The organism is Myroides sp. TSA_177.3, assembly GCF_052691955.1.
The window spans coordinates 57,672-163,397 of the sequence record NZ_JBQZGD010000008.1; the positions used below are offsets into that span (position 1 = coordinate 57,672).

The following is a 105,726-nucleotide window of genomic DNA, read 5'->3' on the forward strand; positions in this document are numbered from 1 at the left end:
ACTAGCAAGCGTATTCGAAATAGGATCCAACTTTATTTCAGGAAGTGTAAGAAGTAAATCTTTTGCGTAGCGCGCTTTTTCAGTTGCTTCTTGGTTAAAAGTATAAGTTGAATGATCCGTAAATTGTTTTTTGTGTTGATAGTTTATTTTAATTTCTTTAATCTCACTTGTTATCGCAATAGAGTCTTGTGCTGTAGTGTTTTGACTACATAGTAGTAGATAAATAAAAAGTAAGGAGAGAAATTGAGGGTATTTCATGTTTATAGATATTAATAAGATAATATTCATTTGTTTGGGAGAGGGATTAAAGAAGTAATGAATTAACCAGTTTCATCCGTTAATACACCAGCTATTATTTTGTTATTCACGTGGTCAGTGACATTGACAAATGAAAGAGATCCTTTTTTCGCGTCTTTAACTACCCCAGTATACCTTGGACAATACCCAAATAAAGGAGTGAAAAAGAAAGAGAGAAAAATAGGGCTATGTTTCTTATAATCTCAATTATTTGCTTTTATATATAGTTCGAAATTATTGATTCATTTTTCAAGTTGTATTACCCCATCGGGTAGATTTGCAAGAGATACTATAAAACTACCTTTTAGGGTAGAGCCTTGATAGACAGGAGTAAATAGGGGGAAAGTGCGTTTTTTGGAGGTTTTTTTAACTGTAGTAAAAAAAACAATTATACTATTCAAAATTAAAACAAGAATTATGTTCACTAAGTAAATATCAAGGGTGCTGTTTTTCTGAAGTAATTTTATATTTATTGAAATTTCAATTAATTTTAATCTATATTCTATGAAGTATTTTAAATATTTTTCACCTAAACTTAATGGTTCAGAAACAGGAAGAAAAAATGAAGAGTATGAAGTTGGTTATTTGGAAGTGATTAAAGCTTTTGCCGTTGCGAAATACGAAAGTATTTACATTATAGATTGCCAAAAGAAAAGCTTTGAATATGTTTCTGAAAATCCACTGTTTCTCTGTGGTCATACTGCTGAAGAAGTACAGAAAATGGGATATGATTTTTATTTGAATCACATCACCAAATCGGATTTGGAGGTATTTGAAACAATTAATACGATTGGATTTGAGTACTATTATCGAATTACCAATCACCATAAAACGAATTATACGATTTCATGCGATTTTCATTTGAAGGATCAAAAGGGAAAGACGAGTTTAGTTCATCAAAAAATAATCCCTATTTATTTTACTAGTGCTGGGGAAATTTGGAAAGCACTGGGGATTGTATCCTTGTCTTGCGCTCGAAAAGCAGGCAATATTACCATCTACCAAAAAGGTGGTAATACGTTGTTTAAGTATAATCGAGAAAGTGGATTTTGGCAAAAAGAGGAACGAGTAAACCTTTCTTCCAGAGAAAAAGAAATTATTCAATTATCGGCGAGAGGATATACAGTAAATGAAATTGCAGAAATACTTTTTATTTCTTTTGATACGGTGAAATTTCATAAAAAGAGAATGTTTATTAAAATAGGAGTTACGTCTATTTCAGAAGCAATTATCTTTGCGCTTACCCATAATTTGATGGATTGATGTGGAAAGCGAATAGGATGTTAATCTTAATTGAGAAGGAAAGTGAGAAGTTGTGTTTCATTGTGGTTTTTCTCAAAATAAGAAATAGTTTGCATTATATATAAAGGTAAGGTTTAAGTTAGATAATTTGGCCCTGCACTTTTTCAAAATCATCCGCAATAAAATTTACCCATCCAAAACAAACAAATACTATATTTGCAGCGGTTTAATAAAAATACAATATGATAACAGTTAATGATGTTGCTGTCCAATTTGGTAGTACAACGCTTTTCAGTGGCGTAAGTTTCTCGATTAATGAAAATGACAAAATTGCCTTAATGGGGAAAAACGGTGCGGGTAAATCCACCTTACTTAAAATTGTAGCAGGAGTAGATAAACCTAGTTTAGGCGTAGTTGCTGCACCAAAAGAAGCCGTAATTGCTTATTTACCTCAGCATTTATTAACTGCAGATGATTGTACTGTTTTTGAAGAAACATCAAAAGCTTTTGCTCAAATCTTCGCGATGAAGAACGAAATTGAGCAAATCAATGAAGAGTTGACGGTGCGTACAGATTACGAAAGTGATGCGTATATGAAACTAATTGAACGCGTATCTGAATTAAGTGAAAAGTTTTATTCGATTGAAGAAGTAAACTATGAAGCTGAGGTGGAGAAAGTGTTGAAAGGATTGGGATTCTTACGTGAAGACTTTACACGTCCAACTTCTGAATTCAGTGGAGGATGGAGAATGCGCATCGAATTAGCAAAAATCTTATTGCAAAAACCGGATTTGATTTTATTGGATGAGCCAACGAACCACATGGATATTGAAAGTATTCAATGGTTAGAGGAGTTCTTGATTACACAAGCAAAAGCTGTCATGGTTATTTCTCACGACCGTGCTTTTGTGGATAATATTACTAATCGTACGATTGAAGTAACGATGGGGAAAATTTACGATTACAAAGCGAAATACTCAGATTATTTAGTATTGCGTCAAGATCGTAGAGCGCATCAGATAAAAGCGTATGAGGAACAACAAAAGATGATTGCAGAAACAACAGAGTTTATTGAGCGTTTCAAAGGAACGTATTCAAAAACGCTTCAGGTGCAATCTCGTGTAAAAATGTTGGAAAAATTAGAAATTATTCAAGTGGATGAGGTAGATAACTCAGCTCTTCGCTTGAAGTTCCCTCCTGCAGCACGTTCAGGACAATATCCTGTTACGATTACTGAAATGGGTAAAACGTATGGTGACCATGTTGTGTTTAAGGATGCTAATATGGTTGTGGAAAGAGGACAAAAAGTAGCCTTTGTAGGAAAGAATGGTGAAGGTAAATCGACGATGATTAAAGCAATCATGGGAGAGATTGATTATACCGGATCGATTGAATTAGGACACAATATTCAAGTAGGGTACTTTGCTCAGAATCAAGCGTCTTTATTAGATGGCGATTTGACTATTTTTGAAACGGTAGACCGCATTGCTGAAGGAGATATTCGCACGCAAATCAAAAACATATTAGGAGCTTTCATGTTCTCTGGTGATGATATTCAAAAGAAAGTAAAAGTACTTTCTGGTGGGGAGAAAACCAGATTGGCCATGGTGAAATTATTATTAGAGCCTTACAACTTATTAATCTTGGATGAGCCGACGAACCATTTGGATATGAAAACCAAAGACATCATCAAAGCGGCATTGAAAGATTTTGAAGGTACTGTAATCTTAGTTTCTCATGACCGTGATTTCTTAGATGGATTGGCTGAAAAAGTATTTGAATTTGGCAATAAACGCGTCAAAGAACACTTTGAAGATATCAAAGGATTCCTAGCACATAAAAAAATGGAAAGCTTACGCGAGATCGAAAAATAAGCGATTCTCAGGTAGAAAATATAAAAACTCCTTCTCTTAAAAGACTAATGGCATGTGTTTTGTTAAGTTTTTTGAGGGAAGGAGTTTCTTTTTTTACTATTTACAGCAAAATTAAATCGTTGTAAGTACCAAAGAAGCTTGCTTTTTCTTTCTCTGTTCGGGGATAGTGTTATATTTGTAAAACGATTGTAAATAGTGCTTCATAAAATGAAAAAGGTTGTATATTTATTGAAGCATTTATGTGTAATTAACAACATTAAGTGAATGAAAAGAATAAACTTGAAACGTTTTTTTCTGCTTATCGGAGGGACTGTACTTTATTTTTCTATGTCGGGAATTAGTTATGGACAGCAGTTGTCTTTTGCTGATGCGATGCGCGTGATGAATGAGGAGAATAGCTTAATTAAAGCGATGGAAAAACAAGAGGAGGTTCACCAGTATGAATGGAAAGCTATGAAAGGCTTGCGTTCGCCTTCGGTGAAAGCTTTCGGAATGGGCATTTACATGGATCGTTCTTTAGGATTAGATTTTAATGGACTTCGAAATCAAGTAGGCGATTTTGTGCATTTACCAAACTCAGAAGTATTGGGGAATTGGTCTGTTGATTTCAATAAACGAGATATGGCTTTCGGTGGTTTCATGGCTACTTGGCCTTTGTTTACAGGAGGAAAGATTAATGCTGCTGTAAAAGCTGGAAAGCTCAAAAGTGAAATGGGAGAAAAGGACTTGGAGCAAACCAAGGACAAATTAATATCTGAACTCGTCGTTCGCTATTACACCGTAAAATTAGCGGAACGTGCGTTAGTTGTGCGTCAAGAAGTATTGACAGGCATGGAAAAGCACCAACATGATGCTTTGAAATTAGAGGAAAATGGCATGATTGCCCCTGTTCAGCGCATGGCGGCTGATGTGGCGGTTTCTGATGCGAATCGAGAGTTTGAAGCCGCAAAGAAAGACGCTACTTTGGCGCGTTTGGCTTTGGCAAATACGATGGAAGTAGAGGAAGTAACGGAGGATTTAAGCAGTGATTTTTTCTTGCTTCCTCAATTAGAAAATTTGGAATACTACCAAGTATCTGCCTCAGATCACTATCCAGCCTTACAGAAATTAGCCTTGCAAAAAGAATTGGCTACACAAGGAGTAAAAGCGAAACAATCAGCGAATTACCCGACTGTAGTTGCTTTTGGACAGACTATTTTAGCCCATAATAATCCTATCAGTGGACTAGATGTCCTTTACGATAATAATAAACCTTGGACCATTGGTGTCGGCGTGACCTATACTTTATTTGAAGGATTTAAAAACAGAAATGAAATTAGAGCAGCCAAAGCGACAAGAGAGAGCGTTGAGCTTTTTGAAGAAAAAGCAAAGGCTGATATCAAAATGCTAGTGGCTAAATTGTACCAAGATATTGTAAAACAACAAGAACAAATAGAAAGTTTAACAACACAAGAAGCAATGGCTACTGAATACCTTAGAGTGCGCAACAAAGCGTTCGTTGAGGGATTTGCTACCTCAACGGAAGTAGTTGATGCAGAATTAAATTTATCTGTGGTGAAATTGAAGAAATTACAAGCGCATTTTAATTATGTAGCGAATGTAGCTTCTCTATTTGAGTACACAGGATTGAGTAATGAATTTGTCCAATTTGCAAAATAAATTGAAGGTAAGATGAAAAATAAAGTAATAAGTGCTATTGTTGGGATTGTAGTTGTAGTGATTGTTTTCGCTGTTTCTATTTGGTATATGAGTGCTCCACAAGAGAGTTATATTCAAGGACAAGTGGACGCTACTCAAATTAATGTATCTTCTAAGATTCCTGGTAGAATTGATGATATTCTAGTAAAAGAAGGTGATAAAGTACAAGCAGGGCAAGTATTGGTTCAGATTAGTACGCCGGAGATTGATGCTAAATTGCAACAAGTGGAAGCTTTAAAAGCAGCTGCACAAGCCCAAGATGCGAAAGCAAATACAGGAGCGCGAAAAGAAGAAATTCAGGCGGCTTACAATATGTGGCAACAGGCCAAAGCGGGAGCTGATTTTGCTCAAAAAACCTATGCAAGAGTAGAAAACTTATACAAGGAAAAAGTAATTCCTGCCCAACAAAAAGACGAAGCATATGCAAAATATACTGCAGCTCAAGAAGTAGAAAAAGCAGCACATGCAACCTATCAAATGGCAAAAAGTGGAGCTCGATCTGAGGATAAAGCCGCTGCTTTGGCTGTATTTAATCAAGCGAAAGGTGCAGTGGAAGAAGTGCTAATCTACAAAGGAGAAGGAGCTGTAAAATCACCCCAAGATGGAGAAGTGTATACGATTATGCCGAATAAGGGCGAAATCGTAAATTCAGGTTATCCTATTGTCAACCTAGTAGATTTAAATGATCTATGGGTGAACTTCAATATTCGCGAAGACTTGATGAGTAAGTTTAAAATGAATACCAAATTTCAAGCGATTATCCCTGCCTTGGGAAATCAATCGATTGAATTAGAAGTACAGTATATTGCTGTACAAGGGGATTACGCTACATGGAGTGCTACAAAAGCAAAAGGAGATTTCGATATGAAAACCTTTTTGATTAAGGCTTATCCGACACAGAAAGTGGACGGATTAAGACCGGGAATGAGTGCTTTAGTAGTTGAAAGTAGTTTGAAGTAAAAATACAAGGAACGTGAGTAAAGGTTTTTTATCCCTGTTTAAAGAAGAGTTCAAGCGAATGCTGACCACACCTCGAATTTTGGTGCTGATTCTCGGTATTCCACTTTTGCTATTTCTATACTATGGGGCTTTGTTACAAGAAGGGGTTTCTCGAGATTTACCTGTAACAATCCTCGATTTAGATAAAAGTAGTACTTCACATAAACTTGCGAGTTTTATTGATGCCAGTGCAGCGATGCAAATTGTTTATGAAGTAAACGATGAATTGGAAGGACAAAAAACGGTGCGCAGAGGGGATTCTTTTGCTTTAATCATCATACCTAAAGATTTTCAGAAAAACGTTCAGAAAGGTGTAAAAACCAATGTAACGTGTTACTATAATGGGCAATATTTATTGCCTGCAGGATTAATTCAACGCGATTTTCAAACGGCTGCAGGCTATCTAGCAGCTGGAGTTCGAACCATATCCCTAGAGCAAGGCGGATTAACGCCGAATCAAGCACTAGCAGCGGTTGCACCTATTAAGGTGGAAGAGCATGTACTCTTTAATCCATACACCAGTTATGAATATTATTTAGGTTTAGCTTTTATGCCTATGGCCTTGCAAATTATTATGTTGGTTGTATCGATTTACGTTTTTGGTGTGGACTTAAAATACAGAAAAGGAAAAGAGTTATTGGAACGTGCCAATAATAAGATTTGGGTCGTGGCTATCGCTAAGATCTTGCCTTATACTTTAATCTTTATGGTGCTGGGCTTGTATATGAATAGTTATGTATTCTATAAATTGAGTATGCCTTTCAAAGGGAATTTCTTTGTGCTCAATGCGTTTTTCTTTTTGTTTATTTTGGTTTGCCAAAGCATGGGCTTCTTTCTCGCTTCTGTGATGAATAGCTTGAGAATCGCTCTAACGATAGGTGGTGCTTATGCTGCAGTAGCATTTTCTTTTGCAGGATATACTTTCCCACCAGAAGGAATGAGCGGATTTGTACGTGGCGTAAATTATGTATTTCCCTTTCATTCCTATATGCGTTTTGTTGTGAATTATGCCATTCGAGGGATTTCATTTAATGCAGAACAAGCAGGTTATTTAATTGCTTTTGCCGTATTCATCTGTTTAGGATTAATCGGAATTCCATTTTATTATAAAAAATTACAGAAAGGAGGCTATGATGCTTAAGAGATGGATAGAAAATTGGGCCTTGATTATCGAATCGTGTAAGCGAGAGATCCAAATGATTTTTAAAGACTCTGCAATCGTAATCACGTATATTGTCTGTGTGCTTCTAGTTGCTTTTGTGTATTCCTATGTGTATTCGAAAGAGGTGATTACAGAATTACCTGTGGCCATTGTCAACCAGGATCAATCGAAAATGAGTTTTCAAATTGATCGTATGTTGGATGCAACACCTCAACTCAAAGTAGAGTTGCGCACAGCGAGTATGGATTTGGCGCATGAAGCATTTTACCAAGAAAAAATCAAAGGGATTATCGTTATTCCAGAACATTTTGGAAGAGATTTACAAAAGGGAAAAGTACCTACGCTTGGTGCGTATTGTGATGCTTCTTATATGCTATATTACAAGCAAACCCTAGGGGCTGTTATGCTTACAGTAGGGACTTTAGGCGGACAAGTTGAAGTGAATAAGATGATGGCTGGTGGAATGCCAATGAAACAGGCAGCAGCCACGAGACGCCCTTTTGATGTAACGGCGAAACCGTTATTTAATATCAATGGAGGTTATGCTACATTTTTGATGCCTGCTGTTTTCTTGATTGCAATCCAAACGTTACAGTTGAATGGAATGGGAATATTAGCTGGTACGTTACGAGAAAAAAGAAGTTTTGGACAAGCCTTTGCTTATGCAACGGGACGCTTTTCTAATTTCTTCCTGACTATAGGACGAAGTTTAGCTTACCTCATTCTTTCCATGTTGATGATGTGGATTGTATTGGGTGTTGTGATGCACTTGTTTACCTTTCCACAACGCGGAAATCTACTGGAAGTAACGTTGTTTTTGATTCCGTTCTTACTCGCGGTTTCCTTTTTAGGGATGACCTTAGCGAATTGTTTTAAACACAGGGAAGATTCAATTATGACGATTACCCTTTTTTCAATTCCAACTTTGTTGATGACTGGGTTATCTTGGCCAACAACAGCTTTTCCAACGGCCATTAAGGTTATTTCCTTTTTTGTACCTTCTACTGTAGGAACAAAAGGTTTTATCGCACTCACTCAGTTTGGGGCTTCGCTACAAGATATCAAGGATTTGTTTGTGCAAATGTGGTTGGTGTGCCTCTTTTATTTTATGTTGGCCATCTGGACAAATTGGTGCTTAAGAAGAAAAGAAGGGGAAACCATTTCCCAAGAGATATAAAAAAATAGGATCGTGTAAACGATCCTATTTTTTTATAGTTAATTGATAAATTGACGTCGGTAGTTCTGGATTATCAGGGTCTGTACACAAGAAGAAAGAAACCTCTTTTTTGTTGTTTTTATACACAGTTATACCCTCGAACTTTTGATCTGTACTAATGGTCTTGGTCTTTTCAACTTTCATTTTTTTAGTGTTGATTTTTCCAACAATTGAACCTTTGATTTCACCATCTGCATACGTAGAACTAGAATCTTCCGCTGTTGCAATAAAATAAAGATCTTGATCCACTAAAACGGCATCTGTAAATCCAGTTTGAACCTGCTCTAACTTCGGTAACTTCATGGGAGTATAGGTGATTCTAAAATTATCTAAGATGCTTTCACCTGTTACGACAAATACTCCATTTTGTTGTTTAGGACCATTGCCGCGATTGAAAAAATACCACGTTTCAGCATCATACACGACTCCTTCAATATTAAAATCAGCATCGTCCATATGAGCAAAGGCTTTCATGGATTCATATAATAATTCCAAAGATTGTTTGCTTACCGGTTCATTCGTCATCTGATGGATTTCATACAAATCAGTTCGATTGGGTTTGGAACCCGACCCAAATAAATAGTAGTTGATTCCATCAAAGGTCATGGATTCCAAATCAGGTTTGTCTGCTTTTGCAATATGCTCTTGTCCGATATAATCCTCCGTAAGGGCTGTTTTATTTAGTTTTTTGGACGGTATATCGTAATGATATAAATACGAACTATCGTCTGCAATTAAATGAAGTTTGTCTTCGGCATAGTACAAACCAGATGCCGCACTTAGACCAATAATATGATAGAGGAACTCTAATGTCAGTTTTCTCATGGTTACTTGAATTGAATTTTATAAATTTAATACATCCGAATTACTTAACGAATTAAATTGATATGAGTTTTGAAAATAAATATAAGGCAATAGGGAAAACGAAACTAGCCAAGTTAGCTACGGTTCCAGATTTTGAATTGAGCCCTAAAAAAGCCATACGCAAATTAGAAGAAGTAAGTAGACACTTGAGTAAATTTCAAGAATTGATGTATGCGCACAATCGCTACAGTTTTTTGATTTGCATTCAGGGGATGGATACGGCGGGCAAAGATAGCTTGATTCGAGAAGTGTTTAAGTCGTTCAATGCTAGGGGAGTGGTGGTTCAGAGCTTTAAGAAACCGACTTCTACAGAATTGGAACATGACTATTTATGGAGACATTATATCGCTTTGCCAGAGAAAGGAAAATTTACCGTTTTTAATCGCACGCATTATGAAAATGTACTTGTTTCTCGTGTACATCCAGAAATTGTATTACATGAGCGACTGCCTCAAATTACGAGTACTGATCAGTTAGACGAACAGTTTTGGGAAAAGCGCTATAAAGAAATCAGCAATTTTGAAGAGCATATCAGCAACAATGGAGTAGTGGTGCTTAAATTTTTCTTGCATTTGGGGAAAGATGAGCAAAAAAAACGCATTTTACGTCGATTGGGGAAAGAGAAGCACCATTGGAAGTTTGCACCAGAAGATGTTCGCGAGCGCGAGTTTTGGGATGAATATCAAACGTATTATGAAGAAGCCATTGAGAAAACCTCAACAAAAGCATGTCCGTGGTATGTGATTCCCGCTGATAATAAGGAGCTATGTCGCTATATTTTTGCCAGTATTTTATTGGAAATAACAGAACAATTAACAGATGTTAGTTTGCCGGAATTGCCCGATAATATTAAAGACAACTTATCTAAGTATAGAGAGCGGTTGTTGAATGAATAAAAAAAAGGGCCTAGGCCCTTTTTACGTTATTTTTTATTTTTGTTCTTCTTTAAGCTAAATCCATAAGCTGCTCGCAACCCAATTTGATCCACGTGGTAATCGTTATAGCGCTCATATCGCAAACTGATATCGATGTATTTATTCGCATAACCAATAGACGGACTCCAAATAAAGGTGTTACCTGATCCTTGATGTGTTCCAAATCCAGCACCTACTTCACCCAAGGCATAGAAGTTTTTAGTCATGAAATGTTTGAATCCTGCTTTGACTGGAATAACGCCTAAATCTTGATCGTGTTTTTCCTTCAAATGAGAATATCCTGTCGTTAAGGTCAAGGACGTTTCTTTACTCAAATCATATTGTAAACGGGCATCCGCACCAAATACTGCATCATAATCGGAATGAGTTGAAATTCCTCCATTTAATCCAAAACCAATTCGAAAACCTTTTGGGTAATAGGGCTTTGTTTTATTTTGGGCAAAAGCAGTAGGAAGAGCTAACATCCCTAGTGCTAAAAATAGCGCAATTGTTCTTTTTGACTTTAGCATAGCTTGTGTTTTTAGTTTTGTTTTGAAAAAAAGTAAAACAAATAGTTTGCCGTTGTTTCGTCATTCTTTTAAAAGAATTTGTTAACCCAACAGATTGTTTCATTTTCAAGTCTGTATATTTGCACAAATTTTTTAGTACATGAACCTGTCAATCTATATCAAAGAGTTTCGTTATAATATTCAATTGGCCTATCCTATTATCTTAGCTATGCTAGGACATACGGTAGTTGGGGTAATTGATAATATTATGGTGGGTAAGATTGGACCTACAGAATTAGCCGCTGCCTCATTGGCCAATAGCTTCGTATTTATTGCGATTTCATTGGGGGTAGGGTTTTCTACAGCCATCACGCCTTTTGTAGCTAAAAGTGACGCAGCCAATGATTTAGAGGGTGGCCGATCAACCTTTGTCAATGGACTTTTCCTTTGTACCGTGGTCGGTGTGGTCTTGTTTACCATTATCTTTTTAGCTAAACCCTTTTTACAGTATATGGGGCAGCCAGAAGAAGTTACAGTATTGGCAAAACCCTTTTTAGATATTGTCGCTTTGTCGATTATTCCTTTGGTAATGTACCAAGGATACAAGCAGTTTGCAGATGGAAAATCTCAAACAAAAAATTCGATGTATGCTACCTTAATTTGTAATGCAGTAAATTTATTGTTTAACTATTTATTGATTTACGGTGTGTGGTTTTTCCCCACATTGGGCATGTTAGGGGCGGCATATGGTACATTAATTTCGCGTGTTGTCATGATTATTTACATGCATTTTGCATTGACAAGACAAGACATGTTCAAGCCTTTTATGCTTAACCTGCGTTTTAGTGAAATAAAGAGAAATGTATTGACGCAGATTGCAAAAATTGGAATTCCTTCGGGGTTAATGAGCTTTTTTGAAGTCGCTTTATTCGTTGGTGCAGTATGGCTTTCGGGAATGTTGGGAACAGTTTCTCAAGCAGCCAACCAAATTGCACTTAGTATGTCTTCCATGACTTTTATGTTTGCTAGTGGGTTAGGAGTTGCCGCTACGATTCGCGTCGGAAATCAAATGGGATTGAAAAATTATACCTATTTAAAAACGGTAGCGCGTTCTATTATGCTCATGGCGCTTCTTATTTATATCCTATTTGCTTTACTATTTGTGGCGTTCCACAACTATATTCCGCTGTTGTTCTTAGATGCGAAAGACAGTATGAATGCCGTGATGAATGAAGAAGTAATTCGAATTGCAGGACAATTGTTGTTAGTGGCAGCCATCTTTCAGATCTCAGATTGTTTGCAAGTGGTAACGCTAGGAGCTTTACGCGGATTACAGGATGTAAACGTACCGATGATTATTACCTTTATTTCCTATTGGATTGTAGGATTCCCAATGTCAATTTACTTAAGTTTGTATACAGATATAGGAACACCAGGTATTTGGATCGGATTATTAGCCGGATTAACAACGGCAGCTATTTTGCTTTATGCGCGTTTCCATCATATATCAAATCGATTGATTAATACTAATATAAAATAATAAAATCATGCAATTACCAAAATTTGTTTTAGCTGATAATACAGACCATTTAGATGATATCTTTATTATACACTTAGAGTTTCCACGCTTTATCATTAACTTAAATACAGACGAAATCGAGTTCTTAGAAACAATCGAAGAATCAGAAGAGTCAGAAGTAGAAGAAGAGATGGAGGCTTTAGTAGTGAAAGCTGGAGAATTCTACGAAAGAGAGATGGCTAGATATGTTGAAAGTGAAGAATTAGAAGACTAATTCCGCGATCAAATTAGAATAGAAACAGCTGTAAAGGAGAAAATGATTCTCCCTTACAGCTGTTTTTTTATATGAATTTATCAGTAAAAGGAGCCCGTTTTGTCTGTTTGTTGAGGAAAGTGGATTTCTTTGGCTTGTTGTTTTGGTGCAAATGATGCATTTAAATAAGGGTTTTGGTGTATTATTTTAGATATTGAAATGATTGCAAACAAAAGATAACGCTTTTGACAGTAATGATATTCTGGAAGTGTAAAAATCAGTGAACGGATGAAAAAACCTTACCTTTGTGTACTTTAAAATTGAGGGTATGAACAAAATTTTAAGTATCCAACATAAAGTATTGGATAAGGTTAATAAACAAACATTATCGCAACAGACAGTTTATCCAATTTTGTTAGCGATTAGTTTTGGACACTTGTGTAACGATTTATTACAAGCAATCGTACCAGCAACGTATCCACTATTGAAAGAAAACTATCAGTTGAGTTTCGCGCAGATTGGATTGATTACTTTCTTTTATCAAATGTCTTCTTCTTTATTACAACCACTAGTAGGAAATTATACCGATAAAAGACCTCAACCGTATTCTCAAATTTACGGGATGTTGTGTACCACATTAGGGGTGATTTTACTCGCTTTTGCTCCAAGTTATATTTGGGTGTTGGTTGCCGTAACCTGTATTGGTATCGGATCTTCCATTTTCCATCCAGAGTCATCGCGTGTTTCGTATGTTGCATCTGGTGGAAAGCGTAGTTTGGCTCAATCCATCTTTCAAATTGGCGGAAATACAGGAACTGCATTAGCACCGTTATTGGTGGCTTGGGTTGTATTGCCTAAAGGACAACAACACTTGCTTTGGTTTGTTGTAGTGGCCATTATTGCTCAATTTGTGTACTATTTTATTGGAACGTGGTATAAGGGAATTTTGCGCCATGCAGCCACTAAACAGAAAAAGAAAATACTCATTCCAGAATTATCATCACTTCGAGTGAATAGTGCGATTGTCGTTCTATTGCTGTTGATATTCTCAAAGTATTTCTATGTAGCGAGTATTTCAAGCTACTTCCAATTCTACACCATGGATAAGTTTGGTATTACAGAAGTTCAAGCACAAGTATATTTGTTTTACTTCTTAATTGCTGTAGCTTTAGGTACGTTGATTGGTGGTTTCTTAGGAGATAAAGTAGGACGTAAATACATCATTTGGTTCTCTGTTCTTGGAGCAGCGCCATTTACACTATTGTTGCCTCATGTCGACTTAGCTTGGACGGGTATTCTGATTGTAGTTATTGGATTTATTATCTCTTCTGCTTTCCCTTCTATTTTGGTGTATGCCCAAGAGTTGTTACCAAAGAAAATAGGAATGGTATCTGGGTTATTTTACGGTTTTGCCTTTGGAATGGGCGGACTAGGTTCAGCGCTTTTAGGTTGGTGGGCCGATCACACTTCGATTGAATACATTTACACTGTATGTGCGTATTTGCCTTTAATTGGAATTATTGCTTGTTTCTTACCTAATATGAAAAAAGTAAAATTTAGAGAAGAATAATTTTGTAACTTGTTGAAAAATAAGATTATGAAATTTAGTACAGTTTTTTTTAGCGGCTTGTTTGTTATCGGATTAGCATCTTGTGGGAGCAAGCAAAATAGTGTGCAAGGATTTGCCTATGAAGAGGATTATAAAGCACAAATAGAAATATATCAGGATTCAGTAAATCCTCAAATATATTATCAAACAGATCGCAAACAAGTTCTTGTTCCAGAAGGAACAGTATTTAATATAAAAAAATCCGATACAAAGTAATGTATCGGTTTTTTTTATTAGGATAAATTTGATTTACAGTAGTTTTCCCGTAAGGAACATAGCAGCGATGGTGAAATAGATGATTAAACCCGAAACGTCTACTAAAGTGGCTACAAATGGAGCCGAAGCGGTTGCGGGGTCCATGCCAAACTTCTTTAAGACAAACGGAATAATCGAACCCGATAAAGTTCCCCAAAGCACAATAAATAGTAAAGAGACCGAAACACTCAACCCTACGTACAACCAAAATTCTCCATAGTCGTAGATTCCTGTTTCTTGCCAAATGAAAATGCGGATAAAACCAATAATTCCCAAGATTCCTCCCAACATTAAACCAGAAGCAATTTCTTTGCGCATTACATACCACCAATCACCTAGCTTAAGCTCTCCTAAAGCCATAGCACGGATAATTAAGGATGCAGCTTGAGAACCTGAGTTTCCTCCACTGGAAATAATTAAAGGAACAAATAAAGCTAATACAACTGCTTTTTCAATTTCTTGGTCATAGTAACTCATCGCTGATGCCGTTAACATTTCCCCTAAAAAGAGGACGATTAACCAACCTGCGCGTTTTTTTACTAATTCATAAAGAGGTGTATGCGTATAGGATAAATCCAACTCTTCCATCCCCCCGAATTTTTGAATGTCTTCCGTATCGCGTTCTTTAATTTTATCTAAGATATCATCAAAGGTAACAATACCAACAAGCACTCCTTTTTCTGTGATAATGGGTAAAGCTGAACGGTCGTATTTTTCAAAATCATCAAACGCATCTTCCATTGGCGTTGTAGTGACTAAGGAAACAAAATTGTGATCAATCAGATCCGCAATTAAAGTCTCTTCATCCGCTAACAACAATTGTCCAATTTGCAAGTCATCAATCAGTACATTGTGATCATCCACAACATAAATATAGTTTAGCGTTTCTGCTTTCTTACCATATTTTTTAATGTGCTGAAAAACCTGTTTTACTGTTCGATTGGCTTTGGTTTGAATATACAAAGGCGTCATTAAACGCGCAATACTATCCTCTTTGTATCCTATTAAATTTAAAGCAATTTGCTTTTCAGTATCATTTAATAAGTTGATTGAATATTTAATTAATTCATCAGGGAAGTTTTCTAAGAGTTCCGTTCTATCATCCGGCTCTAGGTTATTCAGTACCTCAGCATAATCCTCTCGAGTCATACTGCGTACAATTTCCTCCTGAATATTGATATCTAAAAATGAAAACACTTCGACCTTCAGCTCGGGGGAAAGCTTTAGAAAATGAAGATTTCGTTCTCTCCTTCTCATTTCTGAAATAGCTTCAGCAATGTCGGCTGGGTGCATATCTTTAAAAAACATAGTTAGAATTTTATAAAGTGTTTAACAATCATTTTTTCATTTCGAATGCAAAAGTAACGCTTAGATATAGGAAATTAAAATTTCTAATCATATTCTAATAATAAAGTTAAACAAAAATACGCAGACTTAAAGTTAGGAGAACATTATAATTTTTACCTCTTACTACCTCATCCTCTCACCATCTCACCATCTCATCGCTACCCCCGTTCTTACTCTTCTTCAAGTAAATGAGCGTCAATGGATTTTTTTGCCTTAGCCCCCATGTCTTTTAATTTTTGTACAGAAGTCAGCAGATTCCCTTTTCCTTGACTTAGCTTGTTAAAGGCACTGTCGTATTCATTTCTAGTTTCATCTAGTTTTTTACCTATTTTCGTTAAGTCGTTGATTAATCCCACAAATTTATCGTGTAATAATCCCGCTTGACGTGCAATTTCATAGGCATTTTCCTGTTGTTTTTGCTGCCTCCAAATGGTTTCTACGGTGCGTAACGTAGCGAGCAGTGTAGAAGGAGTAACAATCACAATATTCTTCTCAAAAGCTTTTGTGTAAAGAGTATTATCCGCATTTACAGCTATAGAAAAAGCAGTTTCAATGGGGATAAATAACAAGACGAAATCAGGACTTGTCCCTTTGTATAATTCGTAGTAATTCTTGTCTGATAAGTTTTCGATATGGCGCTTAATAGAGAGAATATGTTCGTGTAAAAAGCGATTTTGTTCTTGTTTCTCTGTTGTATTGATGTATTGTTCATAAGCGACCAATGATACTTTAGAGTCAACCACTAGGTGGCGGTTATCGGGTAAATAGATAACTACATCAGGTTGAAGGCGATTGCCATTATCACTTGTATAACTCGGTTGTGTTTTATATTCTCGATCTTTTTCTAAGCCCGATTTTTCCAATACACTTTCCAAAATCATTTCCCCCCAGTTCCCCTGCATTTTATTATCTCCCTTGAGGGCTTTGGTCAGGTTTAGGGTTTCTTCACTCATCTTAGCGTGTACTTGTTGAAGTCCAAAAATTTGTTGACGTAAGGCTGCGTGATGATCAATACTCTCTTTATGGGTTTGTTCTACTTTCTGCTCAAACAAGCCTATTTTTTCCTGCAAAGGCGTTAAAATAGTTTCCATTTGCGCCTTGTTTAGCTGAGTAAACTTATCACTTTTCTCTTCGAGTATTTTATTCGCTAGGTTTTCAAATTGTGTGGTAAACTGCTCTTGTAAGGCTAGTGTTTGTTTTTGTTGGAATTCGAGTTTCTCTTTGAAGTTGGCTAGTTCCGTTTCTCGAATAGAAATGCGTGCAATCAACTCTTGATTGTCTTGACGAAGTATTTCCGTTTGTTCTTCTAGTTTTTCTTTTTCTAAGCGTACTTGCTGATTTTGTTGAGCTAAAAACTCCTTTTCTGCTAGTAATTGAATCGTTTGGGAAGAATCACTAACCTTATTCGATGCTTTTTTTCCAATTATAAAAGCAATGACAATAAGTAAAAGTGCTACAATAGGTAAGATGATTTCTTGTGACATGAGATTTAATTCGAGTGACTTTCAAAAATAGCGATTATTTAGGAGTAGCTTGGCGTTTTAGTTGCTCTTATTTGTAGCAAAAAAAACAGGTGCTTTTTGTTAAGTAAGGGTTAATTTTTGTTTTGGTTGTTTCTTTTTTAATGTATATATTTAGTAAATCAATATTTAATTATTTAAAAATAAAATAGATGCGAGGTTTTGTTTGTTAATTATATGTTTTTTGTTTCTTTGGAGTAGTTTTATTTTTGCATAATGGAGCAAATAAAGAAAGAGATAAAAAAACACTGTAATTATCCGTACTGAAGTAAAACAAAATTTAGAGGGTAAGGTATGGGATATGGGGGCTTACTATTATTGTAAGTTTTCCAGAGATGATGAACGTAAAGCTATTTTAGATAGGGATTTTTGTGCAAAAAAACTTTAATTTCTGAATTAGTTGAGTAAATGGCTGGCCTAGTCTAAGTATTGTGATCAATAATGGTTGTCAAAAAAATAAAAAAGTATAGAGACTGTAAAGTAGGTCTAGAAAGTATTAAAAATATTTATAATTAAAGAGTAGTTAATGATGTTTACTACCAAAAATAAAAGCAAAAGATATGAAAGATAGTATTATTTTTAGTTGTCAGAAATTACTTATAGGAGGATTATTTCTTTTAGTAAGTAATACTTATGGACAAGAAAAACCAACAACTAATCAAGTGATTGAAGAGGTGGTAATTACTACAGATGCTCAAGATTTGGAAGGAAAGGTGTGGGATATGGGCTTGTATTATTATTGTAAATTTACTCGAGATGATGAGCGAAAAGCAGTTATAGATGGTTATATCAGATTGACTCCTACTCGAATAGAAGAAATTAGAAGAAGAGCTTCAAGAGAACACAATGTAGCTGAAAAAGATGTAACAATAATTAGTGGAAGTGACAGAAAAGAGTATGGAGCCTATGATGTTTGTGTTGGAGGAACTAAATATTCTTATATTCGAAAAGGAACTGTATATACATACTATAAAAAAGTGAAGTAGGATAGTTTTAGTTTAAGACTTAACGATGCTTCAATTAATGGAATAAAAAAATCCCGCTTCATTTTGAAGCGGGATTTTGTATTTATTTACTTAAGTACATTTTTCTACGAGAATAGATTTCATAGAATTGATCATCTCTTAAGTTGTCGATGAATAAGATACTTTCTCCGGTTGATTTCATCTCTGGGCCTAAAGCTTTATTCACATTTCTAAACTTATTGAAAGAGAATACAGGTGTTTTGATTGCATATCCTTTCAACTGTGGATTGAATGTAAAGTCAGTTACTTTGTTTTCACCTAACATTACTTTAGTCGCATAGTTTACATAAGGCTCTCCGTATGCTTTTGCAATAAATGGAACCGTTCTAGAAGCTCTTGGATTCGCTTCGATGATGTAAACGATATCGTCTTTAATTGCAAACTGAATGTTGATTAAACCTACAGTTTGTAAAGCAACGGCAATCTTTCTTGTATGATCTTTGATTTGATTTAATACAAATTCCCCTAAGTTGAACGGTGGTAACATTGCGTGACTATCTCCAGAGTGAACTCCACATGGCTCAATGTGCTCCATGATTCCGATAATATACACATTTTCACCATCGCAAATTGCATCTGCTTCTGCTTCGATTGCTCCATCTAAATAGTGGTCAAGTAAAAGCGAGTTACCAGGAATTTGGTTTAATAAATCAATAACGTGTTCTTCTAATTCTTTTTTGTTGATGACAATTTTCATCCCTTGTCCTCCCAATACATACGATGGACGAACTAATAATGGGAAGTCTAATTGATCTGCTAACTGCAACGCTTGGTCTGCTGTTTTAGCAACTCCGAATTGAGGGAATGGAATTTTAAGATCTTCTAATAAAGTAGAAAAACGTCCACGATCTTCAGCTAAATCTAAAGCGTCAAAGCTTGTTCCGAAAATCTTAATTCCGTGACGGTGTAATTTCTCTGCTAATTTTAAAGCCGTTTGACCTCCAAGCTGAACGATTACTCCTTCTGGTTTCTCATGACGGATGATGTCGTAAATGTGCTCCCAGAATACAGGCTCGAAGTACAATTTGTTTGCTGTATCAAAATCTGTAGAAACAGTTTCTGGGTTACAGTTAATCATAATTGTTTCATATCCTGCTTCTTCAGCAGCTAATACACCGTGTACACAAGAGTAGTCAAACTCAATTCCTTGACCAATTCGGTTAGGCCCTGATCCTAATACAACTACTTTTTTCTTCTCTGTTACAACACTTTCATTTGAAACATATCTTGTTCCATCTGCTTTTTGGATATCAGCCTCAAAAGTAGAGTAGTAGTAAGGTGTTTTTGCTGGGAATTCAGCCGCACAAGTATCCACTAATTTGAATACGCGTTGAATGTCCATTTTATCTCTTAAATCGTGAACTTGACTTTCCAATGTTTTCAACATATGGGCAATTTGTCTATCAGCAAACCCTTTTTGTTTTGCTTCTAACAACAAATCTTTAGGTAAAGTTTCGATTGTATAAGTTGAAATTTCTTTTTCTAATAGGTAAAGCTCTTCGTATTGTTTTAAGAACCACATGTCGATTTTTGTAATCTCATGGATTCTACTTAATGGAATACCATGCTGAATCGCATCATAGATTACAAAAACACGATCCCAACTAGCATGCGTTAGTTTTTCGATGATTTGATCGTAGTTTGTATATCCTTTTCCATCCGCACCTAAACCATTGCGTTTAATCTCTAACGATTGAGTAGCTTTGTGTAGTGCTTCTTGGAATGAACGTCCAATTCCCATTACTTCTCCTACAGATTTCATTTGTAATCCTAAGGTTCTATCAGCTCCTTCGAATTTATCAAAGTTCCAACGTGGGATTTTTACAATTACATAGTCTAACGTCGGCTCGAATAAAGCAGAAGTAGATTTTGTAATTTGGTTTTGCAATTCATCTAAGGTATAACCTAACGCTAATTTTGTAGCAATTTTAGCAATTGGATATCCCGTAGCTTTAGAAGCTAAAGCAGATGAACGAGAAACACGAGGGTTGATTTCGATGGCAACGATATCTTCTTTTTCATCTGGTGATACGGCAAATTGTACGTTACAACCTCCAGCGAAGTTTCCAATGCTGCGCATCATCTTGATCGATAAGTCACGCATTTTTTGGAACGTTCTGTCAGATAAAGTCATCGCAGGCGCAACAGTGATACTATCTCCCGTATGGATTCCCATTGGGTCCATATTTTCGATGGTACAGATGATAACTACGTTGTCATTTTTATCGCGTAATAACTCTAATTCGTATTCTTTCCATCCCAATAAAGCTTTGTCAATTAAAACTTCGTGGATTGGAGAAGCCTCTAAACCTCTAGTTAATAAATCGTCGAAATCTTCTGCATGGTGTACAAAAGCAGCACCAGTACCTCCTAAAGTAAATGAAGGACGAATAACTAAAGGAAAACCGAATTCTTGTGCGATTTCTTTTCCTTGAAGGTAAGAAGTAGCTGTTCTTGCTGGAGCAGCAGGCACATCAATACGCTCTAGTAATTGTTTGAATTGTTCGCGGTCTTCTGTGATATTAATAGCGTTAATATCTACACCAATTAAACGAACACCAAAGTCTGCCCAAATTCCCTTTTCATCACATTCCAGACATAAGTTTAGAGCTGTTTGTCCTCCCATAGTCGGTAATACAGCATCAATTTCTGGATGAGCAACTAGAATTTCAATAATTGAACGTGCAGTTAATGGCTTTAGATAAATATGATCCGCCATAGAAGGGTCGGTCATAATTGTTGCGGGGTTCGAGTTAACTAAGATAACTTTAATTCCCTCTTCTCTTAATGATCTTGCTGACTGTGAACCTGAATAATCAAATTCGCAAGCTTGTCCGATGATGATTGGTCCCGAACCAATGATTAAAACGGTCTTGATAGAAGTGTCTTTAGGCATTTTCTTGTGTTGTTTATTTTGTACTACTTTGTTTAAAAAAAGTAAGTATAGTGTGTGTGATTGTATTGTGATGCTTCCGACAAAGTATAAAAAAAGGCGTTACTACCAAATGAGTAACACCTTTATTTATATTTTAATCAAAACATTAATGTTTATGTTTTGTTTCACAAGAAACAGTTAATTTATGTCTTCCTTTAGCTCTTCTAGCAGCTAATACTTTTCTACCGTTAGGAGTAGACATTCTTTCCATGAAACCATGTTTGTTTCTTCTTTTTCTATTTGAAGGTTGAAACGTTCTCTTGCTCATTGCGTTTATCTTTAAATCTTAGTATTTTACTTTTCAAAAAATTCAGCTTTGATATACTTGCGCCAAAACCGAGTGCAAATATATAAAGTCATTTGATTCTTACAAAGTCTTTTTGTAAAATATTTTTAGAAACTTGCGATTTGAACTCATTTAATCCCTATTTCTAAGGATAAAACAACAAGTTATTCTATCAAAGATAAGAAAAATATTTTTTTTAAGGCGGAAAAACAGTGTTTTGTAGCGCATAAAACTGTTTTTTCTGTTAAGAAAATTAAAAATCTTTTTTACTGCCAAAAAAAAGAGTCAACTTATCCAGCTTCCTTGATTATTTATCTTGTTATCAATCTTGTTTATGCTTTTTTAATCAAACCATATTCAATGGCTAGCGTAATCACAGAACTTAGATTGGACGTTTGAAATTTTTCAATCAAATTCTTGCGGTGGCTATCTACGGTATGTGTACTGATAAACAAACGATCCGCAATTTGTTGTGTCGTTAATCCTTGCGCTGCTTCCACTAAAACTTCTTTTTCACGTCGTGTTAGCTTTGGAATCGTATTCAGCCCGTTTTTATTTTTCTTCTCCAAGACGACTTGCGTTTGGGAACACAAAAAGGTCTGCTGGTTATACACAGCATAAATTCCCTGTACAATTTCATCGACAGAAGCATTTTTCTGAATATAGCCCGAAGCCCCTTCTTGTAGGGAACTATTGATTACCGCATATTCATTGTGTACACTCAACATGATGATCTGCATCTCAGGATGTTTTTTCTTCAACGGTTTGATCCAATCCAAACTATTGATGTCCTCTAAATTAATATCGAGTAATAAAATGTGAATGGGATTCTTTTTTAATCCTTTTTGCAAGGTATCTATAGAGGGATAACAACCAGTTACCTGAATGTTTTCCTGCTTGTTTAAGATGTTTTTTAATCCTTCTAATAGCAAAGGATGGTCGTCTGTCAGCGCTACTTTTATCATGGGTTATTGTTTTGGGAATTGAAAATCGATACTTGTTCCAAGGTTTAATTCTGAGTGAATGTGCAACTCTCCTTTGAGGAATTGTACCCTCGACTGAATGTTGTGCAATCCGGCGGATTGGGTTTGTTGGGCTTGGGTTAACTCAAAACCACAACCGTCATCTTCAATGGTAACCATATAGGAATTCTCGTTTTCAACAAGTTGTATAATAATTTGTTGTGGATTTGCATGTTTTAAGGCATTGTTAACCAATTCTTGAATGATGCGATAAACCAACAATTGTTTGTCTTGCTCCAAGGTTTGGGTATACCCCAAGAATTGAACATTAATATCCAATTGATCGGTAGACATGCGATTGGCGTATTCTTTTAGTGCCTCTTCTAATCCGTATTTGAGCAGTAAATCAGGCATCAGATTATGAGCTACACGTCTTAGTTCATCTACTGCATTATCCAGATGCTCAATTGATTTTGTCATTTCTATTTTGTTGGCATCTGTGATTTTGTGGTGTAGGGTACTCAATTGAATCTTCGTTCCAGAGAGTAATCCTCCTAAACCATCGTGTAAATCTCGAGCCAAACGCGCTCGCTCTTGTTCCTGCCCATCCAATAAAGCCGTTAACGTGGCAATTTTAGCATGCTGCTTTTCTTTTTCCAATGCTAGATTATAGAGCTCTTTTTGTTGATTCATACTCTTTGTACGTTGTTTGTACACATAGAGCAGTACAAAAAGAAGGATTGCAAACACCAACGCTAAGGCTAAAAAGTACGAATTGACCTTTTCTTGATAGGACAATGTTTTCTTGAAGTGTTGAATATCCAACAACTTGTTGTCATTTTCCAACTGAGACAATTTTAATGCTTGTGCGTGTGTCTCCGTTTCCAGCTGACTGATTTCTAGTTTTTTTCGCTGATTCTCCTCGGATAACTTTAAATTCTCCAATTCTTGTTGCTGTTGTAACCCCAAGGTTTTCATCAGCCGAATTTGCTGCTCTTTTTTCTCTGAGGCCAACTGCAGGGTTAACAGCTGTTGTTTCTGCTGCTCTTTTTCATATTGTGCTTCTAGGCGTCTACTAATTTCGAGCTTATCCTGGTTGTAAATGGATTGATAGGTTTGCAGGTAAAGCTTGTGAAAGTGAAGTGCTCCTAGGTAATTTTCTTCTGTTTCGTTGAGTTGAGCCAAACTTTCGTAAATAGAAAGCAAGGTGTTTTTATCTGGTAAATGCGTGCTATTAATCGCCGATAACGCTGAAAGCAAATAGGACGTAGCTGTTTTGGTCTTATTTTCTTGTAAGGCAATTTCAGCTAAAATCCCATAAGACGATGCTTGAAAGTTTATCTGATGCGTTTCTTGCGCTTGTTGTAAAGCGAGGTTGGCATAATAGGTGGCTTGTTCGTTGTATTGTTTGGGAAAGGCACGCAAATAAAGACTTGCTAAATTATTGGCCACAAAAGCTAAATCTGAACGAAAAGGAATAACTTCTCGATTGTTTTCATAGGTTTTGATGGCCTTTTTGTAGTAGTTTTCAGCTAAATCACGCGCATAAATATTGTTGGTGTTATGAGAAAACTCACTTTCGTACAAATACCCCATCATCATGTACGCATCGAAAAGTGCGTTGGGATTATTTTGTTGGATGGCAATATCCAACGTAAGCTTGCTGTACTTCTCTTGTAATTCGTAATCATCCCAACTTGCATATATGCTTGTCAGCTCTTTATATGCGGCAGATAAACGACTTAATTTAGTAGGTGATTGTGTCGCTTTTTCATAGAGCGAAATAGCAGTTAATAAGGATTGAACTGCTTTGGCTTCTTGATTATCGCGTACATAAATCCACCCTTGACAATAGTTGACATACGCCTTGATTTCATTATTTTCAATCTGTTGGGCATAGTCTAAGGCCTTTTTAATGGCTTTATTAGCTTCGCTGGTATTTTCATTCAATTGAGCATTCATCGCCAAAATAGCATAGAGATAGGCCGCATTGGTTTTGTCTCCTTGCTTTTCGGCGATGAGAATGTTCTCTTTTAACAATTGAGTGGCTTCTTGTTGTTTCTCTTGAAAAAAGAGCGCTTGCGCGTATTTTCCTACAACTTCAAAACGCGCAGGACTTCCCGCTACTGTTTTGTCGTATTGTTCTTTGTATGTCGTCAATATTTCTTGCCCATACAGTTGGTTGGATGTACAAAAGAGCAGCACACACCAAAAGAGTGAAACAAAAAATAAAGCAGATTTAGAAGAATAGAACATGTATAAGTAGTTAGGTACGCATAGCGTCCGTTATTTTTTAAATGTGATTCGAATTAAATGATGCTCGTCTGGGTCAATGGTATCGTTTAAATTGCGGTCTACTACAAAGTAAAGGTATAATTCGCCAATACGGTAGTTTTTCCATGCAATTTCATTTCCGTCAATGTTTACCCCATCAAGACTCCATTGGTAGATATCCCATTCTTTTTGCTGGCCAATTTTGTTGATTCGATGGTCGCTATTCGAAGCAAAATAGAGGTATTGATGTCCGTCTTCACTTAGCATAGGATAACCTTGACTTTTGCCAAAAGAAGCGGCAAATCCCGTTCCTGGGCTAAAAAATTCAATATCGTCAAAAGACATAGATTCGAAAGTATTCTCAAATTGACTGTTATCGGTTACTAAAGCCTTAGCAGCGTAAAATAACTCCTTTTTGTCTTGGTAGGGTTTGTTTAAAAACTCAAGGCTAAAACGCTCTGGTTTTAAAGTGATGTTTTGTGTTTTTTGATCAATAACAATTGTAGTATTCCCTTGTTTTATCAAGATGTTTTTTGTGGTAACTTCTTGTGCTTGTGTCAAGGTAAAAGTACCTAAGCTCAACGCTAAGGCTAATAATAGCTTCTTCATAGATAGAAAGATTGTTAGTTGATTACAAAAGTAGCGAATAAGGACTTTTGTTGTACTCCCTAAAAATAATGAGTTTGCGTTCTAAAAATGAAAATTAATCTTGCTTCTTCTTGAATTGACCATAATTGACTGCTTCAAAATTTCCATCTTCTTTTTTGATGAATGTTTTTTTTCCGCTTTGGACTTCTACATTTTGAGCGGCGATACAAAACCAAGTTTCTTCTATTTTTTGGACGACAAATAAAAAGAGGGTATTTCGAATTTGAGGGGTTTCACTTTCCGCTAAAGCGGTTTGATCGCTTAATCTTACACGGGCATGTACGGTAGCAATAGTATCAGATAAGTATCGGACTTTTGTACGTTTTATTTCCAGCTTGGAGTGGTTGAAAATAATGCGTAAACCATAGTCATGTGCTTGAAAGATAGCTTCTTTATTGTGCCACCATAATCCTGTAACATTGACAAAATCCGCATCTTCTATAAAAATAGCAGCTAATTGTTCTGCATCGTATTGATTCCATGCAGTAACAAATTGTTCCGCAATATGTTCAGGCAAAGTTCTGTTCATGTTGAGTTTTTTGTTATCGTATAAAAATACGCAGATTAGCTGTATTTATACTGCGAATTAACTTACTCGTAACGAAGTGCTTCTACTGGATCCAGTTTGGACGCTTTTATCGCAGGATATAAACCCGAAATAACAGCAACTACTAAGGTGGTAATGAAAGCGGCTAAGATAGCAGACCAGGGAATAGCAAAAGTAAAATGGAGAATAGACGTCATTAAATACGCCGTTCCAATTCCCAATATAGTGCCTAGTAATCCACCCAATTGACCAATGATAAGAGTTTCCGTAAAGAATTGTTGGGCAATGGTTTTTCGTTTGGCTCCCAAAGATTTGCGGATACCAATTTCTTTGGTTCGCTCTGTGACCGAAACGAGCATGATATTCATCAGTGCAATAGATGAACCTAAAATAGTAATCATTCCTATAAGCCAAGCAGCAATGTTTAACATGCCAATTTGCTTTTCTAAGGAGCGAAGCATATCATCACTGCGCTCAATACCAAAATTAGAATCATTCACTACGGCTAAGTTTCTACTGATGCGAAAATCAAGGGTAGCTTGATCAATGGCTTGATTCAATAAGCCTTCTTGTTGAATTCCTACTTTGATGGTATAATTGATATTGGCTGTATTGAATATATTACGAGCAATTTGAATCGGAATAAACACGCGTTGGTCTTCATTTTGACCAAAGGTACTGCCTTGCTCCTTGAGGATTCCAACAATCTTAAATTTATACCCTCGAATAGAAATTACTTGATCGATAGGGGATTGCTCTTTAAACATGTTTTTTGAAAAATCTGACCCCACGACACAAACGAAGTGATTGTTTTTGCAATCTGTATAACTCAATCCACGTCCATTATTGATGAGTAAACCACTGTTGGAGAGGTAATTTTCATCGCAACCCACAATACTGATTTCGGGATCTGTTTTTACATAATCATTTTTGATTTCAATATTAGTAGCCGCATTAAAAGAAAGGGATACTGCCGAAAAAGGATAGCTGTAGCGTTCCTTGAAATCAAGGGCTTGTGCATAGGTAATTGGTGGATTTTCTACTTGATTGGATTGATTTTTCGCTATTCTTCCAGCAGTATCATATTGACTAATTGTAAAAGTATTCGCCCCCATAGAAGAGAAATCAGCTAAAATGGTGTTTTTTAACGCACTTACAACGGATAAAATACCAACAAGCGCCCATATACCAATAGCAATGATAAACACCGTAATAAAGGTGCGTAGGAGTTGACTTTTAATACTCGTCGTTGCGATTTTGATATTCTCAAGTGTTATTTTCCACATACTGTATGAGTAGCTAGAGTGAAGCAAATGTTACACGTAAAGATAGGAATTTTTGAGAAGGTGAGAAGGTGAGAGGGTGAGAGGGTGAGAGGGTGAGGCGATGAGATGTAAAATCCTGTAGTGGCAAATGGTAATTTGCCAAATAACAAGATAAATTATAAAAAAAAGACGATGCTTTCTGTGTCAGTATGACATACTGAGTAGATTGACTGGAATAACTAGGCGAAGTAACAAATAGCATATTTCCCTTTTAATGGGTTAGACTTTAATTGAAAACCTAACCCAAACTGTATTTTGAACTTACATACTTGCAGATATAGTGTTTTTTCCTTCGACATTTCTTGGAGTATCCTTGGAGTTTACTAGGAAAAAGGGTGTTTTTGTCGAAGGAATGTCGAAGGAATGTCGAAGGAATGTCGAAGGAATGTCGAAGGAATGTCGAAGGAATGTCGAAGGAATGTCGAAGGAATGTCGAAGGAATGTCGAAGGAATGTCGAAGGAATGTCCAAGAATACTCCACGGATACTCCAAGAATACTCCACGGAAGGACTATATAAGTATGGAGAGAAGAAATCGAAACGCAGTGTAGGAGCATCGAACACCGAAATAAATATAAACTCTGTGAGATAAAGTGAAAAAGGGAGAGAGGTGAATTTTCGATTAAAACAGAGTTCCTTCTTTCATCGATAAACCTTACGACTTCACAAAAAAGCAAAAAAGCGATTTCACAAAAAACAGATCTCACAAAGTACAGTTGCGTGAGCGCTGGATGCGACCCTTCCTGCGTCAGGGAGACATACTATTCGTGAGCGCGATAGGACTGGTAATTCCTTATAAAAAAGGAATAAACCTTCTATTTCTGCTAATCTTGCTACTTCACAAAAAACAAACCTCACAAAGCACAGTTGCGTGAGCGCTGGATGCGACCCTTCCTGCGTCAGGGAGACATATTATTCGTGAGCGCGATAGGACTAGTAATTCCTTATAAAAAGGTATAAACCTTCTATCTCAGCTAATCTTACGACTTCACAAAAAAGCAAAAAAGCGATTTCACAAAAAAACAGACCTCACAAAGCACAGTTGCGTGAGCGCTGGATGCGACCCTTCCTGCGTCAGGGAGACATACTATTCGTGAGCGCGATAGGACTAGTAATTCCTTATAAAAAAGGTATAAACCTTCTATCTCAGCTAATCTTGCAACTTCACAAAGCACAAACCTCACAAATAACAAAAAACAAACCTCACAAAGAACAAAGCACAAACCCCCACTCTTCTCCCATATCTAATTAAAAATACTTATTTTTGTAGCATTAGATAATTTGAAAATTAATTGAAAATGGCAAAGAAACCAGGTATTCCAAAAGGGACAAGAGATTTTTCTTCGATTGAAGTAGCAAGAAGACAGTACATTATGCAAACAATCCGTCATCATTTTGAGCATTTTGGTTTCCATCCTATTGAAACACCTTCCTTTGAGAATTTAGAGACTCTGATGGGGAAATATGGAGAAGAAGGAGATCGATTGGTTTTTAAAATACTAAATTCAGGAGATTTCTTGAGTAAAGTAGATGAGGCACTTTTAGCAGATAAAAACAGCTTGAAGTTGACGAATCAAATTTCAGAAAAAGCCTTGCGTTATGACTTAACCGTGCCTTTTGCGCGTTATGTCGTAATGCACCAGAATGAGTTAGATTTTCCATTTAAGCGTTACCAAATGCAGCCTGTTTGGCGTGCGGACCGCCCTCAAAAAGGAAGATATAGAGAGTTTTATCAGTGTGATGCCGATGTGGTTGGTTCAAAATCACTGTGGCAAGAAGTGGAATTAGTTTTACTTTATGATCGCGTATTTTCGGCATTGGGTCTTCATGGGGTAACAATTAAATTAAACAACAGAAAGATATTAGCAGGTATTGCTGAGGTAATCGGTGCAAGTGATAAGTTGATTGACTTTACCGTTGCGTTAGATAAATTAGACAAGATCGGTGAAGATGGAGTGAAGAAAGAAATGATGGAGAAAGGTATCGAAGCTGCGGCTATTGAGAAAGTTCAACCGTTATTTAACTTCACAGGAAGTTTTGAAGAGAAAATTGAAAAATTAGGTCAATTATTAGCTGAATCTGAGCAAGGAACAAAAGGAGTAGAAGAATTAGCTTTTGTTGGTAAAGAGATTGCTCAAATCGGATTATCAACAGCTACTTTGAATTTAGATGTGACTTTAGCGCGTGGTTTAAACTACTATACAGGAGCTATTTTTGAAATCGGAGCACCTGCAACGGTTCAAATGGGTTCTATTGGTGGTGGTGGACGATATGATGACTTAACGGGCATCTTCGGATTGAAAGATGTAAGTGGAGTTGGAATTTCGTTTGGATTAGATCGTATTTACTTGGTAATGGAAGAGTTGGATTTATTCCCAGCAACAGTAAATGCTTCCTCTCGTGTGATGTTTTTGAATCTAGGAGAAGAAGAGATGAGTTATGCTATGAAAGCTGTAGCTCAATTGAGAGATGCGGGAATTAAAACAGAAATCTATCCCGATAAAGCTAAAATGGGAAAACAGTTTCAATTCGCCGATAAGAAAAGCATACCATTTGCTGTATTAGCGGGTAGTGAAGAAATTCAACACCAAAAGTATACAGTGAAGAATCTAGCTTCAGGAGAACAACAAACGGTAAGTTTAGAAGAATTAAAAACAATGGTACAATAAAAAGGACCTGATCAAATAGCAAAAGGAGTAATAAACCACGTTTATTACTCCTTTTTTGTTGGCTATATTTTTTAATTGTGAATTCGGATAGAAGCACGTACAAGCGCCATAGCTGCGATTTTATTTAGGGGAATGTCTTTATCCTGGTGATGTTGATTCTGGCTCACTAATCGCACATAAGCCTCTCCTTTTTCTGATTTCTGAAGAAACTTTATCGTTTTGTAGGTTGAATGATCGTCAATATAGATGGATAAGATGTAAATCTCACCAAAGAAAATATTGTTGATATCAACATCCACTTTCTTAAAAGCAACAATATCACCTGCTTTTAATAAAGGGTACATCGAATCTCCTGTGGCATAGAGTGCCCCATCAACACTTGGAAGATTGGGAACACTTAAATAATCGACAATAAACTCATCGTCAAAATCCCCGTTGGATTTTGGCAATAACCCCATGGTTGCCATAGAATTAAATAGAGGGATTTTCTGAAAGTCTTTGATGGGATCCGCTGTTTTTCGGAAAGATACAGTGGGTTCCGCAATGAGGTCGTCTGCTTGACCATTATTCTCTTTTAGCATTTGACCCTCACCTGTGATTAGCCATTCTAAATTTAAATCACTATAAGTCGCGATTATTTTCGCTGCAAAAATATCAGAAACGGCAGAATTTAATTTATCTGCGTCTAAAAATCCTCGTTTTATAGCGGTACTTCTCAAGAATTCACTAATACTAATTCCTTTGTAATCAATATATTGTAGTATTCTTTCCTTTGTTGTTACTATATTCATCGCAAAATTATTTGTTTTTTACTAAAATTGTCGCATATTTGTCTTGTACAAGAAGATCAAACCTAAAAGCGAGTAAATATATGGAAAAAATCAACACCACAATGCATTTTAACGAAGAATTTCGTTCAGTACCTACGAGAAATGATACGATTACAACTTCTTTGATGCGAAAATATAGGCGCTTTTTAATTGAATTTGCGATTTATGTCGCGAAATGTATCAATGTTCCATTCCACTTAACACAACGAATATGACAGCTAGCCAACTCACACAGAAACTAAGGGAATTGGAAGAATGGCTCAAATACAACGGTAGCCATCCTAATTACACACTGATTTTACAAGACAAACAGAAATTAGAAAAACAATTAAAAACACGACAAGATGAATCAAAATCTACAGCGAGAAATGGAGCTTTATGAGGTTTTAAAAGCCACAGCTAACACCGGATACTTTACACCAGGTGAACGTATAGTAATCAATCAAGAAAGAGGATACTTATTGAGTATGGAATCAGAGGAAGAATTACGCCCTTATCAGGTGAATGAAGCAATTGAAGAAAAAATACAGGCACTCAAAAGATAAAGAGTGAAAGGAAAATGTTTTGATTGATTTGTCTCGATGTTAATCTGGGGAGATAAAAAGCAAGAGAGAAAGAAGCAGAGCAGGAAATAAATAGGCTATTTAATTTTTTTGAGACGTAAGAAAATAAAAAATTAAAAGGAAAAGAAGGAGAAGAACTGTAGGATTCATGTTGGAGTGTGTCGAGTTGTACAGTTGGAAAGTAAAAATGTTTAATGGGTATAAAAACACAATGAAAAGTGTTTGATACTGAAAATGATTTTGGTTGTATGAAGTCACAACAATTAGGACGTACATTGAATAAACTACGTCGATACCAACTTATATTAGATTTGTATAATGAGCATAAGACGCCTGATATACCCGTGAGTGTGGTATGGCGTAAATATATATATCCTGTTTACCCTATTTCTCGAACCACATTATATGAGGTTCTAGGTACAGCAGTACACAAAGAATTAATGCGGGTAGAAGAGGAATGTAAACAATTGAATTTGTTGTAAGGATTAGAAAGAATCAGCTTGCTGATTGTAAAAATAAAGACGCAAAAAAGAGAAGAATTTCTTTTGTTACTAATGGTAGTAGCAAAAGAAATTCTTCTCTTTTTTTTTATGTCTTTTTTTAAGTGAGAAAAAGAAAGTCAGTCTCTTTTTATGTCTTTGTTTCTTGGAGGAAATACTTTCTTTTTTGATTGCTTTTGGGCTTTGAATAGGAGAGAATTGTAGGGAGATTGAACACTATTGTTTCGCAATCGGACACTTGTGTTTGGATGCCAAACAACGAATTGAATACCTACCCAAAATGCCGCAATTTTGTTCTCGAGATGATAAGGAAATAGGTGCGGTATACACCAAATAAGCGTGAAGATAAATACGTAATCCAATTGAAATAACTAGAAGATATCATGCTTGGATAAACACCAAGTACTAGGAAGTAAAAACGGAGTTGTGCTTTTAATCCATGGACTTTAAACAAAGTAAAAGTACAATAAAAAAGAATCAAAACGCTGTATGAAGGTTTTCGAATTCATGACAAGAAAATCTAGTGTACCTCGTACTGTTTTTCAAAATCATCTCACTGATAATAACAGTTCATGTATGAATGAGACATTTATTGTAGCAGTTGTTGGTTTGGTTTCTTCTCTTGCCACTTGGTGGGCGACTCGAAAAAAGAAAAAAGTAGAAGTGCAAGCTTCGGAATTGGAAAATGTAGAGAAGTCACTGAAATATTATAGAGAATATGTAGATGATTTAGGGAATAAGTTGAAGGAAGCAACAGCCGAATTATACAATACCTCTCATTTACACCGAGAAGCTATTGACGAGCTAAATACAGCAAGGCTAGAGATTAAAAATTTAGAGCAAAGGCTCGAGATTTTAGCAAAGCAAAATAGGGAGTTGATAGCCGAATTGAGAAAGTATAAACAGTTAAATGGAAAGCGAGAATGACAGGATCCAAGCAATTAATCGTACAGGCAAAAAGTCAAGTAAAAGTTCAAGAGTGGCCCTTGAAGAATAACAAAGGCCCGGGAGTGAAAAAGTATTTAAATAGTGTGGGCCTCGGGGAGGGATATGCTTGGTGTATGGCTTTCGTTTACTGGTGTGTACAAGAAGTTTGTCAAGATTACGGTGTGTCAAATTCCCTTAAAAAGACAGGAGGCGTTTTGGATCAATGGAACTCACGTGAAAAGCTTCGCGTGACTACTCCTCAACCAGGCGATGTATTTATTATGGATTTCGGAAGAGGAATGGGACATACAGGAATTGTGGTAGAGGTAATCGGGGATTCAATCCGAACAATTGAAGGAAATACAAATGATGAGGCCAGTCGAGAAGGGTATATCGTGGCAGAAAAGACAAGAAAAATTAGTTCAATCAACAAAGGGTTTATCCGACCTTTTTAAAGAATTGTAAATCCATGAAAAAGAGTAAACGAAATCTGTTTGTGGTGAGTGTAGCGATGCTTTCTATTGGAGTTTCCAGTTGTTCTAGCAACAAGAAAGTCATCAGTCTCCAACCTACATCCACAGAAAAAGTAACACGAACAGTTGAAGAAGTAAAACGAGACACGCTATGGCAAGTAGAAGCAGATCAAAGTCAATATGTAGCGGAACTTGCGATACAAGGCAATAAAATCGTTGTGAAAGATGCGAATATCAAGCGCAGTAAACAAAAGGTGTTGCAACCACCAGCTGTCCAAATCCATGGAAATAAGTTGATTGTCGATTGCCACGTGGAAGCTCAACGACTATTTTTTGAATGGAAAGACCAATACATTCAAGAAAAAACGGTGAAAGAAGTCAGAATTCCCGTGCCTGTACCGCTCGAATTATCTTGGTGGCAATCTACTCAACTGTGGTTAGGTCGAATCTTTCTGTTGTTGCTTGCAATAGGTAGCGGAGGCTATATTTTCCAATCAAGAAGGTAAGCAATGGCATTGTGGATAAAAAGGAAAAAGTTGAAAAAGAGAAACGAGAATGAACAGTCACCAGGGGCTGTTAAAAACAGAAAGGAGTGCTACAATACTTCTAATGAATTGAATTGTAGTGAATAGAAAGAAATGAGAAAAAATAAAAGTTATGTTACCAAAGATTAATATACAATTTCAAAATGGAAACCTAGGACAGGTGGTTTCTTCTCCCGATGGAGTTTTCGGATTATTAGCTTCTGCAGTTGCTGTAGCGGATACATTCGAATTAAATAAAGCTTATCAGTTAAAATCGATTCGCGATTTAGTGGCGTTGGGGATTTTAGCAGATTCGACCAATAGTAAATTGCACAAAACAGTAAAAGAATTCTACGCAGAAGCTGGTGATGGGGCAGAGTTATGGTTGATGGGAATTGACAAGAAAACGAAGCTATCTGATTGGTTTGATGAAAAAGAAGGCATTGTTTTAGCAGAAACCTTATTGAATGCAGCGCAAGGAAAGTTGAGAGGATTATTTACAGCTTATGATCCAGATGCGACGGTTGAAATTACAGTGGCAAAAGGATTGGATAAAGAGGTGACATTGGCCATGTCTTTGGCACAACAAGTAGCTGAAAACTATACCCAACGCGTATACGCTCCTTTCTTTGTTTTACTTGAGGGATATGCCTTTGACGGGGATAAAGTAGCCTTAGAAAACTTAACTGAGAAAAACTTTAACCGTATTGCTGTGTTGCTTGGAGATACTGAGAAAGACAGTAAAGGGGCTGCTACAGGTGTTGTTATGGGAAGATTGTCTTCTGTTGGAGTTCAAGTAAATATGGGACGCGTGCGAGATGGTGCATTAAAACCGTTAACGCTATTTATTGGCGATACAGCTGTGGATCAATATGACGTAGAAGCATTGAACGACAAAGGATATAATTCTTTCCGTTTCCACCAAGGAAAAGCAGGGTACTTTATGATTGATGATGTGTTAGCAACGAGTGAAACAGATGACTATCGCAACATTACAAGAAGAAGAACCATCGACAAAGCGTTCCGTCTTGTTTACATCGCAATGCTAGATTTCTTATTAGACAATAGCAATGTAATGGCAGATGGTTCAATCAGCCCAATTTATGCAAAAACAATTGAAAACAGTGTAGAGTCCGCTATTTATAACGCGATGACTACAGCTGGAGAATTGAGTGTAGATGTAGCAAATCCAAATGATAGAGGCGTGGTTTGTAAAGTGGATTTAAAACACAATGTTGTTAGTACAGGACAGATCAAGATGGCTGTACAAGTTCGCCCATTAGGGTATAATCGTTTTATCAATGTAGAATTGGGTTTTGTACCCGTAAATCAAAATTAATATGGTAGTTGTAGGAGGCCGTGAGTATGAATGGGGTGATATTTCACTCGTATTAGGTAATCGTGAAGTAGTAGGGATTACAGGAATTAAGTATGGAGAAAAAGTAGAACGTATCGCAAGTTATGGTAAAGGGCGCTATGCGCACTCGATTCAAAGTGGGAACGTTGCTGTAGATGGAGAGATTACTTTATTGCAAAGTGAAGTGATTGCTTTACAAAAATCAGCATTAACTCAAAGTTTGTTGACTTTACATTTGGATGCAATTGTGAACTATGGAGATCCATCAGATGGAGAAGGAATGCGTACAGATCGTATTTTGGGTATTCGTTTCACAGAAGATGTGAGAGAGTGGAAACAAGGAGATAAACAAGCCGAAATTACACTTCCATTTTTAGCCTTACGTGTAGTAAGCGGAATTTAAAAAGTATAAATAATCAGAAAAGCCTCCGTAAAGAGGAGGCTTTTTTTACAAAAAATCACAGAAAATGAATAAAGTTTTTATTGGGGAAGTAACTCCAGAACAAATTGAAATGTTCAAACAACAGCATCAAATTGTACATAAATTGAAGTCAGATAGTGGCGTGTACGCCATTGTTCGTAGACCAACAATGAAAGAGATTGAATATGGACAGGCGATGTTGGCACAGAGTAAATTCATCTCATACAATAAGCATTTGTTTGATGCTTGTTTGTTAGCACTTAATGAAGATATCCGAGAAGATGAGTATAAAGTCAATGCCTTTGCTTCTCAGATGATGATGGTTGTTGAAATTGAGCGTGTTGAGGTGGAAAAGCTTTAGGAGAAGCACTATTTGAGCGCCGTATGACTTCTCCTACTTCTTCTTCTGGAAAAGGAAAACAGCTAACCCAGGAAGAATACTACAAGGCGTTAGATCAATGGATTAGCAGTATTCGTAAAGTACACGGTGCTATTCGGTATTACTTGAAGCTAGAACCTTACGATATGGAATTATGGGAATGGGCGCATCGATTTAGAGAGTTGGAATGGATAAGAAAAGAAGAATCAAAAGGAGGACATGGCTAATTTATCAGAATATATAGAAGAAGTAAAGGATAATACTTCTGGCGTGATGCAACAATTAGGAGGATCTATCTCTGATGTTGTAAGTAGCATGCAAGGAACACAAGTGGAAAGTATTGCAACAACTACTTTATTGAGAAGCATGGGAGGATCAGTAGAAGTACTGACTTATCAACTCATACAATTAAAACAGGAACGTGATTGGATTGATCCAGCGAATATTACACTCATTCAACAATATACAGAAGAAATCAATGCTTTAGCTAAAGTGATTTCGAGTATGGGAAGTGCAATAAAGGTAGACATTCAAGTTAATTTCCCACAAGGTAGTTTGGACGTTCCTATTCAGGGAGATGATACACAAACAGAAAAATTGCGTACTGGTTGGGAGCTTTTTATAGAAACTGTAGGAGAAGGAGTCACCTTTTTCTCTGAAGTAATAGATAGTGTTGGTGAGAAATTGAGTGAACTTGGTGGAGTTGCTTTTGAAGCGGCTATAAATGGAGCTGGTGGATTGATAGAAAAATTATCAGAAGGAAATGCTTTATCACTAGTTACAGCATCTGTTTTAGGAACTCTTACGAATGCAATAATCTTAATGAAAGAATGGGGGGAGCTTGTAACTCAGGTGGTTCAAGCGTTAACCTTGGCACAGAAGGTTCTGAATTTGGTGTTGAAACTTACACCTACCAATTTAATTGTAGCAGGTATTATTGCTGTGATTGCCTTAATCGGATATTTAATTTACAAAATTGATGGTTGGGGAGAAGCGTGGGAACACACGACTCAAACAGCAAAGTTTCTTTGGAGTGGTATGCTCAATGCCTTCAAACTAGGGTGGTTGGATTTTTCTGGAATGGTTATGAATGGGATTGATGCTCTGCGTATCGGCTGGTATAAGTTTAAATCGTTAATGGGGGATGATTCTGCTCAGCAGGAAATTAAAATCATCGAAGAGCGCATTGAAAATCGAAGACAAGAAGTAGCTGAAACGCGAACTGCTATGGTTAGTGATTTTGCTGCTGCCTGGGAATCAACTAAGAAAGCCTTTGGATCTTTTAGCTGGAATGAAAAAACGCTAGAAGATTTTGTCAAGGAAATGAAAAGTAAACTAGGGATGAATGAGCTTCCTAAAGGAGTGGCAGTAGGGCAAAAAGTACAAACGGATATCAAAGTAGTACCATCTACCGAAAATAATGTTGCAGCAGCCTCAACCACTGCAAATGGAGGGACCAAACACACGTATATCACCATTAATATGGATGATTTAATCGGAGTTGTAAATATTAACAAAGCTGGATTCCAAGAATCTGTAGAGGATATGGAAGGGGAAGTAACAGATGCTTTACTTCGCTTATTAGGATCGGCTGTAAACGTAGGAAATTAAGATGAATGATATGATACTGAGTTCCTTATTAGGAACAAATATTATTAAAGAAGCACCTTCTTTTGAGGCTATGGAAAATAAAGTAGAAATAAAGAATTCTTCGAATGACTTACAGCTTCCTGTCAATAAAGTAAGAAATAGAATTCTTCCAGTGTACCAATTTTTTCCGTTGACTTTATCTGTTGATGGAGGCCCGAAATTTACTTTACCATATGAGCCTCAAATTACTATCGAAGGAAAAAATAGTATAGTAAAACGCAAAGTACTGAAGTATAATGAAAAATTTTCGGGAAGTACCTATGGTTCAGTGAAAGAACGCTGGAGTACAGATGACTATAGTATCACCATTGAAGGAGCCATATTTGGGGAACTAGAAATAGGGCTTTATGAGATGACTTTTCCACGTAGAGAATTTGAACAATTGAAATACTTCTTGTTACAAGGAAAAGAAATTAAAGTGTCCTCTCCTCCTTTGGAACTTTTAGGGATTAGCCATATTGCTATTGAGGAGTTTAGTTTTCCCTTCATACAAGGTGAAAATGTATTGGCTTATAAAATCAAAGCCTTATCAGATGTGCCTCAAAAATTATTTGTAGAATAGGATGTTTACGATGTGTTATCAAGTCAGTTTTAAAACTGAGGAAGGAAAGACGTACAATCTCAATCTATTGGATGCGATTGAGATTGAACGATCAGTAGAGAAATTAGCTGCTACTTGTAAGATCACCTTACCCCTTTATCGTTTCAATGCCCCTTTATTTGTTCAAGAAGATATCAAACGAGGAACAGAAGTTACGGTATGTTTAGGGTATGATGATAAATTAAATGAGGAGTTTAGAGGCTATGTAACCAAGATTGTGTATAACAATAGTTCGATTGTGATTGAATGTGAAGATGCTCTATTTCTTTATCGAAAGAGCTTGGAAAATGAGCAATTTCAAGATATAACATTAAAAGAACTACTGGTTCATATTAGTAATCAAATTGACCCTACCTATACGATAGATTGTAAGTATGATCTCACGTATGAAACGTTTACCATCAACAATAAAACAGGGTATGATATTCTAAAACAGATTCAAAATACGTTAGCAGCTAATGTTTGGTTCGATACGATGAACAAGGTTTTATATGTTGTTTTAGTTTATGTCGATAAGCTTGGAGATGAGAAGTATTCGATGCATCAAAATGTAGAAACTTCTTCTTTAGAATATGTGCGAGGAGCAGATAAAAAAGTAGAGGTTATTATTGAAGCAACGGATTCAAATGGTACGGCGAAACAAGTCAAAGTTGGGGACAGTGGAGGAGATCAGTTGTCGTTGAAAATAGGCAATGTAAAGGAAAAAGATATTCAAGAGCTAGCAGAAGCTATATGGAAGAAAAAGACTTCAGATCGCTTGAACGGAACGTTTACGGGGTGGTTAATTCCAGTGGTTACACCTGGTTATACCGCTACAATCATTGATCAGGAATATCCAGAACGAACAGGCTCTTATTATGTAGCAGGTGTAAAAACAAAATTCAGCGCATCTGGAGGGGTAAGAACGATTGAACCTGGAATAAAATTAGGATAGATGAGTGCAAAAAATATAAGGCAATTCATCCAGCAAATTGTTGGAGATATGTGGAATCTTCCTTTTACTGCTAAAGTCACACAGGTAAAAGGAGAAATGTGTTCCATTCAACTCGCTAGTGGATTAGAGTTGAATGGAGTTAGACTTAAAGCTACACAAACAGGAGCTGATCACAAACTATTGCTAACACCTCAAATTGGCAGTGATGTGATTGTTTTCTCTCAAAGTGGAGATTTGAATAATTTATTTGTTGTACAGATCAATGAGGTTGCCAAGATTGAAATCATCAAGGAGTCTATGCAAATCACCTTAGAAGATAAAGTGAGTATTGTTGTGGATGAAGTAGATCTTGGACAAACATTAGCCAACCTGTGTGAGGCAATCAAAACGTTGACTGTTAGCACAGGAACTGGTCCTTCAGGAACACCCTTACCACCCACGCAACAAAAAGTCCAACAGCTAGAACGCGATTTTAAAACACTGTTTAACTAACGTAAAAGGAGTAAAGTATGGCTTTAGATAAGAGTAAACTAGAAAAGGGAATCAAGCAATTGCTTGAAGATATGATGCAAAGAGAACAAAACTCTTTTGATGAATTTGCAAAACGCTTAGCAACGACTATTGATGCCTATGTAAAAGAAGGTGAGATTGAGTATTTAGGTGGGTTAGTAAATTCAGGTGGGGCAGTAACAGGAACGATACAAGGAACGATAAAATGAGTAAAAATATTGGAATACAGATTCAGGGAGATAAAGAGCATGCTGCTTTTATGGATATACACGTTGAGGTACAACGCGATGCTCAAGGATTAATTGTGCAAGGCATGGTGGTCGATGATATTGTAGAACAAAACAAGTCATTGATTCTCATTACACATCCAGGAGAATGGAAAGCGAATCCAACCTTGGGCGTTGGTTTGAGCAATATGCTTTTGGATCACGATTACCTCGAATGGAGACATCGAATCCGCGAACAATTTGCTCTCGATGAATTAGTGGTCTATCAATTGGACTTATTCCCTAATAAACCCTTTGTCATTGATGCAAACTATAAAAATTAAAAATGAACAATGCTTTTTAGATCTTGTATTAGAGAGTACGGGAACGATCAATAATACCTTAATCATGGCCTTGGCCAATGACGTGTCGATTACAGATGATTTTTCCATTGGAAAAGAGTATAAAGTGGCAGGACCCATACAAGATAGTGTAATATCAACGTATAGGATGTACCCTCCTGCAACAGGTTATCGTGCAGTAGAAGAGGTTGTAAAAGAAGGTATTAGCTATTGGGCGATTAATAAAGATTTTATTGTTGGAGTATGAGAAATAGAGAAGAAATAAAAACAGTGATGACGGATTCATTCCGAGAGAATGAAGTTATCATCGAAAAATATGGATTAGATACAAATAAATCTTTTGCGCAGCAATTCAGTAAAGTATCGTTGGAAAATCTGTGGTTTGATATTATTGCTTTTAGTATTTGGTTATTGGAAGGAATTTTTGACCATCACAAGAAGGAGGTTGATCAAGAGCTAGCAGAATTAAAGCCAGGAACGTCCAAATGGTATAGAAGAAAAGCACTGGATTTTCAGTATGGAGTAGAGTTGATTGCAGATTCAGATCAATTTAATAATCAAGGGTTAAGAGCAGAGCAAATAGAAGAAAGTAAGATTGTCAAATATGCTGCTGTGGTTGATGCAGATACAGAAAGCCGCTTAGTTGTTAAAATAGCCACAGAAAAAGAGCAGGAATTAACCCCAATTACAGCGGCTGAATTTGAAGCTTTCAAGGCTTATTTTTCCGAAATAAAATATGCGGGTGTCGCAATTACGGTTGTGAATTATGAACCTGATATTTTACAATTGTCGATGCGCATCTTTCGAGATCCTTTGGTGCTGACAGATAGAGGAATGAGTATTCTTACAGGGAAGTATCCAGTGCAAGAAGCAATTTTAGAATTTATGAAGGAACTGCCTTTTAATGGAGAATTGATTCTGCAGGATTTAGCCAATAAAATTGAGCAAACAGAAGGCGTAAAGATTGTTCAAATTGACGCTGCTCAAAGTAAATGGATTGATCCCTCTTTAGGTGGTTATGGTGAATTTACGGGCATAGATGTCAAGCGATTACCAGTCTCGGGTTACTTTAAAGTTGAATCATTTACAGGAATTAACTATGTGGTATAATATTGATTTTAAGAAGCTAATCTTATTGATGCTTCCTATATCCCTCCGCAAAGTAGGATTAATTGCTTGGCTGGAGGCTATGCTAGAGCCTATTCGACAGATTCAATATGATTTTGTGCAAAAGAGACAAGATACTTTTTACAATCTACAGCATAATGGACAAGTTTGCTCTTTACGTAAAATACTCAATGATAAATTTGACCCAACACAACGTAGAATTAAGATTTTAGATGGAAATCAGTTTAACAGAACGTATCTCTATACAGAACCAGAATTAAAAACAAGGTATCTAGGGGCAATAGCGCTTTATCAAGATGTAGATTATGCGGATACATCGGTTGACTTTATCGTACAAATTCCTAAGAGTGTGTATGTACAATATGAGGTAGAAGCCATCATTAATTATTACAAATTAGCGTCTAAACGCTTTAAAATTGAATGGAATGAATAATATAAATTTTAATCAAACAGGAGGTTTCCCTTTGTCAACCAATATGTTGGATGCAATGCAAGAAGCGTATAAGCTCTTTAATGAACTGGGAGAAGCTGTGGGAAAAAATTGTATCCTATCAGGGTGTAATACTGTCGGAGTTAATATTTCCGATGGAGTAGTAGTAATCAATGGAGAAATACTGCCCTTTAAAGGATCGGGAAATTTTATTGGAGCTACCGTTACTGTACGTGAGACGATTGAAAATAAAATTTTCGAAGATGCTACAAGTAAACCTGTGATTTATCAACGATATGCTCAATTAACGACAGGAGAGGGAATCCCTTTTAGTTCTTTACCGAGAATCAAACCGATGGTCGAATTGACGAAAGCTGTGGTACCAGTAGGGTTAATTTCGATGTGGAGCGGTGCTATTCAAAATCTTCCTGTAGGATGGGTTTTGTGTAATGGACAAAATGGAACTCCTGATTTAAGAGATCGTTTTATTGTTGGAGCAGGAAAGGATTATTCAATTGCTGATGTAGGTGGAGCAAAAGAAGTGGCTTTAACCGTGGATCAAATTCCATCTCACAAGCATACGGGAACTACGAAAGAAGCTGGAAAACACTCACATACATTTTTAGGTATTGGATATAAAGCTGGCGGATCCGTTTTTGGTTCTGGTTCTTCTGCTGAATGGGTAAATAGAGTTACGGTTGAAGGTGGAGCGCATTCACATAGTTTAGAAATCAATGAAACAGGAGGTTCTAAATCGCATGAGAATAGACCGCCTTATTTTGCTCTGGCATTTATAATGTTTAAAGGATAATCAAATGGCAAAAAGAAATATTTTAAAGACTTGGTTTAGCAATGGTAAAAAACCGCCACAAGAACAATTTTGGGAATGGATAGATAGTTTTTGGCATAAAGAGGATAAAATTCCAATGAATGCTATTGAAGGAATATCAAGCGCGTTACAGCATAAGCTAGATGCCCCTTTGTTTCAAACACATGTGGAAGATACGAATGCTCATGGAATCACTGAAAAATTAGGATTAAAAACGGATCAAACGGTATTTGAATCTCATCTTAATGATCCTAATGCACATGGAATTACGGATAAATTAATGCAAAAAGCAAATCAGGATTTTGTAGTAAGTGAAATAGAGCGTTTGCAGGATATGATAGAGGGAGCTGTATTAACATCTCCTAATGGAACAATCTTCAAGTTGACAGTAGACGATAATGGAACATTAATTACTGTACAAGAAGCATAGTTAGTCGAGAATATAGAAATAATGTAAAATAACAACCTGTTTCTGATCTGTAAAAGAAAGGAAACAAGTTGTTTTTACGCAAGTAATTTATTGGAATATGGCAAAACATATCATTGAAGAAAATATAAAAACAATAGGCGGAAAGTCTATTGTTGGAAAAGGAGATATTGAGATTAGCTCCGCAGAAGTAAAAGTGGATAATAAAACGATTACCTTGACTGAGAATGGTGAACTTCAACTGGGAAAAGTAGGTGAAGGTCAGATGGCTAGGGTAATAGATATAACAGATCAAGAATTGATATTTAGAGATGAATTCAGTAAAGGTCAAACTTCATTTTCAGGATCTTCGATAGAGATAAATTTTGAGGATGGGCCTTATATGCATTTATCAACTGCTTTGCTTCAATTATTTAATGAAACTAGTACTACCGGTATATCTCCAGGTTTTATATCCTTGCAAGGAGACGGTAATGCAGTTGAATTTGGTAATGGAGAGATAAACCTTGCTAAATCAGAGGAAGGAATTACTAAGGGAGGAATTACATTATCTCCTTTATTTTTAGAAATTAAAAATGAAAATGGTCAAGTAAATCACACCTTTACTTTTCCTACGCAGGCAGTGAACAACAGTTCAACCATGGTCGTTTCCGTCAATAATCAAGGAGCAGATGAAAAGGGAAATATTACTCTACCAGCAACAGGAGGAAGAGATTTTGAGTATGAAAAATTTGTTCGTTCTTTTCCGCCTCAAAGGTCTGTTTATAAATACGATAGAGAGAAAATGGGGAATACTTTTGGAGATCTTTTTTTGCCTATAGCTAAATTTATAGATTACTATTTATATGATATAACGGTTTCTTTGATTGATGAAAATGGAGAGGTAATTACAACAATGAACTTGCCAGAAGGTGCTGAGGAAAAGTATGCTTCTATTTTACCTACTGAAGTTGATGGAAAATCATTTTATATTGAATTTCCTTCTTAATAAACAGAAACAATTTTTTTGTAAAATAAAAGCTTACAGAAACCTCAATGGAAAAGAAATAAGATTCATCGTTCCTTGACTTCATTTATTTTAATGCTAGCAAAGAAGGTGGGGATAATAATGTAAGAAAATTAGAAATAGTATGGCAAAACATATCATTGAAGAAAATATAAAAACAATAGGTGGTCAGTCTATTGTCGGTAAGGGAGATATTGAGATAGTATCTACTATAAAATTAGATGGAAAATCAATTTCCTTAGATAAAGAAGGTGCTCTACAAGTGGGGGTAGTTGATGAGGATGAATGGGGGCGCGTTATATATATAGATGATGGTCCTATCCTTTTTAAGGCAAGGGCTGCTGGAAGTAAAATAGAATTTAATGACATGGGATTTTCTATTGACAGTGGTAGTGGTAGTGGTCCAAGTATGATGGTGAACTATGCATATATGATGTGGGTAAGTGAAGAAGGTGGTGTATCGATGTCACCGGGACATATTTCTTCTTCAAGTAACAATAGTGGCTCATTTGATGCTGTTGGAGGGAAAATACTTATTTCAAGTCCATATTTAGAGTCTGGAGTGCCACCTGCCTTTACTGAATTAACACCTTATTCTTTAAAAGCAGAGGACGAAAGTAAAGACGTAAATCACACTTTTACTTTTCCTACCCAGGCAGTGAACAACAGTTCAACCATGGTTGTTTCTGTCAATAATCAAGTAGCAGATGAGCAAGGAGAAATAGATCTTTCTGAAGCTATATTTACTAAAATAAAAATGAAAACACCCGAGGGGAAAATAGTTGAAATCTCAGTTGAAAATGATTTAACAATTTCAACAAGAGAAATTATATAATTATGGGAAAACACGTACAAGTTGATCAATTGAAAACAGTAAATGGTCAAACAATTGTTGGAAAAGGAAATATTGCAATTAGCTCAGTTGGGGCGACGGCTGATGAATACACAATTTCTAAAACCGCTGGTGGTTCGCTGAAATTAGGTGTTTCTAAAACAATGGGAGGAATTATGAATCAGCCAACGATTGGTCTAAGCCCTTTAGGTTTCCTATTTGGCAACAGGCATTATTTGGAGGCTAAAGACGGTGTGGCTTTTCATATTAACTCTAATACTTTTAATGTTAGTAATAGAGATGCAGGTAGAGAGAGTTCATTAGAGATTACTCCATTGTCTCTAGTTTTTAGAAATATGAATAATAATAAATTAGCGCAAGTCGGAGTAGTTGGTGGAGTAGCTACGATTGATGTAGAGGAGAATATAGGATTATATAAAACCAGAGGTGTAGGATTCAAAGGGGGAATGATTATCGGTCGTGATGGTTTCTTAATTTACAATGCTGAAAATGCAGTAGATAAAAAAACAAATGGGAAATTATGTACTATTGAGTATATGGAAAGTTTAATAAATGCCCAGAATGTTATAATAGATGACTTAAAGACTAGATTAAAGGCATTAGAATCTTAATTAAAGTATATAAGAGTCTATACTAAAAGAGAATAAAAGCTTCTAGATAATAAAATCAAATTCCTTATAAATTAAAACGACAAAGCCACAGCTAAAAGGATATACGTATTCTTGTTGTGGCTTTGTTGTTTTTAATAAGTGATGCGAAAATTACAATTATATTGAATCATCCATAAAACAAATAAGGATCCGGAGGTATAATTCAATTTATCGGATGATGTCATCTTTTTCCTAAAAATAATCGCCCAACAGAAAACAACACCAAAATTTATGTCTTACCTTAGCCCTAGGGGAAAAATAGAATTAAAAAAAGGGAGTATGTCGGTAGAGCATGTTGGAATCCAGACGTTTATTACAAATTATAACGCAACAGATCGCGATTGGTTGGAACTAAAATGGAACGGAAAATTTGGCGCGAAGTTCAAAGATGAGAATTACATCTTTAGACAACAAATTGCAAGCATCGTTTGCGATCAGATTCACACGGTGAATCTTGACTTGATTCGCGATTTATTTATTGAATTGGGCAAAGTCGCTCAAGTGAGTTTTTCTGTTTTTCAAAACTATCATATTTTAGCCCAAGAACTCTTAGAACGAGGAGGAAAAGAATACCTCTTTGACTATGTATGTGCAGCACATATCTCTTTTGATACGTTTTTAAGTACAGCCAATATCCAACTTTCGTCAGAGCGAACAGATGAAATATTAACTTATTTTGATTTCTTAAAGCAAACAGAATCCGATCCTCAAGTACAGAAAATGTTGACGGATCACATTCGCAGTCGTTTTGTGAGCTTACAAAAATTGAGTTAAACAGTAAATCAGTAAACCTACTAATCCACCCACTAACGTTCCGTTAATTCGGATAAATTGCAAATCTTTACCCACTTCGAGTTCTAACTTATGACTGAGTTCACGGCCATCCCATTGATCTACCGTATTTCGAATTAAGGTGCTCACCTCCTGGGTATTGCGTAAAGCTAATCGGTATAAGGTTACTTGCGTCCAGTGATTGAGTCGCTGTTGTAAATCGAGATCTTGTGCAATGTTCTGCGCGATAGATTGAATCGTTTGTTTGATATAAGTGCGCACAGTCGAACCTTCTTCTTGGAGCTGAGTAAGCAGCGCCTTTTTTGACGTCTGCCAAAAATCGGTCAAGTAGTGATGGATGACCTCTTCCGTAACAAATTGATGTAAGATATCGTGTAATTTCTCTTTCCAAACAGGTGATGTTTCGAGATCCGTGGCGAGTTGGGCCAATTGCAAGGTGATTTCCTCTCGTACTTTATGCTGTTCATTGGTCTGAATATCCTCCAAGAACGCGTGTAATCCTTTAATTAATTGATTCGTAACCGTTTTTCCACCTACTAACCCCAAAAGCGGTTTTTTCTCTATAATCTGATTGTAAATTTCCGTGCGATGTTCTTCCACGTAAATCTGAATTTTGGGTAAAACCAAAGTAATCAAACGGTTGTGTTCATTTTGATCTAGAGCATAACGTACCCCTTGGGCGACAAACTGTTGCAGGTTGATTTGATTGATGCCCTGTTGTGCTTTTTTAGTCAAGAAATCGATGATTTGTTTTTCATTGAGATCCTCAATAATGGATTGCATCAAGAAAACCAGCTCTCGTTCTACCAGTTGTTGGCTTTTAGGTTGATTGAGCCAAGTTGATAAAAAGGGAGCCACTTGTAGCTTATCAATATACGGGCGAATGGTTGTTGGCGTTAGGAAATTCTCCGTAACGAAGTTGCCTAGATTATCACCAATGTCATTTTTCTTGTTTTCAATTAAATTGGTATGCGGAATTTTTAATCCCATGGGATGACGAAATAAAGCCGTCACCGCAAACCAATCCGCCAAAGCCCCTACCATAGCTGCTTCAGCAAATGCCTTGACATAGCCCATCCAATTCGCCAGACTGTATTTTAGCAGATACACCATGACTAGGTATACAATCGCCATGATTAGAAATAGTCCCGTTGCAATTCGTTTGTGTAACCGTAGTTGTGCTTTTTTATCTGGCATACCCTCGTTTTTAGTTAAAGATAAGGATTTTTTTGGGATGAGATGATTAGGTAAGGCGATGAGATGGTAAGGTGGTGAGAGGGTGAAAAAAAACTGTAGTGGCAAATGGCAATTTGCCAAGTAACTGGATAATTCCCGATGAGATGGTAAGGTGGTGAGAGGGTGAAAAAAAACTGTAGTGGCAAATGGCAATTTGCCAAGTAACTAGATGATTCCCGATGGGCAATCCTTTCTTTTTTTTAAGGGTAAAAAAGAAACAAAAACCTCTTACAACAAACCTCACAAAGAACGCTCCTCACAAATCTCATTTTCCTATCAAAATCCCTCTTTCACTTGGAAGCTAACTGTTTCTTGCGTTCTAGGATGTTTGAACGTAATGGATTCAGCGTGTAAAAATAAACGCGTATTCTTACTACCATATAAATCATCCCCTACAATAGGGGTATTCAATCCCATCGGATGGGAGGCATGCATGCGCAATTGATGGGTTCTACCCGTAATCGGATAAAAGTATACTTTGGTTTTTCCGTTTTTTCGTTCGATGACTTCCCATTTCGTTTTAGCGGGTTTACCATGTTCAAAGCATACCATTTGACGCGGGCGATCTTCTAAATCGACGCGTAGAGGTAGGTCGATATAACCTTCATTTCCTTCGACAATTCCATCTAATAAAGCCACATAGCGCTTGGTTACTGTTTTTTTGATAAACTGACTTTGCAAGGCTTTATGTGCTTCTTTGTTTTTGGCTATGATTAAAATACCAGAAGTCGCCATGTCCAAACGGTGAACAATAATCGGTCCTGTTGCTTTGGGATATCGTATTTTCATGCGTTCATAAACGGAATCTTGAATATAAATCCCCGGAACACTTAGAAACTCCTCTGGCTTATTGACAATAGCAAAGTCCTCATCTTCATAAACAATTTCAATAGGACGTTGTAGTTCTGGGTTGATAAGCAGTGGATTGTCATCCACGTTCAATCCCTGTAACATATGCCCTAAGATGGGTTCACATTTACCTCGACAAGCAGGGTAGTAATGTTGGTGTTTTCGAATTTCCGATTTAGGGGATTCTCCCCACCAGAATTCAGCCATAGCCAACGGTTTATATCCGTTGAGGTAAGCGTATTGCAATAATTTAGGAGCTGCACAATCCCCCGCTGCTGCAGGAGGCTGTTGAAGCGCTGTTTTTTCGAAAATATCGAGTAAATCTTGTTCTTCTTGGTTGTAATTGAGAAAGCGATACTGTTGAAAAAGCTGACGTTGTAAGGCATTCGACTTTTGCTTTCGCTCTTCTTTTAGGCTATTGATATGCGTGTCAAAATCGCGAATAAGCTGTTGAGTCGCTTCGATTTGTTCCTGCCAAGAGGTCGTTAAGACGCGTAATTCGTGTTTATCGCGTAAACTTTGTTTGATTAAATCATCATTAAACGCTTCAAACTCCAGAGGCGTAAGTTGACTTTCTTGTTGCTCTCGGAGTACTTTGCGCTCGTTTTTCAATTGCTTGAGCGACTGTTTTTTATCCGCTATTGCTTTTTTCTCCGAGGCAATTTGGTGTTGAAGTAATTCCTTGGCTTGTTGATAGATGCTGTCCTTTTGCAGTTTTTCAATTTGCGCATTGATGGCGTTTAAAATCGCTTCTTCTTTCGTGAAAAAGCTGTCTTTATTCCACAAGTCAAAGACAGGAGGAACAAAACCTTCCAAATGCGTATAGGAACCTAATTTTCCCGAAAAACCACGTAGATAGCCCAATTCACCCGCTTGATTCTCTACAATCAACACGCCAAACATTTTGCCCGCAGGTAAACATTCCGGATTTGCTGCATCAAACAAAGGGGCAAGTAAAACATGAGACTCCAATTCGCGTTGTAACTCCTCACTTGCTAATATACTCAATGGATGAGGCTCATAGTAAAAGGGAAAAGTAAACTTCTCGGGTTTAGAGATTCGTGAAATATCCGATTGAAATCGTCTAAAAGCTACATCAGGAGTCGACATGATTTTGAATTTGTTTGTCGTGCAAAATTACATATAAATTACAGAGGAGCAATTGGAATATTTGGAGGTGCGAAAACGGTGATACCAAGAAGAGCATTGAGTTGTATTTTTTTAACCAGGTGAAAACCTAGTAAAGCATAAAAGTAAAGCCACCCTATAATGAGGATGGCTTTACATGATATAAGTGATAGAAAAAATAATCGGTTATAAGCGATAAGCGCCCATGGTATTGCTACCTTCTCTTGATTTGTTATTTAAATCAGAAGTAAATACATCAATAGGGATAGTTATACCTAATCTATTGCGCAGTTCCATTAATTCGGTTCCATTCATTCCTTTCGTTGCAATCGGACTAGCTGCACTACTCGGCATGAGTTGTAAAGGATTGGCCGTTTGGAGATCTTGAGCGGTAAAAGATCCAGACATTACATTTTCCTCCCCAAAGAGTTGAGGTTGTATAGCTGATTGAGTAACAGTTAAAGTACCCGCAGGATTGATTCCATTGTTATTGGCTGTACTAGGATTGTCAAACAACAAACTGTTATAGAGATAAACCGTATTGTTTGCTTGATTGTTGATGGCACCATACAATTTTTTGGATTCATTTCTGTACAAAGTACTGTTAATCAAATGCAATACCGCACCATCATGCGTAGAAATTCCTCCTCCTTCTGTTGCGGTGTTGTTGTAAAAATAGGAATTGATGACCACCGATTTCGAATTTCCTCTGTGATAAAATCCTCCAGCATTGCTATTGGCTTGGTTATTTGTAACCGTTACATTGGTGAGGTTGATTTCCGAATTATTCAAGGTTTGGATTCCGCCAGATACACCACCTGCTTTGTTGAAAGAAACATCAGTAAAAGATAGCTGCATCATGGAATTGTTGACGAAAATTCCACCCCCATTGGAGTTGCTGTTTAGTCCCACATTTTCGTTGATAACACTATGCGTAATTGTTACTGTACTTTTTTGTGTAGCGAAAATTCCCGCTGCATGACGTCCAGATTGGTTTTTAATTACTTTACAATTGTTCATTGTTACCGCAGATTCCATGATGATGATACCTGCTCCATGATCGCGAGGAACGCTAAATCCTTTTACGGTTAAATTACTCGCTCCTGCATCTCCATTTCCTTCTGTAACAGTTAAATTTTCTAAAGTTACCGTTAAACCAGTTATTTTTTGAGCCAAAATTGTCAAAACATGTACACTTTGGTTCGCTCCAGAAAGAATCGTCTGTGCTTGAGGATTTGGCTTACTTCCCACAGTAGCATCTTTGGGATAACCACCAATAAGCTTGATGTTGGCCTGAATCAAGAACGTTTTGTCCTTATCAGCTGTATCGGGAATTAGCTCATGTGTGCCAGGATAATGTATTCCCTCTGCAATATGAATGATATCATTGTTGTTTAGAGCAAGTTGTAGCGCTTGATTTAAGGTTGTCGCTTGTTCCCAACTACTTCCATCACCTGTACCATTTTCTTTTACATAGTAATGAGTATAAGTATCATCAAGACTTGCTTTATCCTGTTTAATCGTAATTTTTTCTTTGCTGTCATCCGTAATTTTAAGGGTCAATGATCCTACGCGATCTGCTAAAGCTAAATTCTTGTCGTAGGTAATTGTTATGGTATGCTTTCCAGCATCACCTCGAAGGAGGTTGGAAGCGATCCAATTGTCATTAGACTCTATACGCCAAGGTAAGTTGGACTCAAAACTCACGGTTAGTTCTCCCTTTTCTTTGCTTACTTCAAAATCCTTTTGTGCCAGTGCTAAATTGGGATTCGTTGGGGTAAAACCATAGCGATTATCATCAGCACTACACCCGAAGAAGCAAAACAAAATCGCGAAGAGAAATCCTAACAGAAAGGTAGGTTTGATTATCTGTGTCTTCATGCTTATTTTGTTTTTGTAATGATGATTCCGTTTCCAACTGCTCGTTCAATTCCTCCATTGTCAGAAGGTAGATTGCGGATAAGGAATTTATTAACAGCAAAATTAGGATTGATGAAGAAGGTTGAACTTCCTCCACCATCAAGATTTAAAGCTTTTTCGGCTCCAATGCTACGCATAAAATCACCCAGGTCTTCGTAATTCATCCCATTAGACCAAGTGTAGTTTCGACCATCTACAACCATCAATAGCAATTGATTCTTATTCGTTATACCGACTGCAGTACGCGGGTGGATTTCCTTGTCAGCTTGTACAACGGTCTGTCCATTTTTAACCAACCAAACACCACCAGATACGGCTTGCTGAAGCTGATTGGCTTGCTGATCAAAGTTTGTTATTTCTTCTAAACTTACGTTGTTTTGTTTATCTACTGCTAAATATCCTTCATTTCTAGCGGTATAGGAAGCTCTTAAAATCATTCCATTAAAAACGAATATACCTCTTGGAACACCAGTAGTCATATCGTAAAAATCGCCATTAACACCTCCTACAACCTCATAGTTGGGATGTAGTAAAGCTGTTGCTTGTCCTGTCATGGGTTGCATCGCAAATTCAGGTTTATTGTGAGGCATAGAAGCTACGACAGAGATTTGAGGATTGTTTAAATCAAGGGTGTAAACATAGGTTTTCATGGAATATCCTTTTGTAGCCAAATAGGATAATTCATTGACTTGAACCCCATTTGTTAGGGTATAGGTTGAATCCTTAAATATTTGTGCGATTAAATTGCTGTTTTGAACCAATTGGGTTCCCATTTCTGTTTTAGGAACTGCCTTATAGGTAGTAAAGTTATCATCCGATTTTGTTTGACACGATACTTGAAAATGGATGAATAGACCGAATAATAATAGTTTTAGAGATTTCATTAGTAACCAGGATTAGGAGTTAATTTATCATTTAATTGTAGTTCACCACCAGGAATAGGTAGGAGATGTTGGTAGTTCAAAAGACCTAAGTATTTTGTAGCTGTATTGGTGCGTACATAATCGTAATACGCAAACCCTTCCGCTAAGAATTCTTTTCGTCTCTCTTCAAGTACAAGTGTTTGCATTTCTGCTGAAGAAGTGGGATGTACTTCAGGTAAACCTCTTGCAGTTCGAACGGCGTTAAGTCGTTCCGCACCTAAAGTAAGAGAAGAAGCTTCCGCACTGATCAAATACATCTCGGCTATTCTCGAGATAATTACCGGGTCTGTACCCGTTTGTCCACTTGGGTATTTGTTGATGCAATCTTGACCGCCAAAAACACCAAAAGAAATAGCTCTGCGTTTATCTGTAGTGGTGATGAGTTCTAAAATTTCTTTGGAAGGAGCATACACATAACTTCCTTTATTTGGATGACCATAGTTGTAAAAAAGCGTACTAATGGTATTTGATGACTCAGGAGTTAGGTTTTCAAAAGCAAAAATAATTTCAGTATTTGCTTCTTTGCGAAAAATCTTTTCAAAAGCATCCAAAGCGTATTTGCCATTGGTGATGAGACTTTCTGCTAAGGTAGATGCTTCTTGCATTTTGTTTTGTGAAAGCATCACCCTTGCTTGTAGTGCTGTTACAGCATCCTGTGAAACGTAATAGTAACTTTTGGAAGCAGCTAAAAATTCTTTGGCAGCCACTAAATCTTTCTCGATTTGTTCCCAAACTAAGGCTTTCGGACTACGCACTGGTTTTTCTAGGGTGTTTTGAGTGAGTAAAGGAACATCGCCCCATCTTGTTACAAGACTATAATTGATATAGGCTCTAAAGTAATGTGCGGTACCTCTAACTCGACGGGTGTTTTCATCTAATGGAAGAGCTTCGGCAATAGCAATGACATTATTTACTTGATAAAGTGCACTATAATAGCCTTTCCAACTGCTTACAATGATGCTGTTGAGTGGGTTTAAAGTATTATTGATGACATCTTTGCTTGTTGTGCTAGATCCTTGTACGTTGCCACCAATAATATCATACATAATCCACGATTCTCTTTTGGGATCGTTTTGTACATTGTTATACATCCCATTTTCTAATGCTTTGAGATCATTTGGCGTAACGGCTTCTGGAGAAATTCCCGTTCTTGGGTATAGGTCTAACTCTTTGCTACAAGAAAAAAGAGTGAGACTGAGGCAGAATAATAGTATTTTTTTCATTTTGTTGTTTGATTAAAAGTTGACATTTAAACCAATAGAGAAGTTGCGCGTAGGAGGAACGCCTAAGGCATCATTTCCATAAAAACGAGCATCTAAACTTGGACTTACACTAGGGTCCCATCCCGAATACTTTGTCAATAACAGTAGGTTCGTTCCTTGAACGTAAACGCGAAGCCCTTTGATTTTAAGGCGATCCAAGACTTTTTGATCAAAATTGTAACTCAGTGTTGCCGCTTGGATTTTGAAATAAGAACCATCTTCCAACCAACGATCTGAATTTCTATTGTTGTTAGTATCGCCCATTAATGCTCTCGGATAGCGATCAGTAGAACCAGGGCCAGTCCAACGGTTGTCGTAGTATTCTTCCAAAATAGGAAAACGATCTCCTAGTTTACCTAGTACGCCTGGTTTCCATCCTGCATATACATCATTGCCATAGGAAAAAGTAGTGAGGATATCGAATTGGAAATTCTTGTATCGGAAACTGTTGTTCCAACCACCAAAGAAATCGGGATTTGAACTACCTATCACTTCTCGATCATTGTCGTTGATGATGTTGTTGCCATCTTTATCTCGCCATTTTACATCACCAGCGCGAACACCGCGTTCATATTGTTCTTGTGGGACCTCACCGTCATATTGATAGATTCCTTCTTGTACAAATAAATAAAAGGCTCCAATATCTTTGCCTACTTGTAAAGCGCGATTTCCACCAATGGATAAAGGTTCTCCTTTGTTGTCAATCAATTGGGTGATTTTGTTTTTATTCGTAGCGATGTTGAAGTTAGATTGCCATTGAAAATCTCCGAATGTCAAATCTGTACCTAGAGCGATTTCAATTCCTTTGTTTTCCATAGAACCAATATTCGTTAAGATACTCGACATTCCAGAGGTGGCGTGAATAGGCATGGAGTAAAGTAAATTGTTGGTTTTCTTTTTATACATATCCAGGCTAAAGGTCAGCTGCCTATTGAAAAAAGCTACATCCATTCCAAAGTTCGTTTGGTTGGCCTTTTCCCAAGTCAAGGTATTATTCCCAAAACTAGAAACGGAAATACCACTTTCTAATCCATAATCATTGCCTCCAGAGAGTAACGATAAATACCCATAATTGTTGATCCCCTCTTGATTTCCGGTACTTCCGTAGCTCAATCTTAGTTTTGCATCAATCCCTACTTCTTGCATGAAATCCTCTTGATCAATATTCCAACCTAAGGATACCGAGGGAAACCATCCCCAACGCGTATCAGGAGCAAATTTGGAAGAACCATCTGTGCGAATGGAAGCATTCAGAATATACTTGCTCTGGTAGTCTAACGTAACCCTAGAAAAATAAGATTCCATCGCGTATTCTGTTACATATCCCGTTGCGCCAGTAATTTCAGAAGCTACATTGATTACGTCAAACGTAGGAGACGGGAAACCACGTCCGTCAATTCCCGTTGTATTATTCGTTACTTTTTGAAACGTATGACCAGCCATAGCCGTTAATCCAAAATCATTGAAATTTTGGTTATACGTTAAAATATTTTCTGTTTCTAGATTTAAAATCGTTCGTTTGGAGTCAACCAAACGACCTACTCCTGTACCATAGGGATGTTTTTCATTGTAGTACAAATAATCATAGGTATAATTAAAGTCTGTATTGATGCTATTGCGGAATGTCAGATTAGGTAGAATTTTGATATCTGCATAGACATTTCCAATGTAGCGAAACAAGTCTAAATATGTCTTTTGTTCGTTGAGGATTTGAATAGGATTGTGTCGAAGTAACTCCTCTGTACCTCCGATGTAGTAGTCTCCATTAGGTTTGTAAGGGCGGTCAAAAGGACGTTGTTCAATAGCTCGGGCTATAATTGTAGTTCCTAAATTAGGCCCAGGAACTTGATTATTGCGTACATAGGATAGGTTGTTATTTGTACCAATAGTCAACCAAGGAGTAACTTCAGTTTGAAGCTTTGTATTTAAGTTATAGCGTTTCATGCTGTTAGTCTTGATTACTCCATCTTGTTGTAAGTAAGAAGCGCCAAGATAGTAGGTGGTCTTTTCAGAGCCTCCAGAAAAAGATAAATCTACATCCGTAAATGTTCCGCGTTGTGTAATAACGTCTAGCCAATTAGTATCTGGTAGATTGCCGAAGGGATTGCTAATTGGACTCTTGTAGTCTTTATCGCCAACTTGTAAGTTGTATTGCTTGTTGTAGTTGGATACTCCTTCGTTGTATTGCGCAATATATTTTTCTGAATTCGTGATTTTTAACTTGTTTTTATTGGCAAATTCAGAGATTCCAGTATTGATGTTAAAACGAACAGCACTGCTGTTTTTCTTTCCTGATTTTGTTGTAATTATAATCACTCCATTATTTGCACGAGAACCATAGATGGCAGCAGCGGCAGCATCTTTGAGTACCTCAATGGACTCGATGTCTTTCATATTGATGGTATTCAGTGAACTCATCCCTTCTCCCATATTAAACAATTCGGCAGAAGGATTATACAGCGGAATCCCGTCAACCACATACAAGGGTTCATTACTTGCGCTAATCGAAGAAATTCCACGGATCGAAACGCGCTCGCCTGTTCCTAAGTTTCCAGAACTAGTATTGACATTTACACCGGCCATTTTACCTTGTAGCAATTCAACGGGAGAAGCTACGGTACGCATATTTTCTTGGGTAACACTCATCTTATCAATTGCAGTGGTGACCAATCTTTTCTGTTGGGTACCGTATCCCACAATAATAATCTCATCTAAATCATTGGTGCTTTCTCCTAATTGGATGGTTAGGTTGTTTTTTGCTGCTACGACTTGTGATGTAAAACCCACAAAAGAGACTTGTAAATAATCTTGTCCAGGAACTGCTTTGATGCTGAAGTTTCCATCGACATCACTCAACGTGCTCGCGGTTCCGCCTTGCACCTGAATAATTGCACCTGGTAAAGCTTCTCCAGTTGTATCAATGACTTTTCCTCTAATGGTTTGTGCCACTTGCTCTGTCACTTGTGGGCGTTGAGCTTCGCGTTTAAAGGAAATTAAATTGTTGTTGATGCGATAAGCTGTTGTTGTTTCTTTGGCAATGACATCCAATAAACGGTTGAGTTCTGTTGAGGTATTTGCAAATGAAATAATCGTATTTGTGTCGATCATTTCAGAAGAGAAAACAACCTTATATGAGGTTTGCTCTTCAATAGCTTTAAAAACATATCCGACATTGGTTTTCTTTGCAGCCAATACGATATTCATCGTTTTTGCGCTGTCCATGCGATCTTGACTAAAAGCATAGTTGTATTGAGCACTTAAGAAAATACAACAAGCGATATACAAGCGTATTCGCCTGCTCAATTTAGCGTTGTGAATCATGTGTGTTTGTTTCGTTTATAGTTATTAAATTGTTTTGATTGCTATAGCTTAAGTTGTTGATAAAGCAAAAACTATCCAGGATATCCTGTAAATTACTGTTGCGGTAATCTCCAGTTATCTTGATGTGTTGAATGGCTTTGCTCTCAGATAAAATGATGATGTCAAATTCGCGTTCAATACTCGATTTCCAGTGCGCAAAAGAGGCATTGACCATATTTAGCGATTGGTTCCAAGAAGAGATGCGATCGTTTTGCGCATTGTACTTTTGAAGGTGTTGATTTTCAAAATGAGCAGATTCTTGAGGGAGAAGAATGACGTAATCTGTAGGAGTTTTCGTTTGCACTTTTACTTTTCCCGTGCGAACCTCAATAGCGGTAGACGTTTTGTTTTCTGCTATAAGAAAGGACGTACCTAAAACAGAAGTTTCTAAATCTTTCGTTTGTACCGTAAAAGCGAGTTGTTTGTTTTTACTAATCGCAAAAAAAGCTTTTCCTTTCAGTTGAACTTGACGATCCGTTTGATTATACGAGCTAGAAACGGTCAATTCACTATGGGGAAATAGGGTGATTTTAGATTGATCGGCCAAGGTAATCAATTGAGTATCCTCAGCTGACATATAGGTTTGAGGGAAGTCCGTTTGCAAATAGTATCCTAGGGTACCCAGCAGTAGGATTAAAAAAACACCGATAACTCCTAGGTTTCGCCTCTTTTTTAAACGCCTCTTCTTGGCAGAAGATTGAGCGAGAATGGAGCGATATAAGGTGTTTTTGAGTGGAAGATTTTGCTGTACTTCTTCCAAAGAAATACCATCCTCCTGCATTTTGTGTACAAATGATTCAATGGCTTCATTTTCTTTAGACGAAGCTGAATCTTGTAAGTATTGTTGTAAAATTGTTTTGAACTTTTTCTCCATTGTTTTGGTCTTATATAGGAAAGAGCACAAAACAGGAGCATGCCCCTACGTAACCAAACAATTCTAACGTTTTCTTAAATTACATTACAATTTGGTAATAATCCGAAGTAGGGAAGAGGTAGAACAATAAAAAATAAAAATCTAACGAATATGGTAGAGTTGATTTTAGTGTTTTTAATGCTTTGGAAATTTGATTCTCCACTGTACTTTCTGAGATTGCTAGTTTAGAGGCTATTTCTTTATAGCTTTGATGGCTGTAAAAGCGAAGATTAAAAATTTCCAAACATCGTTTAGGTAGTACTTCTTGGGCTTTGTTGTAAATTAATTGCAGCAATTGCTCCTTAAATAAGCTTTCCTCTTCGTTGGTGAGTAATTCGTGTTCGGTTAAAACATGATACACAGATTCTAATTGTATGGTATTGAATGGAACTTTCTTGAGGTAATAGAGACTTTTGTTTTTTACGGCTGTAATTAGATACGCTTTAGCATTGTCAATGGCTAAGCTGTCATAGTTGTCCCAAATTGAAATAAAAACATCCTGTACAACATCCGAAGCTAAGGTTTGATCTCTTAAAATATTATACGAATATTGATAAAGCACATCCCAATGTAAATTGTAATAGGTGGTAATCCATTTGTCTTTTGCTGTATTCATACGAACAAGTTATTTTAGGCTAAAGTAAAGCTTGTAGTCTATTCTAATATTAAGCGAATATTAAAGCACCGTTATATAAACTGAGGCACATCAAAGAAGAAAAAGAAGAAAAAAGTAGGACGAATGGAAAGACAGTTGTAAAAAACAAGTTACCTTGCTTGTTTAAATGAAAAGGCATGAAAAACCCATCTACCTATGCGGCTCCTACTTATTTGGCCTCTGTTGTTACCTATGATACTCCACCGTATTTTCAAGAAATGATCGACATCGAATGGCGTGGACAAATCCAATCTGCTACAGGAGGACGAACGTTTAAACTCTATTATTGTGGTACTTATGCCAATGATATTGAGCTGTTGGTGCATCAAGATGATTTTCCAGTTCTAGTTTATGCGGAAGATTGTGTGACAAAAGAGCGTATTTTGCTTTTTGACTATGCGAAACATGGGTATGATGCGCTATTTTGCGATGAATATGAAGAAGAAGTATTGGAGCAACGCAAGGATGAACTACAATTGTTGCAGTTAAATGGAGAAACGGAGTTTGAAATTCTCGTTTATGCCTATCACAATATTGATTACGAGGAAGAAATGGAGGAGTTCTTGAATGAAGAGGGAGAAATTGAATTGATTTCAGGCGATATTATTTCACCAGAAGAATTAAAAAGCAATGGATTTGATTTTTTTGGAATTGATGTGATTAATTCCGTAGGACAAAGACAAACGATTGTGGAGTTCGAATTGGCTTAAGCTCATTTTAAACCTAGGAAAACAAAGGGAATTGCAAAACAAATAACGGGAGAGAAAAAAAGATTTGGGATATTATTTTCAAAAAAGGCTATTTTCCTGCTTTTGCTTTTTGTGACTTAACGAGTTATATAGTATCTTTGGCGCTTCAAAGTATTAAATAATACCGATATGTTTGATAATTTAAGCGATAAATTAGATAAAGCCTTTCATATTCTTAAGGGACATGGTAAAATTACTGAGGTAAACGTTGCAGATACCTTAAAAGAGGTGCGTAGAGCCCTTTTAGATGCCGACGTTAACTTTAAGATTGCCAAAGATTTTACGAATAAAGTAAAAGATAAAGCCTTAGGACAAGATGTATTGACTACGCTTCAACCAGGCCAATTGATGATTAAGATTGTCAAAGACGAACTTACTCAATTAATGGGAGGTGAAGCAGCTGGAATTAATCTATCGGGTAACCCATCTGTTATTTTGATGTCTGGTTTACAAGGGTCTGGTAAAACAACCTTTTCTGGTAAATTAGCCAACTTCTTACAAACAAAAAAGAATAAAAAACCTTTATTAGTAGCGTGTGACGTATACCGTCCTGCGGCTATTAATCAGTTGCATGTAGTTGGAGAACAATTAGGTGTTGAGGTATATTCGGAAGAAGGAAATAACAACCCTGTTCAAATTGCTGAAAACGCAATTAAACACGCAAAAGCAAATGGATTCAACGTAGTTATTGTCGATACTGCAGGTCGTTTGGCTGTAGATGAAGAGATGATGACAGAGATTGCTAATATTCACAAAGCAATCGCACCACATGAAACATTGTTTGTAGTGGATTCCATGACAGGACAAGATGCCGTAAATACAGCAAAAGCATTTAACGATCGTTTAAATTTTGATGGGGTAATCCTAACAAAGTTAGACGGGGATACACGAGGTGGAGCTGCCATTTCAATTAAGTCAGTAGTAAACAAACCAATTAAATTTATTGGTACAGGTGAGAAAATGGACGCAATCGACGTTTTCTACCCAGAGCGTATGGCTGACCGTATTTTGGGAATGGGAGACGTTATTTCCTTAGTTGAACGTGCACAAGCACAATACGACGAAGAGGAAGCGCGTAAAATCCAAAAGAAAATTGCGAAAAACGAATTCGGATTTGACGATTTCTTGACGCAAATTCAACAAGTGAAAAAAATGGGTAGCATGAAAGACTTAGTCGGGATGTTACCAGGCGTTGGAAAAGCATTGAAAGATGTAGAAATTGAAGACGACGCATTTAAACACATCGAAGCGATTATCCACTCGATGACACCTAAAGAAAGAGCGACTCCTTCGGTTCTTGATGCAAAGCGAAAACAACGTATCGCTAAAGGATCAGGGACGGATATTCAACAAGTAAATCAATTGTTGAAACAGTTCGATCAAATGAGCAAAATGATGAAGATGATGCAAGGAGCAAAAGGAAAGAATTTGATGCGAATGATGGGACAAATGAAAGGAATGCAATAAGAATACAAAGAAGGTTTAAGGTTCAAAATGAAGTTTAAACCTTCTTTATTTTACATACAACAACACACTAATTATTACGATTTAATGCAACTACTAGACGGAAAAAAGGTATCGGAAGATATCAAAAATGAAATTGCTGCTGAGGTTCAACAAATGAAAGCTCGCGGTGAAAAAGTTCCCCATTTGGCAGCAGTGCTTGTGGGAAGCAATGGCGCAAGTTTAACTTACGTTGGAAGTAAGGTAAAATCATGTGAACAAATTGGATTTGAATCTACTTTAGTCGCTTTACCTGAAGAAACAACTGAAGTAGAATTATTGGCAAAAATTAAAGAATTGAACGAAAATCCAGCAATTGATGGATATATTGTACAATTGCCTTTACCGAAACACATAGACGAACAAAAAATCTTGATGGCTGTGGATGCAGACAAAGATGTGGATGGATTCCATCCAACAAACTTTGGAAAAATGGCCTTAGAAATGGAAACGTTCTTACCTGCTACGCCTTACGGAATTATGGAATTACTAGAGCGTTACAAAGTAGAAACAGCAGGTAAAAATGTAGTGGTGATTGGTCGTTCTCACATTGTAGGTCGTCCAATGAGTATTTTGTTGAGTAGAAAAGGATACCCTGGAGACGCAACAGTAACCTTGACACATAGCCGTACAAAAGATATCGCTGCTATTACAAGAGAAGCAGATATCATCATCTCTGCTTTAGGAGTACCGTACTTCTTAAAAGCGGATATGGTAAAAGATGGAGTAACTGTAGTGGACGTGGGAATTACACGTGTTCCAGATGCAAATGCCCCAAGAGGATATGTAATCGCTGGAGACGTTGACTTTGATGAAGTAAGCAAAAAAGCAGCATTCATTACCCCAGTACCGGGTGGAGTAGGTCCGATGACCATCGCAATGTTACTAAAAAATACACTTTTAGCGCGTTCTAGAAGAGCAAAAAAAGGAGAATAATATATTCGATAATAAGAATTAGAAAGGGCTATCCAATAGGATGGCCTTTTTTTATGCAGTATAAAATTGAATACTGCTCTAATACTAATCCAATAGAATCCGCAAGAACTTCATCCATATCGACTGCTAATATTGGTTTCATGGTTCTAGTAATGTTTTAATTTGTTCTAGTAATCCCTCAACCTCCTCAATAGGAAAATCTCCTCTCTTTCCATACGTTATAAATCGAAGATATTCGCCCCAAACGAGCGCTCTTCCTTTTTCTGTTTCAAACCAGTCAAATTGAGTGATCTCCTGATTACGAAGATTCGCAGGAATTGGAATTGGAAAGTTGGAAAAGCTATTGGTTGTGCATACCTTTTTTAAGGTTAAATATGATCGCTTAGAAGCATAACTATGTGAAAAGAAGGCGATATTTTGTATGCTTGATAAGTCAATGAGTTCATTGGCATAAATTACATTTTCAAGTGTGTTGCGCGATTTTTTTTCAACAATAAAATTTACTTGCGGAAATTCACTTTTGGCTATGTGACGAAGTAGGAGCTCTGATTCCGAAACAGGTTCATAATAGGATTCCTTATAATTTGCTATTCCTCCAGTTAAGAGCACAGTATTGAAAGAATAAGTTCTTAAGAAGTTGTTTATCTTTTCTCCTATCGCTTGATGTAAAATGTTAGATCCAAAAACAAATAATAAATCGGCGGATTTCATTGAATTATTGAAAAAACAAAGGTTGGTTAATAGGCGAATTAATTCCGTAGTTAGCTTCGGTGGAGTCGGTTGTTTTAAAATTTCTCTTGCATTCATTTTTATTTAGGTTTTACTGAATTTAATTCATTTCTATTGTTTAAAATGATGATTAATTATGTTTAGTATAATTTTAACTCATAAAATTAACATTTTGAATATTATTATCTGTTTTATTAAAAAGAGACATAATTTGGTTTTGTATAAAGACATTTAATTTGAAATCAAAGTAGGAGAATAAACGTTAGAAGTGATAAGATAATCTGTCCTTTCGGTGTAGAATATTAGCTATTCGAGTTGTATCTTTATTTTTTTAATTGAAAGAAGATGAGAAGTGAGCAAATCAAATGGGCGACTTTAGTCCCAGAACTAGTGGTTTCAGATCTAGAAGAAAGCTTAAAATTTTGGTGTGATTACCTCGGATTTTCTATTTTATACGAACGCAAAGAAGATTTTTTTGCTTATTTGGAATTAGACGGCGCTCAACTAATGTTAGAACAAGAAGATCCAACAGATCAAAGTTGGCAAACTGGAGCGATGGAAAAACCATTCGGTAGAGGGATTAATTTCCAAATAGAAGTAGAGGCAATAGCTCCTATTTTAGCTCGATTAGAACAAGCAAATTACTCCGTATTTATTCCAGTAGAAGAACGTTGGTATAGAGCCGATACCATTGAATTTGGACAGAAACAATTTCTCGTACAAGATCCCGATGGATATTTAGTGCGTTTGATTGAAGATTTAGGAGAACGAAAGTGGTGTGAATAGTATTTATATGTCTGATAAACAAGGTTGTAAGTTGAGTTAAAGTATCGTATTTACTCCGTCCAATTTTAAGGAAACTGCTGAAGTCTTTTAAAATTCGTATTTTTGTATTGAGATGAGGAAAACCTTATCAATTTAACAATTACATAAGAATGCAAGAATGAAAATACTAAATTTTACAATCGAACAAGAAGTTGCTGGACAAATTAGTACGATCTATCCAACCGTCATCAAGACCGAAAATCAGGTCGTGTTGGTCGATTGTGGTTATGAGGAAACATTTGATCAATTTAAAGTAGAATTGGCAAAATTAGGTACTCCATTAACTGCAATTACCAAATTAGTAATTAGCCATGATGATATTGATCATTTAGGAGCATTGACGTTGTTTGTAGCTGAGAATCCCAATATTCAAGTGTATTGTAGTACGCCCGAAAAAAGTTCGGTATCAGGAGAAACAAAATCTGAACGCTTGGTTCAAGTAGAGGCTTCTTTACAACAGTTACCCGCAGAACATCGTTCTTGGGCAGAAAATTTTATGGTCCGTCTTACGAATATCAAACGTGGACCAGTAGACCATACGCTAGAAGATGGAGATTATATAGCGGATGATGTTCAAGTGATTTATACCCCAGGGCATACCAAAGGCCATATCTCCTTGTTTGATCACCAAACAAAGACATTAATAGCCAATGATGCTTTGGTCATTGAAGAAGGTAGATTCAATATTGCCAATCCACAGTTTACATTGGATATGAGAGAGGCCGTTGCCTCTTTAAAAAAAATAAAACAATTGCAACCAGCAAAAATCATCTGCTATCACGGAGGTAGTATGGAAGAGGGAATCCAAGAGCAATTGGAAGCAGTGATTCAATACTACCAATAAAGAGGGAGCTACATGGTATCTTTTGTGATATGTTTCTGACTGATAAACTGATAGGAGATAAAAAACAAACACATCAAAAGATTATTTGTAACATTTGTTACACCTTATTCCGATAGTAATGTCTATTTTGGAGAGTCAAACCAAAAACGAACAACATGAAAACGCATTATCAAATCCTCATTATAGGAGCTGGAACAGCTGGTATTATGACTGCTGCTCAGTTGAAAAAGAAAGATTCAAGTTTAGACATTGCACTTGTTGATCCTGCAACTGATCATTATTATCAACCAGCTTGGACATTGGTTGGAGCAGGTGCTTATGACAAGAAAAAAACAATCAAACCAATGACTTCTTTGATTCCTCCAGGAGTAACGTGGATCAAAGAAGCTGTTACGGGATTCGATGCAGAACACCATACCATAACAACAACGCAAACGGGAACATTAACTTATGAATATCTGGTTGTATGCCCTGGTTTGGTGAATGATTATTCATTAATCGAAGGCCTAGCCGAAGCAGTAGAACAAGGAGTGGTGTGTAGTAATTATATTGATCCAGAGTATACATGGAAACAGCTCCAAGCCTTTCAAGGTGGAACCGCTATTTTTACACAACCGAGTACGCCGATTAAATGTGGAGGTGCTCCTCAGAAAATCATGTATTTAGCATGTGATTACTTCAAAAAGAAAGGGATTCATACCAAGACAAAAGTGTATTTTCCCATGCCAGGAAGTGTAATTTTTGGCGTAAAGAAAATAGCTGATACTTTATTGAAAGTGGTTGATCGTTATCAGATTAATTTTATGCCATTGCATAATCCAATTCGAATTGATGCGGCTGCAAAAATCGCTTATTTCAAACCAACAAATGCGCAAGATAATCATTGCTTTGTTACCTCTGATGACCAACAAACCCAAGTATTAGCAGATGGGGTAGTAGCCATGCCTTTTGATTTCTTGCATTTGGCACCGCCTCAAACAGCTCCTAAATTTGTGCAAACCTCCAATTTAGTCAATGCGGCAGGTTGGCTGGATGTAAATCATCATAGTTTACAACATAATAAGTATAAGCATATTTTTGGATTAGGCGATGTGGCTGGATTGCCAACGGCGAAAACAGGAGCTGCCATTCGGAAGCAAGTTCCTGTTGTTGTAGACAATCTTATGCGTTTACTACAAAATCAAGAAGCAAGTAATAACGACTACAACGGATATTCTTCTTGCCCACTGGTAACAGGCTATGGAAAAATGGTATTGGCTGAATTTAATTATAAAAATGAATTTATTCCCGATCCTAAATTGAAGCAAATGTTGGTGTTTTCTAGTCACAAAGAACATTGGCGCTTGTGGATGCTAAAAAAACATCTCTTGCCTTATTTGTATTGGTCAAAAATGATGAAAGGCGAGCAAGTATAACATATACGAGAGTTTCTATTTTAGGAACTCTCGTTTTTTATGGAATATCCACAATTGTAGGGATAAAAAGAAATGAGAATTCGAAGTATCTTTAAGCCATAAAAAAAGTAAGATGAAATCAGAAGAAAATAATACAACAGCCCTTCAACAAGAATGGTTTACAAAAGGAGAACGCTATGCCAAAGCGATCAATGAAATGGTTGCTTTTGGTAAAGAGCACGGTTGGGAAAATTGGAAAGGAGAAGAACCAGAAGATAAGCGAGATCATTTAAGTCCAGCGGTATTTGAATTGCTGAAACAAGCGAATGCGGAAGGAAGTGTAGATGCTTTTAGAGCTTCGTTTCCACCAGCTTATCCTCCTTTAATTCCTTTCTTGGAAGAGAAGTCTCAATATATTGGCGATATTGTTGTTATCGATACCGATACAGTTGCATTCCTAGCAGGAACTTCGTATGAGCCTCGTACAGCCTATTTGGTAACAGGAACTACTGTTAACTTGTTAGATGATACCATCAAAGGATTGGGGAAATCAATGCGCAACAACGTATTTGCGATTGCTTATGCAGATAAAATTATCACGCATCAAGGGTGGAATGGTCCTGTGATTGCCACAGTTGAATTGGGAGAGCTTGCTACTGTAGGAATCTCAAAATTGATTCCTTTCAATGATGGAAAACGCATTTTATTTGTTTCATCAGAAGGAGTTTACCTTTTAGAGGAGCAGAAGAAACAATTGATTCACCCTGTGTTGACAGAAGAAGAAAAACAAGAGGCTGTAGCAGAAGGATATGATTTCTATATTGATATGGAAAATGCAGCGTTATCACAGGATAATACCTATATTGTTGTAGGAGATCAAGATAGAGATCACCGTATTTTACATGGGGATGGAAAAGAAGTAGGAAGCGTAGGACCACAGTCGTCTTATCCGCATTTTTGTTTATTTTCGAAAGATGATCAACAGTTAATTACTAATTCTTGTCACTTCTACAATGGAGTAACGATTGGAGTAGATGCAACGAAATTAGAAGGCATGGAAGTAGAAGCGTATGAAGAAAGTGATGACTTTATTTATATGGATGAAGGAATGCGCGTATACCAAGGGGTTGCTATGCAGGACTACTACGTTTTAGGAGATGCTTATGGTTACATTCGCTTGATTAATAAAGCAGGAGAAGATGTAGGACAGTTTTTTGTCGGTGGAACTATTAGTGGAATTGCAGTATCTGATGATGAAAAAGTACTTTGGGTAGGAACGTATTCAGGGGCTTTACACAAATTAGAAGTAGGAAAAGATATACGAGATACCCATACAATTGGAACGAGCCAGTTGTATGAACAGTTCCGTCTATTGATTTGGAAAGAAGAACCACAAGTGTGGAGATGGTAATATAAAAAAGAAAAAGAAAGAATATGGATGTAAATCCCATTGAGGTGTTGGTACAGCATTTACAGCAAACAACTGCTTTAAATGAGAAGGAAATACAGCGAATAAGTGAAGTTGCCGAAATTGTTTTACTCAAGCGAAAGGAACTCTTATTGCAACCAGGGCAATTGTCACAGCATATGCGATTTATTGCTCAAGGAAGTGCGCGTTGTTATTACCTGGATGAAAATACACAAGAACATACCTTGCAAATCGGGATTGAAGAATGGTGGATCAATGATTTATACAGCTTTTTGACTCAAAAAGAATCCAAGCTGTTTATACAGTCTATTGAACCTGCTACTATTGTCCAAATTAGCAGAGAAAATCTCGAGCAACTCTATGCTGAGATTCCCGCTATTTCTACATTCTTTCGATTAAAGATACAAAGTGCCTATGTCGCTTTACAAGAGCGAACGATTGAGCACATGAGTGCTGATGTCTTTACGCGTTATCAGCGATTCATCAAAGAATACCGCAACATCGAACAACGGGTACCGCAATATATGATTGCCTCCTATTTAGGCGTGACACCCGAATTTTTGAGTTACCTCAAGAAAAAACAGCACGAAAAATAACAGCATATCCTTTCTTAAGATAGCTTAAGAACCACCTTAGAGCGAGCTAATACATTTGTCCTATGAAAATAAATAAGCATAGACAGATGAAATTAGCTCGTTTTTTTATGGTCCTATTTGGGCTTCTAACACTTCCTGTTTTGGGGCAATCAACAACCTATACACCAGATATGATGGTAGGACATCGAGCGTATGGCTATACGCATACAATCAGCCATAAACTGTCAGATAAACTCACCCTTCAAAACCTTGTTTTATTCGATGCAGAATATGAAGAAGACACCCATAATATTTTTTTTATCCGCAATACGATTGCCTACAAACTACCCAAGAACTTCATTTTAAATGCTGGATTTGGGGTAAAGAATCCTGGGAAATTTGCGAGTGTTTACCTCCAATATCAGGTAAAGAGAAAAGACTTTCAATTGATCTATGGAGTAGGAACAACCTATCAAAAAGGATTCACCTTAGAACAATCGCTTTTAGTGGAATATACCCCACAAATAACACAAGAATGGCAGGGATTATTTCGAATTTCTGCTGTTGGAAATGTCGATCGACATGAATATACCCGAGGCTTTCAACACATCCGAATAGGAATGAAGAAAGACAAGATTACAATGGGAGTAGCAGCCAATTTAGAACAGTTTGCTATGAGTTGGGATCACTTCGAGAATTATGGCGTTTTTGTAAAAGTAACTTTATAACCAGAAATAATGATGAATAGAAAAGTAGACACCGGATTATTAATTAGTAGAATTGCCATTGGATTTCCCATGTTGTTTTATGGAATAGGCAAACTTATACACGGTATTGGATTTATCCAACAAACCTTGATTGATAAAGGATTACCTGGTTTCTTTGGCTATGGTGTATATGTAGGAGAAGTACTTGCCCCTATTTTATTGCTCTTAGGATGGAGAACCCGCTTAGCAGGAGCCGTATTTGCAATTAATTGTGTAACCGCTATGCTATTGGTTCAAAGTGCAGCTATTTTTAGCTTGAATGAAAACGGAGGATGGCAAGTCGAATTATTGATGATCTATGCTTTAGTAGCGGTTAGCTTATTTTTTACAGGTGGTGGGAAATATGCCTTATCCACAACGAATCAATGGGATTAAAAAAAAGCTTCTAGATAGAAGCTTTTTTTTTATAGAAATAAAGAAGAGTTAAGTTGTTTTTTTTCTGCTTCCGTCGGATGATTGTTTGGATCAATAAAAGGACGAAGGAGTGGAGTATCATCTAAAAAGATAAGGTCAAAGGAAAAACGATTGTTTCCATAAAGCCCACGATGAATCATATTCGCCGAAAAAATCAACAAATCCCCACGTTGTAGGCGAATTTGTTTTCCTCGGGCCAAAGCATCACTCGGTTGTTTTCCATTTTGCCCCAAACGGGTATCTTGTTCTGCTGGTAAATCCCAACTGCGATGTGTACCTGGAATTAACTCAATGCCTTCTTCCTCTTGGAACGGAATGCGGAAATGAAGTACATTTTGGGTGAGTATGCTTTTTTGTTGATCTTCTATAGACATACCCGTATACTGAATATCGCGATGCCAGTAATTTTTCTGCTCCTTGTTGAAAGGATCAAAAAATAATTGGGTATTTAAAAAAAGAGCCTGCTCCGGGAATAGAGCAGAAAGCAGCGGTTGAAAGCGATCGCCTGCTATAAACTTAAATAAAACCAAACGTTCCTCTTTGGTTAAGGCAGTACTCGATGTTAAACTGTGACTATTAATTAATCTCGTTCGATACTCTTCCTGATAATCAATTAACCACTGTTGATGAAACTTTTCGAGAATAGGTTCAATTTGTTGTAATTCGTTCGATTGAAAAAATTGTGGAAGATAAAAATAGCCCTCTGTAGGATATGGATTACTTGGATTCATGCGTATTGGATTCAGTAAGAGTTAAAAGTACATTATTTATTTAAGGTGTAAAATTGTTTGTGATTCTTTTCTCAAGAAGGGAAGCCTACTTGCATTATTATGTATATTTGTTAAAAACCAATACGAAAAACCCTTTTTTAAAATAAACCCTTTAGCAATGGAAATTTACGCCAAGAGACACTCCCTTTTTCAAGATAAATACAATGAGATTAGAAAAAAATACAAATTAGTAGGCGCTTTGCGTTTACTTGCTTTTTTAGGTATTGTGTATTGTTTCTATTTATCGGTATCTCGAGCAGATTACCAGTATTTATATGCAACAGGAGGACTAGTTGTTGTATTTCTTATTTTCTTGCGTATTCACGCTTCTTATTCCTGGAAGATGCGTTATGCGGAAGCTTTAATGCAAATTAACCAAGAAGAAGATCAGTTTCTAAAAGAAGATCAATGGGCATTTGAAGATGGAGCCGCCTTTCATACTCCAGATCATCCCTATGCGTATGATTTAGATATTTTTGGCCCTCGATCCATTTATCAATACCTCAATCGAACCGCTTCTTATAAAGGAAAGGAATATTTGGCAACGCTTTTAAAAAGTAGAAGCACCAAAGCAGATATCCTGAAAAACCAAGAAGTAATCAAAGAGTTATCACAAAAGGTAGAGTGGAGACATGAGATTTATGCCTATAGTAAGTTGTCTAACTTAAGTAAGGAAGCTTATGAACGTTTAAAATCATGGAGTGAATCCAAAGTAAATGAATTGAGTAAGGTTTCTCTCATTTTAGCCTATGTGTTGCCTTTGATTTTTGTTATATCGTCGATTGGATTCTTTTTTGATTCAACTAATATCGTTTGGGGGTATATTGCTTCTACTGTTTTTTCATTCAACTTGATTTGTGCGCTTTCAAAAGTACGCGCGATTCAAATTGAATTGGGCGGTGTTGAAAAAATACATGAAACCATTGAAAGTTATAGTTCGATTATCAAGCGCATTGAAAAGGAAGAATTTGCTACAGCACGCATGAAGGAGTATTTGAAAGAAATCAAAAGTGATTCTTTTAAAGCAAGTACAGAATTGAAAAAACTATCGCGTCTATTTGAACAATTGGAAACGGTAGCTAACTTGTTTGTTTCTATTTTGTTTAATGGTTTGTTTCAATTTCATGTACACGTTCTGCATAAATTCCTGAAATGGAAGAAAGAAAAAGGGGGACTGGTATTAACTGTTATTGATATTGTAGGTGAGGTAGAAGCTTTTAACTCATTAGGGAATTATTCCTATAACAACAGAAGTTATACGTTTCCTGTTCTAAATGAGACCAAACAAATGTCTTTTCAAAATTTAGGGCATCCCTTATTACATGCAAAGAAACGCGTAACCAATGATATTGATTTTTCGAATCAGCGTTTTGTTATTCTAACAGGATCTAATATGTCAGGAAAGAGTACTTTCTTGAGAACCATAGGAGTGAATCTCGTTTTAGCGGGAATAGGAGCGCCTATTTGTGCAACAAAAGCAACATTCTTTCCTTTGCCGTTATTGGTTTCGATGCGATTAACGGATTCCTTAGAGGATAGTGAGTCTTACTTCTATGCAGAGGTGAAACGACTGAAGATGATTATTGAACAAGTACAAAGTGAATCGTGTTTTGTCTTATTGGATGAAATTTTACGAGGAACCAATTCCGATGATAAACAAAGTGGAACTATTGGGGTTATTCTCAAATTGATTCGCGAGCAAACTTATGGAATGATCGCAACCCACGATTTAGAAGTGTGTAATACCACAAATGATTATCCAGAAATCTTGATGAATAAGTGCTTCGAAGTAGAAATTAAAAATGATGATTTACACTTTGATTATAAAATACGAGATGGAATCTGTCAAAATAAGAATGCAACTTTTATTATGAAGAAAATGCAGATTATTGATTATTGATTAATGGGTTAAGGGTTAAGGGTTAACCGTATACTGTAAACTTAAAAAAGGCTATCAATGGATAAATTGATAGCCTTTTTTATTATAACTTAGAAACTAGTTCGTTGATTAGATCACGGGCAATAGGTTCTGCCGCTTGTACTGCTTTGAGTACTTCATCGTGATTTACATCGGCAATCCCATCTTCATTACCCATATCGGAAATCACAGAAATACCGAAGATTTTCATATCCATGTGACGGGCTACAATTACTTCAGGAACTGTTGACATCCCTACACAATCTCCACCAACTACGCGAACCATTTTATATTCCGCTAGTGTTTCGAAAGTAGGGCCTTGTAAACCGTAATACACTCCTTCTTTGATGTCGTAGTTTTTTGCTTTTGCGATTACTTTCGCTTGCTCAATAATACTCTTCGTATAGACTTCGTTCATGTTAACAAAACGAGGGCCAAAACGCTCGTCATTGTGACCGCGTAAAGGATGATCTGGAAAAGCATTGATGTGGTCTTTGATAATCATGATATCTCCCACTTTAAAGGAAGGATTTACTCCTCCAGAAGCATTTGATACAATCAAAGTTTCTACACCTAAATATTTCATCACGCGAATAGGAAATACCGTTGTTTTAATATCATATCCTTCGTAATAGTGAAAACGACCTTGCATCGCAACAATCTTTTTTCCTCCTAGTGTACCAAAAATTAAAGCACCTTTGTGCCCTTGAACAGTAGATACTGGAAAATTGGGAATATCTGCATAAGAAATCTCATGCTCAATAGCGATATCCGCTGTTAGATTACCTAATCCAGAACCTAAAACGATACCAATTTCAGGTTTAAAATTCGTTTTTTCAATGATGAATTGAACGGTTTCTTGTACTTTCTCCCACATAGTTTAAAATTTTAGCATCAAACGCTTCGCTATTAGTTAAGAATGCAGTTTGAATGGGTAAATAAAATAATTGGCTTTCAGGAAGAAGACCTTGGAGTCGAACGTAATCCTTTTCCGTTGTAATGATTTTCTTTCCTTGTGCTTTATTCAAAATTAATTCAATATCAGTAGACGAAAAATGATGATGGTCAGGAAAAGTTAAACATGTCGTTGTATCCTTTTTTAAATGATCAAAAAAGGATTGCGGTTTTGCAATGCCTGCCACTAAAATAAAGTCGTCCTGAATTAGTTGAGTAACCTCCACTGAATCAGACTTTGAATATGCAATTTTACTAAAATCAATATACGTAAAAAAAGACAATTGTCCTTGCTTTAGATGTAATTCTTGTGTTATGCTTTTTTGTTGTGCTGCGCTGAGGTCTTTTGGACATTTGGTAATCACAATAATATCGGCGCGTTTCGCTCCTTTTCTCGATTCGCGTAGATTTCCTGTGGGTAACATAAAATCGTGGAAATACGGATCGTCATAAGTAGTGAGTAATACATATAGTCCTCCTTGAAAAGCGAGGTGTTGAAAGGCATCGTCCAAGACGATCACTTCCGTTTGTGGTTTTTCTTCTAAGATACGACGAACCCCATTGACGCGCTTGGCATCCACAGCAACATCGATGTTATCAAATTTACAGTGATACTGAAAAGGTTCATCGCCAATTTGTTCCATGGTTGTTTGTGTATCAGCCAAAAAGAATCCTTCGCTCTTTCTTTTATACCCTCTACTCAATGTGGTTGTTTGATATTGATCTTTCAACAAGCGGATAATGTACTCCACCATGGGCGTTTTTCCAGTTCCACCCACACTGAGGTTTCCAACTACAATCGTCGGAATAGCAAAGGAAGTACGCTTGAATAGACCAATCGTATAAAACCAATTGCGCAAGCTGGTAATGCCTCCATAAAGGATAGCAAAAGGAAAAAGTAAAAGGCGAAGTAATTTCATCCTACGAAAGTATCAATTTTTCCTCTCTTATTTTAATTTTTGTTGGGTTTCTCTTACTTTCCAATGGGTCGAATCAAAGTATTTGTTGTAAATCGCCAAGGCTTTTTGATACTGCTGTTGGGCTAGATCTCTCTCTCCTTTTTTAATGGCTAAATCACCAAAAGCCACATAAAGATCACCAAAGGTAGGATGATCAGCTTTAAAAAACTGTTGGTTGATTTTTAACGATCGATCTAATTTATCTTTTGCTTCGGCTAATTTTCCTTCTCGTGTATTCAATACTCCGTAATTCAAGTACACTTGAGCTGTGAAGGGATTATTGTCCGAGTAAATTTGTTGGTAAAATAACAAAGACTCACTAAACATTGCATCCGATAGGGCATAGTTTTTTCGATCCATTTCAATTAATCCTAAACCATTTAAAGCAAATGCACGTATAGTTGAAGGTGTGACATCAAGTTTTGTTGTGAGTTGTATTACTTTTTTATATAGTGTGTCCGCTTCTGTTAAACGGCCTTGGTGATAGGCAACATAGGCTGTCTGATTGAGAACGTTAGTATGACTTAATGTTGTTGGTTGTTTTGTACCTAAAGTCATATGACTAGCTTCCTGAATGTGTAATTGAGCTTTAGAAAGATTCCCGCGAATTAACTCCAAGTCAGACAAACTAATTAAAGTAAGAGGTACGTTGTGGATCACTATTCCTTGATTTTTATTGTAAATATCTAAAACCTTTTGATACTGAGCATCCGCAGTACGGTAGTTTCCAAGCAATTTATTTAAATCACCGATGACTTTTAAGTTGTAAGCGTAAATATCTGTGTTTTCCCCAAGTGTTTGAGCTGTTAATTTTAAGGAAGTACTTAGTGTTTTCTCTGCTTTTTTCAACTGCCCTAATGCTAACTCTATTTGACCAAGAAGAATAGAACTTTCTATTAGTTTAAATGTTTGGATGGGATTGGTATTTTCAAGACAATGAACACATTCATTGAGCGTAACTACTGCAACCTCAAATTGATTCATTCTGAATTGACATAATGCTTCGATTGAACGAAAAATACAATAATTCGAATCAGTTTTATTAACTATATTTCGTGCTTTTTCAAGGGTTTGTAAAGCTAGTTTTAAATTGTCTTGTGCGAGATAGTTAATCGTCTGCGCATGATATGATTTTAGTATTATTTCTCGATGTATAGTAGTTTGTTTTTCTTTGAGTAAATCAGTTATAATTCTTTCGTATATAGTAGTAGATATTTCATATTCATATTGTGACGAGAATAACACGGCTAGATTGTTGTAATAACTAGCAACAGTTAAATCGATAGCTTCTTGATCTGTTATCTTATGGTAGTTATCAATGGCTTGTAGGAAAAATGCAGCTGCTAATTCTATTTTGTTTAAACCTTTATAACAATTAGCAATCATAATCAACGTTTTAGATTTTTCTTCTTTCCAGTATTGCAGTCTTATCTCAGGAGTAGTTAAGTATTTATAAGCGGTTAGATAATTAGCTAATGCTCCTTTTAAATTGAGTTGATTATACAAGTTATCTGCTTTACATACATAAGCACTATATAATGTGGAATAGGTTCTACTAATAGGAGCAAGGTGTATTTCACCTTCGTATTTTTCAATTAGCTCAATTGCTTCTATACTTAAATTGACAGTTCTATCTTGATTGAGTTCATTAAAAATAATTTCTCTGGTTTGATAGTTTTGCTCTTCCATCTCCGTTTTTTTAATGAGTTCTCTAGCATGTCGATTTGCTTTTAAGGCAAGGGCAATAGCTGTATCACAATCATCTTGATCTATTGCAGTTTCTGACTCATAGGTATAATCCATCATCAAAAGATTATTGGTCAAAAATTCATCTCCTTTATTTAATTGAATCAATATTTTTCGATATGGTCGAAATGTTTCAGGAGTATAAAGAAAAAAAGAACAAATAACAGAAAGTACGAGCCCGCGATAAAAAATAGATTTTATATCAACTTTTATTTTATCCGTTTTTCTATAGATAAAAAGATAAATCCCCAATCCAATGGTCAATAGAATTGTTGGAATTGGGAGATAAACATAAATCTCAGAAGCTTGTAGTTGAATTGCACTAGGTAGTGTAGTTAGAGCAAGTGCAAATAGAACACCTGCAGAAATTGGCAGATATGTTTGCTTTGTTTCCTGTGTATTAAAGATCCAGTAACTTCTAATGAAATAGGAAATGGCTAGAATCCATATAGTTAAGAAGAAGGGAGTAGATGTGATATGTGCTATTGGAAATAAAAGATAGATGCTAAATAGAATCGCAATAATTTGTAATAATCTTTTCTCGTATTTTTTCAAGAGGTGAAAATTAATAGGATTAGTAAGTAGTGTTTGAATGATACGAAAGTAACCTATTTTACAGATATTAACATAAAATTAGGTTAGATTCTTTATTCTGTTTTTTAATGGGAATATTTTTCTTACATTCAACACAGTAATGCTGAACGATTTTTCAAAGCATGCGTTTGTATTAGCGTTGTTTTCAACTTGAGCAAGGGATTTTGTATCTTTGAAAAAGAAATAAAGCACAGAACGATAATTGAATATGAAAGTAAAAAATATTATTCCTATTTTAGAAGAATTAGCGCCTTTAGGCTATGCAGAAGATTTTGATAACGTTGGCTTGTTGGTCGGGAATATGGAGCAAGAAGTAAACGGTATTTTGGTTTGTCACGATGCATTGGAAAACGTAGTGGAGGAAGCAATAGCACAAAGCTGTAACTTCATCGTTTGTTTTCATCCGATTCTTTTTTCGGGATTGAAGAAAATTACAGGAAAGAATTACGTTGAACGCGCGGTGATTAAAGCAATAAAAAACGACATTGCTATTTACGCCATTCACACGGCTTTAGACAATCACCAAGAAGGGGTGAATAAAATATTTTGCACGACCTTAGGTTTAGAGCAAACCCGAATCTTAATACCCAAAGAGCAGTACATTCAGAAATTAGTGACGTATGTACCTATACAACACACAGAAAAGGTACGTCAAGCTTTATTTGCTGCTGGAGCAGGAGCGATTGGAAACTATGATCATTGTAGTTTTATATCAGAAGGAAAAGGCAGTTTTAGAGGAAATGAGCACAGCAATCCCGTTATTGGGCAAGCAGGAGTAGAGGAGATAGTAGAAGAACACAAGGTTGAGGTGACCTATGAAAAACACCTACAAGGAAAAGTGCTGAGTGCCTTGTTTCAAGCACATCCTTATGAAGAAGTAGCCTATGAGGTTTATAATCTAGCCAATAAATTGCAAAACGTTGGAATGGGAATGATAGGTGAATTAAAAGAACCAATGGATGAAATCGCCTTTTTACAAATGGTAAAAGAAAAAACAGGTACAGGTGGAATTCGCCATAGTGCCTTATTAAACAAACCCATTCAAAAAGTTGCGGTGTTGGGTGGTTCAGGAAGTTTTGCCATAAAAGCAGCCTTACAACAAAAAGCAGATGCATTTATTACGGCAGATTTAAAATACCATCAATTTTATGAGTCTGAAAATCAGCTAGTTTTAGCCGATATTGGTCATTTTGAGAGTGAAAGATATACAAAAAATTATATAGTTGAGTTTCTTTCAAAAAAAATGCCTAATTTTGCAGTTATTTTATCAACAGTAAATACGAATCCAGTTAACTACTTATAACGATGACAAAGAAAAAAGAATTAACGGTTGAAGAGAAATTAAGAGCGCTTTACGACTTACAATTGATTGACTCAAGAATCGATGAAATCAGAAATATGAGAGGAGAGCTACCTCTTGAAGTTGAAGACCTAAAAGACGAAGTTGCTGGACTTAACAAACGCTTAGAAAAACTTCATGCAGATTTAAATGGCATCGAAAGTGGTATTAAAGAAAAAAAGAATGCCATTGAAGAGTTTAAAGAAGCAATTAAAAAGTACACTGAGCAACAAAACGAAGTGAAAAATAACAGAGAGTTCAACTCTTTAGAAAAAGAGATTGAATTTCAAAAGTTAGAAATCGAACTTGCTGAAAAACACATCCGTGAAATGAAAGTAAGTATCGAGAATAAAAAGAGCAACATTGCACAAACAGACGAGCGTTTAACTGCACGTAATGAGCACTTAACTCATATTGAGGCTGAGTTGAAAAACATTATGTCAGAAACAGAACGTGAAGAGCAAACGTTGTTAGCTAAATCAGACGAGTTCAAAGAAGATATCGAAGATCGTTTGTTAAACGCTTATATGAGAATTAGAGGCGGAGTGAAAAACGGATTAGCAGTTGTTTCAATTGAAAGAGGAGCTTCTGTAGGATCTTACTTTACTATTCCACCACAAACGCAAGTAGAAATTGCAGCACGTAAAAAAATCATCACAGATGAGCACAGTGGACGTATTCTTGTTGATAGCGCTTTAGCTGAAGAAGAAAGAGAAAAAATCGATGCAATCATTGCAAGTTTAAAATAATAGTATAAGCCTCTTTTTAGAGGCTTTTCTTTTTTGTATGGAAAAAGTAGTAGGTGCCCTAATCAATGTTATTAGCTTATGCTCGATGCAAACAGCCTTGCATTGGGTGCACAAACTTTTTGCTACTCCGCGAAAAGGAAAACTGAATCCCAAACATCTACCTGCCTTTCTAAAACAAGCAGAGTCGAGTTTCTTCTGGTATAAAAATGAAAAGGTCTATACCTATCAGTGGAACGCAAAAGCGACGGAGAAGCCGTTAATCTTGCTTATTCACGGGTGGGAAAGCAATAGCGCCCGATGGGAAGCCTTGTGTACTTACTTGGGCGATCAATTTCGTTTTGTAGCCGTTGATGCCCCTAGTTTGGGGATGAGCTATGGCAAAAATCTAAGCGTCAAAAATTATCAAGAAGTTATTGATCTAGCCTTGGAAACATTCCAACCTCAGTTTGTCATTGGACATTCTTTAGGTGCGTTTGCCCTCTTTCAGCAGATAAGTGAAGGCGAATATCCCTGGCTTCAAAAAGTGGTTATCATGGGAGCCTTTGATCGCTTTGAAGTGATTCTGTCACATTATTATGCTCTTTTAGGCTATTCGAAACGCGTAAAAGAAGCGTATCATGATTATATTGAACACTTAATTAATAAACCTCTAGCTTCCTATTGTAGTGCTGAAGCCGTACAATTCGTTGAGGTACCTGTTTTGTGTATTCACGATAAAGAAGATCCTCAAGTATCCTTTGAAGAAGCAGAAAGCTTTCATCAAGCATTACTACACAAAAAAAATCTAGTGGTTTCAACGACAAACCTAGGACATAGCCTACAAGATGAAGCTGTTTTTAAAACAATTCAAGCGTTTTTTAGCTAGAATGTATTTCTTTGTATAAGTAACGAAATTTATTATTTACTTTTGCGCTATGGAAAATCAAGAAACGCGTTTAAATAAATATTTATCAGAAGTTGGCTTTTGCTCAAGAAGAGAAGCAGACCGATTAATCGAAGAAGGACGCATTACAGTTAATGGAAAATCACCTGAATTGGGATTAAAGGTTACCGATGCAGATGAAATTCGCGTGAATGGTAAACTAATTCGTCAAACCGATGAAGACTTTGTTTACTTAGCCTTTAATAAACCAGTAGGGATTGAATGTACCACCAACAAAAAGGTGAGAGATAATATTGTGGATTATATCAATTATCCAAAGCGTATTTTTCCAGTAGGACGTTTGGATAAAGACAGTGAAGGATTAATCATCATGACGAATGATGGAGATATTGTCAATAAAATCCTACGCCAGAAAAACAACCACGAAAAAGAATATATTGTCACAGTGAATAAACCCATTACCGATCGTTTTATTCAGCGTATGGGACAAGGTGTGCCTATCTTAGACACAATCACCAAAGAATGTAGAGTAGAACGCATCAGTCGTTTTGTATTCCGAATCTTCTTAACACAAGGATTGAATCGACAAATTCGACGTATGTGTGAATATTTTGATTATGATGTAGTTGCTCTTAAACGCATTCGTATTATCAATATTAGTTTGGATGTTCCGGTAGGACAATATCGCGAAATTACTGCCGCAGAATTGGCCGAATTAAATCGCTTAATTGAGCCATCAAGCAAAACAGAAGAAGCAAGCTTGACCCAAGAATCGACAGATCAAGCGAACAGTTATTCAACTGAAAATATAACCCAACAAGGCGAAAGAAGACCCAAAAAGAAGTTCGACAGAGAGCGAAATAATTCAAAAAAAGCGGGTCCAACATTGCGAAATGAACGAATTTCAAGACGAAGAGAGAATTAATTTTTAATTCTCTTTTTTTGTTTTTTGCTGTTACATCTTTATTATTTCCCTCCCTTTTCCTTATTATTTTAACCTCCTTGGACAATACTGTTCGAATATTTTTGTGGCTAAAATCTCCTTATTTAAATTTAGTCTAATTTATTTTTAGATATGTTAAAAAAGTCTATATATTTGCTTCTGTTTATAATAAGTCTAAATAAACATATTTACTAATCTATTTCAATTTCTTAGTAATGAGGAAATTTCTATTATTAACAGTCTGTATACTTGGTCAAATACTTGCTGTTCAAGCGCAACATAAACCAACCATGATATCTGGGATTGTCCAAGATGAAAAAGGAAAACCAATTGATTTTGCTACCATTATTTTAATGGATACAAAGAAAAATGATTTGACGGATGAGCAAGGTGCATTTAGGTTGAAATTAGGTTCTGGTGGAACATATAAGCTTGTAGTTCAACACGTAAGTTATGAGACTAAAGAGATGAATGTCAAAGTAGAAGATGGAGGGCATGTGAAGCAAAACATCGTTTTAAGAGCAAAGGAAGCTATTTTAGATGATGTTGTACTCCAAGTGAAGAAGCCTATAGAAAAAGTAAGAGAATCAGCGTATAATGTGATTGCTATTGATGCCAAGCCTTTATACAATTCTTCTTTAGACGTTTCGGGAGCGTTAGATCGTGTATCTGGAGTGAAAGTGAGAAGAGATGGAGCGGAAGGTTCTGATTATACGTTTTCAATGAATGGTTTCAGTGGACGTCATATTCGATTTTTTATGGATGGAGTTCCGATGGAAGGATTTGGAAGTGAATTCAAAATCAACAACCTACCTATTACGATGGTGGATCGTATAGAAGTATACAAAGGGGTTGTTCCAGTAGAATTTGGTTCAGACGCCTTAGGTGGTGCAGTTAATATTATTACCAACAAATCCAAAGAAACGAAGATTGATGCTTCTTTTACAACAGGATCTTTTAATACATACAAAAGTCACTTGAATGTGAGTAAAGTATTCGATAACGGCATGACTTTCCAAGTAAATGCTTTTCAAAATTACTCAGACAATAATTACAAAGTATATGTGCCAGTTGCCAATTTAAAAACAGGGGTATATTCCAAAGAAAAAAAATGGGTAAAACGTTTCAATGACCGTTTTCAAACGGCAACTGTTGTGGCGAAAGTAGGGGTATTAGATAAATCTTATGCCGATCGTTTATTGATTGGATTTACCTACGGAGAAGGAAAAAAAGGTGTGCAAACCGGAACGATTATGGAAAAAGTATTCGGACAGAAAAAGCGCCGTTCTGTAACGATTATGCCTTCCTTAGAATATAGTAAGCGCAATTTATTTACGGAAGGATTAGATGTTGCCTTGACGTCAAATTACAACGGTGGATACAACCAAAATATCGATACTTCTCGATATAAATACAATTGGGCTGGTGAGCGTATCAAAACGATGAAGAGAGGTGAATCTGGAGGAGGCCCTTCTTTAGTGAAATTCTTTGACCACAACGGATCTACTACAGCGAATGTAAGCTATAAAGTAAATGACAAGCATTCTTTTAGTTTGAATAATGTGATTTATTACTTCAATAGAAAAACAGAAGATCCGCTAGCTGTAAAAGAAACAGAAAGCGAGAAGAAAAGTGAAACGACACGCAGAAGTTTAAAAAATATTACTGCGTTATCATACCGATACAATATCCTAGACAATTTGAATGTCTCTGTATTTGGAAAACACTATTCGATCAAACATACGTATTTAAGTGAAAGTACCAGTGTAGACAAAAGTGGATATGGAATTGCAGCAACTTATTTATGGAAGGATTTTCAAGTGAAATCTTCTTTTGAAAAAACCTATCGCTTACCTACAGATAGTGAATTATTCGGTGATGGTGATATGGTTTGGGGAAATACAGATTTGAAGCCAGAAGCAGGAAATAACTACAACTTCAATTTAAGCTATTCTACTGTTTTAGATAAAGTACACGCTGTTTTTGCTGATGCTGGTTTTGTATACCGCAAAACGGAAGATTATATTCGAAGCAACCCCTACGGATCAGGTTCACGCGCATCTAGTGTGAATATTGGAGGAGTAGAAAGTGTAGGATTAAATGTTGAAGCTCGTTATGTATACAATGATTTCTTACAACTAGGAGGAAGTTTAACGACGCAAAGTATTCGAAGTAAACAAAAATATGCCATTGGCAGTGATGAACTCAATTCATACTACAATGAACGTATTCCCAATGAACCTTACTTCTTTGGATCTTTAGATGCTGGTTTTCTATTCAAAGATGTAATTGTTAAAGGAAATAATTTAAACGTAGGATACAACCTGCGCTATATTGATCATTACAGCTATGATTTCAGTAGTATTGGAGAGAACCCAATTTGGATTCCTTCTCAAATAGTACATGATCTTAGTGCATCGTATAGTTTTTTCAACAACAGTTTACATGCAACTGTTGAAGCGAATAATGTTTTCGACAAATTGGCGTATGACAATTATAGTTTTCAAAAACCAGGAAGAAGCTTCATGTTTAAAATACGCTATAGCTACTAAAAATAACTAAAGTAATAATCTATAATATCAAATTAAAATGAAAAAAAGAGTTCTATCTACAGTTGTATTAGCTTTTTTAGTTAGTGCATTTACTTTGACAAGCTGTTCAAGTGATGATAATTCAAAACCTGGAGGAGGAGATGATGATGAGGTAATTGATGATGGGGACAGAGAACCAGAAGATTTAATTGGTACGAAATATATCTTAGGTGCAAGTGCTTCAAAAACAAACTTATTGTTAGAAGTTGATAACCTAAAAGAAGGATCAATTAGTGTAAGAGGAAACGGAAAAACGGCCTTAGGTAAAAATATCTATATGTTTAAAGATTTACGCGCGTATGTCTTTGAATACAGAAAAGGAGATCCTTCTGGAATGCAAAGCTGGTTGTTAAACAAAGACTTGCGTTTACAAGAAAATACCTTAGTAGATTTACCAAATAGAGAGGAGTTTATCCAACCGTTCGGACGTTTTATGATCTCGACTACAGGAGGAATTGAATTAGAAAATGGTAAAAAAGGACAAGCATTTAACTTTATCAATGGGGTTACAGGAGCAATTGAATTTACTTCATTTGTCAATGTAGAAAATATTGCAGAGCAAGGAGAATATGCAAACTTTGCAGGATTGGAAGATATTGGAAATGACCGTTTTGTAATGGCTATTGAGCCATTTAAAATCACTGCCAATAGCGACCAAGATAATACCTCTAATTTTAGAGATAGAGCTTGGTTGGCTATCTTTAAATTGGATATGTCACAAGCACCAGAAAATAGAGTAGTCTTAGAAGATGTTGTAAAAGATGATCGCATGAGCTTTGCTGTTGCACGTTACAGATCAAGTCGTGTATCTACAATTGGTAAAGGAGCGAGTGGTGATATTTATGTATTCTCGCCTTCAGCGATGATTAGCCAAGAAAAAGGAGCATTCTCTACAAAACCTTCAGCTGTATTGAAATTTGACAAGAATACGTTGAAATTTGATAGTTCATACTATTTTGATTTAGAAGCAAAATCAGGCGGACATAAAGTATACAAAGTATATGCTGTAGGGAAAGACCAATTTATCTTGAACATGTTTGCGAATACAGACCAATCTTGGAATATGGCACCAGCAAATAAACTAGCTTTATTTAATGCAAAAACTGGACAATTCCAATGGATTGACGGTTTAGAAGATCCAGCGTTAATTGCTGAAATCGGAACGCCTTATGTGGAAGGAGATGAGGTATTTGTACCTATTACTGCAGCAGCGAAATCTTACGTTTACTTGTTAAATAGAACGACTGCAACCTTTACAAAAGGGTTAGAAATTAAAGATCTAGGTGATGGAACAGTAGGAAATGTTGTGAAAATTGCCTCGTATAAATAATTTATTTATTGTTATTCATTTGTAATTAGTTAGCCAAAAGAGCTTAAACAGATCATGTTTAAGCTCTTTTTCTATTTAGTATTTTCCATATAGGCTTTGGCTGTTGCAAAATCAAGATAAAAAGAAGTTTTTGTTCCAGCAGTATCTACTTGGGTAACCCAACCGGAAGTATCAATATAGTTAAACACAGCAGCGGTTGTATTTTTTTTGGTCAAGTAGTTGTACACCACATATTGATTATCTTCTTGGGCTAAGGCTAATAAACCTTGATCCACATCTAACCAATAAAAGTCGCGGTAAATAGGTTGGAGTTCCCATTGTTTCGTTTGGGTATTCCACAAACCATAGCGATTGTCTTGCCCTTCTTGTTTGAGTGTTATTTTAAATAAATGGGTAAATCCGCTGTATTTTGTTACGGCGCCCAAACACCAAGGAGCTGGAATCTGATCGGTTGAAATCAGTTCTGTTGGATGTGGTCTTTGCACTCGTGACATCGCATCTACAACAAAAAAGTCGGGGGCATCAATAGTATCCAGTAGTGTACCATCTTCTGTTAGGTATTTCCACTGAAAGGCCCAATGGTCAAAATCAAATACGCCGAGAATAAAATAAGGATAATCAGGTACCGAGTTAATATAACTTACTTTTTGAAGGTAGGCGAAATCTGCGTCATTTCGGATTTTTATTTGTCTTGGCAGAACTTTTTCAAATAAAGGTTCGATTCTGTACTCTTTTGTTTTGGGATGGTATAATATTTCGGGAATTTCAGAATAATAACGACTTTTATTGACTTCTGTAAGGAGGAGTTCTTCTCCGTTTACTTCAAAAGTAACCTGTTGAGTAGCTTCCAAATTCGAAAGCGTCTGTTGTTTATTTTCTAGGGTAAGAATGGAAAATTGAGCGCCATTGCGCTGTAAAAGTTTGTTTGTATCAAACCAATGGATGATGTTGCTTTTTTGTTTAGTTAAACGCTGCCCTTTTCGTTTATAAAGGGTTTGGTTAAAGATAAAGTGCTCCGAATCTATCGTGTCGACATAAGTGGGAAGGGAAGCCTTGTCACTCAATTGTTCCGCAAATAGAACCTGGTTGGTTTCTAAGATGTAAACCTCAAATTTCTGACGTTGTACTTCTGTTTTTAATCCTGAAAAGATATTCCATTCCCATTCCCAAAAGCGCGAGTTTTTCGTATAGGTTTCTCGGGTATACACCACGGTTAATGCATCCTGTAGGACTTGGAGTGAAACATAACGTGCCAGAAAAGGAACTACTACTTTCCCTGCTGTATTGATCACAGCAGTTTCTCCTTTGTCATTTTCTACAACGGCATAACCTGTGGAAGTAAACAAGCCTGCTGAGGTAAAGGCTGTTGAAATTACAGGGTTATCGTCGCGATCTACGTAAATATAGGTATGGTTTTTGGTTAGGTAAGGGTAGAGTTGTTGCTTCGTTTGCGCATCAACCGTCTTTTCTTTGGTTGAATAACAACTAAAAAAAGAAAAAATACCAAGTAATAGAAATGATAAACGCATGAGAACCTAATTGAAATGATAATACGAAGGTACTTTATTTGCCCTTTCTACAGCATCCCTAGAAATAGGGGTTTTATAAATGCTTGTCTATGAGGAAGAAATAAAGATTTTAAGATGCAATTGAAACAAAATAAAACGGTGGGATTTAATTGTTAAAAAATAAAAAAAGTATTGCACCTTACAAGTAAAATAAGATTTTATATTCGGATTTTTCAGTTAAATTTGCTTTGATATTAAGAACTCCTTTACGTATGAAATACTATGTGTCGCATATTCGCCTTCTTGTTTTAATTGCCACAATCCTCTTAGGATGTGCTTCATGGGCTAAGAATAAAAAACCAACCACACCAGAAAAAGTTGCAGCGGTGCAACCTGAATTTATCGTTTTAGAAAAAACACCCGTTATTGTCATGCATGATACATTGTTTAATGTATATGGAAATATCGGTTCGTTTACCTCGAAACAACGGGCTAAATCGATTGAAAATAAGATTGCAACCTTAGTGGATAATTATTTGTTTGAAGGGGATTCAATTAAACTTGTCGATACTGGAAACTACCTCAATCTGATGTATGAGAATGAGATTTTGATGAGTGTTGATACAATTCAGGCAACTCAAGAAAATAAAACCAAAATCCAAGCAGCCCAGTTTTATAAAGAACAAATTATTGAAACGGTAGAATTACAACAACACAGCATGAGCTGGCAACAATTGTTGTTGCAAATTGCTGGTACAATTGGAATCATTATCGCCGAAATATTTATTATCAAGTACATCTACTATTGCTATAGAAGAGCGAAGGTAATGATATGGAAACAACGCGGGAAGAGGATTAAGGGAATGTTTGGAATCATTGATGATCATCGTGCAATGCTTACGACAATTACCATGGCTAAAGTGATTCGATTCATTATTGTCTTGATTTTCTTGTACATTGGATTGCTGATTATCTTTAAGCTGTTCCCATTTACGAAACACATTTCTGATCAATTGTTGGATTATGTGATGTCACCACTGAAATCGGTAGGAAGAAGTATCAAGTCGTATATGCCTAAGCTATTCACAATCTTAGTGATTGTTTTTATCTTTAGATATATACAGAAGTTTGTTCGTTCGCTCGCAGAAAAAATAGCCAATAATAAAATTACATTAAAAGGATTCTATCCAGATTGGGCATTTCCAACATATAACATCGTCAGTGCGTTGATGTTCATTTTTATGTTCATCTTGATATTTCCATATTTACCTAATTCAGATTCCGAGATTTTTAAAGGTGTTTCGGTATTTGCGGGTATCGTTGTGTCATTAGGATCGACCTCTGTTATTGGAAACTTAGTGGCAGGACTAGTGATTACTTATATGCGTCCATTTAAAATAGGAGACCGTATTAAGTTAGGAGAATATACAGGGGATGTATTGGAAAAAACACCTTTGGTTACGCGTATCAAAACGCCTAAAAATGAGATTATCACCATACCTAACTCCAACATCATGTCGGCGCATACGGTGAATTATTCTCAGTCAGCAAAAGAACACGGCTTAATTTTGCACACTACAATTGCCGTAGGATATGACGTGCCATGGCAAAAAGTTCACGAAATGTTATATGAAGTAGCGAATCGTACGGAACACGTATTGAAACGTCAAAAACCATTTATTCTACAAGATCAATTCAGAGATTTTTATGTCGACTATCAGCTCAATGTATACATCAAAGAAGCGAAATTAACGGCTAAAATATATTCTGACTTACGTCAGCATGCACAAGATGTGTTTGCAGAAAATAATATCGAAATGGCATCTCCTCATTTTATAGTGAGTAGAAATGTAGATGGTAATCATACGACTGTTCCACCTAAATACGTAAAGGAATAAGAGGGTTTACAGTGGACAGTTAATGGTTGACGGTTTACAGTGATGATTTATCGTTGATTAGTAAAAATATAAAAAGCAATCCTTTTAAAGGATTGTTTTTTTTTGTGCTAGGCTAAAGGAGAACAAGTGGTTATTTCTTCTTTTAGTTGATTGTCGTTTGGCTAGGAAATCCCTTGCTGTACTTCAATTAGCTTAGTGATAGGAAAAAAAAGAACAAAGGACAATACAGGTTATTTTTCTTCAGTAAGAATCTCTTTTAATGGGATAGCCTCAAAAACAAAAAGTTAAAAAAATTGTTTACTTACTAATTAGTAAGTAATATTGTCCTGATATTAAATAGATAAGTATGTCGGGGACAAGAGAACGTATACTAGAACTAGGTGAAGAATTAATCTTGACAAAAGGATTTAACGGATTTAGCTATCAAGATATTTCTACTGCATTGGGAATTAAAAATGCGGCTATTCATTATTATTTTGCCAGTAAAGAGAATTTAGGAACAAGTATTGTAAAAACGAATATCCAGCGCTTTGAAGAAATGATAGCGAATATGGAAGCGTTGCAATTTGATCCAATCAAGAAGATTGAAACCTTTATCAAGATTTATATCAAGAGTCAAAGAGAGCGTAAACTGTGTATTGTAGGGGCTTTATCAACTGATATTGATACGTTGTTTCCTACCACACAAGTCGAAGTGACTAAGATTGTAGATTTAATCGTAAACTGGTTAACTAGTGTATTAAAAGAAGGAAAAGAACAAGGCATTTTTCATTTCAAAGAGGAAGAACAACAACGTGCATTCTTATTTCTATCAAGTTTGGTTGCTAGTTTACAATTAACCAGAGTAAATAAATATGTGGATTATAAGGGCTATTGCTATACCCTTTTGGAACAGTTAAAATAAGGAGGCTCCTTATTAAAGAGACAAGATAATTTTTTTTAACCCTACTACTTACTTATTAGTAAGTATAAAAAAAACAGAAAAATATGAAGAGAGTTGTTATTACAGGTTTAGGTGCAATTACCCCCCTGGGAAATAATGTGGACACTTTTTGGAATAATGTCATTCAAGGACAAAGTGGAGCCGCAGCTATTACTCATTTTGATGCTGCTAACTTCAAAACCAAATTTGCTTGTGAAGTGAAAGGATTTGATCCTTTAGATTACTTTACAAAACCGGAAGCTCGAAAGATGGATTTATTCACCCAATATGCAATTGCGGCTAGTGAGGAATGTCTAGCAGATGCTCAGTTGGATTGGGATACAGTTAATCGTCATCGCATAGGAGCAATTATTGCTACTGGTATTGGAGGATTGGAAACTTTAGAAGAGGAAATCTTAAATTTTGGAAAAGATACAAGTCAACCAAAATTCAATCCTTTTTTTATTACTAAAATGATCTCTAACATGGCTGCTGGTCAAATCTCCATTCGCTTTGGTTTAAAGGGAATTAGCTATGCAGTTGCATCGGCTTGTGCCGCAGCTAATAATGCAATAGGAAGCGCTTTTGATGCTATTCGCCTAGGAAGAGCAGATGCTATCCTAGCAGGAGGAACTGAAGCGACTATTTGTCAATCTGCTATTGCAGGATTTAATGCCATGAAAGCCTTGTCTACGGCTAATGAAGACCCTACTCAAGCTTCGCGTCCTTTTGATGCCAATCGAACAGGATTTGTTGCAGGAGAAGGTGCTGGTATTCTATTATTAGAGGAATTAGAACACGCCCAAAAGAGAGGCGCTAAAATTTACTGTGAACTAGTGGGCTATGGATCTGCATCTGATGCGTATCACGTAGCTGCAACACATCCAGAAGGAGAAGGTGCTATCGCTGCAATGCAGCAAGCCTTAGAGGATGCTAAGTTAACCACTCAAGCCGTGGATTATATCAACGCGCATGCTACTTCTACACCAGTAGGCGATATTAGCGAATGTAAAGCGATTGAGCAGCTGTTTAAGGATAATCTGGATCAATTGAATATTAGTGCAACTAAATCCATGACAGGACATCTACTAGGTGCTGCAGGAGCCATTGAATCTATTTTGTGTATTAAGAGTATAACGGAAGGAATTATCCCTCCAACGATTAATTTGACAACGCTAGATCCTGCTATTAGTAGCGCATTAAATCTAACCCCTCATGTAGCGCAACATAAAACAGTGGACGTCGCTATGAATAATACCTTTGGTTTTGGCGGACATACCTCAAGTGTGATTTTTAAGCGATTTGTTGAATAGGGGGGAGGCGATGAGGTGATGAGGGGGGTGAGGTTTGCTCTTTGCTCTTTGTGAGGTTCGTGCTTTGTGAAATCGCTTTTTTGTTTTTTTGCGAAGTCGTAAGATTTATCGATTAAAGCAGATAGCGCCGTTTGTTCCTTGTGTGCGTTGTGAGGTTTGTCTTTCACTTTGCAAAGAGCAAACCTCACAAAGAGCAAACCTCACAAAGAGCAAACCTCACAAAGCACAAACCTCACAAAGAACAAACCTCACAAAGAACAAACCTCACCCTCTCGCCATATCCAAGTAGTTTTTAGTATACTCGTTATTTTATAAGAATAATTTTATTAAATTAGTAACAAACAAAACAACTATGACTACAATTATTGAAACAGATCGCTTGATTATTCGACAAATAACAAAAGAAGATGCGGAGGGAATCTACAACTTAGATAGCGATGAACGCGTAGTAAAATACGTAGGAAGTATGGTAATTACTTCCATGGAAGAAGCCAATGAAATTATTGAATTTATTCAAAAACAATATGCTGATTTTGGTATAGGCCGTTGGGCAATTATTAAAAAAGATACCCAAGAGTTTATCGGTTGGTGTGGGTTTAAACTTGTTGAAAATGGACTAAATGGTCTACGCGAGTATTTAGATTTAGCGTATCGTTTTCGCTTTGATGCCTGGGGAAAAGGGTATGCCACGGAAGCAGCTTTAGCGTGTTTAGATTATGCCGCCAAGAACTTTCAACAACATCCTGTTTTTGCTGTTGCGGAAGTAGAAAATGAAAGCTCAAAACGCGTTTTAGGTAAAATTGGTTTTCATGCCGCATACACCTTTGATTTAGATGGAGTAGATCACTATTGGTATATGAGGGAATAAAGGGAGTTCAGGTTTTATAGGATAAAATACAAAGGCGATTCTTTCTATTTGAAGAATCTAGTTTACCTTTGTCTTTTAATTACGTAGACGGTGAAAAATTTTCTTTTCTTACTTATTGCTATTGTTAGTGAGGTAATTGCTACTAGTGCTTTAAAAGCATCCCATGAGTTTACTAAACTCATTCCGAGTGTAATAACTATTGTGATGTATGCAGTAGCCTTTTATTTCTTGAGTTTGACACTTCGCACTATTCCTGTGGGAATCGCTTATGCAATTTGGTCAGGTATTGGAATCGTTTTGGTGACGGTTGTCGCTATTCTTGTTTATGGACAAAAACCAGATTTACCTGCAATCATCGGAATGGCTTTTATTGTATTGGGGGTGGTAATCATCAACCTATTTTCTAAAATGAATGCACATTAAATGGACCTTGATTTTACTGCTATTGCGTATTTAAAAACAGGGAGTGCTGTGCAACAACAAGTATATCATACGTTAACAACTCATAACGTTTTAGAATGTTTAGAAGGTTATAGTCCTGTTGTTGTGGGAACATTTCCTCTTGATATTGCCATTGAAACAAGTGATATCGATATTGCTTGTCATTGTATGGATATTGAAGTGTTTCAAGCAAAAGTTCAAGCTCATTTCAAAAACTGCAGTGGATTTACAGATTTGATTTTTTCTTTGCGTACGGAACAAACGTATGTAGCCAATTTTATATTAGATTATTTTCAAATCGAAATTTTTGCTCAAACAATCCCTGTGACAGAACAATATGGATACCGCCATATGTTGATTGAACACGCAATTTTACTTGAACACGGACCTGAGTTTAAAGCTCAAGTGATTGAACATAAACGCGCAGGACTCAAAACAGAGCCTACGTTTGCAAAATTACTCGGACTAACAGGTGATCCTTATGAATCTTTACTAACCTATAAGTAAACGTTAATGTACAATAACGATAAAATCACCGCGGAATTGTAAAGGGGTTTGTTTGACGTGCTTTTTAAACAAACGAGAAAAATAAGTATGATCCTCGTATCCTAATTCAAAAGCAATTTCCTTTACAGACTTAGTCGTATAGTACAACAAGCGTTTAGCTTCATCAATAATCGATTTTTTCAACCAATAACTAACTGTTTGCCCTGTTGTCTTTTTGACACAGTCATTTAAGTGTGCAGGTGTAATAAACAAAAGATCGGCAAAATAGGAGGGCTGTCGCAAATGAGTTTGCGTAGTAATTAAACGTTTGAATTTAGACGTAATTACATTCGATTGATTGATAGCCGAAACTTCAGGTACGCGCGTATTTTCTTTAAAAAGAGAACCAATTTTGTATATAATAGCCTGAAATAAACCATTGGTTATCTCTGTGGTATATTCTTCTTGTTTTGTTTCGTATTTGGTTAAGAGGTGAATGGTATCCAGTAGCGTTTGACGAGCTTCTGTTTTTAAAGGAATACACTGTTGTGTATTAGGTAAATTAAAAAGGAGATAGGTCAAATCATCTGGAATACGAAAGTCTTGTATGCTTAAAAAATGAGCAAAAAAATCTTCACTGTATTCTTCTATGGTATGAATCTGATAGGGTTTAATCAGAAATAAATCGCTCGTCTGTAATTCATGTGTTTGCAATTCACAGTTGATGCGGAACGTACCATTAAGTACGAGGATGAAAACGTAATAATCATCTCGATGTGTTAATCCTAGTATATCTTCCTCTAATGTTTGAGGAGCCAATTCTTTTAAAACCACTCCATTTTTGACTGATTTATCTTGACTGTAGGTTATAATTTCTTGATTATAGGACATGTTGTTGTTTACTTTTGTAGGACAAAGATAATAAATTATTTAGAATCTTTATAAATAAGTAAAAAGGAAAGCAAAAAAAAGCCCATCTACAAGAGATAGGCTATGATATAAATAGAATAAAAGTTCGATTAGATTGCTGCTACAATAGCTGCAAAATCAGCGGCAACAAGTGCTGCTCCACCAATTAAACCACCATCAACATCGGGTTTTGAGAAAATCTCTTTTGCATTGTTCGGTTTCACACTACCTCCATATAAAATAGAGGTATTCTCTGCAACCATTTTGTCGTATTGACGTTCAATTTCTTGACGAATAAAGGCGTGAATTTCTTGTGCTTGTTCTGGTGTCGCTGTTTCTCCAGTTCCAATAGCCCATACTGGTTCATAAGCAATTACAATATGCTCCCATTGTGCTTTAGATAAATGAAATAATCCATCTCTTAATTGGTTGAAAATAACGTTGAGATACTGTTTGCTTTCTCGGTCTTTTAGCTCTTCACCAATACAGTAAATTACGCGCATATTATGTCTTAAAGCCGTATTTACTTTATCTGCTAAAATCGCATCGGTTTCTTTAAAGTAATGTCTTCGTTCAGAGTGCCCGATAATTACTGTTTCAACACCAACACTCAATAACATTTGAGCCGAAATTTCTCCCGTAAAAGCACCACCTTCAGCTTGATGCATATTTTGAGCGGCCACTTGAATGTTAGTTCCTTCTAAGTGATTTACTGCACTAGCTAAATTGGTAAAAGCAGGAGCTACAATAACTTCCACTTCTTTACCCGTAGGCAATAGTTCAATTAATTCATCTAATAGCACATGAGTTTCTGAAAGATTCTTGTGCATTTTCCAGTTTCCAGCAACAATTTGGTGTCTCATAATTATTGTAATGTATTTAATAAGGCTTTAATCTCTCCAAAGTTTTTCTCTGTCGCGTTAAAAAGCTCAATTTTTCCTTCTTTGTTTATCACAATATAGCGCGGAATCCAGTTCAATTCAATAGCTTGTCCAAAAGTTCCTTTCATGCGTTTCTCATCGTTGAGGTGAAATTGCTCTCCTTCAATCCCGTATTTCGCTATCGCTTCTTTCCACGCTTCTGGTGTTTTATCTAATGATAAATTGACAAATACCACATCTGGAAATTCAGCTTTAATTGTTTTAATCTCAGGTAGTGCTTTAATACAATCCGGACACCAAGCAGCCCAAACATCAATTAAGATATTCTTCCCTGTGTATTGTGCAAGGATTTCTTGAAAAGTAATTGTACTTCCATCTAATTTGTGGAATACTTGGGTTAACGCTTCTGGTTTGAATTGCGTTGCATCAACGGGTGTTTCTTCTGGTGTCGAAGTTGTTGTAGCTTCCTCTGTTGAGATAACTTCTAACTTCTCTGTTTGTTGCTTACAAGCTGTAGCTGTTAAAGCAAGTATAGAAAGGGTGATAAAAATTTTCTTCATAATAATCAATATTTATTCGTTTAGCTTTATTCTAGGATCTAAATAAGCATAGATCAAATCTACTAAAATTGTTACGATTACGAAAGCGGTTGCAATAGTAAGTACCGCTCCCATGATAATAGGGAGATCTAATGTGTTCAAGGCTTCTACAATTTCTTTGCCTAAGCCATTCCAGCCGAATATGTATTCGACAAAAACGGCACCCGCTAACATGGAGGCAAACCATCCTGATAGTGCAGTTACCACAGGATTCAATGCATTTTTTAATGCGTGTTTGTAGATGACTTGGGTAGTGCTCATTCCTTTGGCTTTGGCTGTTCGGATGTAATCCAAACTCAATACTTCTAACAGGGAATTGCGCATCAATTGAATCACAACAGATAATGGACGAATACCCAAAACTAGAGATGGGAGGATGATATTGCGCAAGGCTAAATAGCGACCTTCACCATAATCATCGACTTCGTATAAACTACCAGTCATCGGCAATTGCGTATAACGATGTAAGAGATAACCAAATATCCAGGCAAATAAAATGGCACTAAAGAAAGAAGGAATACTCATTCCAAAAGTACTAACTACCGAAATTAGACGATCCAACCACGTATTGACATACAAGGCGGAAATTACCCCCAATAAAACACCAATACAAAGGGCTATTCCAATAGCTACTGTTGCAAGAAGTACCGTATTAGGCAGTGTTTCTGCTAAAATACTACTCACAGTTTTGCCATTTTTCTGAAAGCTCTCTCGTAAATACGGTACTTTGAGCATCACTTCGGTTTGTCCTACAGTAAGGAAAACAATTCCAGTGTACTTATTTTCATGTCTAAAACTATAGTCTTCTGTTTGTGTACTATGTAAGGAAATAGGAGATAAATCATTCAAATACAATACATATTGTTTGCTAATGGGTTGATCAAATCCATACTTCTTTTTGATAGCCAAAAGCTGTTCTGCACTTTCATTTTGATCCAACATCATTCGAGCTGGGTCACCAGGTAAAATTGTAAATAAAAAGAAAACTACACTTACAACTCCCCATAGGGTTAGTAAGGCATAACACATTTTTTTGATGAAATAAGTCAACAAGATTTTTTTATTTTAAGGTAACCTGATTGCGGTCTTTCCAGTGTTTCTTTTCTACAATGATTCCTTTTTCCAATACAACTATACTTGGATTTGCACGTTCAATTGTTTTCAACGTTGTGGCATCAGAAGTATAGTAGATAAAAGGCAATTCGTATTTCTTAATTACATCATCAATAATAGCATTGCTTGAAGCAGTTAATCCAGCTACAACATAGCCTTTCACAATAGCTTTATTTGCAAAGTCTTTCATTGCTTGTAAACCTTCTGCATCTGCACGTTCTAAATCGTACGAAATAATCCAAATTAGTTTAGGCTCTTGTAACATTTGTTCTAAGTGCTCTTCTCCATCCAAATCCATCGTTAAATCGTGAATAGCTGGTTGGAAACCTTCGCTCAACTGAATATCTTCTCGACGAACAAACTCAGCACCTTCAGGAATATTACCTAATTCTTTATCTGTGAATTTTTCCTCTTTGCCATTTACGTTGTAGTAGAATGTCATTTGGTATTCTGCTTTAGGAGCATCGGCAGGAATTTCCATTCCCTTTTGAATATCAGTTCCTACTTTATACGCTCTAAAATCTTTTAAAGGCAAGTGATTCAATACCCAATACCCCATAAAACAACACAAAACAATAGTAATCATCATGATGAGGTTATTGGTTTTTGCTTGGAATATCGGTTTAATGAATGATTTGAATTTAATGAGTATCAAAATGAGAATCAACAACACAATATCTTTGGTGAAGGATCCCCAAGGTGTTAAAGGTACTGCATCTCCGAAACAACCACAGTCTGTTACTTTGTTGAAATAAGCAGAATAAAAGGTCAAGAACGTAAAAAATACGATCATTAAAAATAATAACGTCAATGTCAATTTACGCATAAAGCCCAGTAATAAGGCAACACCTAAAATCACTTCAGCAATAACTAATACTACTGCTAAAGATAGGGCGTAGGGCGCTAAAAATGGTAAGTTTAAAACTGCTTCCGAAAAATATTCCTCTAGTTTAAAAGAGAAACCTGTAGGATCATTCAGTTTTACTAAACCGGATAAAATAAATAATACGCCTACAAAAATGCGCGACAATTGCGTGATGATCTTCATAATTAGTGGTTGATGGTTATTTATTCGTTTATTAATTCAAGGTGAATCAAAGCAAATACAGCATAATTCAACATATCTTGATAATTCGCTTCTATGCCTTCAGAAGCCAACGTCTTTCCTTTGTTGTCTTCAATTTGCTTGACGCGAAGTAACTTTTGTAAAATCAAATCCGTTAGTGAACTAACGCGTAAATCACGCCACGCTTCTCCGTAATCGTGATTTTTATTTTCCATTAAGGTTTTGGTCTCTAATACATGTTTGTCGTAAAGCGTTTCCACTTCTTCCGCTGTTAAATCAGCATATTTTCCTACGCCAATCTCCGCATTAATTAAAGCCATAACACAGTAGTTTATGATGCCAATGAATTCCGGAATTTCTCCTTCGTCAACTTTGCGCACTGTGTTCTCCTGAATACTTCTCAAGCGTTGTGCTTTGATATAAATCTGATCCGTTAAAGAGCTTAAACGCATGATGCGCCAAGCACAGCCATAATCGTGCATCTTTTTTTGGAATAACGATTTGCAAATAGCAATTACCTGATCATATTGTATAGAAGTAGTACTCATTTAAACTATATTTGTAATGGATTATTTTTCAAAAATAGTAATAATACTATGGTGTTGAAAATAATGTTACACCTTTTGAAAAATTAAATATAAATAAAAATAAGATAAAATATTGAATTGTGCTGTATGACAATAAATTGCAAAGGAGAATTAATTGATTTATCTACGCCTAGAATCATGGGGATTTTGAATGTAACTCCCAATTCCTTCTACGATGGCGGCAAATACAAGACTGATGTTGATTTTCTAAATCAAGTTGAAAAAATGCTTATAGATGGGGCGGATTTTATTGATTTAGGAGCTTATTCTTCTAAGCCTAGCGCTGAATTTGTGAGTGAAGAGGAAGAAATCAAGCGTTTGGTTGGTGTAGTAACCTTATTGGTCAATCATTTTCCAGGAATTAAATTGTCTATTGACACCTTTCGCGCTAGAGTAGCTCAAGAAGCTATAGAGGCAGGGGGAGCTATAGTAAATGATATTGCTGCGGGTTTATTGGATGATCGAATGATTGAGGTAGTAGGGGAGTTACAAGTACCTTACATTATGATGCACATGAGAGGAAACCCAAAGACCATGCAAAGTCTTACAACCTATGATGATTTAGTAGTGGATATGCGTTACTATTTTTCAGAACGACTAGCACAAGCTAGGGCAGCTAAAATAAACGATGTTATTTTAGATCCTGGTTTTGGTTTTGCTAAAACAACGGAACAAAATTACGAGTTGATGGCTAAATTAGAGCATTTTCACTGTTTTGAATTGCCTTTGTTAGTAGGGATATCCCGTAAATCGATGCTGTATAAACTCTTAGATTGTACCCCGCAAGAGGCATTGAATGGAACAAGTGTGTTGAATACAATTGCCTTACAAAAAGGAGCACAAATTATACGTGTGCACGATGTGAAAGAAGCAAATGAAGTTAGAAAAATTTTAAACCAATTGATGATATGAGAAAATTACTGTTTGTATTACCTATTCTTTGTTTATTGATGAGCTGTGATAAAAAAGAGATGAAATTAGCACGTGCAGCTTATATTGTAGAAGAAGGAATTGATGACCATTCGCCTATTTACATCGAATACGCAGAGGATGGAATTCACCCGCACTTAAATGATAACAATAAAATCGGGGGAACTAATTTTATTTTTCATATCGAACGTGAGCTCAATGCAAAAGAAGTATTGGAAATAGTGTCGGAGATTAAAAATAAAAAATACGACAAAACGAATTTACACATGGATGAAAAAGGAGTTTTTTATAGCTATGCGGATACGCTAAATAAACACTTGTCCTTTTTTCCATTTAAACGCCTAGATTACGTTTTCGAGCGTCCAAGTTCAACTGCAAATTTACTTTACGTGAACGCTTCTAATGATGTGTTTTTTGAAGGAAAAGCCATCACGCGTGATCAAGTAGCGGAAGTAGTGCAAGGACGAGATAGTCTGCTACTGGGATTTAGCAAGGAATTAGATTTCGAAAAATATTTGCAGATGCGAGTGTTATTAGAGGAATTAAAAATCAAAGATCAATTTGTAGACCAAGATAGAATCTATTAAACTATTGATGGTGATAAGGCTCATTGCGTAAAATTGTAAACCCGCGATAGAGCTGCTCAATAATAAATAAGCGAATCATTTGATGGGAAAATGTCATTTTTGAAAGTGATATTTTCCCTTTTGCGTTTTGATACACCTCTTCCGAAAATCCATAAGGGCCTCCAATGACAAATACCAATGTCTTAATTCCAGCATTCATTCTCTTTTGTAATTCATCTGCAAAACCTACACTTGTAAATTCTTTTCCTTTTTCATCGAGTAAAATCAAAAAATCAGTGGGATTAATTTTGCTTAAAATTAGTTCCCCTTCTTTTTGTTTTTGCTGAGCTTCAGATAAGTTTTTAGCATTCTTGATATCGGCAATGATTTCCATGTCAAATTTGACGTAAAAAGACAAGCGTTTCATGTAATCATTCATTAAGGTTTGTAATTCCTTATTATCTGTTTTGCCAATAGCTAGTAGTTTTATATTCATCTGAAAAAAGATTATTTTGCGTGCAAAGGTACTATTTTCTAGTTACGCGAAAAAGAGTAGTATAAAATAAGAGCAGCTACTTGAAGGAGTAGCTGCTCTTATTTATTGATATAATTTATTGTTCTTGCGTAAAATCAGAATACTTAAGGTAAGCATCTATATTCGGGTCTTTCCCTCTGAAATCGCGATATAATTTATCTAATGGAAGTGTATTTCCTCTAGAGAATAGCATTTTGCGTAGAATTTCTCCATTTCTTGGTGAAATACCTCCGTTTTCCATTAACCAAGCGTATGCATCATAATCAATCATTTCTGACCATTTATACGAGTAATATCCCGCAGCATATCCACCACCAAAAATATGGCTGAAGTAAGAAGAACGATATCTAGGTGGAACCATTTCTGAATAGATACCATGTTTTTCCAAGGCTTCTCTTTCGAATTGATCTACATCGGTAATCTCAGTTGATGCATCAATACTATGCCAAGCTAAGTCTAGTAGGGTAGCGCCTAATAATTCGGTTAAACTATAGCCTTTATTAAAACCTGCTGCAGCTTTAATATTGTCTGCAAATTGTTGTGGCATTACATACCCCGTTTGGTAATGTTTGGCGTAATTATCTAAGATAATAGGATCAAAAGCGAAATGTTCATGAAACTGAGATGGAAACTCAACAAAATCACGGGATACATTAGTTCCTGATAGGGTTGGATACATCTGATTTGCAAATAAACCATGTAGCGCATGTCCAAATTCATGGAATAAAGTTACCACTTGATCTAAGGTCAATAGGGTAGCTTGTCCTTCTGCTGGTTTAGGAAAATTCGCTACATTATAGATTACTGGTAACTGCTTAGTTAAATGCGATTGATCTACAATATTGCTCATCCAAGCACCTCCTTGTTTTGAGTCGCGTTGGAAATAATCTGTATAAAATAATCCTAGTTGACTTCCATCTTTATTGAAGAACTCATAAACCTTGACATCTTCATGCCAAACGGGTAAATCTGTACGTTCAATGTAAGAAATATCATACAAGTATTTTGCCATAAAGAAAACACCATCTTTGAGTACTTTCTCTAATTCAAAGTAAGGCTTTAGTTCTTCTTGGTTCAAGGCGAATTTTTCTTGTCTTACTTGTTCTGCATAATAATCCCAGTCTGCCGCAGTTAAGGCAACACCAGATTTATTTACTTCTTCTAATAGGGTTGTTTCTTCTTTTACTGCTTGAATGGCATAAGGACTTAATTTAGACAACATCGAAAAAACATTATCTGGATTTTGTGCCATTGTTCCTTGAAGACTCCAAGCCGCATATGTATCAAAACCTAGTAATTTAGCTTTGGCTGCTCTTTTCTTCGTTAAAGCGATAATCGTTGAACGCGTATCGTTTTTATCTCCTTTTTCTGCGCGAATCCACGAAGCATTGAATAATTTATCACGTGTTTCTTTGCGTTTTAATTGACTTAAAGCGGGTTGTTGCGTCGTGTTATTTAGATCAATCGTATATTTTCCATCCTTTTGAGGCAGAGATGCCAGTTCATTTTCAGATAATCCCTCTAGTTCTTCTTTGGTAAAAGAAATGGATCCTGATTTTGTCGCAGCTAAAAGTTTATCACTAAAATCATTGGTTAATGTAGCAATTTCTTGATTGAGCTGTTTTAATTGTTCTTTATCCGCTGCATTTAAATTAGCTCCTGCTTGTAAAAAACGTTCGTAATAAACATCGATAAGTCTTATCTGCTCTTCATTAAGTCCTAGGACTGTTCTATCTTCATATAGTTTTTTTACACGCTCAAAAAGGGCGTCATTTAAATAAATACCATCAGTATGGATGGCAAATTTTGGAGCAAGTTCATTGTTAATAGCAATTAACTCATCGTTGGTATGTGCTCCTGTTAACAAGTAAAAAACATTGCTTACTCGAGTAAGAAGGGATCCAGATAGTTCTAAAGCCTCAATCGTATTGATGAAAGTTGGTTCTTCACTAGTAGATGTTATCTTTTCAATAGCTTCCGTTTGCTGGCGCATTCCCTCTAGTAATGCAGGTTTAAAATCTTTGTTTTTTATTTTTGAAAAATCAGCCGTATGGTAAGGTAGTTCGCTTTCGTGATAAAAAGCATTGGTTTCATCCCATTTTGACTGGTTTTGACAAGAGATGGAAAATACAGCAGCGCCTAATGCAACGCCTATAATCACTTTCTTTACATACATAAGGTAGAATAGTTTTTGGTTTACTGAATGTCAAAGATAAAAATATATTGTAATTGACTTAATTTATTATAAATTTAAACCTCACTTTCGAATCAAAAAATGTCAAGATATTAATCTTTGATTCTCATAAATATAAGCTATGATTAAAATGACTCCCCTTTTGAGTATGCTTTTCTGTTTAGTAGGAGCGAGCTTATCTGCTCAATCCCTTGCTGTACGACAACAATTGCAACAACAATACACAACGGATGTAGCAAAGTTGGCCTTGCAAAAGATAACGAATGAGGAGGCTGTAGCACGTGAAAAGTTGCGTGACTATCAAAAGAACAACATTAATTTTAAGGCTCAATTTACAGATGAGGTTAATTATTATCAGGCACAACGTGTAGAACGAAATGCGGTAATATACTTTAAAACCCACAACGCAATTTCAAGAAGGGTTAGTGGAGTCAATCAATTGAATGCATCAAGTAATCAAGCGTTCAACACCCTGTTAGGACAAGAAATGGTTGTTGGAGTTATTGATGGTGATTTGGCTTTTGCTAAACATATCGAATTTGGAGGTCAGGCTCAATCAAGGGTTAAAATGCTAGATAATTGGAATGAAAATGTAGTAGAAGGTGATACTGTTTTTGCAGCAATAGAACGCAGAAGAAATCATGCTACCCATGTGGTAGGAACTATTCTGGCAGAAGGAAGAAAAGAAGAGGCTAAGGGGATGGCTCCTCAAGCTGAAGCATTGAGCTATCAATGGGAAAATGATATGGTCAAATTAGGAAATCTCGGAAAACAAGGCGTTTTAGTGTCTAATCATTCTTATGGAATAGCGGCGATTGATGATAATAAACAACCGCTAGTGCCACGGGATTATTTTGGAGCATATTCGATTGATGCGGTACATCTGGATCAATTGACTTATTTGTATCCTTATTTACAGCCTGTTGTAGCAGCAGGGAATGATAAATTATATGCAGATATAGTTAATCCAGATAAGAAAGGCATGGACTTACTCTTAGGACATGCGAATGCAAAGAATGCAATTGTCGTAGGGGCTGTTGGGGTATATGAAGGAGGTATGCTGAATGAGACTGAATTTAGTAGCAATGGGCCAACGAATGATTTCCGAATTAAGCCAGATATTGCTGCAATAGGCAAGGATGTAGTATCATCTGCTTATAAATATCGTTTTAGCAATGGAGAAATTGAGAAGGATAATTTATATACTACGTTAAGTGGGACTTCTATGGCAGCGCCTTCTGTTGCTGGAATTTTATTATTATGGCAACAATGGGTACTGAATTACAAAAAGTTTCCATATAAAGCAGCTACAATCAAGGGTATTATGATTAATAGTGCAGAAGCAATTGCTATCGAAAAAGGGCCAAATGCAAGAACAGGATGGGGAGTGATTCATGCATGGAATGGAATTCAATTGTTAGATGCAGCAGATAAAAAACAAGCAATTGTTAGGGAAGAGACGTTATTGAATAAGAAATCCAAAAGTCTACGTATTAAGGTAATGGAAGAAATGGAACAACTGTCATTTACAATCTGCTGGACAGATGTTGCCGGTACGTATAGTGAAGCGAATTTTTCAGAAGATAAAGGGATTAAAAACCTTGTGAATGATTTAGACCTGCGCGTGTATAAAGATGGAGTTGAGTATTTTCCGTGGAAACTGACGAATGGTTATACGGTAAGTAAGGCGGTACGAGGAGATAATCAGGTAGATAATGTTGAACGAATTGATATAGACAACCCCGAATTAGGAGTTTATGAAATTGTGGTCTCACATAAAGGACAACTTGTAAATCAAGTGCAAGATTATAGCTTAATTGTGAATGGCAATACGTATTCTGGAGTTGTTCTAGAATCGGCGAACGAGGACAAGGAAGTAGAAAAAATTATTGCATGGCCGAATCCAGTGGGAGATATTCTTAATATAGAAATACCGCAAGCGTTTGTTTTTTCAGCAATAGAAGCTGTAATTTACGACCGAACAGGAAAGTATATAACAACAATGCCTATGCAAGCAACGAATAGACAGAGTTTGAATGTATCTTTTTTACCTAGTGGAATGTATTTCCTTACCATTAAAGGAGGAGGGGGAAAGCAACAAGTGAAATTTTTAAAAAAATAAAATAGAGACAATAAGTTTACATTATATCGTGAAGTCGTTATAGTATTCATATAAATCATTAAAGATTTGTTCGTTTTTGAAATAAAAATTAAAAACGGCATGTTATTTGATTTTTAATCAATTGTGATTTTTTAGAGGTACTCAGTTTTAAAGCTGTGTATGATTCAATAAAAACACAAGTAAATGAATTAAAAATTAAAATAATGATGAAGGTATGAAACGACTTGTGAGTTTAGTATTGGTGGGAATGTCGACATTTGCTTTTGGACAGCAAACGAGTGTAAATGATTCTCTTTATAATCCCTTAATCCCCGTCAACAAACAAAATCTACTCAAAGATTTTGATCTGGTTTTTCTTATGCGATATGGGCTTGATTCTTATGTAGAAAAAGCAAAACCTACAACAAGTCACTTTGATGGCAATGAATTGCGTATTGATATTAGTGCAAAAGTGCACGATCGAGTAGGATTTCGTTTTAGAAATCGAATGACTGCAGCGCCAACAACGGGTACCTTGGACCACGTTAATTCTACTGTTGACATTGCTTTCATTGATGTGAAAGCAACGGATAAAGTGAACTTTACTATTGGTAAGCTTTCATCTGATTGGGGAGGTTATGAATATGATTTAAATCCTATTGAGGTCTTGGCCTATAATGATATCCTAGACCACGCTGAAAATTATTTGGTTGGTTTTGGAGTGGGATATAAAGCCACAACAAAGCATCGCTTCAATGTACAAATACTCAATACGAGCGCTAATAAACTGAAACAGGAAGGAACAATTGCTATCCCTCAAGGGCTAGAAGAATCAAAAACGCCGTTGGCTTTCGTAGGAAATTGGAGGGGAAGTTTTTGGAATGATCAATTCCAAACGTCCTATAGTTATAGTTATTTCTCTCAAGCAAAGAATAAGGGGATGTATTATATAGCACTAGGGAATAAATACCAACATAAAAATTTAACGTGGATGTATGATTTCCAATATAGTCATGATGCATTAGATAAGCGTGGAATAATTAGTTCTATGTTTCAGGAAGAAAAACCAGTGATGGCTGAAGATGTGTCTTATATGGATCATTGGACACGAATAGATTATCAAGTATATACTAAATTGTATCTTTCTTTAACCTTGATGACAAGCAATGCTTATGCACAACATCACGTTGCTGGTGAAACGGAAAATAATCATATACGAACAAGCTATGGAGTAAGTCCGATGGTTCAATATCGTCCATTTAAAAATTTGAACTTACGATTTTATGCGGCTTACATCGGTCGTTGGTATCAATATTCTTCTTACGCAAAAGAAGCATTAGGACAAGTAAATAGTAGTACTGGACGCATTAGCATTGGGTTTATAAGCCCATTACAGGTGCTGTAATAGGACTTAACTAGTAAGATACTGATTTTTCTGTTAAAATTAACCAAAGCATTTATTTTTATAAGATTAAAATTTTACCTTTCCACCCATGAATGAATACACCTATAGAAGTTAAACAAAATATCATGAAAAAAAATATTGTTTTAGTATTGAGCTTTGCTGCATTGTGTAGTTTTAGTGTGCAAGCACAAAATCAAGAGCAAAAGCGAAAAATAGTGAATAGCTATAAAGAAAGTGTTGCCCAAGCAGGTTACGTAAATGTTGCAAAAAAGCTTACGGCTCAAAAAATAGAAGCTCATGAACTAGCAAAAGCCAATAATAGACCAATATCAGGTGTTACAGAAGATGGTAGAGCCTATTCGTTACAGCGAGTAGATGAGTTTGGTACTTATATTTACTATATTACAAGTAATGCAGGAAGTCGCGTAACAGCAAGAGTAAATGATATAGCACCAGGAGGAAGCTTAGGTTTAAATCTTGACGGGAAAGGTATTACGGTTGGTGTATGGGATGGCGCTCCAGCTTTAGATACACATATGGAATTACAAGGTGTAAATGGAACTTCAAGAATTGCACTTAAAAATGATTTACCTGATTTGTCTCGATTGAGTCAATCAAATCGAACTAGATTTGTTAGAGGACGTTCACATGCTACACACGTAACAGGGACAATTGCTGCAAAAGGGCTCAACGCTTCTGCAAAAGGAATTGCGCCTGAAGCTCAGGTAGTAAGTTATGATTGGGATGATGATTATGAAGAGATGGATGAGGAGGCTGCTACTAATGCTCTGTTAGTTTCAAATCATTCCTATGGTATGGCTGCGATTGGTGATGATGGAACAATATATGTAAGAGCTAATTATTTTGGTGCTTATGATGGAACTGCTCAGGTATATGATTGGGTGACTAGTAATAATAAATATTATCAACCTGTTGTTGCAGCAGGAAATGATCAACGATATTATACTCAATTGAATCCTACTAAAAATGGAACAGATATGCTTTTAGGAGGATCTGTAGCTAAAAACGTGATTGTTGTCGCAGCAGTGAATCAAGTAGCTAACTATACAAATCCAGCTAGTGTGCGCATTTCTGATTTTAGCAGTAATGGGCCTACGAATGATTTTCGTATTAAACCAGATATTTCGGCTAAGGGAGTAAATGTTCTCTCTACTAATTATGTATTGCCAACACCTATAACAGGCGTGCCTAGAACTGATGCTTATGCATCATTTGATGGTACATCTATGGCAGCTCCGGCAGTTACAGGTGTGATTGCTTTATGGCAACAATGGGCAATGGAGAATAGAGAAATGCCACTAAAATCTGCATCTATTCGCGCTTTGATGGCACATACTGCTGATGAAGCAGGAAGTGCATCAGGTCCTGACCATATTTATGGATGGGGATTAATCAATGCAAAAGCTGGAGTTCAGGTTTTAAATGGTGCAAAAGAAGGATTAGCTTTATTGGAAGAAAATGAACTAATACAAGGAACAACGTACGAAAAGGAGTTCATTGTAAAAGAAAGCGGAGGGAAAGTTATTGTGACTTTAGCTTGGACCGATCCGTACGGTGAGGCAAGTAGGAATAACTATAATGAAGATTATGCAAAAAATAATCCTTCTTTAGTAAATGATTTAGATTTACGTGTATATAAAGACGGAGTAGAGTATTTGCCTTGGAGACTAAATAAAGATTTCAATAATCTAATAGCAGTACTAGCAGATAATGATGTAGACAATATAGAGAAAATTGAGTTTGATGGTGCCGAAGCAGGAACTTATACAATTAAAGTGTCGCATAAAGGATCATTAGAAAATAATAGTCAAGAATATTCGCTTATTGTAACGAGTGATGACTTCAATAATTTATCTACTGAAGAGTTTGAGTTGACTGATTTATCTTTTGCTATTT

The 105,726-nt window shown here is 36.3% G+C and carries 101 protein-coding genes (1 of these 101 cut by a window edge); 66 read left to right on the plus strand and 35 right to left on the minus strand.

From position 1 onward, the window contains the following. A protein-coding gene (locus ACUTSE_RS09575) for a TonB-dependent receptor domain-containing protein (RefSeq protein WP_445640057.1) crosses the window boundary here: on the minus strand, window positions 1-258 show its 5' end (the start). 1,821 nt of this gene lie to the left of the window's left edge; the window shows 258 of its 2,079 coding nt (coding positions 1-258); it begins with the start codon at window positions 256-258; its stop codon lies beyond the left edge, outside the window. Between the two features lie 543 nt (window positions 259-801). On the opposite strand from ACUTSE_RS09575, the gene ACUTSE_RS09580 reads away from it, so the two are divergent. From ACUTSE_RS09580 to ACUTSE_RS09605, 6 genes are all read left to right on the plus strand, one after another. After that, entirely contained in the window at window positions 802-1,560 is a 759-nt protein-coding gene (locus tag ACUTSE_RS09580; RefSeq protein WP_445640058.1) for a response regulator transcription factor, read from the plus strand. A gap of 221 nt (window positions 1,561-1,781) precedes the next feature. Continuing rightward, window positions 1,782-3,413 (plus strand): ABC-F family ATP-binding cassette domain-containing protein, encoded by a 1,632-nt coding sequence (locus ACUTSE_RS09585; protein WP_002990492.1) that lies wholly within the window; start codon window positions 1,782-1,784, stop codon window positions 3,411-3,413. A gap of 264 nt (window positions 3,414-3,677) precedes the next feature. Further along, window positions 3,678-5,072, plus strand: coding sequence for a TolC family protein (locus ACUTSE_RS09590; RefSeq protein WP_445640059.1), 1,395 nt, complete (start codon window positions 3,678-3,680; stop codon window positions 5,070-5,072). 12 nt (window positions 5,073-5,084) lie between these two features. Continuing rightward, window positions 5,085-6,071 carry an HlyD family secretion protein gene (locus tag ACUTSE_RS09595; RefSeq protein WP_002990497.1) on the plus strand — a complete coding sequence of 329 codons (987 nt, stop codon included), beginning with the start codon at window positions 5,085-5,087 and terminating at the stop codon, window positions 6,069-6,071. 13 nt (window positions 6,072-6,084) lie between these two features. Then, window positions 6,085-7,251, plus strand: coding sequence for an ABC transporter permease (locus ACUTSE_RS09600; protein ID WP_445640060.1), 1,167 nt, complete (start codon window positions 6,085-6,087; stop codon window positions 7,249-7,251). Next, window positions 7,241-8,449 carry an ABC transporter permease gene (locus tag ACUTSE_RS09605; RefSeq protein WP_445640061.1) on the plus strand — a complete coding sequence of 403 codons (1,209 nt, stop codon included), beginning with the start codon at window positions 7,241-7,243 and terminating at the stop codon, window positions 8,447-8,449. The genes ACUTSE_RS09600 and ACUTSE_RS09605 overlap by 11 nt, the downstream gene beginning before the upstream one ends. Window positions 8,450-8,473: 24 nt before the next feature. Here ACUTSE_RS09605 and ACUTSE_RS09610 read toward each other — a convergent pair whose 3' ends face one another. Next, a complete protein-coding gene (locus tag ACUTSE_RS09610) occupies window positions 8,474-9,313 on the minus strand; it encodes a DUF6929 family protein (protein ID WP_445640062.1) in 840 nt (279 codons plus the stop codon). Between the two features lie 62 nt (window positions 9,314-9,375). On the opposite strand from ACUTSE_RS09610, the gene ACUTSE_RS09615 reads away from it, so the two are divergent. After that, complete coding sequence (locus ACUTSE_RS09615; RefSeq protein ID WP_445640063.1) at window positions 9,376-10,248, plus strand: PPK2 family polyphosphate kinase; 873 nt, start codon at window positions 9,376-9,378, stop codon at window positions 10,246-10,248. Window positions 10,249-10,274: 26 nt separating this feature from the next. Here ACUTSE_RS09615 and ACUTSE_RS09620 read toward each other — a convergent pair whose 3' ends face one another. After that, entirely contained in the window at window positions 10,275-10,796 is a 522-nt protein-coding gene (locus ACUTSE_RS09620; protein WP_445640064.1) for a hypothetical protein, read from the minus strand. Window positions 10,797-10,935: 139 nt separating this feature from the next. Here ACUTSE_RS09620 and ACUTSE_RS09625 point away from each other — a divergent pair, with 139 nt between their 5' ends. The 4 genes from ACUTSE_RS09625 to ACUTSE_RS09640 all read left to right on the plus strand — a co-directional run bounded on the left by ACUTSE_RS09625 (window position 10,936) and on the right by ACUTSE_RS09640 (window position 14,372). Then, window positions 10,936-12,315: an MATE family efflux transporter gene (locus ACUTSE_RS09625; RefSeq protein WP_445640065.1), complete on the plus strand. Its 1,380-nt coding sequence runs from the start codon at window positions 10,936-10,938 to the stop codon at window positions 12,313-12,315. Window positions 12,316-12,322: 7 nt separating this feature from the next. Further along, window positions 12,323-12,568 carry a hypothetical protein gene (locus tag ACUTSE_RS09630; protein WP_002990505.1) on the plus strand — a complete coding sequence of 82 codons (246 nt, stop codon included), beginning with the start codon at window positions 12,323-12,325 and terminating at the stop codon, window positions 12,566-12,568. Between the two features lie 307 nt (window positions 12,569-12,875). Beyond that, window positions 12,876-14,117 (plus strand): MFS transporter, encoded by a 1,242-nt coding sequence (locus tag ACUTSE_RS09635; RefSeq protein ID WP_036462895.1) that lies wholly within the window; start codon window positions 12,876-12,878, stop codon window positions 14,115-14,117. A 27-nt stretch (window positions 14,118-14,144) separates the two neighbouring features. Next, the gene (locus tag ACUTSE_RS09640; RefSeq protein ID WP_445640066.1) at window positions 14,145-14,372 is read left to right on the plus strand and encodes a hypothetical protein; all 228 of its coding nucleotides are present in this window, start codon (window positions 14,145-14,147) and stop codon (window positions 14,370-14,372) included. Between the two features lie 33 nt (window positions 14,373-14,405). Here the strand turns inward: ACUTSE_RS09640 and mgtE are convergent, their stop codons facing one another. Both mgtE and rmuC read right to left on the minus strand, forming a co-directional pair. Beyond that, complete coding sequence (gene mgtE / locus ACUTSE_RS09645) at window positions 14,406-15,719, minus strand: magnesium transporter (protein WP_002990509.1); 1,314 nt, start codon at window positions 15,717-15,719, stop codon at window positions 14,406-14,408. Between the two features lie 209 nt (window positions 15,720-15,928). Beyond that, window positions 15,929-17,242 (minus strand): DNA recombination protein RmuC, encoded by a 1,314-nt coding sequence (rmuC, locus tag ACUTSE_RS09650; RefSeq protein WP_445640067.1) that lies wholly within the window; start codon window positions 17,240-17,242, stop codon window positions 15,929-15,931. Between the two features lie 596 nt (window positions 17,243-17,838). On the opposite strand from rmuC, the gene ACUTSE_RS09655 reads away from it, so the two are divergent. Continuing rightward, window positions 17,839-18,264, plus strand: coding sequence for a hypothetical protein (locus ACUTSE_RS09655; protein ID WP_002990514.1), 426 nt, complete (start codon window positions 17,839-17,841; stop codon window positions 18,262-18,264). Between the two features lie 82 nt (window positions 18,265-18,346). On the opposite strand, the gene carB is transcribed toward ACUTSE_RS09655, so the two are convergent. The 7 genes from carB to ACUTSE_RS09690 form a co-directional block, all read right to left on the minus strand. Beyond that, window positions 18,347-21,199, minus strand: coding sequence for a carbamoyl-phosphate synthase large subunit (gene carB / locus ACUTSE_RS09660; RefSeq protein WP_445640068.1), 2,853 nt, complete (start codon window positions 21,197-21,199; stop codon window positions 18,347-18,349). A gap of 145 nt (window positions 21,200-21,344) precedes the next feature. Further along, window positions 21,345-21,506 carry a 50S ribosomal protein L34 gene (gene rpmH, locus ACUTSE_RS09665; protein WP_002990519.1) on the minus strand — a complete coding sequence of 54 codons (162 nt, stop codon included), beginning with the start codon at window positions 21,504-21,506 and terminating at the stop codon, window positions 21,345-21,347. Between the two features lie 350 nt (window positions 21,507-21,856). Continuing rightward, a complete protein-coding gene (locus ACUTSE_RS09670) occupies window positions 21,857-22,489 on the minus strand; it encodes a response regulator transcription factor (RefSeq protein WP_002990521.1) in 633 nt (210 codons plus the stop codon). A 3-nt stretch (window positions 22,490-22,492) separates the two neighbouring features. Continuing rightward, window positions 22,493-24,742, minus strand: coding sequence for a histidine kinase (locus ACUTSE_RS09675; RefSeq protein WP_445640069.1), 2,250 nt, complete (start codon window positions 24,740-24,742; stop codon window positions 22,493-22,495). A 30-nt stretch (window positions 24,743-24,772) separates the two neighbouring features. Further along, window positions 24,773-25,369: a hypothetical protein gene (locus ACUTSE_RS09680; protein WP_445640070.1), complete on the minus strand. Its 597-nt coding sequence runs from the start codon at window positions 25,367-25,369 to the stop codon at window positions 24,773-24,775. Between the two features lie 94 nt (window positions 25,370-25,463). Next, window positions 25,464-25,937 (minus strand): SgcJ/EcaC family oxidoreductase, encoded by a 474-nt coding sequence (locus ACUTSE_RS09685; RefSeq protein ID WP_445640071.1) that lies wholly within the window; start codon window positions 25,935-25,937, stop codon window positions 25,464-25,466. A gap of 62 nt (window positions 25,938-25,999) precedes the next feature. After that, entirely contained in the window at window positions 26,000-27,241 is a 1,242-nt protein-coding gene (locus tag ACUTSE_RS09690; protein ID WP_445640072.1) for an ABC transporter permease, read from the minus strand. A gap of 1,336 nt (window positions 27,242-28,577) precedes the next feature. Here ACUTSE_RS09690 and hisS point away from each other — a divergent pair. Continuing rightward, window positions 28,578-29,948, plus strand: coding sequence for a histidine--tRNA ligase (hisS, locus tag ACUTSE_RS09695; RefSeq protein ID WP_445640073.1), 1,371 nt, complete (start codon window positions 28,578-28,580; stop codon window positions 29,946-29,948). Window positions 29,949-30,019: 71 nt separating this feature from the next. Here the strand turns inward: hisS and ACUTSE_RS09700 are convergent, their stop codons facing one another. Further along, complete coding sequence (locus ACUTSE_RS09700) at window positions 30,020-30,739, minus strand: S24 family peptidase (protein WP_445640074.1); 720 nt, start codon at window positions 30,737-30,739, stop codon at window positions 30,020-30,022. 250 nt (window positions 30,740-30,989) lie between these two features. Here ACUTSE_RS09700 and ACUTSE_RS09705 point away from each other — a divergent pair, with 250 nt between their 5' ends. The 25 genes from ACUTSE_RS09705 (at window position 30,990) to ACUTSE_RS09825 (ending at window position 46,282) form a co-directional block, all read left to right on the plus strand. Next, window positions 30,990-31,160 carry a hypothetical protein gene (locus ACUTSE_RS09705; RefSeq protein ID WP_259189533.1) on the plus strand — a complete coding sequence of 57 codons (171 nt, stop codon included), beginning with the start codon at window positions 30,990-30,992 and terminating at the stop codon, window positions 31,158-31,160. Further along, window positions 31,123-31,323 (plus strand): hypothetical protein, encoded by a 201-nt coding sequence (locus ACUTSE_RS09710; RefSeq protein ID WP_445640075.1) that lies wholly within the window; start codon window positions 31,123-31,125, stop codon window positions 31,321-31,323. The genes ACUTSE_RS09705 and ACUTSE_RS09710 overlap by 38 nt, the downstream gene beginning before the upstream one ends. Window positions 31,324-31,589: 266 nt before the next feature. Then, a complete protein-coding gene (locus ACUTSE_RS09715; RefSeq protein WP_036462901.1) occupies window positions 31,590-31,823 on the plus strand; it encodes a hypothetical protein in 234 nt (77 codons plus the stop codon). A 594-nt stretch (window positions 31,824-32,417) separates the two neighbouring features. Further along, a complete protein-coding gene (locus ACUTSE_RS09720) occupies window positions 32,418-32,768 on the plus strand; it encodes a hypothetical protein (protein ID WP_002990540.1) in 351 nt (116 codons plus the stop codon). Then, window positions 32,765-33,223, plus strand: a complete 459-nt coding sequence (locus tag ACUTSE_RS09725) for a CHAP domain-containing protein (protein ID WP_002990542.1) — start codon at window positions 32,765-32,767, stop codon at window positions 33,221-33,223. Before ACUTSE_RS09720 ends, ACUTSE_RS09725 begins: the two co-directional genes overlap by 4 nt. Window positions 33,224-33,237: 14 nt before the next feature. After that, on the plus strand, window positions 33,238-33,747 hold the full coding sequence (locus ACUTSE_RS09730) for a hypothetical protein (protein ID WP_445640076.1): 510 nt from the start codon (window positions 33,238-33,240) through the stop codon (window positions 33,745-33,747). A 151-nt stretch (window positions 33,748-33,898) separates the two neighbouring features. Further along, a complete protein-coding gene (locus ACUTSE_RS09735) occupies window positions 33,899-35,104 on the plus strand; it encodes a DUF2586 family protein (RefSeq protein WP_445640077.1) in 1,206 nt (401 codons plus the stop codon). A 1-nt stretch (window position 35,105) separates the two neighbouring features. After that, a complete protein-coding gene (locus ACUTSE_RS09740; protein WP_353102359.1) occupies window positions 35,106-35,525 on the plus strand; it encodes a hypothetical protein in 420 nt (139 codons plus the stop codon). A 64-nt stretch (window positions 35,526-35,589) separates the two neighbouring features. After that, entirely contained in the window at window positions 35,590-35,904 is a 315-nt protein-coding gene (locus ACUTSE_RS09745; RefSeq protein WP_353102360.1) for a hypothetical protein, read from the plus strand. Between the two features lie 23 nt (window positions 35,905-35,927). After that, window positions 35,928-36,149 carry a hypothetical protein gene (locus ACUTSE_RS09750; protein ID WP_445640078.1) on the plus strand — a complete coding sequence of 74 codons (222 nt, stop codon included), beginning with the start codon at window positions 35,928-35,930 and terminating at the stop codon, window positions 36,147-36,149. Then, the gene (locus tag ACUTSE_RS09755; RefSeq protein WP_445640079.1) at window positions 36,142-37,533 is read left to right on the plus strand and encodes a hypothetical protein; all 1,392 of its coding nucleotides are present in this window, start codon (window positions 36,142-36,144) and stop codon (window positions 37,531-37,533) included. Before ACUTSE_RS09750 ends, ACUTSE_RS09755 begins: the two co-directional genes overlap by 8 nt. A 10-nt stretch (window positions 37,534-37,543) precedes the next feature. Next, window positions 37,544-38,134 carry a DUF6046 domain-containing protein gene (locus ACUTSE_RS09760; protein ID WP_445640080.1) on the plus strand — a complete coding sequence of 197 codons (591 nt, stop codon included), beginning with the start codon at window positions 37,544-37,546 and terminating at the stop codon, window positions 38,132-38,134. Between the two features lie 10 nt (window positions 38,135-38,144). Further along, window positions 38,145-39,107 carry a hypothetical protein gene (locus ACUTSE_RS09765; RefSeq protein WP_445640081.1) on the plus strand — a complete coding sequence of 321 codons (963 nt, stop codon included), beginning with the start codon at window positions 38,145-38,147 and terminating at the stop codon, window positions 39,105-39,107. Further along, on the plus strand, window positions 39,108-39,599 hold the full coding sequence (locus tag ACUTSE_RS09770; RefSeq protein ID WP_445640082.1) for a hypothetical protein: 492 nt from the start codon (window positions 39,108-39,110) through the stop codon (window positions 39,597-39,599). Window positions 39,600-39,616: 17 nt separating this feature from the next. Continuing rightward, window positions 39,617-39,826 (plus strand): hypothetical protein, encoded by a 210-nt coding sequence (locus ACUTSE_RS09775; protein ID WP_445640083.1) that lies wholly within the window; start codon window positions 39,617-39,619, stop codon window positions 39,824-39,826. Beyond that, window positions 39,823-40,167, plus strand: a complete 345-nt coding sequence (locus ACUTSE_RS09780; RefSeq protein WP_353102366.1) for a hypothetical protein — start codon at window positions 39,823-39,825, stop codon at window positions 40,165-40,167. The genes ACUTSE_RS09775 and ACUTSE_RS09780 overlap by 4 nt, the downstream gene beginning before the upstream one ends. After that, window positions 40,148-40,432, plus strand: coding sequence for a hypothetical protein (locus ACUTSE_RS09785; RefSeq protein ID WP_445640084.1), 285 nt, complete (start codon window positions 40,148-40,150; stop codon window positions 40,430-40,432). The genes ACUTSE_RS09780 and ACUTSE_RS09785 overlap by 20 nt, the downstream gene beginning before the upstream one ends. Continuing rightward, window positions 40,429-41,295 (plus strand): nucleotidyltransferase, encoded by an 867-nt coding sequence (locus ACUTSE_RS09790; RefSeq protein WP_445640085.1) that lies wholly within the window; start codon window positions 40,429-40,431, stop codon window positions 41,293-41,295. The genes ACUTSE_RS09785 and ACUTSE_RS09790 overlap by 4 nt, the downstream gene beginning before the upstream one ends. Further along, window positions 41,285-41,746 (plus strand): hypothetical protein, encoded by a 462-nt coding sequence (locus tag ACUTSE_RS09795; RefSeq protein WP_445640086.1) that lies wholly within the window; start codon window positions 41,285-41,287, stop codon window positions 41,744-41,746. Before ACUTSE_RS09790 ends, ACUTSE_RS09795 begins: the two co-directional genes overlap by 11 nt. Further along, window positions 41,739-42,554, plus strand: a complete 816-nt coding sequence (locus ACUTSE_RS09800) for a hypothetical protein (RefSeq protein ID WP_445640087.1) — start codon at window positions 41,739-41,741, stop codon at window positions 42,552-42,554. The genes ACUTSE_RS09795 and ACUTSE_RS09800 overlap by 8 nt, the downstream gene beginning before the upstream one ends. A 4-nt stretch (window positions 42,555-42,558) precedes the next feature. Next, entirely contained in the window at window positions 42,559-43,002 is a 444-nt protein-coding gene (locus ACUTSE_RS09805) for a hypothetical protein (RefSeq protein ID WP_445640088.1), read from the plus strand. A 97-nt stretch (window positions 43,003-43,099) separates the two neighbouring features. After that, complete coding sequence (locus ACUTSE_RS09810) at window positions 43,100-43,987, plus strand: hypothetical protein (RefSeq protein ID WP_445640089.1); 888 nt, start codon at window positions 43,100-43,102, stop codon at window positions 43,985-43,987. A 142-nt stretch (window positions 43,988-44,129) separates the two neighbouring features. Beyond that, the gene (locus ACUTSE_RS09815; RefSeq protein WP_445640090.1) at window positions 44,130-44,840 is read left to right on the plus strand and encodes a hypothetical protein; all 711 of its coding nucleotides are present in this window, start codon (window positions 44,130-44,132) and stop codon (window positions 44,838-44,840) included. A gap of 2 nt (window positions 44,841-44,842) precedes the next feature. After that, on the plus strand, window positions 44,843-45,469 hold the full coding sequence (locus ACUTSE_RS09820) for a hypothetical protein (RefSeq protein ID WP_445640091.1): 627 nt from the start codon (window positions 44,843-44,845) through the stop codon (window positions 45,467-45,469). A gap of 318 nt (window positions 45,470-45,787) precedes the next feature. Further along, a complete protein-coding gene (locus tag ACUTSE_RS09825; RefSeq protein WP_115092732.1) occupies window positions 45,788-46,282 on the plus strand; it encodes a hypothetical protein in 495 nt (164 codons plus the stop codon). Here ACUTSE_RS09825 and ACUTSE_RS09830 read toward each other — a convergent pair. From ACUTSE_RS09830 to ACUTSE_RS09865, 8 genes are all read right to left on the minus strand, one after another. Next, window positions 46,265-47,497 carry a DUF445 domain-containing protein gene (locus ACUTSE_RS09830; protein ID WP_445640092.1) on the minus strand — a complete coding sequence of 411 codons (1,233 nt, stop codon included), beginning with the start codon at window positions 47,495-47,497 and terminating at the stop codon, window positions 46,265-46,267. The two genes, ACUTSE_RS09825 and ACUTSE_RS09830, sit on opposite strands and share 18 nt — an antisense overlap. Window positions 47,498-47,812: 315 nt before the next feature. Continuing rightward, window positions 47,813-49,495, minus strand: coding sequence for a pseudouridine synthase (locus tag ACUTSE_RS09835; protein WP_445640093.1), 1,683 nt, complete (start codon window positions 49,493-49,495; stop codon window positions 47,813-47,815). 204 nt (window positions 49,496-49,699) lie between these two features. After that, window positions 49,700-51,394 (minus strand): BACON domain-containing protein, encoded by a 1,695-nt coding sequence (locus tag ACUTSE_RS09840; RefSeq protein WP_445640094.1) that lies wholly within the window; start codon window positions 51,392-51,394, stop codon window positions 49,700-49,702. Window positions 51,395-51,396: 2 nt separating this feature from the next. Beyond that, window positions 51,397-52,317, minus strand: coding sequence for a phosphodiester glycosidase family protein (locus tag ACUTSE_RS09845; protein WP_445640095.1), 921 nt, complete (start codon window positions 52,315-52,317; stop codon window positions 51,397-51,399). Continuing rightward, window positions 52,317-53,579, minus strand: coding sequence for a RagB/SusD family nutrient uptake outer membrane protein (locus tag ACUTSE_RS09850; protein ID WP_445640096.1), 1,263 nt, complete (start codon window positions 53,577-53,579; stop codon window positions 52,317-52,319). The genes ACUTSE_RS09845 and ACUTSE_RS09850 overlap by 1 nt, the downstream gene beginning before the upstream one ends. A gap of 12 nt (window positions 53,580-53,591) precedes the next feature. After that, a complete protein-coding gene (locus tag ACUTSE_RS09855; RefSeq protein WP_445640097.1) occupies window positions 53,592-56,939 on the minus strand; it encodes a SusC/RagA family TonB-linked outer membrane protein in 3,348 nt (1,115 codons plus the stop codon). Next, the gene (locus tag ACUTSE_RS09860; protein ID WP_445640098.1) at window positions 56,923-57,852 is read right to left on the minus strand and encodes a FecR family protein; all 930 of its coding nucleotides are present in this window, start codon (window positions 57,850-57,852) and stop codon (window positions 56,923-56,925) included. The genes ACUTSE_RS09855 and ACUTSE_RS09860 overlap by 17 nt, the downstream gene beginning before the upstream one ends. A gap of 79 nt (window positions 57,853-57,931) precedes the next feature. Then, a complete protein-coding gene (locus ACUTSE_RS09865; RefSeq protein ID WP_002990616.1) occupies window positions 57,932-58,507 on the minus strand; it encodes a sigma-70 family RNA polymerase sigma factor in 576 nt (191 codons plus the stop codon). Window positions 58,508-58,683: 176 nt separating this feature from the next. On the opposite strand from ACUTSE_RS09865, the gene ACUTSE_RS09870 reads away from it, so the two are divergent. The 3 genes from ACUTSE_RS09870 to ACUTSE_RS09880 all read left to right on the plus strand — a co-directional run bounded on the left by ACUTSE_RS09870 (window position 58,684) and on the right by ACUTSE_RS09880 (window position 61,734). Continuing rightward, window positions 58,684-59,256 carry a hypothetical protein gene (locus tag ACUTSE_RS09870; protein ID WP_445640099.1) on the plus strand — a complete coding sequence of 191 codons (573 nt, stop codon included), beginning with the start codon at window positions 58,684-58,686 and terminating at the stop codon, window positions 59,254-59,256. Between the two features lie 168 nt (window positions 59,257-59,424). After that, complete coding sequence (gene ffh, locus ACUTSE_RS09875) at window positions 59,425-60,762, plus strand: signal recognition particle protein (RefSeq protein ID WP_002990621.1); 1,338 nt, start codon at window positions 59,425-59,427, stop codon at window positions 60,760-60,762. A gap of 84 nt (window positions 60,763-60,846) precedes the next feature. Further along, window positions 60,847-61,734, plus strand: a complete 888-nt coding sequence (locus ACUTSE_RS09880) for a bifunctional 5,10-methylenetetrahydrofolate dehydrogenase/5,10-methenyltetrahydrofolate cyclohydrolase (RefSeq protein WP_036462904.1) — start codon at window positions 60,847-60,849, stop codon at window positions 61,732-61,734. A gap of 138 nt (window positions 61,735-61,872) precedes the next feature. Here ACUTSE_RS09880 and ACUTSE_RS09885 read toward each other — a convergent pair whose 3' ends face one another. Beyond that, window positions 61,873-62,541 (minus strand): YdcF family protein, encoded by a 669-nt coding sequence (locus ACUTSE_RS09885; RefSeq protein WP_445640100.1) that lies wholly within the window; start codon window positions 62,539-62,541, stop codon window positions 61,873-61,875. Between the two features lie 267 nt (window positions 62,542-62,808). Between ACUTSE_RS09885 and ACUTSE_RS09890 the strand changes: the two genes are divergently transcribed. The 7 genes from ACUTSE_RS09890 (at window position 62,809) to ACUTSE_RS09920 (ending at window position 68,672) form a co-directional block, all read left to right on the plus strand. Continuing rightward, window positions 62,809-63,249, plus strand: a complete 441-nt coding sequence (locus tag ACUTSE_RS09890) for a bleomycin resistance protein (protein WP_445640101.1) — start codon at window positions 62,809-62,811, stop codon at window positions 63,247-63,249. A gap of 157 nt (window positions 63,250-63,406) precedes the next feature. Further along, window positions 63,407-64,132: an MBL fold metallo-hydrolase gene (locus ACUTSE_RS09895; RefSeq protein WP_445640102.1), complete on the plus strand. Its 726-nt coding sequence runs from the start codon at window positions 63,407-63,409 to the stop codon at window positions 64,130-64,132. A 155-nt stretch (window positions 64,133-64,287) separates the two neighbouring features. Next, window positions 64,288-65,547, plus strand: a complete 1,260-nt coding sequence (locus tag ACUTSE_RS09900; protein ID WP_445640103.1) for an FAD-dependent oxidoreductase — start codon at window positions 64,288-64,290, stop codon at window positions 65,545-65,547. 112 nt (window positions 65,548-65,659) lie between these two features. Beyond that, window positions 65,660-66,937 (plus strand): hypothetical protein, encoded by a 1,278-nt coding sequence (locus ACUTSE_RS09905; RefSeq protein ID WP_445640104.1) that lies wholly within the window; start codon window positions 65,660-65,662, stop codon window positions 66,935-66,937. A gap of 23 nt (window positions 66,938-66,960) precedes the next feature. Continuing rightward, complete coding sequence (locus ACUTSE_RS09910) at window positions 66,961-67,551, plus strand: Crp/Fnr family transcriptional regulator (protein WP_445640105.1); 591 nt, start codon at window positions 66,961-66,963, stop codon at window positions 67,549-67,551. A gap of 62 nt (window positions 67,552-67,613) precedes the next feature. Continuing rightward, window positions 67,614-68,258 carry a hypothetical protein gene (locus ACUTSE_RS09915; RefSeq protein WP_230848062.1) on the plus strand — a complete coding sequence of 215 codons (645 nt, stop codon included), beginning with the start codon at window positions 67,614-67,616 and terminating at the stop codon, window positions 68,256-68,258. Between the two features lie 12 nt (window positions 68,259-68,270). After that, the gene (locus ACUTSE_RS09920; protein ID WP_353102419.1) at window positions 68,271-68,672 is read left to right on the plus strand and encodes a DoxX family protein; all 402 of its coding nucleotides are present in this window, start codon (window positions 68,271-68,273) and stop codon (window positions 68,670-68,672) included. A gap of 29 nt (window positions 68,673-68,701) precedes the next feature. Here ACUTSE_RS09920 and ACUTSE_RS09925 read toward each other — a convergent pair whose 3' ends face one another. Continuing rightward, window positions 68,702-69,442 (minus strand): phytanoyl-CoA dioxygenase family protein, encoded by a 741-nt coding sequence (locus ACUTSE_RS09925; RefSeq protein WP_445640106.1) that lies wholly within the window; start codon window positions 69,440-69,442, stop codon window positions 68,702-68,704. A 157-nt stretch (window positions 69,443-69,599) separates the two neighbouring features. On the opposite strand from ACUTSE_RS09925, the gene ACUTSE_RS09930 reads away from it, so the two are divergent. After that, window positions 69,600-71,381 (plus strand): MutS-related protein, encoded by a 1,782-nt coding sequence (locus tag ACUTSE_RS09930; protein ID WP_445640107.1) that lies wholly within the window; start codon window positions 69,600-69,602, stop codon window positions 71,379-71,381. Window positions 71,382-71,463: 82 nt separating this feature from the next. Here ACUTSE_RS09930 and ACUTSE_RS09935 read toward each other — a convergent pair whose 3' ends face one another. Genes ACUTSE_RS09935 through ACUTSE_RS09945 form a run of 3 tightly spaced genes read right to left on the minus strand, consistent with a single transcriptional unit; the run spans window position 71,464 to window position 75,613 of the window. Then, a complete protein-coding gene (locus ACUTSE_RS09935) occupies window positions 71,464-72,276 on the minus strand; it encodes a purine-nucleoside phosphorylase (RefSeq protein ID WP_002990660.1) in 813 nt (270 codons plus the stop codon). Next, on the minus strand, window positions 72,236-73,273 hold the full coding sequence (gene lpxK, locus ACUTSE_RS09940; RefSeq protein WP_445640108.1) for a tetraacyldisaccharide 4'-kinase: 1,038 nt from the start codon (window positions 73,271-73,273) through the stop codon (window positions 72,236-72,238). The genes ACUTSE_RS09935 and lpxK overlap by 41 nt, the downstream gene beginning before the upstream one ends. 27 nt (window positions 73,274-73,300) lie before the next feature. After that, window positions 73,301-75,613, minus strand: coding sequence for a tetratricopeptide repeat protein (locus ACUTSE_RS09945; protein WP_445640109.1), 2,313 nt, complete (start codon window positions 75,611-75,613; stop codon window positions 73,301-73,303). 247 nt (window positions 75,614-75,860) lie between these two features. Between ACUTSE_RS09945 and ACUTSE_RS09950 the strand changes: the two genes are divergently transcribed. From ACUTSE_RS09950 to ACUTSE_RS09975, 6 genes are all read left to right on the plus strand, one after another. After that, window positions 75,861-76,955, plus strand: a complete 1,095-nt coding sequence (locus ACUTSE_RS09950) for a Nif3-like dinuclear metal center hexameric protein (protein WP_445640110.1) — start codon at window positions 75,861-75,863, stop codon at window positions 76,953-76,955. Between the two features lie 2 nt (window positions 76,956-76,957). Then, a complete protein-coding gene (locus ACUTSE_RS09955) occupies window positions 76,958-77,740 on the plus strand; it encodes a zinc ribbon domain-containing protein (RefSeq protein ID WP_445640111.1) in 783 nt (260 codons plus the stop codon). A 37-nt stretch (window positions 77,741-77,777) separates the two neighbouring features. Next, window positions 77,778-78,605 (plus strand): alpha/beta hydrolase, encoded by an 828-nt coding sequence (locus ACUTSE_RS09960; RefSeq protein WP_445640112.1) that lies wholly within the window; start codon window positions 77,778-77,780, stop codon window positions 78,603-78,605. Between the two features lie 49 nt (window positions 78,606-78,654). Beyond that, window positions 78,655-79,548, plus strand: coding sequence for a 23S rRNA pseudouridine(2604) synthase RluF (gene rluF, locus ACUTSE_RS09965; RefSeq protein WP_445640113.1), 894 nt, complete (start codon window positions 78,655-78,657; stop codon window positions 79,546-79,548). Window positions 79,549-79,781: 233 nt separating this feature from the next. Next, complete coding sequence (locus ACUTSE_RS09970) at window positions 79,782-82,118, plus strand: TonB-dependent receptor (protein ID WP_445640114.1); 2,337 nt, start codon at window positions 79,782-79,784, stop codon at window positions 82,116-82,118. Between the two features lie 37 nt (window positions 82,119-82,155). Then, window positions 82,156-83,487, plus strand: a complete 1,332-nt coding sequence (locus ACUTSE_RS09975) for a DUF4374 domain-containing protein (protein WP_445640115.1) — start codon at window positions 82,156-82,158, stop codon at window positions 83,485-83,487. Window positions 83,488-83,558: 71 nt separating this feature from the next. Here the strand turns inward: ACUTSE_RS09975 and ACUTSE_RS09980 are convergent, their stop codons facing one another. Further along, window positions 83,559-85,016, minus strand: a complete 1,458-nt coding sequence (locus tag ACUTSE_RS09980; RefSeq protein ID WP_445640116.1) for a hypothetical protein — start codon at window positions 85,014-85,016, stop codon at window positions 83,559-83,561. A 251-nt stretch (window positions 85,017-85,267) separates the two neighbouring features. Here ACUTSE_RS09980 and ACUTSE_RS09985 point away from each other — a divergent pair, with 251 nt between their 5' ends. From ACUTSE_RS09985 to ACUTSE_RS10010, 6 genes are all read left to right on the plus strand, one after another. Further along, window positions 85,268-86,893, plus strand: a complete 1,626-nt coding sequence (locus ACUTSE_RS09985) for a mechanosensitive ion channel family protein (protein ID WP_445640117.1) — start codon at window positions 85,268-85,270, stop codon at window positions 86,891-86,893. 346 nt (window positions 86,894-87,239) lie between these two features. Beyond that, window positions 87,240-87,797, plus strand: a complete 558-nt coding sequence (locus ACUTSE_RS09990; protein ID WP_445640118.1) for a TetR/AcrR family transcriptional regulator — start codon at window positions 87,240-87,242, stop codon at window positions 87,795-87,797. A gap of 83 nt (window positions 87,798-87,880) precedes the next feature. Further along, a complete protein-coding gene (gene fabF / locus ACUTSE_RS09995) occupies window positions 87,881-89,128 on the plus strand; it encodes a beta-ketoacyl-ACP synthase II (protein ID WP_445640119.1) in 1,248 nt (415 codons plus the stop codon). 352 nt (window positions 89,129-89,480) lie between these two features. Beyond that, window positions 89,481-89,996 carry a GNAT family N-acetyltransferase gene (locus tag ACUTSE_RS10000; protein ID WP_002990694.1) on the plus strand — a complete coding sequence of 172 codons (516 nt, stop codon included), beginning with the start codon at window positions 89,481-89,483 and terminating at the stop codon, window positions 89,994-89,996. A 90-nt stretch (window positions 89,997-90,086) separates the two neighbouring features. Continuing rightward, window positions 90,087-90,419, plus strand: coding sequence for a DMT family transporter (locus ACUTSE_RS10005; protein ID WP_445640120.1), 333 nt, complete (start codon window positions 90,087-90,089; stop codon window positions 90,417-90,419). Further along, window positions 90,420-90,944: a DUF4269 domain-containing protein gene (locus ACUTSE_RS10010; RefSeq protein WP_445640121.1), complete on the plus strand. Its 525-nt coding sequence runs from the start codon at window positions 90,420-90,422 to the stop codon at window positions 90,942-90,944. 3 nt (window positions 90,945-90,947) lie between these two features. Here the strand turns inward: ACUTSE_RS10010 and ACUTSE_RS10015 are convergent, their stop codons facing one another. The 6 genes from ACUTSE_RS10015 to ACUTSE_RS10040 all read right to left on the minus strand — a co-directional run bounded on the left by ACUTSE_RS10015 (window position 90,948) and on the right by ACUTSE_RS10040 (window position 96,039). Further along, window positions 90,948-91,814 carry an AraC family transcriptional regulator gene (locus tag ACUTSE_RS10015; protein ID WP_445640122.1) on the minus strand — a complete coding sequence of 289 codons (867 nt, stop codon included), beginning with the start codon at window positions 91,812-91,814 and terminating at the stop codon, window positions 90,948-90,950. A gap of 128 nt (window positions 91,815-91,942) precedes the next feature. Then, window positions 91,943-92,695, minus strand: coding sequence for a triose-phosphate isomerase (gene tpiA / locus ACUTSE_RS10020; RefSeq protein ID WP_445640123.1), 753 nt, complete (start codon window positions 92,693-92,695; stop codon window positions 91,943-91,945). Window positions 92,696-92,697: 2 nt separating this feature from the next. Beyond that, complete coding sequence (locus ACUTSE_RS10025) at window positions 92,698-93,273, minus strand: TlpA family protein disulfide reductase (protein WP_002990706.1); 576 nt, start codon at window positions 93,271-93,273, stop codon at window positions 92,698-92,700. Between the two features lie 12 nt (window positions 93,274-93,285). Beyond that, complete coding sequence (locus ACUTSE_RS10030; RefSeq protein ID WP_445640124.1) at window positions 93,286-94,365, minus strand: ABC transporter permease; 1,080 nt, start codon at window positions 94,363-94,365, stop codon at window positions 93,286-93,288. A 7-nt stretch (window positions 94,366-94,372) separates the two neighbouring features. Continuing rightward, window positions 94,373-95,473, minus strand: a complete 1,101-nt coding sequence (locus tag ACUTSE_RS10035) for a BT_3928 family protein (protein WP_445640125.1) — start codon at window positions 95,471-95,473, stop codon at window positions 94,373-94,375. A 20-nt stretch (window positions 95,474-95,493) separates the two neighbouring features. Then, entirely contained in the window at window positions 95,494-96,039 is a 546-nt protein-coding gene (locus ACUTSE_RS10040; protein WP_002990715.1) for a DUF1599 domain-containing protein, read from the minus strand. A 126-nt stretch (window positions 96,040-96,165) separates the two neighbouring features. On the opposite strand from ACUTSE_RS10040, the gene folP reads away from it, so the two are divergent. Together folP and ACUTSE_RS10050 are read left to right on the plus strand one after the other, a co-directional pair. Then, the gene (folP, locus tag ACUTSE_RS10045) at window positions 96,166-96,990 is read left to right on the plus strand and encodes a dihydropteroate synthase (protein WP_445640126.1); all 825 of its coding nucleotides are present in this window, start codon (window positions 96,166-96,168) and stop codon (window positions 96,988-96,990) included. Then, entirely contained in the window at window positions 96,987-97,595 is a 609-nt protein-coding gene (locus ACUTSE_RS10050) for a hypothetical protein (RefSeq protein WP_445640127.1), read from the plus strand. Before folP ends, ACUTSE_RS10050 begins: the two co-directional genes overlap by 4 nt. Window position 97,596: 1 nt before the next feature. Here ACUTSE_RS10050 and rlmH read toward each other — a convergent pair whose 3' ends face one another. Both rlmH and ACUTSE_RS10060 read right to left on the minus strand, forming a co-directional pair. Further along, window positions 97,597-98,070, minus strand: coding sequence for a 23S rRNA (pseudouridine(1915)-N(3))-methyltransferase RlmH (gene rlmH / locus ACUTSE_RS10055; protein WP_002990723.1), 474 nt, complete (start codon window positions 98,068-98,070; stop codon window positions 97,597-97,599). Window positions 98,071-98,185: 115 nt separating this feature from the next. After that, entirely contained in the window at window positions 98,186-100,285 is a 2,100-nt protein-coding gene (locus ACUTSE_RS10060) for a M3 family metallopeptidase (RefSeq protein WP_445640128.1), read from the minus strand. A 139-nt stretch (window positions 100,286-100,424) separates the two neighbouring features. Here ACUTSE_RS10060 and ACUTSE_RS10065 point away from each other — a divergent pair, with 139 nt between their 5' ends. The 3 genes from ACUTSE_RS10065 to ACUTSE_RS10075 form a co-directional block, all read left to right on the plus strand. Next, complete coding sequence (locus ACUTSE_RS10065) at window positions 100,425-102,425, plus strand: S8 family serine peptidase (protein ID WP_445640129.1); 2,001 nt, start codon at window positions 100,425-100,427, stop codon at window positions 102,423-102,425. A gap of 214 nt (window positions 102,426-102,639) precedes the next feature. Continuing rightward, the gene (locus tag ACUTSE_RS10070; protein ID WP_445640130.1) at window positions 102,640-103,809 is read left to right on the plus strand and encodes a porin; all 1,170 of its coding nucleotides are present in this window, start codon (window positions 102,640-102,642) and stop codon (window positions 103,807-103,809) included. A gap of 125 nt (window positions 103,810-103,934) precedes the next feature. Next, window positions 103,935-105,726: S8 family serine peptidase (locus ACUTSE_RS10075; RefSeq protein ID WP_445640131.1), on the plus strand; the 1,792-nt coding region annotated here is incomplete at its 3' end.

What these genes read in the sequence shown, in the direction of transcription:
- ACUTSE_RS09615 (WP_445640063.1), top strand. Translation starts at nt 9,376, where the DNA reads ATGAGTTTTGAAAATAAATATAAGGCAATAGGGAAAACGAAACTAGCC.
- ACUTSE_RS09780 (WP_353102366.1), top strand. Translation starts at nt 39,823, where the DNA reads ATGAGTAAAAATATTGGAATACAGATTCAGGGAGATAAAGAGCATGCT.
- ACUTSE_RS09710 (WP_445640075.1), top strand. Translation starts at nt 31,123, where the DNA reads ATGAATCAAAATCTACAGCGAGAAATGGAGCTTTATGAGGTTTTAAAA.
- ACUTSE_RS09935 (WP_002990660.1), bottom strand. Translation starts at nt 72,276, where the DNA reads ATGTGGGAGAAAGTACAAGAAACCGTTCAATTCATCATTGAAAAAACG.
- ACUTSE_RS09765 (WP_445640081.1), top strand. Translation starts at nt 38,145, where the DNA reads ATGTGTTATCAAGTCAGTTTTAAAACTGAGGAAGGAAAGACGTACAAT.
- ACUTSE_RS09740 (WP_353102359.1), top strand. Translation starts at nt 35,106, where the DNA reads ATGGTAGTTGTAGGAGGCCGTGAGTATGAATGGGGTGATATTTCACTC.
- ACUTSE_RS10060 (WP_445640128.1), bottom strand. Translation starts at nt 100,285, where the DNA reads ATGTATGTAAAGAAAGTGATTATAGGCGTTGCATTAGGCGCTGCTGTA.
- ACUTSE_RS09620 (WP_445640064.1), bottom strand. Translation starts at nt 10,796, where the DNA reads ATGCTAAAGTCAAAAAGAACAATTGCGCTATTTTTAGCACTAGGGATG.
- ACUTSE_RS09630 (WP_002990505.1), top strand. Translation starts at nt 12,323, where the DNA reads ATGCAATTACCAAAATTTGTTTTAGCTGATAATACAGACCATTTAGAT.
- ACUTSE_RS10070 (WP_445640130.1), top strand. Translation starts at nt 102,640, where the DNA reads ATGAAACGACTTGTGAGTTTAGTATTGGTGGGAATGTCGACATTTGCT.
- ACUTSE_RS09930 (WP_445640107.1), top strand. Translation starts at nt 69,600, where the DNA reads ATGGAAATTTACGCCAAGAGACACTCCCTTTTTCAAGATAAATACAAT.
- rpmH (WP_002990519.1), bottom strand. Translation starts at nt 21,506, where the DNA reads ATGAGCAAGAGAACGTTTCAACCTTCAAATAGAAAAAGAAGAAACAAA.
- ACUTSE_RS09870 (WP_445640099.1), top strand. Translation starts at nt 58,684, where the DNA reads ATGAAAAACCCATCTACCTATGCGGCTCCTACTTATTTGGCCTCTGTT.
- ACUTSE_RS09895 (WP_445640102.1), top strand. Translation starts at nt 63,407, where the DNA reads ATGAAAATACTAAATTTTACAATCGAACAAGAAGTTGCTGGACAAATT.
- ACUTSE_RS09580 (WP_445640058.1), top strand. Translation starts at nt 802, where the DNA reads ATGAAGTATTTTAAATATTTTTCACCTAAACTTAATGGTTCAGAAACA.
- rlmH (WP_002990723.1), bottom strand. Translation starts at nt 98,070, where the DNA reads ATGAATATAAAACTACTAGCTATTGGCAAAACAGATAATAAGGAATTA.
- ACUTSE_RS09725 (WP_002990542.1), top strand. Translation starts at nt 32,765, where the DNA reads ATGACAGGATCCAAGCAATTAATCGTACAGGCAAAAAGTCAAGTAAAA.
- ACUTSE_RS09610 (WP_445640062.1), bottom strand. Translation starts at nt 9,313, where the DNA reads ATGAGAAAACTGACATTAGAGTTCCTCTATCATATTATTGGTCTAAGT.
- ACUTSE_RS09955 (WP_445640111.1), top strand. Translation starts at nt 76,958, where the DNA reads ATGACAAAGAAAAAAGAATTAACGGTTGAAGAGAAATTAAGAGCGCTT.
- ACUTSE_RS09970 (WP_445640114.1), top strand. Translation starts at nt 79,782, where the DNA reads ATGAGGAAATTTCTATTATTAACAGTCTGTATACTTGGTCAAATACTT.
- ACUTSE_RS09975 (WP_445640115.1), top strand. Translation starts at nt 82,156, where the DNA reads ATGAAAAAAAGAGTTCTATCTACAGTTGTATTAGCTTTTTTAGTTAGT.
- ACUTSE_RS09585 (WP_002990492.1), top strand. Translation starts at nt 1,782, where the DNA reads ATGATAACAGTTAATGATGTTGCTGTCCAATTTGGTAGTACAACGCTT.
- ACUTSE_RS09685 (WP_445640071.1), bottom strand. Translation starts at nt 25,937, where the DNA reads ATGAACAGAACTTTGCCTGAACATATTGCGGAACAATTTGTTACTGCA.
- ACUTSE_RS09920 (WP_353102419.1), top strand. Translation starts at nt 68,271, where the DNA reads ATGAATAGAAAAGTAGACACCGGATTATTAATTAGTAGAATTGCCATT.
- ACUTSE_RS09775 (WP_445640083.1), top strand. Translation starts at nt 39,617, where the DNA reads ATGGCTTTAGATAAGAGTAAACTAGAAAAGGGAATCAAGCAATTGCTT.
- folP (WP_445640126.1), top strand. Translation starts at nt 96,166, where the DNA reads ATGACAATAAATTGCAAAGGAGAATTAATTGATTTATCTACGCCTAGA.
- mgtE (WP_002990509.1), bottom strand. Translation starts at nt 15,719, where the DNA reads ATGTTTTTTAAAGATATGCACCCAGCCGACATTGCTGAAGCTATTTCA.
- ACUTSE_RS09605 (WP_445640061.1), top strand. Translation starts at nt 7,241, where the DNA reads ATGATGCTTAAGAGATGGATAGAAAATTGGGCCTTGATTATCGAATCG.
- ACUTSE_RS09890 (WP_445640101.1), top strand. Translation starts at nt 62,809, where the DNA reads ATGAGAAGTGAGCAAATCAAATGGGCGACTTTAGTCCCAGAACTAGTG.
- ACUTSE_RS09795 (WP_445640086.1), top strand. Translation starts at nt 41,285, where the DNA reads ATGTGGTATAATATTGATTTTAAGAAGCTAATCTTATTGATGCTTCCT.
- tpiA (WP_445640123.1), bottom strand. Translation starts at nt 92,695, where the DNA reads ATGAGACACCAAATTGTTGCTGGAAACTGGAAAATGCACAAGAATCTT.
- rmuC (WP_445640067.1), bottom strand. Translation starts at nt 17,242, where the DNA reads ATGTCACAAGAAATCATCTTACCTATTGTAGCACTTTTACTTATTGTC.
- ACUTSE_RS09810 (WP_445640089.1), top strand. Translation starts at nt 43,100, where the DNA reads ATGGCAAAACATATCATTGAAGAAAATATAAAAACAATAGGCGGAAAG.
- ACUTSE_RS09880 (WP_036462904.1), top strand. Translation starts at nt 60,847, where the DNA reads ATGCAACTACTAGACGGAAAAAAGGTATCGGAAGATATCAAAAATGAA.
- ACUTSE_RS09865 (WP_002990616.1), bottom strand. Translation starts at nt 58,507, where the DNA reads ATGAATACAGCAAAAGACAAATGGATTACCACCTATTACAATTTACAT.
- ACUTSE_RS09815 (WP_445640090.1), top strand. Translation starts at nt 44,130, where the DNA reads ATGGCAAAACATATCATTGAAGAAAATATAAAAACAATAGGTGGTCAG.
- ACUTSE_RS09755 (WP_445640079.1), top strand. Translation starts at nt 36,142, where the DNA reads ATGGCTAATTTATCAGAATATATAGAAGAAGTAAAGGATAATACTTCT.
- ACUTSE_RS09705 (WP_259189533.1), top strand. Translation starts at nt 30,990, where the DNA reads ATGACAGCTAGCCAACTCACACAGAAACTAAGGGAATTGGAAGAATGG.
- ACUTSE_RS10050 (WP_445640127.1), top strand. Translation starts at nt 96,987, where the DNA reads ATGAGAAAATTACTGTTTGTATTACCTATTCTTTGTTTATTGATGAGC.
- ACUTSE_RS09950 (WP_445640110.1), top strand. Translation starts at nt 75,861, where the DNA reads ATGAAAGTAAAAAATATTATTCCTATTTTAGAAGAATTAGCGCCTTTA.
- ACUTSE_RS09750 (WP_445640078.1), top strand. Translation starts at nt 35,928, where the DNA reads ATGACTTCTCCTACTTCTTCTTCTGGAAAAGGAAAACAGCTAACCCAG.
- carB (WP_445640068.1), bottom strand. Translation starts at nt 21,199, where the DNA reads ATGCCTAAAGACACTTCTATCAAGACCGTTTTAATCATTGGTTCGGGA.
- ffh (WP_002990621.1), top strand. Translation starts at nt 59,425, where the DNA reads ATGTTTGATAATTTAAGCGATAAATTAGATAAAGCCTTTCATATTCTT.
- ACUTSE_RS09855 (WP_445640097.1), bottom strand. Translation starts at nt 56,939, where the DNA reads ATGATTCACAACGCTAAATTGAGCAGGCGAATACGCTTGTATATCGCT.
- ACUTSE_RS09900 (WP_445640103.1), top strand. Translation starts at nt 64,288, where the DNA reads ATGAAAACGCATTATCAAATCCTCATTATAGGAGCTGGAACAGCTGGT.
- lpxK (WP_445640108.1), bottom strand. Translation starts at nt 73,273, where the DNA reads ATGAAATTACTTCGCCTTTTACTTTTTCCTTTTGCTATCCTTTATGGA.
- ACUTSE_RS09905 (WP_445640104.1), top strand. Translation starts at nt 65,660, where the DNA reads ATGAAATCAGAAGAAAATAATACAACAGCCCTTCAACAAGAATGGTTT.
- ACUTSE_RS09715 (WP_036462901.1), top strand. Translation starts at nt 31,590, where the DNA reads ATGAAGTCACAACAATTAGGACGTACATTGAATAAACTACGTCGATAC.
- ACUTSE_RS09805 (WP_445640088.1), top strand. Translation starts at nt 42,559, where the DNA reads ATGGCAAAAAGAAATATTTTAAAGACTTGGTTTAGCAATGGTAAAAAA.
- ACUTSE_RS09680 (WP_445640070.1), bottom strand. Translation starts at nt 25,369, where the DNA reads ATGAAGAAGCTATTATTAGCCTTAGCGTTGAGCTTAGGTACTTTTACC.
- ACUTSE_RS10025 (WP_002990706.1), bottom strand. Translation starts at nt 93,273, where the DNA reads ATGAAGAAAATTTTTATCACCCTTTCTATACTTGCTTTAACAGCTACA.
- ACUTSE_RS09885 (WP_445640100.1), bottom strand. Translation starts at nt 62,541, where the DNA reads ATGAATGCAAGAGAAATTTTAAAACAACCGACTCCACCGAAGCTAACT.
- ACUTSE_RS09825 (WP_115092732.1), top strand. Translation starts at nt 45,788, where the DNA reads ATGTCGGTAGAGCATGTTGGAATCCAGACGTTTATTACAAATTATAAC.
- ACUTSE_RS09590 (WP_445640059.1), top strand. Translation starts at nt 3,678, where the DNA reads ATGAAAAGAATAAACTTGAAACGTTTTTTTCTGCTTATCGGAGGGACT.
- ACUTSE_RS09785 (WP_445640084.1), top strand. Translation starts at nt 40,148, where the DNA reads ATGCAAACTATAAAAATTAAAAATGAACAATGCTTTTTAGATCTTGTA.
- ACUTSE_RS09690 (WP_445640072.1), bottom strand. Translation starts at nt 27,241, where the DNA reads ATGTGGAAAATAACACTTGAGAATATCAAAATCGCAACGACGAGTATT.
- ACUTSE_RS09700 (WP_445640074.1), bottom strand. Translation starts at nt 30,739, where the DNA reads ATGAATATAGTAACAACAAAGGAAAGAATACTACAATATATTGATTAC.
- ACUTSE_RS09745 (WP_353102360.1), top strand. Translation starts at nt 35,590, where the DNA reads ATGAATAAAGTTTTTATTGGGGAAGTAACTCCAGAACAAATTGAAATG.
- ACUTSE_RS09925 (WP_445640106.1), bottom strand. Translation starts at nt 69,442, where the DNA reads ATGAATCCAAGTAATCCATATCCTACAGAGGGCTATTTTTATCTTCCA.
- ACUTSE_RS09625 (WP_445640065.1), top strand. Translation starts at nt 10,936, where the DNA reads ATGAACCTGTCAATCTATATCAAAGAGTTTCGTTATAATATTCAATTG.
- fabF (WP_445640119.1), top strand. Translation starts at nt 87,881, where the DNA reads ATGAAGAGAGTTGTTATTACAGGTTTAGGTGCAATTACCCCCCTGGGA.
- ACUTSE_RS10035 (WP_445640125.1), bottom strand. Translation starts at nt 95,473, where the DNA reads ATGAAGATCATCACGCAATTGTCGCGCATTTTTGTAGGCGTATTATTT.
- ACUTSE_RS09830 (WP_445640092.1), bottom strand. Translation starts at nt 47,497, where the DNA reads ATGCCAGATAAAAAAGCACAACTACGGTTACACAAACGAATTGCAACG.
- ACUTSE_RS09675 (WP_445640069.1), bottom strand. Translation starts at nt 24,742, where the DNA reads ATGTTCTATTCTTCTAAATCTGCTTTATTTTTTGTTTCACTCTTTTGG.
- ACUTSE_RS09910 (WP_445640105.1), top strand. Translation starts at nt 66,961, where the DNA reads ATGGATGTAAATCCCATTGAGGTGTTGGTACAGCATTTACAGCAAACA.
- hisS (WP_445640073.1), top strand. Translation starts at nt 28,578, where the DNA reads ATGGCAAAGAAACCAGGTATTCCAAAAGGGACAAGAGATTTTTCTTCG.
- ACUTSE_RS09790 (WP_445640085.1), top strand. Translation starts at nt 40,429, where the DNA reads ATGAGAAATAGAGAAGAAATAAAAACAGTGATGACGGATTCATTCCGA.
- ACUTSE_RS09850 (WP_445640096.1), bottom strand. Translation starts at nt 53,579, where the DNA reads ATGAAAAAAATACTATTATTCTGCCTCAGTCTCACTCTTTTTTCTTGT.
- ACUTSE_RS09670 (WP_002990521.1), bottom strand. Translation starts at nt 22,489, where the DNA reads ATGATAAAAGTAGCGCTGACAGACGACCATCCTTTGCTATTAGAAGGA.
- ACUTSE_RS10010 (WP_445640121.1), top strand. Translation starts at nt 90,420, where the DNA reads ATGGACCTTGATTTTACTGCTATTGCGTATTTAAAAACAGGGAGTGCT.
- rluF (WP_445640113.1), top strand. Translation starts at nt 78,655, where the DNA reads ATGGAAAATCAAGAAACGCGTTTAAATAAATATTTATCAGAAGTTGGC.
- ACUTSE_RS09960 (WP_445640112.1), top strand. Translation starts at nt 77,778, where the DNA reads ATGGAAAAAGTAGTAGGTGCCCTAATCAATGTTATTAGCTTATGCTCG.
- ACUTSE_RS09980 (WP_445640116.1), bottom strand. Translation starts at nt 85,016, where the DNA reads ATGCGTTTATCATTTCTATTACTTGGTATTTTTTCTTTTTTTAGTTGT.
- ACUTSE_RS09820 (WP_445640091.1), top strand. Translation starts at nt 44,843, where the DNA reads ATGGGAAAACACGTACAAGTTGATCAATTGAAAACAGTAAATGGTCAA.
- ACUTSE_RS09990 (WP_445640118.1), top strand. Translation starts at nt 87,240, where the DNA reads ATGTCGGGGACAAGAGAACGTATACTAGAACTAGGTGAAGAATTAATC.
- ACUTSE_RS09985 (WP_445640117.1), top strand. Translation starts at nt 85,268, where the DNA reads ATGAAATACTATGTGTCGCATATTCGCCTTCTTGTTTTAATTGCCACA.
- ACUTSE_RS10000 (WP_002990694.1), top strand. Translation starts at nt 89,481, where the DNA reads ATGACTACAATTATTGAAACAGATCGCTTGATTATTCGACAAATAACA.
- ACUTSE_RS09845 (WP_445640095.1), bottom strand. Translation starts at nt 52,317, where the DNA reads ATGAAATCTCTAAAACTATTATTATTCGGTCTATTCATCCATTTTCAA.
- ACUTSE_RS09835 (WP_445640093.1), bottom strand. Translation starts at nt 49,495, where the DNA reads ATGTCGACTCCTGATGTAGCTTTTAGACGATTTCAATCGGATATTTCA.
- ACUTSE_RS09735 (WP_445640077.1), top strand. Translation starts at nt 33,899, where the DNA reads ATGTTACCAAAGATTAATATACAATTTCAAAATGGAAACCTAGGACAG.
- ACUTSE_RS10065 (WP_445640129.1), top strand. Translation starts at nt 100,425, where the DNA reads ATGATTAAAATGACTCCCCTTTTGAGTATGCTTTTCTGTTTAGTAGGA.
- ACUTSE_RS09720 (WP_002990540.1), top strand. Translation starts at nt 32,418, where the DNA reads ATGAATGAGACATTTATTGTAGCAGTTGTTGGTTTGGTTTCTTCTCTT.
- ACUTSE_RS09730 (WP_445640076.1), top strand. Translation starts at nt 33,238, where the DNA reads ATGAAAAAGAGTAAACGAAATCTGTTTGTGGTGAGTGTAGCGATGCTT.
- ACUTSE_RS09635 (WP_036462895.1), top strand. Translation starts at nt 12,876, where the DNA reads ATGAACAAAATTTTAAGTATCCAACATAAAGTATTGGATAAGGTTAAT.
- ACUTSE_RS10015 (WP_445640122.1), bottom strand. Translation starts at nt 91,814, where the DNA reads ATGTCCTATAATCAAGAAATTATAACCTACAGTCAAGATAAATCAGTC.
- ACUTSE_RS09915 (WP_230848062.1), top strand. Translation starts at nt 67,614, where the DNA reads ATGAAAATAAATAAGCATAGACAGATGAAATTAGCTCGTTTTTTTATG.
- ACUTSE_RS09800 (WP_445640087.1), top strand. Translation starts at nt 41,739, where the DNA reads ATGAATAATATAAATTTTAATCAAACAGGAGGTTTCCCTTTGTCAACC.
- ACUTSE_RS09655 (WP_002990514.1), top strand. Translation starts at nt 17,839, where the DNA reads ATGAAAGATAGTATTATTTTTAGTTGTCAGAAATTACTTATAGGAGGA.
- ACUTSE_RS09760 (WP_445640080.1), top strand. Translation starts at nt 37,544, where the DNA reads ATGATACTGAGTTCCTTATTAGGAACAAATATTATTAAAGAAGCACCT.
- ACUTSE_RS09770 (WP_445640082.1), top strand. Translation starts at nt 39,108, where the DNA reads ATGAGTGCAAAAAATATAAGGCAATTCATCCAGCAAATTGTTGGAGAT.
- ACUTSE_RS10040 (WP_002990715.1), bottom strand. Translation starts at nt 96,039, where the DNA reads ATGAGTACTACTTCTATACAATATGATCAGGTAATTGCTATTTGCAAA.
- ACUTSE_RS09840 (WP_445640094.1), bottom strand. Translation starts at nt 51,394, where the DNA reads ATGAAGACACAGATAATCAAACCTACCTTTCTGTTAGGATTTCTCTTC.
- ACUTSE_RS09640 (WP_445640066.1), top strand. Translation starts at nt 14,145, where the DNA reads ATGAAATTTAGTACAGTTTTTTTTAGCGGCTTGTTTGTTATCGGATTA.
- ACUTSE_RS09860 (WP_445640098.1), bottom strand. Translation starts at nt 57,852, where the DNA reads ATGGAGAAAAAGTTCAAAACAATTTTACAACAATACTTACAAGATTCA.
- ACUTSE_RS09595 (WP_002990497.1), top strand. Translation starts at nt 5,085, where the DNA reads ATGAAAAATAAAGTAATAAGTGCTATTGTTGGGATTGTAGTTGTAGTG.